Source organism: Gordonia sp. YY1 (genome assembly GCF_009872315.1).
Lineage (GTDB): Bacteria > Actinomycetota > Actinomycetes > Mycobacteriales > Mycobacteriaceae > Gordonia > Gordonia amicalis.
This window is the reverse complement of the sequence record NZ_WXYI01000007.1, coordinates 1-111,602: the sequence shown is the minus strand read 5'-3', so window position 1 is coordinate 111,602 and position 111,602 is coordinate 1. Positions and strand designations below refer to the sequence as shown.

The following is a 111,602-nucleotide window of genomic DNA, read 5'->3' as shown; positions in this document are numbered from 1 at the left end:
AGCCGAATCCGCGGTGACGATCGCACGGATCACCGCGGGCAGTGTTCAGCACGAGATCAGCCTGGCGATCGGCGCCGAGGACGAACTCAACGCGGCGCGTACCCCCCTCGCGCTCCTCAACCAGCTGTCCGAACTGCTGGGTCCGGAGCGGCCCTTCGGACGCATCCTGGCCTCGGGCGGCCCCCTGGAACGTCTGCTCAACCCCGGCGGGGTCATCGACCGGCTGACCGCACCCGACGGTCTGCTGGAGAGACTCACCGCCAAGGGCGGGCTCCTCGACCAGATGGCCGACGACCGCGGCATCCTGATGCGCCTGACCGCCAAGGACGGGCCACTCGATCGCCTCACCCGCCCCGGCGGCGTGGTCGACCAGTTCACCGAGAACGAGGGCATCCTCGAACGTCTCACCTCCGAGGGCGGCGTCGTCGACAAACTCACCGCACCCGACGGCATGCTGGAGAAGGTCACCGCTCCGGGCGGCATCCTCGACCGCTTCGCCGCAGAGGCGGGCCTCCTCGACCAGCTCGTCGGCGAGGGCGGCGCGGTCGAGCGCGCCATTGCGCCGGGCGGTCCGCTGGATCGGTTCACCGAGCTGACCGAGGTGATGGGTCAGCTGGCACCCAACCTGATCGCCATGCAGGACACCGTGCACGAACTCGCCGAGACCGTCGACCTGCTGAATCAGACGGTGGCACCCCTCGGCGGTCTCGCCGAGCGACTGCCCAAGCGACTCACCCGCGGCCCCAAGGGCTCCGGCGGCAACAGCGACGCCTCCCCCGCGGACACCAACGGCCGCCCGAACGCCTGAGAGCCAGTCCCCACTGCTCGTTGAGTAGGCACGAGCCGACGCACGAAACTTCCACACCACGCAACCCAATGCCGGCTGAGCCGACACCGAGCGAAGCGAGGCGTCCCCACCGCTCGTTGAGTAGCCGAGGAGCTTGCGACGAGGCGTCCCCACCGCTCGTTGAGTAGCCGAGGAGCTTGCGACGAGGCGTCCCCACCGCTCGTTGAGTAGCCGAGGAGCTTGCGACGAGGCGTATCGAAACGACCTCCACCCACCCACCGGTTGTGTCAGAACGGTGCACCGCCGCTCGACATAGGAGAGACGGTCGCTCGAGGACCCTAGCGACGAGGCGCGACGAAACCAGCCCGCAGCAAATCCATGTACCGGTCGACATCGGGCATGATCTCCGGGCTGGTGGTCACCGACACCGCGATGCGGTCGCCGATGCCGTGCACTCCGTGTGTGAGTCCCTGCACCGGCGACAGCGCGGGAAAGCCGGTGGTGAACAGGATCTCTCCGCCATCGAGATCGACGTCGGCGGCACCCCGATCAACCGAGGACACCACGGTGACACCGGTGACCGTCTCCGGCCGGGTGTCGAGGTCGACGGCCCGGATGCCCCAGTGTGCGAGGATCGCCGGCGTTGCTTCTGAGACCCGCCGCTGCGCGACTCGTGCCGGATCGGTATCGGCCGCACGGGCGGCGTCGATCTCATCGCGGATGAGTCGCGCACGTTCATTCGGTTCGTCGGCTTCGAGGTGCAGATCGATCCCCACATTGCGAAAATTGTTGCGCGTCTTCGATTTGTCGGATCGTCCGACGGTGAGTTCCACACCGAGACGTTCACAACCGTCGCCGAGATATCTCGGTAGCGCCTGGGAGATCGCGACCAACACCGCCACCGTGACCGGAGACCCGGACGCGGTGAGACGCTCGCGGTCGAGCACGACGACGCGCAGGAGCCGCCGCGACCCGGGATTGCGGTTCAGCGTCGTCAGCGGATACCCCGGCCTCCCCGGATTCGCCTGTCCCCCAACCTGCGCGACCTGTATTCCGCGTCGGATCGTCGAGACGAACTCAGCCGGAAACCGCAACGCGCCCAGCGCGAGCGTTCCGACGTCACGGATGAGCCCGGGGACGCCACCACCGCCGGCGACGCTCTCGAGGTACGGGGCGTCGAAGAGGTCCCGCGCGATCTGCGACGCCCGACGTCCGTCCCCGAGCGCGTGGGAGATCTGGAGTACCACGACGACTCCCGTGACCGGATGTCCATCGCCGGCCGGCAGACCGGCCACCGGACCGAACAGGTGCAGTCGCCAGGCCGCGCGGGACGGCGCCAGCTGGTCGGCAACGAGCGCGCCGACGGTGTCCAGACACGACGACCAGGTCCGCGTCGTGGTGTCGACGCGGACCTGGTCAGGTGTGGGTTCGGCCGAGACCCAGTACGGCCGGTCGGCGGTGGCGGGAACGTCGTGGATCCGTAGGCAGAGATCGTCGACGTGCCGCGCCCGCGCCAGCAGTCGCCGGGCGCACTCGTCAAGCGAAATCGACGGTGTGGCAAAGCCATACAGCAGGAACTGGTCGTTGGCGATGCGCTCGGACATCCAGTACGACGCGGCGTCCGCCGCCGCCATCCGCTGCATGGGGCCAGCGTAGCCGCCTACTTCTGGCCGGCACTCCACGCGTAGGGCAGCTCGGTGCCGTTGAGGACGTGGTCACCGATGGCCTGCAGTTTGAAGATCAGCGGGTTGTGGACCGAGATCACCCGCGCGTTGCGCCAGTGTCGGTCGAGGCGCAGCCGCTCGGAGGTGATCGAGGCGCCGCCGACCTCGAACAGCTGGGTGGTCGCGTCGAGCACCAGCGGGATGACGGTCGCCTGGGCACGGGCAACGTCGAACTCGACCTTGTCGAGCAGCTCCTCGTCCTGCCAGGCGGTCTCGGCGAGACGGTCGAGCTGATCGGCGATGTCCAGGACAATGGTGCGCGCCGAGTAGGCGGCCGCCGTCAGCCGGCCGATGACCTGCTGCACCAGCGGGTCGTGGCGGGGCAGGTCGGCGGTCGAGTGGGTGAAGGTGCGCGTGCGCTCCCGAACCCACTCGCTCACGTCGTCGGTGGCACGCTGCGCGATACCGGCCAGCACCGACAGTTGCACGAGCTGCAGGTAGGAGGTGGCGTAGGTGCGGCCCTCGACGCCGTAGCCCGGGCCGAGGATGCGATCGCCCGACACCTGCACGCCGCTGAACTCGGTGGTGCCGCTGGCGGTCAGCCGCTGGCCGAACCCGTCCCAGTCGTCGTGCTGGGTGACGCCCTCGGCGTCGGCGTCGACGAGCACCGACACGCGCTCGCCGTCCTGGTCCGCAGCGACGAGGATGTGGTCGGAGTACAGGCTGCCGGTGCTGTAGTACTTGGTGCCGTCGAGGCGCCAGGCATTGCCGTCGGAGTTGTCCGGGTCGCGGCTCAGCCGGGTCTGGTAGCGGTCGATGGCTCCGACACCGGGCTCGGTGATGGCGTTGCCGACGAGCGTGCCCTCGGCGACCTTGCGCAGCCAGCGCTCGGCCTCGGGATCGGGCAGCGCGGTGAGCTGATCCTCGACGAACGACCAGTGCACGCGCAACGCCTGCGGGAGATTCGACTCTGCCGTGGCCAGGTCGATGAGCAGCCGGAACAGCTGGCGCACCGAGGCACCGTATCCGCCGAGCTCGACCGGCACGCGCAGCGCGCCGAACTTGGCCTCACGCAGCCACGACACCTCGTCGTGTGCGAGTCGCCGATCGTCTTCACGAGCCACCGCGCCTTCTGCGATACGCGCGAAGATCGGGGCGAACACCTCGTCGAGCCGCTCGTCGGTGGTGCCGGCGGCCGACGTGCTTGCGGGCACGGTTGCGGTCATCAAACGTCCTTTCGATACAGACTTGTCGGCCGATAGTGTCGTCGGCTCCCGCCACCTCCGCCACGATTGAAACCGCGGTGAACGCAACGTTCCCCAGCACTCGATGCCGCGGCAGACTGGGTACCGAACCCGCAGGTATGGCCGATGCCGGACCACGTTGAGACGCCCATCACGCGTTTGTGCCATTGTGTGCGTATGCCAATCTCGATCGCTGATCTCGATCCGAACACCCCCGTCGTCGTCGGTGTCGGCCAGGCTTCCGAGCGTTTGACCGATCCCGGGTACGAGGCGCTGGGTGAAGCGGACCTCGCGGCGCGCGCCGTCGTCGCCGCCTTCGACGACGCCGGCGCGTCCGACCTGGCCTCGTCCATCGACACGATCGCCGCGATCCGCTCGTTCGAGATCTCCAGTCCCCTGTCCTCCTCGCCGCTGGGCCGGCCGGACAACATGCCGCGCGCCGTCGCCAAGCGCGTCGGCGCCGACCCGCGTCGCGCCGTGCAGGCCGTCACCGGCGGGCAGACCCCGCAGACGATGCTCACCGAGCTCGCCGGCGTCATCGCGGCGGGCGACTCCGAGGCCGCCGTCATCTTCGGCGCCGAGGTCATGTCGACCGTGCGGCATCTGCAATCCAAGCCGGACAACGAGCGCCCGAGCTTCGCCGAGGAGGTCGGCGGACAGCTCGAGGACCGCGGCTTCGGCCTCAAGGGCATCATCACCGTCGCCGAGATGCGCCATGGTCTCGCGTCGGTGATCCCGCAGTACGCGCTGCTGGAGAACGCACGCCGCCATAACACCGGCCTGGACCGCGAGGCGTACGCCGCCGCGATGGGCGAACTGTTCGCTCCGTTCACGAAGGTCGCCGCGGCCAACCCGCATTCGGCCGCCCCGACCGAGCGCGACGCCGCCGAACTGGTGACCGCGACCGACGGGAACCGGGTGGTCGCCGATCCGTTCACGCGCTACATCGTCGCCCGCGACCAGGTGAACCAGGCCGCCGCCGTCGTCGTCATGTCGATCCGGGCCGCACAGGCCGCGGGCATCGACCCGTCGAAGTGGGTGTTCCTTCACGGTCACGCCGAGACCGTCGAGCGCACGTCGCTGGACCGCCCCGACCTCGGCGCCGCCCCGGCCGCTCCCGCTGCGGTGAAGCACGCGCTCGAGGTCGCCGAGGTGGGCCTCGACGACATCTCGGTCATCGACATCTACAGCTGCTTCCCTATCGCGGTCTTCAACATCCTCGACGGCCTCGGCCTCTCGCCCGACGACCCGCGCGGTCTCACCGTGACCGGCGGCCTGCCGTTCTTCGGCGGCCCCGGCAACAACTACTCGCTGCACGCGATCGCCGAGATCGTCACGCGGGTACGGCAATCCCCCGGCGACTTCGGACTCGTCATCGCCAACGGCGGTGTACTCAGCAAGCACGCGGCCGGTGTCTACTCGACGTCGCCGGCGCCGTGGCGCGCCGACAACAGCGCACAGGTCCAGGCCCGGCTCGACGCCGTGCCCACGGTGCCCACGGTCGGCGACGCCGACGGACCGGCGATCCTCGAGACCTACACGGTCATCCCGAGCAAGAGCGGCAAGCGGACCGGCGTCGTGATCGGCCGACTCATCGACGACGCCGCACCGGACCGCCTCGGCGCGCGGTTCGTCGCCAATCTCGACTCCGACGACGACGAGTTCTTCGATCACCTGTTGACATCTGACGATCCCGCGGGCACGAAGATCGTGGTGCGCTCCTTCGACAAGGGCAACCGGGTCAAGCTGACCGAGGCCGCGATGAACGCCAAGTACCCCGCGGTCGCGCCGGCCTTCCGGGACAGCTACGAACACATCGAGATCCGTCGTGACGGACACCTGCTCGAGGTGACCATCAACCGGCCCGACGCGCGCAACGCGCTCAACCCGGCCGCGAACGCCGAACTCGACTCCGTCTTCGACGCCTACTTCGCCGACGACGACCTCTGGGTCGCGATCCTGACGGGCAAGGGCGGCAAGGCTTTCTCGGCCGGTAACGACCTCGCCGCGACGGCGAGCCCGGCCGCGCTGTCGGTGCCCAAGAACGGATTCGCCGGTCTCACCGCACGCGCGAACCTGCCCAAGCCGGTGATCGCCGCGGTCAACGGCTTCGCACTCGGCGGCGGTTGTGAGATCGCGATGGCCTGCCACATCATCGTCGCCGACGAGGAGGCCTCGTTCGGGCTGCCCGAGGTGAAGGTCGGGTTGGCAGCTGCCGCAGGCGGTCTGGTCCGTCTGCCGCGGATGATCCCACCCGCGCTCGCCCGCGACATGATCCTGACCGGTCGCCGGATCTCGGCCGCCGAGGCCGCCGCCGCCGGCCTGGTGAGCCGGATCGCCCCCGCCGGAAAGGTTCTCGAGACCGCGCGCGGGGTGGCCGAGGAGATCCTCGCCGCGTCGCCGACGTCGGTGCGGGCGTCGATCGCGACGATGGAGCAGTCGGATGCGATCACCGACACCGTCGAGGCCGTGCGGGCAAGCACCAATGTGCTCGACTCACTGATCGTCAGCGGCGACACCCTCGAGGGCATCATGGCGTTCGTGATGAAGCGGACCCCGGAGTGGAAGGGCCGCTGACACAACGCCATCGCTCCCTGAGGTGCGAGCGCAGCGGACCCCGTCCGCTCCCTGAGGTGCGAGCGCAGCGGACCCCGTCCGCTCCCTGAGCCTGGATCCGTGGAGGGGTTGCTTGGAGTTGTAGTCGGGGGCGGGTGAGTAGTTGATCGTGTTGTGGGCGTGGGGTATTCGCTGATCTTGGGTCAGCTTCTTCACTGGGGTTCCTGGTCGTGGGTGGACGGGTTGGGTGTGCTGGGCTCAGGTGGTGTTCACCGCGGTCCACAGGGTGGTGAATGCGTGTTGTGATGGCCAGTGTCGGGGTAGGTGCAGGATGGGTGTTCGTGCTGGTCGGGCCAGTCGGGCGGGCACGGCGATGAGGGTGCGTCGTAGTGTTGCCCCGCGCGCGGCCCGCAATCGGGGGGCGGCGCTGAGCGCGGCAAGGGTGCGCATGAGGTTGTGGCTGATGGCGGTCAGGGCCAGCCAGGCGGCGTTGGCACCGAACACGCCGGAGGGTAGATGTGCCAGTGGTCCGTCGATGAGGTCGGCGAACACGGTCTCGATGACGGCGTGGGCGCGGTGATTGATGTCGGCGGTGATGGTGTCGTCGGTGGTGTTGGTGAAAAACGAGTGATATCGCCATGCCGGCATCAGGGTGTCGGTGTCGGCGGGGTGGTGTGCTTTGACTCGCCGCACGATGAGTCGGGCGGTGATCGGTTGTGGCGAGAGTGGTTTGACCGTGTAGGTGGTCTCGGCGACTTCGGCATCAGAGATCAACGCGCCGGTGTCGGGGTCGGTGAGAGCCCCGGGATAGTGCACCGGGGCCCAGGCATCGTCGTCGATGGCTGAGATCGCGCGGGTGATCGCGGTGTTGGTCCGCAGGACCAGCGAGAACGTGGCTCCCGCACGTTGGCAGGTAGCCATCACTTCGGCCGATCCGTAGGCCGCATCAGCGCGCACGGTGATCTCACCGGCGGCTCCGCAACGCCGGGCGGTGGCGATGGTTTGCGCGATCATCGTTGCTGCCCCGGCGCCGGAGGCGGCGCGGCCGGCGCGCAGCCAGGCGTTGGCGATCACCGGTGGGTGCTCGGGTGCGCTGAGGGTGGCGATCAGCGGCGACAGACCCCGACGAAGCAGTTCACGTCCGGCGATCTTGGCGTGTCCGTAAGAGGCGCCGGTCTTCTGGTAGCCATAGACCGGACGCAGCAGGGAATCGATATCGACAAACACTCGGGCACCGTTAGTAGGCAACAACCCTGCCCGGGAGCACATCGCCGGCAGTGAGCGGGTCATCACGGCGTTGAGTTGTCGGGCATGTCCGGGGGTGAACTCACGCAGGGTTTGTCCGATCGTGGCCGGGGCGTACACGCGGTCGAACAGGCGGGTGTGCCCACCGGCCCGGACGATGCCGAGGTCATCGATACTGTCTGCGCCGCAACACAACCCGGCGATCACGGTCAGCAGTTTCGCCTCCAGGTTGGCTCCGGCTGAGGCGACCCGGGTGGTGCCCAGATCGACCCGCTCGGCCAGCAGCGCGGCCACCCCGGTCGAGCGCGCCAATTCCATCACCGGCACCAGCCCGGCATGCGACACGAGATTGTCGTCGTCAAAGAGTGCGGACGTGGCCGAGAAGCTGTGTGATACTTTCACTGAAAGTGCCTTCTGAGCTGGGATGTTTTGTGTCTCAACACCACCAATCATCCCAGCTCAGAGGGCATTTTTATGTCACCGACACCCCACGCGCCTCCACGGATCCAGGCTGAGGTGCGAGCGCAGCGAGCCTCGAAGGGCTGGCGAGTCATGTCACCAGCCCTTCGAGGCTCGTCGCTATCGCTCCTCGCACCTCAGGGAGCGAGGGGGCGTGCTCGCTCCAAACCTCAGCTGCGAGAAGGCGAACTCAGCCGGCCTGGGCGGTCTGCGCCGCAGCGAGATCCAGGGCGATGTCGACGATCATGTCCTCCTGACCGCCGACCAGCTTGCGCTCACCCGCCTCGAGCAGGATGGTGCGGACGTCGATGCCGTAGCGGGCACTGGCCGCCTCGGCATGTCGCAGGAAGCTCGAGTACACGCCCGCATAGCCGAGGGTCAGCGTCTCGCGGTCGACGCGCACCGGACGGTCCTGGAGCGGGCGGACGATGTCGTCGGCGGCGTCCTGCAGGGCGAACAGATCGCAGCCGTGCTGCATACCCTTGATGTTCGCGACGGCGATGAATGCCTCGATCGGAGTGTTGCCGGCCCCGGCACCGTGTCCGGCGAGCGATGCGTCGACGCGATAGACCCCGTTCTCCACCGCGACGACCGAGTTGGCCACGGAGAGTGACAGATTCTCGTGCGCGTGGATGCCGATCTCGGTGCCCGGGTCGAGGACGTCCCGGTAGGCGCGGACACGGTCGCGCACGCCGTCCATCGTCAAGCGGCCACCCGAGTCGGTGACGTACACGCAGTGTGCGCCGTAGCTCTCCATGAGCTTGGCCTGCTCGGCCAGCGTCGCGGGCTCGGCCATGTGGCTCATCATCAGGAACCCCGAGACGTCCATGCCGATCTCGCGGGCCTTCGCGATGTGTTGGGCCGAGACGTCGGCCTCGGTGCAGTGGGTCGCCACCCGCACCGACCGCACCCCCAGGTCGTAGGCATGCTGCAGTTCCTCGATGGTGCCCACGCCTGGCAGCAGCAGGGTGGTCAGCCGGGCGTTGGTGATGTTGGCGGCGGCCGCCTCGATCCACTCCCAGTCGGTGTTGCTGCCCGGGCCGTAGTTGACCGAGCCGCCGGCAAGACCGTCACCGTGGGCGACCTCGATGGCGTCGACGCCGGCCGCGTCGAGGGCACGCACGATCCGGCCGACGTTCTCCGGGGTGATGCGATGACGGACGGCGTGCATGCCGTCGCGCAGGGTCACGTCCTGGACGAAGATCTTGGTGTTCTCGGTCATCGTGCGCTGTCCTTCTGCTGTGCGATCCGCTCGGCGACCTGCAGGCCGGCGGAGGTCATGATGTCGAGGTTTCCTGCGTAGGCGGGCAGGTAGTGAGCGGCGCCCTCGACCTCGAGGAACACCGACACCTGGTGGGTCGGGGTGATCTCGGTGCCGTCTGCGAGCAGAGTGTGGACAGGCTGATCGGCCGGGATCGCGGCGATCTGGATCTCCTGCTTGAGGCGGTACCCGGGAACGTAGGCGGCGACGTCGCCGATCATCTTCTCGATCGAGGACCGGATCTCCTCGTGCGTGCCCTCATCGGGCGCGTCGACGAGGCAGAACACGGTGTCGCGCATGATCAGTGGGGGCTCGGCGGGGTTGAGGATGATGACCGCCTTGCCGCGCTGCGCGCCCCCGACCGAGCAGATCGCCTTGGACGTGGTCTCGGTGAACTCGTCGATGTTCGCCCGGGTACCCGGCCCGGCCGAACGCGACGAGATGGAGGCGACGATCTCGGCGTAGGCGACGGGAGCGACCCGCGACACGGCCGCGACGATGGGGATGGTGGCCTGACCACCACAGGTCACCATGTTCACGTTCTCCGCGTCGATGTGCTCGGCGAGGTTGACCGCGGGCACGACGAACGGGCCGATGGCCGCGGGTGTCAGGTCGATCATCCGCTTGCCCAGCGGACGGAGCAGGGCATCGTTGGCGATGTGGGCCTTGGCCGAGGTGGCGTCGAAGACGATCTCGATCTCATCGAAACCGTCCATGCGCGTGAGGCCTTCGACGCCTTCGTGCGTCGTGGGCACGCCTTTCGCGCGCGCCCGGGCGAGGCCGTCGGAGTCGGGGTCGATCCCGACCATCGCCCCCATCTCCAGATACTGCGACTGCTGCAGCACCTTGGTCATCAGGTCGGTGCCGATGTTGCCCGAGCCGATGATCGCCACCTTGGTTCGTGGCGTCTCTGTTGTCATGGTTGTTCTCCTTGGATGTGGAAAGTGTCAGCTGGACGTGAAATGTGCGGTCACCGAGCCGAGTTCGCTGATCTCCGCGGTCACCGTGGAGCCGGCGGCGATCGGCCGCATGGGTCCCAGCGCTCCCGACAGGATCAGCTGACCCGCACGCAGCGGCTCCCCGAACTGACGCGCACGACGCGCGAGCCACGCGACGGCATTGAGCGGATCCCCGAGACACGCGGCCCCGTCGCCTTCCGAGACGACCTCGCCGTCGATCGTCATGTTCATCGTCGAATCGACCGGTGAGTACTCGTCCAGGGTGCGACGCGCGGCACCGACCACGTACACGCCGGCGGATGCGTTGTCGGCGACGGTGTCGGCGAAAGTGATGTCCCAGTTGGTGATCCGGCTGTCGACGATCTCCAGGGCCGGTGCCGCGTACTCGATGGCGGCACGGCACTGCTCGACGTCGAGGTCGCCGTCTGCCAGGTCGCTCTTCAGCATGAACGCGACCTCTGCCTCGGCCTTGGGCTGCAGCAGTGTCCCCATCGGGATCGTCTCGCCGTCACCGAAGGCCATGTCGGCGAACAGCACTCCGAAGTCGGGCTGGTCGACGCCGAGCTGGGTCTGCACGGCCGCCGAGGTGGCCCCGATCTTGCGGCCGACCACCGCGGCGGTCCGGTCGGCGTTGAACAGCATCTGGACTCGGTACGCCGACTCGATGTCGTCGGCCGCGATGAGATCCCGGATCGGAGCACACGGCCGGCGTTGCGCCAGCGCCCGGCTGAGTCGTTGTGCCGCAGCGGGGATCGCGGCGTCGGGATCGGAGGGAGCGGGATCGGCGGGGGCCGGGGAACTCATGTGTTGCCTCTGCTGTCGGTTCGGTCGTCGGCCGCGATCTCCTCGGGCGGCTCCTGACCATCGTGGGGCGCCGCTATACCCTGGGTCGAGCATCGCGTTCCGATGAGCGGAACGCGATGAGGGTCCTATACAAGCCCAGGAGGTCGCAGATGAGCGAGGAACAACTCGATCGTTCGAGCGTGCTGGGAAAGGCGATCACCATGCTCCAGGCCTTCGACTCCAACGACAGACAGGTCACGCTGGCCGAACTCGCGGAACGCACCGCCCTCCCCAAGACGACGGTGCACCGGCTCGCCGGTCAGCTCGTCGCCGCTCGTCTCCTCACCCGCACCGCGGGCGGATACGCGCTCGGCAGCGGACTGTTCGAGCTCGGCATGCGCGCGTCCCCCGAGCGAGGACTGATCGAGGTCGCAACCCCCTTCATGCAGGACCTCTACGTCCGCACCGGCGAAACCGTCCATCTCGGCATCCTCGAGGACCGCGAGGTCGTCTATGTCGCGAAGATCGGCGGGCACCGGCAGGCCGACACACCGTCGCGGCTCGGTGGTCGAATGCCGTTGTACTGCACAGCCATCGGCAAGGCGCTCCTGGCGAGCTCGCCGGATTCCGTCATCGCCGACCAGCTCCTTCGCCCACTGCGCCGGCGCACACCCCACACCATCGTCGCCCCCGGGCTGCTACGTGCACAGCTCTCCCAGATCGCCGAGGACGGGATCTCCTTCGAGTTCGAGGAGTCGACCCTGGGCCTCGTGTGTGTGGCCGCCCCGATCGTCGACGCAGACGATGCCCCGCTCGCCGCGATCAGCGTCACCGGCCCGGTACACCGATTCCAGCCCCGGGCCCACGCGACCGCGGTTCGCGCCGCCGCGGCGGGTGCCAGTTCGACGCTGGCACGACGCGCCCACATCATCGACGGGTGAGACCCCGCCGACGGCCCCGACCGCAGGTCCACCGGGCGCAGAGTCGTCCCCGGAAAGCGCTCCGCCGCAGTTCGTCGTACTGAACACTGGATGACGGTCGTGCACACCGTGCACGATGCCGCGTCGGAGGAGAGAGTGAGGCGACAGTATGGCACGTCGGAGCACGAACCGCTCCAGAGCCACCACGCGCGCGCCCGAGACACCGTCTTACCGCACCGACCCGCCCGCCTGGACCCTCCCCCCGCGGCACCATTGTTCTGATCACGATCGCCGGCCTGGTCGTCGCGGCCGGCGGGATCAAGGCGGTCTCGTCGTTCGCCGCGCCGACGTTCCTGGCGCTGATGCTGACCGTGGCCGTTCAGCCGGTGCCGAGATGGTTGCGCACCAAGGGCTTTCCCGGCTGGGCGGCGTTCCTGACGACGGTCCGGCTCGTCTACGGCATCCTGATCGGACTGTTCGCGACGCTGGTGTTCTCAGTGGCCCGGCTCGCGACGATTCTGCCGGACCACGACGAGGAGTTCGTCGAGATCATCACGAGCTACCAGGACTTCCTGACGAGCCACGGCGTGAGCCAGGACCAGGTCAGGACGACCCCCCGGACGTCACACTGGAAAGCGAATCGTGAGCCGGGCTACGCTCCGGAGCGAACATTCGGTAGATTGCCATTCGACCCCAATCTGACCACAACCGTTTACAGATAGGTTGCGCACCGCTCATGGACATGAACTGGTCTCCGGCCGACGCCGCGTTCCGCGACGAGGTACGGGCGTTCCTCGACGAGAAGCTGACCCCCGACCTGCGGGCGGCGGGCACGCTGCGCACGTCGGTCTACTCCGACCACGAGGCCTCGATGACGTGGCAGGCCATCCTGCACGAGCGCGGTTGGGCCGCGCCGGCGTGGCCGGTGGAGTACGGCGGCTGCGACTGGTCGCAGTCGCAGCACTACATCTTCAGCCGCGAGTCGATCCTGGCCGGCGCACCGTCGCTGTCGCCTATGGGCATCCGCATGGTCTCCCACGCGATCATGGCCTTCGGTACCGAGGAGCAGAAGAACTTCTTCCTGCCCGGCATCCTCGACGGCAGCGTCTTCTTCTGCCAGGGCTACTCCGAGCCCGAGTCCGGCTCCGACCTCGCGTCGCTGTCGATGGCCGCGGTCGACGACGGTGACGACCTCGTCGTCACCGGCTCCAAGATCTGGACCACCCACGCCTCGGAAGCCAACTGGATCTTCTGCCTGGTCCGCACCTCGCGCCAGGAGCGCAAGCAGCAGGGCATCACCTTCCTGCTCATCGACATGAACTCCCCCGGCATCGAGGTCCAGAACCTCGTCTTCGCCTCCGGCGAGCAGGTCCAGGCGCAGGTGTTCTTCGACGGCGTGCGCGTCCCCAAGAAGAACGTGCTCGGCAAGATCGACGACGGCTGGACCGTCGCCAAGTACCTCCTCGTCTTCGAGCGCGGCGGCGGCGCGGCTGCCCCGGCGCTGCAGGTCATGGCCGAGCAGCTCGGTCGTGACGCAGCAACGGTGATCGCACCCGACGGTGGCCCGCTGTCGGAGAATCCGGCGTTCGCGGCCAAGCTCACCGACCTCCAGGTTCGTGCGAAGATCCTCGAGGTCCTCGAGTATCGTGCGCTCGCCGCGATGACGTCGGGCAAGGACCCCGGCTCGATCGCGTCGATGCTGAAGATCCTGGGAACCGAACTGAGCCAGGAGATCACCACCCTGGCGCTCGAGGCCGCGGGTCCGCACGGCCGCGTCTTCCAACCGCATGCGACCCGCCCCGGTGGTCCGATCTTCCAGTACACGCCGCCCACCGACGGCTACGTCAGCGGTGAGCCCTGGCAGGCCGTCGCTCCGCTGCACTACTTCAACGACCGCGCCGGCTCGATCTACGCGGGTAGCAACGAAATTCAACGAAACATCCTCGCCAAAGCGGCTCTGGGTCTCTGACGGGTCACAGGAGAAAACTGATGGACTTCACACTCACCCCCGAACAGCAGCTGCTGTCCGACGGACTCAACAAGTTCCTCGACGCACGCTACGACCTGCAGGTCAGCCGCGACGCCGCGAAGGTCGGCGAGGGCTGGCAGCCCAAGATCTGGAAGGCCTTCGTCGAGGACCTCGGCGTCGTCGGCGCCTGCCTGCCCGAGGAGATCGGCGGATTCGGCGGCGGCGCCGAGGAATTGATGGTCGTCACCGAGGCACTCGGACACGCCCTGGTCGTCGAGCCGTTCGTCGACTCGGTGGTTCTCGGTGCCGGACTGCTGCACTCCACCGGTAACCCGGTCGCGTTCGAAGCCGCCGGTCGTATCGCCGCGGGCGATGCCCTCAGCGCGCTCGCCGCACTGGAGGACGGTTCGGGCGGCGTGCTGTCGCGCATCGAGACGAGCGCCGACCGCGACGGCGAGGGATGGGTGCTCAACGGCAGCAAGGCCGTGGTCACCACCGCGCCCATCGCCGACTACCTCATCGTCAGTGCCCGCACCTCGGGCGAGCCGCACGACCCCGCAGGTGTGTCGCTGTTCCTCATCGACCTCGCCGACGGCGCGCCGCAGGGACTCGAGCTCCAGCGGCTGCGCACCATCGACGACCGGCCGGCCGCCGACATCACGTTCACCGACGTCCGACTCCCCGGCGACGCACTCATCGCCGGCGACGGTGCGATCGACCTGCTCGAGAAGGCCTGGGACACTGCCACCGCAGCCGTGGTCTCCGAGGCCGTCGGGCTGATGCGCAAGGTCTTCACCGACACCGTCGAGTACGCCAAGCAGCGTGAGCAGTTCGGCGTCCCGATCGGCAGCTTCCAGGTGCTGCAGCACCGGATGGTCGACATGCATCTGCAGCTCGAGCAGTCGGTGGCCGCCCAGTACTTCGCGATCCTGTCGCTCGACGCCGAACCCGCCGAGCGGGCCGCAGCGGTGTCGGCGGCCAAGGCGACGATCAGCCGGGCCGCACGCTTCATCGGGCAGAACTCGGTGCAGCTGCACGGCGGCATGGGCATGACCGAGGAGCTGGCCATCGGCCACTACTTCAAGCGCCTCACCGCGATCGAGTACGAGTTCGGCACCGCCGACGCACATCTCGCCCGCTTCGCGGCCGCCACCGCGCAGACCTCGTTGGCCGAGTAGCGACAACCGAGGGCAGTGAGGACGCCGCGTATCGTGGCCTGACCGCACGCATCCGACTCCCCCGCCGCGACCACCACCGTCGCGTCGGGGGAGTTCTGCGTCGGTGGCTCTGGGTCGGGGATGTTCAATGAGCGGGAACCCGCGTGCGCACCGTCACCCTGTGCGATTGCATGACACCTACGAACAACTCGGAGGTAAAAGCATGCAGGACTGGGATATTCGCTGCGACGTCGTGGTGGTCGGATCGGGCGGCGGAGCCCTCACCGGCGCCTACACGGCGGCGGCGAACGGGCTGGACACGGTCGTTCTGGAGAAGACCGCGGTCTTCGGCGGCACATCGTCGTATTCGGGTGCGTCACTGTGGTTGCCCGGCAGCGCCGTACAGGAGCGGGCGGGTCTCGACGACTCCACCGACAAGGCCCGCACCTATCTGCAGACACTGCTCGGTGACGCGGAGGCCGACCGGCAGGAAGCCTATGTGACGACCGCACCGGCGGTGGTCGAGTTCCTCGAGCGCGATCCGCACCTCGAGTTCGAATACCAGCCGTTCCCCGACTACTTCGACGCCCCGGGACGCATGGATGCCGGTCGGTCGATCATCCCGGTCGACCTGCCGAGCGAGGCCGCCGGGGAGGTGCGCGAGCTGGTGCGCCCGGCTCCGATCGTCGACCGCGCCGGACAGTTGCACCCCGACGAGACCCTCATCGCCGGACGGGCGCTGATCGGGCGACTCCTGCTGGCGCTGCGGGGCACCGGTCGTGCGGACCTGCGGACCCGCACCGCGGTCACCCGGCTCCTGACCGAGGACGACCGGGTGGTGGGTGTCGAGGCCACCGACGCCGATGGCCGGACGCTGCGTGTCCGGGCCGAGCGCGGTGTCCTGCTCGCCGCCGGCGGCATCGAGGGCAGTGAGGAGATGCGCGCCGCCCACGGCACCCCCGGCAAGGCGCAGTGGAGCATGGGCCCGTCGGGCGCCAACACCGGTGACATGATCCGTGCGGCCGCCGAGCTCGGCGCCGACACCGCGCTCCTCGACCAGGCATGGTTCTGTCCCGGCGTCGAGTTACCGGACGGCTCGGGCGCTTTCATGGTCTGTGTCCGTGGGGGCATGCTCGTCGACGGCGCCGGTGAGCGCTACCTCAACGAATCGCTCCCCTACGACCGGTTCGGACGCGAGATGATCGCGCGTGGCGAGGCGGCGCTGCCGTCGTTCCTGATCTTCGACTCGTCCGAGGGTGGCCCGGTCCTGCCGGCGATGTCGATTCCGGACGTCTCGGCCGATGACCACTTCGCCGCGGGCACCTGGGTCTCGGCGGAGACGATCGAGGAACTGGCCGGCAAGATCGGCGTCGACTTGGCCACGCTGTGCGCCTCGGTCGAGAGGTTCAACGGCTTCGCCGAACGCGGCCTCGACGAGGACTTCGGCCGCGGTGGCGACCCGTACGACACGTTCTTCTGCCCGCCGCGGGATCTGCCCAACGTCGCGCTGCCGCCGATCGCGACCGGACCGTTCCACGCGGCGCGCATCGTCCTCAGTGACCTCGGCACCAAGGGCGGTGTCCGGACCGACGTCGATGCCCGCGTTCTGACCGCGGACGGCGACCCGATCGAGGGTCTGTATGCGGCAGGCAACACGAGCGCCTCGGTGAGCGGGGCGATCTACCCCGGTCCGGGAGTCCCACTCGGCACCGCGATGACGTTCTCCTACCGCGCGGTCCATCACATGCTCGGTACCGAACCGCTCCGGTGAAACGACAGCGGCGCAGGCGATCTCTCGCCTGCGCCGCTGTGCGTTCTCCGGGGAAGGCGAACGCTAGAACTCCACGCTGAGCTTCTCGCTGCGGGGCCGTGCCTGGCAGGCCAGGATGATCCCGTCGGCGATGTCGTCCTCGTCGAGGACCGCACAATTGTCCATGTCGACCTCACCGGTGGTGAGGGTGGCTGCGCACGAACCGCATTCACCCTCGCGGCACGAGAAGGGGACGTTGATCCCCTTGGACAGCAGGACATCCACCAGTGTCGCCGCGCGGGGCCAGCCGAACTCGTGTTCCTGCCCGTCGAGGTTCACCGTCACCGACGCCGCGTCACCGGTTTCGGCATCGACGTCGGGCAGCTCGACCTCGGCGAACGGGTCACCGGAGAGCGACGTGAAGACCTCGGCGTGGACCCGGTTCCGGACGAATCCGGCAGCCGCCGTCGCGTCGTGCACCGCGTCCATGAACGGGCCCGGGCCACACATGAAGACGCGGTGGCCGGTATAGGCGGAGGCGAGCGCCGCGAGCTGGGGCACGGTCGGCAGACCCTGCACGCTCTCCAGCAGGTGGACCACCGTGAGCCGGTCACCGTGTGCCGCCGCGAGTTCCCGCAGTTCGGCAGCGAAGATCACCGACTTCTCGTCCCGGTTGGCGTAGAGGAGCACCACCTTGCGCGACCCCTGGCTCAGAGCCGATTTCAGGATCGACATCACCGGGGTGATCCCGCTACCGGCGGCGAACAGCAGCAGATCGTCGTCGAAGTCCTTGGCGGTGAAGACGCCCGCGGGCGGCAGCACCTCGAGCGTGTCGCCGACGGAGACGTTGTCGCACAGCCAGTTCGACGCATAGCCGTCGTGGGTCCGCTTGACCGTCACCTTGAGCAGTTCGTCGGTGAACGGCGAGCTGGCCAGCGAGTAGCACCGCGCGACCGATCCGGTCTGCTCGCTGGGAACGCGCAGCGTCAGGAACTGTCCCGGGGTGTAAGTGAAGTCGTCCCGTCGATCGGCCGGGATCGCGAAGACCAGCGAGTGCGCGTCGGCGGTCTCCTCGACCACCTCGACGACGTCGAGCACGACCGAACGCGACGACTGCGGCCGAGCCCGCGATTCGGTCTGCGGTGCAGCCACATCCATGGTTGTCATCTCGTCACTGCCTCTCGCTCGGCGCGAACATCACACGCCCGTTGGCAAGGATCGGGGTGGATTCGTCGACCACCTCGAAGGTGATCTCGCCACTCGCATCCTGACTGTTCGTGCCGTACACCTTCAGGTCACAGGTATCGCCCGGACAGATCGCCGACGCGAACCGGCCGTCGAGGCTCCTCAGATCGGCCGGGTGGGCGCCGATCAGCCGCGCGACGTCGAGTGCTGCGGCGCCGAGGGTGCACAGCCCGTGCAGGATCGGGCGCGGCTGACCGATACGCGACGCCGCCGCCGGGTCGATGTGTATCGGGTGGAGGTCACCCGTGAGGCGGTACAGCGCAGCCTGATTCGGGGTGGTCTCGAATCGTCCGGTCATCGTCGGAGCGCCCTGCAGTGCAGCCGGCTTGCCGGGTCCGCGGTCGCCGCCGAAACCGCCGGCACCGGGCGCGAACAGCGACCAGGTGGCGACGAAGTAGTCACTGCGGACAACCACCTCGAGCACCGCGGCCGAGCCCTTGTCCCAGACCTCCCCCACCGAGGCGGTCATCGTCACCTCACCGCGCGGCGGCAACGGTGCCAGCACGTCCAGCTGCTGCGAGCCGTGCAGGGCGGTGGTCGGATCGAAGGCGCCGCGGGAGCCGAGCTCATCCGGGGCCCACTGTGCGAGGGTCAGCGCGAAGGTCGGCAGCACACGGAGCTGCTTCTCGAAGACCAGATCGAGCTCGGCGGCCGACGCCCCGACGGCGAGCGCGTACAGGATCGCGTCGCGCTCGTCATAGGAGACCGTGCGGCTGCCGAGATCGACGCCGCGCCACTCGCCCGTGTTCGCCGGTGTCCCGGTCGGCTGTGTCCCGGTGACCGGTGACGACGTCATGCCGCACCGCGCTTCAGGAAGGCCAGCACGGCCGACAGCCAGGCCTCGCGGGCTTCGATCATCGCCCAGTGCCCGCAGCGGGGGAAGACGTGCAGCTCGGCGTCGGGGATGTCGCGCATCGGCAAGATCGCCGAGTCGACGGGGCTCACGCGGTCGTCGCGGCCCCAGGTGATCAGCGTCGGCGACGTCACCTTGTGCAGCTGCGCCCAATACGGGACGGTGTCGGCCATCGCGTTGGCGGCCATCGTCGCGGTGAAGGCCTTGGTGCTGTACATGCGTCGCGCGATCTCGAGGGTTTCCGGTTCGGTGGCCAGTTCCCACCGTTCCTCGATGAGCTCCTCGGTCACCAGCGATTGGTCATACACCATCGCCGACAGCCAGCGGATCAGTCGTTCGCGGGTGGGATTGTCGGTGAACTCCATCAGCAGCTTGATGCCCTCGCTGGGCGCCGAGGAGAAGATGTTCTTGCCCATGCCGCCGATGGTGACGAGCTTGCCGACACGTTCCGGTTCGGCGATGGCGACCTTGGTCGCGACGATCCCGCCCATGGAGTTGCCGATCATGTCGGCGGTGCCGATGCCCAGGCCGTCGAGGAACACGCCGATCGCCTTCTCGGCCATCATCATCGGATGCCCGTCGCCCGGATCGCTGACGCCGAAGCCGGGGAATTCGAGGACCAGGCAACGGAAGTGATCGGCGAGCTCGCCGATCACCCCGCGGTAGTTCCGCCATCCCGTCACGCCCGGGCCGGAGCCGTGCAGGAGCAACAAGGGAGGCCCCTCGCCGGCCTCGTGATACTGCAGCACGCCCAGACTCGTCTCGAGCTTGCGGCGGCTGCCCCCATAGGTGACGTCAACGCTCATGAACGGTGAGGCTGCCAGTGCCGAGCCCCGTTGTGCAGCACCGCTCCAGTTGAGCGGAACACCGGCCGCATCGGATTCCCATTGGACGAAAGCGTGCTGGGTGCGAACGCCCGGCGACCCTACGCTTGCCCGGTGGATGGAGCCGCCCCTCTCGGCGACGGCGGACAAACGGAAAGGTGCACGATGTCGATCGAAGCGATGTCCCAGACTGATATGCGTAAGGCGCTTGGCCAGTTCGCGAGCGGGGTGACCGTGGTGACCGGGCTCGACGACTCCGGACCCGCCGGTTTCGTGTGCCAGTCGTTCGCCTCGGTGTCCCTCGAACCGCCGATGGTCCTGTTCTGCGCCGACCACCGCGGCCGGTCGTGGCCGCGCATTCTGCGGGCCGGACGCTTCACGGTGAACGTACTGCACGAGAACCAGGCCGACATCTGTTCGCGGTTCAGCTCCCGCGACGGACGCAAGTTCGACGGCCTGGACTGGGAGCTGTCAAACTGGTCGACGCCGTCGTTGCCCGATGTGCTGATGCGCGTGCACGCCGACATCCACGATGTCCACACCGCAGGCGACCACGACGTAGTGATCGGCCGGGTGCTGGAACTCGAGACGCTCAACGAGCAACGCCCCCTCCTGTTCTTCCGCGGCAAGCTCGGGATCGACGCCCCCGCCGATCGGCTCACCGCATGAGCGAGACCGACGCCGTGTGCGGCTGGATCCCCGACGGCATGTCCGCCGCCGAGACCCTCCTCGCCATCGAGGAGATCAAACGGGTCTTCGCCGTCCGCCTGCGTTGTATGGACACCAAACAGTGGCATCTCTACGCCGGTCTGCACACCGACGACGTCATCAGCGAGACCTGGGGCGGCCTGCCCGATGACAAGCAGCCGCGTACCGACGGCGAGTCCAATCGCGTGATCGGCAGGGAGAAGCTGGCGTCGACCATCCGTGCGATGCTCGACGGTCCGGTCCCGGTGACCACCGCTCACCACGGGCACAGCCCCGAGATCGTGCTCACCTCGCCCACCACCGCTCGCGGCATCTGGGCGATGGAGGACAATCTCTGGTGGTCCGACGACGCCGGCGAGTACCATCTGCGCGGCTTCGGCCACTACCACGAGGAGTATCGAAAGGTGAACGGGCAGTGGTTGATCAGCTATCGCAAGCTCACCCGCCTGCGCGTGGACTCCTCCCCCGAATTCTTCCGTTTCCTGAAAGCCCTGTGATCGCCTGTGTCTGAGAGTCCTTTGGTGTCCGACGCGCACACCGCACCGCCCGAGAACCCCTCCGCCCTCTTCGAACCACTGCGCATCCGCAGACTGGAGCTGCCCAACCGGATCGCGATGTCGGCGATGACCCGGTCCTCGTCCCCCGGCGGTGTCCCCGGCTCCGACGTCGCGCGCTACTACGCACGACGCGCCGCCGGCGGAACCGGCCTGATCATCACCGAAGGTGTGGCGATCGATCATGTTGCTGCGGTTGACAATCCGAATGTCCCACGGATGTACGGCGACAGCGCCCTGACCGGCTGGCGAACCGTGGTCGACGAGGTGCACGCGGCAGGCGGACGCATCATCCCGCAACTCTGGCACGTGGGACCGCTGTGGGGCGCGATGTGCGAGGTCGACCCGGCGATCCGCCCGATGCGGCCATCGGGACTGTGGGGCACACCCGGGGTCACCTCGTACTCCGATGAGTACGTGGCACGTTCGGTGCCGCAGACCGCGCCCATGACCAAGCGCGACATCGACGACATCATCGCCGCTTTCGTGTCAGCGGCCGCGAATGCGGTCGAGGTCGGCTTCGACGGCATCGCGCTGCACGGGGGTCACGGTTATCTGCTCGATGCCTTCCTGTGGTCGGACACCAACCGTCGCGACGACCGCTGGGGACGAGACCTGCAGGCGCGTACCCGCTTCCCTGCCGAAGTGGTCAAGGCGATCCGGGCGGAGATCGGCCCCGACCTACCGATCTTCTTCCGCTTCTCCCAGCACAAACAGCAGGACTACACCGCCCGCATCGCGGAGACACCGGAAGACCTCGGGGCGATCCTCGGGGCGCTCGCCGACGCCGGGGTGGACGTCTTCGACGCCAGCATCCGACGATTCGACCTGCCGGCCTTCGAAGGCAGCGACCTGTCCCTGGCGGGCTGGGCGAAGAAGCTCACCGGCGCCCACGCCATGGCCGTGGGCAGCGTGGGGCTCGGTAAGCCCATGCGCGACAGCCGCATCGAGGGCGCGGCGCCGCTGGTGGACAACATCGGCGAAGTGGACGACCGCATCGGATCCGGCGAGTTCGACATGATCGCGATCGGTCGGCTGCACCTGGCGAACCCGGAGCTGGCCACCGCGCTGCGGACCGGCGCCCCGCTGACCGCGTTCGATCGTGCGGTCCACGAGGGCAGCCTGGTCTGAGACGCCGCCCGCCGGTTCAGTCCGACGCGCGCCCGAGCAGTTCGCGCGCGTCGGCACTGCCGTCGAGCAAGCGGGCGGTGCGACGCGTGATCTTCCACTGCCCGTCCATGCGCGCCAGCTCGAAACGGTTGGCGCTCGCACGCCATACCCGGAACGAGTCCTCGTCGGTGTTGCGGCGCACGAGCAGGGAGTGGCAGGTCGCCACCGCGGTGTCACCGTCGAGGCGGATGTTGATGGGGTCCAACAGATGTCCGCATCCGCCGTCGATGTAGTCCTGGTGGGGCGAGGTCCGCACCATCTCGGTGATCGCCGCCCGCCCGTTCAGAACGCCGATGTCGAGGTCGTACACGGCGTCGGGCGCCCACAGCCTGCCCACCGCCTCGGCATCGCCCGCGTCGACGGCCGGGCCGTAGGCCGTCAGCACGTCACCGATGGCGGCCCTGTCCTCGAGGACCCGAACACGGTCGAGCAGAGCGTCGAGCTGCTCCTGGATGTCTGTCATCTGCAATCCCTTCTCCGAGACGACCTGTTGGTGTCGGAAGCGGCGGCCGTTCAACCACTTTCCTACCGATCCGCCGGCCGAGGCCACCACCGCTGTCCCGCTCAACTGAAACTCCCGTGCGCCGACCGCATGCTCACTGCGAATGTAGGACGCATCACACCTGCACCGACCACGCGGGTGCGTTCGGAAAAACACGGAAGTCTCCGGCCATCTCGAGGCCGTCCCGAAGAAAGAGTCACATCATGGGCCAGGTATTGGACAGAATCATGCAGCACGCGGACGAGATCCGCGCCGATGCCGCTGAGGGTGAGACGCTGATGCATCTGACCGATGCGTCGGCGAAGAGCCTGCGCGACTCGGGGGTCATCCGGATGCTGCAGCCGAAGGAGTACGGCGGCTTCGAATCCCACCCTCGCGAGTTCGCCGAGACCGTCATGGCCACAGCGGCTCTCGACGGCGCGACCGGCTGGGTCGCCGGCATCGTCGGCGTCCACCCGTGGGCACTCGCCGCCTTCGACGACAAGGCGCAGAACGAGATCTGGGGTGCCGACAACGACATGTGGATGGCCTCCCCGTACGCACCGATGGGTGTGGCGATGCCGGTGGACGGGGGCTACGTCCTCAACGGTCGCTGGGCCTTCTCCTCGGGCACCGACCACTGTGGCTGGATCATGATCGGTGCCGCGGTGGGCGACGAGAACGGCAACCGCACCGATCAGGTACTCCACGTCGTGCTGCCGCGTTCGGACTACGAGATCGACGCCGACAGCTGGAATGTCATGGGACTACGGGGTACCGGCTCCAAGGACCTGATCATCAAGGACGCGTTCATCCCGACGTACCGCACCATCGATGCCGCGATCGTCCTCAACGGAGAGGGATGGAAGCACGCCGGGCGGGACGAGACCCTCTACAAGTTCCCGTTCTCCTACATCTTCCCGCTGGGGATCACCTCGGCCCTCATCGGCATGACGGAGGGCGCACTCGCCTGTTACGTCGCCGCACAGAAGGAACGCGTCCAGGTCACCGGGGTCCCGATCAAGGAGGATCCGTACGTCCTGTTCGCGATCAGTGAGGCCGCCGCCGAGATCTCCGCGTCGCGGGTCTCCCTGCTGGAGATGGTCGACCGGTTCTGGGACAAGACCGAGAAGGGCGAGGAGATCACCTTCGCCGAGCGGGCCGAGGGGCGTCGTACACAGGTGTCGGCCGCCTGGCGCGCAGTGCGGGCCATGGACGAGATCTTCGCCCGCGCCGGTGGGGCGGCAGTCCATCTCAACACCCCGATGCAGCGGTTCTGGCGTGACGCGCACGTCGGACTCACCCACGCCATCCATGTGCCCGGCATGATCTACCACTCGGCCGCGCTGACCCAGCTCGGTGGCGACCCGCAGGGCGCCTACCGCGCGATGATTTGATCCGACAACACTTCTCGAGGATGACAACGATGACAGAACTACGCGGACTCGGCTTCCTGCGAGTCCAGAGCACCGATGTCGCGCGCTGGCGCGAGCTGCTGATCGACGGCCTGGGCATGGCCGTGGGCAGCGGTCCCGAACCCGACGCTCTCTACGCTCGGATCGACGAGCGTCGTTCGCGGATCGCCGTGCTGCCCGGTGACTCCGACAAGGCCCTGGCCGTCGGGTGGGAGGTCCGGGACGAGTTCGCGCTCGAACGCGTCAAGAAGGCAGTGGAGGGCGCGGGCGTCGCCGTCACGGTGATGTCCCGCAAGGAGGCCGGCTACATCGACGCCGAGGGCGCCATCACGTTCGACGATCCGGCCGGGACGCGGCTCGAGGTCTTCTACGGTCCGGTGCTCGACCACAGCCCCGTCGTGACGCCCTTCGGCGGACGCTGGGTCACCGGCGGCCTCGGACTGGGTCACGTGGTGCTTCCGAGCGCCCAGTTCGCCGAGTCGTACGACTTCTACACCCAGGTGCTCGGCTTCCTGCCGCGCGGCTCCATCCGGCTCGACGAGGAGGGCCTCGCCCGCGTCCGCTTCCTCGGCATCAACGAGCGGCACCACAGCCTCGCGCTGTGCCCGGCCCCGCCGACCGAGGAGCCCGGCCTGGTGCACCTGATGACCGAGGTGGACACCCTCGACGCGGTGGGTCAAGCACTCGACCGGGTGAACAAGCAGAAGTTCTCGATCTCGTCGACGCTGGGCCGGCACACCAACGACAAGATGATCTCGTTCTACGTCCGGGCACCCGGTGGCTGGGACCTGGAGTTCGGCACGGAGGGAATGCTCGTCGACGAGCGGCACTACACCTCCGAGGAGATCACCGCCGACGCCTACTGGGGTCATGATCAGAGCGGCTCGGAGCCGCTGAAGGCGTTCATCCCGGTCGGCGAGGGCTGAACACCCCGACCACGCACGCAGAGGAGCACCGCGACGACCTCGTCGCGGTGCTCCTCTCGTTTTCGCTTCCGGTCTCTTCCCAGAGCGCGTTGCGCGGGCTAGCATCGGATTGAATGATTGATCAATCAATCAGCGAGGATCCCCCACCTGCGCTGATAGTTGGAGACACCGTGACCACCTCAATCGGCCAGGCCCCCTCCGTCCTCGGACGCGCACTCCTTCTACTCGAGCCGTTCCGTCATCGCGACGGCCTCACGCTGACCGAGCTCGCCGAACGCACCGGCTTCCCGCGCTCGACCACGCATCGGATGCTGACGCAACTGGTCGCCGTGGGCTGGATCCGCCGCGAGGGCACGACGTATCTGCTCGGCCCCAAGATGGCCGAGCTCGGCTCGATCGCCCAGGTACACGACCTTGTCCACCAGGCCGCGCAGCCCGTCGCCTACCAGCTCTACCGCCGGACGCGGGGCGCGGTTCACGTGGCCGTCGCCGCGGGCGAGGACGTCCTGTTCCTGGAGAAGATCGGCGGACGGTGGGCGGCCGCCAACCTCGACACGCGCGTGGGCCAGCGTCGTGGCCGGGATGAGACGGCCGAGGGAGCAGCACTGTCCCGGCACGAGGCCGGCGGTCCGACACAGTTCCACGACAACCAGCGCACTCTCGCAAGCGGCGAACACATCCGCTGCCTCGCAGCGACATTCGACGTACCCGGCCAGGCCGCGACAGGTGGCCCCACCGGCGGCGTCGCGGTGATCTCGCTGACCTTCCCGACCGCCCGCATGCATCCGGGCGCCGACGAGGAGCTCCGCCGCGGCGCGCGCGCCGTGGTGCACTCGCTCTCCTAACGGACGCCCCGCCGAGCCCGACAGTCCATCAGGCCGCCGGGCGGTTCGTGCTGCCCAGTCCACCATCCGGGTCACCACGCACCGCCGTTGTGATTCGACGATCTTGGCCAATCGGCTTTGACACACGTCACACTCCTGCTATCTTTACCGTATTGATTGATCGCTTGCTCAATGAGTCCGATCGGTCATTGACAGTCCCCGGGGCGCCTCACCGAGCGCCCTCAGGCCACAGCCCGGCCTGCCCCGCTGGAGGTTCACATGCGCAACAGTGACGATTTCTCCCCCGCCGTCATCGACCGTGCGGCGGTCCTGCTCGAGGAGTTCCGCGATGGCGGCGAACTGACGCTCTCGCAGCTGTCGAATCGCACGGGCCTTCCACGGTCCTCGACGCATCGACTCCTGTCCCAGCTCGTCGAGCTGGGGTGGGTCGAACGGCACGGACAGACCTACACGCTCGGCCGGTCACTGTTCGAGTGGGGCGCGCTGGCCCGACGGCGTTCAGGACTCCAGGAGATCGCACATCCGTTCCTGCACGAGCTGTACGCGACCACCGGACTCGTCGTCCACCTCGGCGTGCTCGAGGGCAACGACGTCCGAATCCTGGACAAGGTCGGATACGGCCCCATCCCCCTGCCGACGCGCATCGGGGGCCTGCAGCCCGCCGGACGCACGGCACTGGGCAAGGCGCTCCTCGCCTTCTGCGACAACGGTTCCGCGCGTCGGAGGCCGACGGTCGAGGTACTGACCTCGGCGGCCGAAGAGGCGCGTCGGCGAAACGAGATGGCCGTCGTACGTCAACGCCGCACGGCCTACGAGCGCGACGAGGCCGTCCTCGGCGTGGCGTGTGTGGCCGCACCGATCGGCGACCTGCGCAGCTGTGCCGGCGCGATCGCGGTCACCGGCCCGGTCGAGACGGTCGACGGCGCACTGCTGGCAACCCCCGTCCGGGCGACGGCGAACGCGATCTGGCAGGCCCTGGCGGACAACGGTTCCGTCCGGCGCGCAGGCTGACCCGGGTGACCCGGGTCGGCCTCAGCGCACCAGCGCCTGACCGCCGTCGACCGCCAGCGTGTGACCGGTGATGTAGCGGGCGGCCTCCCTGCACAGAAATGTCACCGCGGGTCCGATGTCGGTCTCCGGATCGCTTCCTTCGCAGCCGCATAGGCACCGCTTCGATGGTGGCGGACGTCCGGCCGGAGGGATACCGGCAGTGGATTCGGATGAGATCGGATGGCCGGTCAGGCATACTCCTGACGATGCGAGACGGAAACCATTGATCGTTTGATCAATGGCTGTGGCACAATTGGTGGGCACGGGCACACCGGGTGTCCGGCACCGAGAGAGGGCGAGTGTGGATCCGCAGGAACGCAAGCAGCTGATCCTCGACCGTTCGGCCACGATCTTCGCCCGGAAAGGCGTGAGCGCGACCACGATCCGAGAGATCGCCGATGCGGTGGGTGTGCACTCTGGCGCGCTATACCACTATTTTCCGTCGAAGGAAGCCATCGTCACCGAACTGATCCGCCAGTACATCGTGGATCTGTCGAGGCGCTGCGAGGCGGTGCTGGCGCGCGGACTCGGCCCGGTGGAACGTCTTGTCGCCCTCGCGACCGTCGCATTGGAGACGAGCGCCGAATATCATGGCGCGACGTCGATCTGGCGGCGAGAGGGCGATTACATGCGCGAACGGCTCGTCGAGGCGGATATGGCGGCCACCGCTGACGTGATGGAGGTCGCCTGGCGCGAGGCCATCGCCGAGGGCGTCGACGCCGGAATGCTGCGCGCCGACATCGATCCCAAGGTCTTCCAGGAGATCATCTACGACTCGGTCTGGCACGCTTCGCGCTGGTTCACCCCCACGCCTGAGAACACGCTGGCCGATCTCGCCCGCACCGTCATCACGATTTTGGTAGACGGCATGCGGAATCCGAACGCCTGACCCTGTCGCCTCGCCTGGCCGCCGGTGGTAACCCGTCGGCCCGGCCTTCTGCAGACCGGGCCGACGGGGGATCGTCACTCGCCCGGCGCAGCGAGATTCGCCTCGACCTCCTTGTGCCAGTTCTGAAGTGCCCGGCTGGTGTCGACCTCGAACTCGAACCGCTGGGTCATGTCCGGCGTGACGTCCTCGACGTCGACGTAGAACTGGCTGTACCAGCGGCGCAGCTGGTAGACCGGCCCGTCCTCTTCGGTCAGCAGCGGGTTCTCGATGCGCGACTTGTACTTCCAGATCTCGATGTCCTGCGCGAACTGCTCCTCGAGACCGTCGGTGAACATCGTCGCCATCTCGGTGGCCTGCTCGTCGGACATGCCCTCGATCTTCTTCACGATGGTGCCGAACTGCAGGACAAACGAGTTCGTGGTGACCGGGTAGTGGCAGTTGATCAGCTTGGACTCGACGGTCGTGCCGTCGGCGACGGTGTAGATGGTGTCCAACATGAAAGACGGGCCAAAGTAGAACGCATCCGAGATGGTTTGAGCCTCCGGCAGATCCATCTGCACGCCGGTCTTGATGTCGTCGCGTCCGTACGAGCGCATGTGCTGGCCGGCGATGTGCCCGTCGAACACGTTCTTGAAGAACTCCGGCATCTGGTAGTGCACATAGAAAAAGTGCGCCATGTCGACGACGTTGTCCACGATCTCCCGGCAGTGCGAACCCTCGACGTGGATCGTCGTCCAGGTCCAGTCGCTCCACTCGCCGTCCTCGTAGCCCTCGATCTCCGGGATCGCGAGTTCCGGGGTGGGTTCGGTTCCCTGCGGACAATGCCACACCAGCAGAACGCCGTTGCGCTCCATCGTCGTCCACGCCTTCGTGCGGGCGACCTTGGGCGTCCGGTGCGCGTACGGCACCGATTCGCAGCGGCCCTTGCCGTTCCACCGCCAGTCGTGGAAGGGGCAAGCGATCGTGTCGCCCTTGATCTCACCCCGGGCGAGGTTGCCGCCCATGTGGCGGCAGAACGCGTCGAGCACATGGAGCTCGCCCTTCGAGTCGGCGAAGACAACCAGGTCGGTCCCGAAGACCTGGACCTGGTGCGGCTTTCCGTCCCGGAAATCCTTCGCCAACCCGATGCAGTGCCATCCACGCGCGAAACGCGTTGGGTTGGTTCCGGTGTCGATACTGCGGATCTCGATTCGTTCCTGTTCGACGGTCATGGTCTCTCCAATGGGTGTAGGGGCTGAACTGACAGGCTGAGATGAGAAGGCGTCGCGGCTCGCGGTGACGCCTAGGACGGCACGACCGCAGGGGTCTCGGCGACGGCATCGCCGGCGGACAGCGGACGGACGTGGGGCTCCGACCTGGTCGACATCGGGATGTCCCCGCGACTCACGGCGTCGTCGATGCTGCGATCCAATGCCGCACAACGGAGCACGTAGCCGCAGTTGCCGTTCCCGACAGCGGACGCGGAAGTCATCTCATGACAGAACTGTTTGGCCTCGGCGGTCCACTGGATGCTGGTGTGAGCAGGACTGTATTTCGCGACTGACACGCGGGCGTCGCAGGTCTGACAGACGAGCGGCTGCATTGGTCCATTCCCTTCCTCGGATGAGGAAAGACTAGAAACCGGGGTGTGTCGGGTACCACACGATTTCAGCTCAGCGGAACAGGTGGGAGCGGGACGTCAGCTGTCGGTCCACACCGGATCACGTTTGGCCAGGAACGCCGACATCCCCTCCTGCGCATCGCAGGTCATCGCGTTGGTCGCCATCGTCTCCGACATCTCCACATAGGCCGACGCCTCGTCGAGTTCGATCTGCTTGTAGAAGGCCTGCTTGCCGATCGACACCGTCCGGGCACTCGACCCGGCGATGTTCAGAGCCAGTTCCCTCACCGTCGTGGCGAGTTCGGCATCGTCGACGACGCCGCTGAGCAGACCCCAGTCGGCGGCGGTGTCGGCGTCGATCGCCTCCCCGGTCAGCAGCATGTGCATCGCGCGCTTGCGGCCGACGGCACGCGTCAGCGCGACCATCGGCGTCGAGCAGAACAATCCGATCCGGACGCCCGGCGTGGAGAACTTCGCGCTGCGACCGGCAACGGCGAGGTCACACGTGGCGACGAGCTGACACCCCGCAGCGAACGCCATGCCCGCGACCTCGGCGATGACCGGCTGACGCACGTCGTGCACGGTCTGCATCAACTCGGTGCACGTCGCGAAGATCGCGCGCTCGTCCTCGAGGGTGCGTTCGACGAGCTCCCCGAGGTCGTGACCGGCCGAGAAGGCGGGACCTTCCGACCGGATCACGATGACCCGCACCTCGGCGTCCTCGTCGAGGCGTCGCAGCCCTGCGGTCACGGCCTTCATCGTGCTGCTGGACAACGGGTTCCGACGCCGCGCGTCGCGCAGGGTGATCACACCCAGCGGCCCGTCCACCTCGACCGTCACCCGGTCTGTCGTCTCGCTCATCCGCGGACCCCTCTCCCAGAGAACCTCGATCGGTCGGGACTGCGCACCGGATGCCGCCAGCACTGCGACCTGAGTCACAACCTACCGTCCGGGAATAGCCGGCCGCCGGGACGGTTGACTCCAACTGTGACCAGTACCGCGCTCTTCGAACCGATCACGCTCCGCGACGTGGAGATCCCCAACCGGATCTGGCTCGCGCCGATGTGTCAATACAGCTGTTTCGCCGGCGACGGTGTACCCACCGACTGGCATCTCGCCCACCTCGGCGCCCGTGCCGCCGGCGGTTTCGGTCTGATCCTCACCGAAGCCGTCGCCGTCGTCCCCGAGGGCCGCATCAGCCCCCAGGACGCCGGGTTGTGGAACGACGAGCAGGCGAAGGCCTGGTCCCGGATCGTCGACTTCGTACACGGGCAGGGCTCGGTCATCGGAACCCAGATCGCCCACGCCGGCCGGAAGGCGTCGACCCACTCGCCCTTCGACGAGGATTCGGGCACGATCCCCCTCGACGACGGCGGCTGGACGCCCGTCGGTCCGTCGGACGTGCCCTTCGAGGGACTCGCGGACCCGGTAGCCCTCACGGTCGAGCAGATCGCCGAGGTCGTCGATGCCTTCGCCCGGGCCGCGCGTCGTGCCGACGAGGCCGGATTCGACGTCGTCGAGATCCATGCGGCGCACGGTTATCTGCTGCACGAGTTCCTGTCGCCGTTCTCCAATACCCGCACCGACGCCTACGGCGGCGATTTCACCGGCCGCACGCGGATCGTGCTCGAGGTCGTCGAGGCCGTCCGCGCCGTCTGGCCGCCGTCGAAGCCGCTGTTCATCCGGCTCTCCGGCACCGAGTGGCGCGACGGCGGCTGGGATGTCGCCGAGAGCGCCCGCCTCGCCGAGATCCTCGCCGCCCGCGGCGTCGACCTGATCGACGTCTCCTCCGGCGGCAACGTACTCGCCGACATCCCGGTCGGCCCCGGCTACCAGGTCGACCTCGCCCGCAAGGTACACCGGGACTCCGGCGTCCCGACCGCGGCGGTCGGACTCATCGTCGAGCCGGATCAGGCCGAAAAGATCGCCGGCGACGACGACATCACGGCCGTCTTCTTCGGTCGGGTCGCACTGCGCGAACCGTCGTGGCCGCTGCGAGCCGCGCACGAACTGGGCCTGCACCGCAACGAGGCGCCGTACCCGCCGCAGTACCTGCGGGGTGCCTGGCGCTGATCCGCGCTAGCGCCCGCCAGCACGGATCAGCGCCAGGCACGCCGCTGTCGCGGGTTCGATGATCTCCGACAACGGCGCGCCCGACTCCACGGCGTCGGCGGTCAGTTCGCGCACCCCACCCCACAGGAACACCGCTCGCTCGCGGCTGATCGGCGACACCCCGGCCGCGACCATGACCGAGGTGGAGGTCAGGCGGACGAACAGCCCGATCCAGTCCTCCACCGCCTCGTTCTTCACGAGCTCGGCCGGCCGGCCCAGCGCCGGCAGCTCCCGTATCCAACTCAGCATCAGCCCCGGGTACCGGTCACCGGCGGCGACATAGGACGAGACCGCTTGCCGCACTTGTTCTTCCGGCGTCGCCTCGACGTCCACGTTGCGCGCGATCTCATCGATGGTGAACCGCGTGGTCTGACGCACCAGGGCGAAGAAGCAGTCCTGCTTGTCGTCGAACTCCTGATAGAAGGAGCGCCGCGAGGTCTGCGCCACACGGACGACATCGGCGACGGTGGTCTCGCGGTATCCCGACCCGGCCACACAGTCGAGCATCGCCGCCAGGAGCCGTTCCCGCGTCGACGACGCGCCTTCCGGCCACAGATGCGAGTTCACGCAGCGAGCATAAGCCTCTTGCCCTGCCCGATACCCCCGCGTACCGTCACTGGTACGCCGACGTACCACCCTCTTCCGGAAGGCCTCGACTCCCGATGAGCACACCTGTCATGAGTGGCAACGCGATCCTGCCGCCCGCCACCCACCTACCGACGGCTGTTCAGGGCGTCGCCGCGCTCACCTCCCGGAGACACTTCTTCGGCCACCTCCACCGACGGCACGGTTCGGCCTTCATGGTGAAACTGCCGGTATTCGGCCCGGCGGTCGTCATCTCCGACGCCGCGCTCGCGCGCGAACTGTTCACCGCAGGCGACAAGGTCATCAACGTCCAGCCCAACCTGGGCCGCATCCTGGGCACCGGGTCGATCTTCTCCCTCGAGGGCAGGCAGCATCGCGCCCGCCGCAAACTGCTGACCCCGCCGCTGCACGGCAAGCGGATGAAGACCTACGAGCAGATCGTCGAGGAAGAGGTCCGGACCGAGGCGGCGACCTGGCCGGCCGGGACCGAGTTCGCCTCGATGGAGCCGATGATGCGGATCACGCTGAACGTGATCCTGCGGGCGGTGTTCGGCGCCCAGGGCAAGGACCTCGAGAATCTACGCAGGATGATCCCGCCGATGGTCGTCACCGGTTCGCGCGCGGCCACCTTCCCGAATCTCCCCCACGCCCTGCGGGCACTCGATCCCAACCACCGCTACCGCCGCATGCATGCGGAGTACAAGACCTACATCGGCGACCTGATCACCAAGTCGCGCAACGACTCACGCCTGGAAGAGCGTGACGACATCCTCGCCCTGATGCTGCGCAGCACCTATGAGGACGGCACGGGCATGGACGACGAGGAGATCGGCGACGAGCTGCTCACCATGCTGGCCGCGGGTCACGAGACCACGGGCACGACTCTCGCGTGGGCGTTCGAACGCCTTCGTCGCCACCCCGACGCCCTGGCCGAACTCGTCACCGAGGTCGACGCCGGCGGCACCGAGTACCGGCACGCGACCATTCTCGAGACCCAGCGCAGCCGTCCCGTCATCGACTTCGCCGCCCGGCACGTGGTCGCCGACCACCTCGAACTCGGCCGCTGGCGCATCCCGCGCGGATACAACGTGATGGTCTCCATCGCCCTGCTCCACGACGACAGCCGCGAGTTCGGCAATCCGGAACGGTTCGATCCGACCCGCTTCCTGGGCACCGCACCGCCACCGGCCTGGTTGCCCTTCGGCGGCGGAACCCGGCGCTGCATCGGCGCCGCTTTCGCGACGATGGAGATGGACGTGGTGCTCCGGACCGTGCTGAGCGACTTCGAGCTGCTCCCGACCGACGACCGCGCGGAGCGCTGGTTCTCGCGGGGCGTTGCCTACGCCCCCGCACGCGGTGGACGCATCGCCGTGCGACGGCGTCCTTAGTCGCGCAACACCCCTCGGGCAAGTGGTCCACACCACATTTCGAGTGTGACCTTCGTCATCGAACGCGTCCGAACACCGGGCTCCGCGCCCCTCCGCGGAATGCCGCAGTGCGCTGGGCTTTTACCCCAAAGCTAACAGCGTTATCCGTGCGTTACCAAAATCCCGCAGGTCACGAGGCCGACGTGACCTGACCGTTACCAAGCCGTATGGTCGGCCACGGTCCGAAATCAACCACCTTGCCAACCCCGGGTGGTGATAGGAGGAACGAAGACCATGCGAATGACCAAGACGCATATGACCAAGCTCGTCGCCCGTGCCGCTGTCGTCGGCGCACTCACCGCAGCACCGTTCGGCATGCTGGCGTCCACCGCCTCGGCCGACTCCGGCAACTGGGACGCTGTCGCCCAGTGCGAGAGCGGTGGCGACTGGTCCATCAACACCGGCAACGGCTACTACGGCGGCCTGCAGTTCTCGCAGAGCACCTGGGAGGCCAACGGTGGCTCCGGCAACCCGGCGAACGCCTCGCGCGAGGAGCAGATCCGCGTTGCGGAGAACGTCCTGGCCACCCAGGGCCCCGGTGCGTGGCCGGTCTGCGGCGCGAACCTCTGATAGCAGTACCGGCGCCTGAGGTGCCGTGACTGCATCACGGCAGCACGAACAGTGCTCCGCACGACCATGAGGCCGGTGAGTCCACCTCGGACTCACCGGCCTCATGCGTTTCTCCAGATCGCGCTCAGTCCGACTTCTCGTCGTCACCCGGTTCTGCGTCGAGCGCCTCGTCCAGAGCACTGACCGCGATGCCATACGGCAGGAAGCGCACCTTGCGACGCGGGTCGGTGTTGTTCTTGTTGGCACGTAGCGCATCGAGCTCGGTGGCATAGACCTGCTCGACGCGAGCCCCGCCGTCCTCGTCGACGACGAACACGGCCCACACACCCGATCCGGTCTCACCGGCTGTCTCCGGACGCGGCTGCGTCCGGGTGCGGCCTCGAGCCGCCTCGTCGAAGAACATCGAGAACGCTCCGGGACCGGCCTGACCCTCGAAGAGCTTCCCGAAGACGTCGCGCAGGCCCTCTCCCGCCTCACGCGCGAACCGGTCGAAGTCCTCTGGGCCGAAGTTGAACGGTCCGCCGCCGAATCCGCTGTTGTCGCTCATGGTGTTCCCTATCTGTGGTTCGGCTTTGCCCGGCCGACCGCGGGGCCGACCTCGCCAACCAGTGTCCTCAGGATCGTTCGTCTCCGCCACCTGCGATGTCGGCCTCCGCCAGGCGTCGATGCAGACGTTCGCGGACATCGTCGGCCGAGTAGGCGTTGCGCTGCCGCTGGTCCCGCGCGATCAGCACACCGCCGGTCGTCACGCCGACGGCACCGGCGAGGCCGAGCCACTTCCACAGATTCCTCATGGGGGCAGGATAAGTCGCATCGGAACGATCTCACCGGCACCGATGGCTGCGAGTGCCGACGAAGCTCTACCCTGCTGAGGTGCCCACCAGGAGAAAACCGCGCCGCGCCGACCTCGCCGGCGAGTCCGGCGGCGTCTCGCTGACCACCGCGCTCGAGGCCACCCGCACCGGCGACGTCTGGCTGTTCCGCGGCGATTCGGGCCCCGACCGCGCCATCCGCACCCTCACCAACGCGCCGGTGAACCATGTCGCGATGGCTGTCTGCATCGACGATCTGCCGCCGCTCCTCTGGCACGCCGAACTCGGCGACAAACTCACCGACGTCTGGACCGGGTCGAACCACCGCGGCGTCCAGCTGCACGATGCGCGCGAGGCCGTCGAACAGTGGATGGTGCGGTACGAGCAGGCGTGCTGGATTCGTCAGCTCAGCCCAGAGGTCACCAAGGAGCAGGAAGACCATCTGCTCAAGGTGATCGCGCGACTCGACGGCACCCCGTTCCCGACCACTGCACGTCTCGCCGGACGATGGTTCCGTGGTCGTGTCCCCAACTCCGTCGACCTGGTGCGCGGCATCCCCTACCTCGATCGCAAGGTCCGGGAACATCGTGACCAACGGCAGCACGAGGTCTCGGCGCCGGAGCCGGTGAGCCTCGAAGCCGCGTATTGCGCCGAGGTCGTCGCGATCACCTACCGCGACATGGGCATTCTCGACACCGCCAAGGACTCCAACTGGTTCGACCCCGGCCGGTTCTGGAGCGGCGACCGCCTCCCCCTCCACGCACCGCACACCCTCGGACCGGAGATCGCGGTCCATCTCTCGTAGGGAACACACAATGCCCGAGATGATCGCACCGAAGGTACTCAGCTTCGCCTCGATCCTCGACGACACGACGCGGTCGCAGGCGCACGGGATCTCGACACTGCCGTTCATCCATCCGCACGTCGCGCTCATGCCCGACGCCCACGCGGGCAAGGGATCCGCAGTCGGCACGGTCATCCCGACCGTCGACGCCGTGATCCCGGCCGCGGTCGGCGTCGACATCGGCTGCGGGATGATCGGCGTGCAGACCTCGATCGGCAAGGACGACATCGCCGGCTTCGACCTCGCCGACCTGCGGCGTCGCGTCGAGTCGACGATCCCGCTGTCGCCGGGCAACTACAACAAGGCCGTCCTGTACCCACACACCGAGTCCCGAATCGCCGAGCTGGAGAAGGCCGCAGCGGAGAAGAACGTCGACCTGTCCCACTCCCCGAAGTGGCGCGAACAGCTGGGTTCACTCGGCGGCGGCAACCACTTCATCGAGTTGTGCGAGCAGGTCGAGGGCGACGGCACGGGAAGTATCTGGTTGTTCCTGCACTCGGGCAGCCGTGGCGTCGGCAACAAGATCGCGCAGAAGCACATCAAGATCGCCCAGGAGCAGTGCAGGCGTCGGCACATCCCGCTCGCCCACCCCGACCTTGCTCATCTCGCCGCCGGAACACCGGAGTTCGGAGACTACATCCGGGAGTTGCGGTGGGCACAGCGGTTCGCCTTCGAGAACCGGGCCGAGATGATGGACCGGTTCCTCACGGTGTTCGGCGAATGGTTGGGAGACAACTCGTTTCGTCCCGCCGACGTGATTGAGCTGCGTCGGATCAACTGTCACCACAACTACACCGAGAAAGTGGAGATCGCGGACCGGGCGGTGTGGCTCACCCGTAAGGGGGCCATCGACGCGAGCACCGGGACCCACGGTCTCATCCCGGGATCGATGGGCACCAAGTCGTATGTGGTGCGCGGGCTCGGGAACGAGTCGGGATTGTTCTCCGCACCTCACGGTGCAGGCCGGCGGTTCTCGCGGACCAAGGCCAAGAAGCTGTTCACCCTCGACGATCTCGAAGCGGCGATGACCGGGATCGAGTACCGGCACGGCGCGGAGTGGATCGACGAGATCCCGGACGCCTACAAGCCGATCGACCAGATCATGGACGACGCCCGGGACCTGGTCGAGGTCGAGGCCGTGCTGACCCAGCTGCTCAACGTGAAAGGTGTGTGATCCACTCCTTCGCGTGGGTCGCGGTCAGATCGTCATGGCCTCGCGCACGGTGGCCTCGGCGGCCGTACCGCCGTCGCCCGACGAGGTGACCCGGCCGCTCTCGAGGACGTAATACTGTTGCGCCGCTTCGAGAGCGAATCCGATGTGCTGCTCGACGAGCAGCACGCCGAGCCCGCCTCGCCGGGTGAGGGTGGTGATGGTCTGTTCGATCTCGGCGACCACCGAGGGTTGGATGCCCTCGGTGGGTTCGTCGAGGATGAGCATGCGCGGTTCGGTGATGAGGGCCCGGGCGATGGCGAGTTGCTGACGCTGACCACCCGACAGCAGACCTGCACGTCGACCGAGCAGTTCGTTGAGCGCCGGGAACATGTCGAGCATCTCGGCGATGAGTTCCTTGCCACGTTTGCGGCCGTCGGCCACCACCTGCAGGTTCTCCGCGGTGGTCAGATGGCCGAAGCTCTGCTGTCCCTGTGGGACATAGGCGATGCCGTGCTTCACCCGCGAGCTCGGACGAGCCTTGGTGATGTCGACATCGTCGAAGGTGATGGAGCCCCGGGTGGTCTTGACGAGGCCGACGGCGGCACGCAGCAGCGTGGTCTTGCCGGCGCCGTTGTGGCCCATCACCGCGACGACACCGTCGGTGGGGACCTCGATGTCGACCCCGTGGAGCACCTCGGTCCGGCCGTATCCGGCATGCACTCCGGAGAGTTTCAGCATCTCGCCCCTCAGCCCTTCTTCTCGGTCGACGCGGCGGACACGTCCGCTGATTCGGCGGCGATCTCCTCGAGTTCCTCACCGCCGGCGGCGGTTCCGAGGTAGACCTCCTGAACCTTCGGATTGGCCTGCACCTCGGCGACACTGCCCTCGGCCAGCACCTGGCCACGGGCGAGCACCGTCACCGAGGTCGCGAACGCCCGCATGAAGTCCATGTCGTGTTCGACGACCACGACTGTCCGCTCACCGCCGATGCGGCGCAACAGATTTCCGGTCTCCTCACGCTCCTCGTGGCTCATCCCGGCGACCGGTTCGTCGAGCAGCAGCACCGAGGCGTTCTGCACCAGCAGCATGCCGATCTCCAGCCACTGCTTCTGCCCGTGCGCGAGCACACCGGCGGGGGTGTCGCGCAGGTCCTGCAGGCCGATGGTCTCCAGGGCTTCGGCTATCCCCTCGGGGATCTCCGCAGGCCGGCGGCGCAGCATGGTCCACACCGACCGTCCCGCCCCGGCGGCGATGTCGAGATTCTGCAGCACGCTCAGTTCCTCGAACACGCTGGCGGTCTGGAAGGTCCGGCCGACGCCGAGGCGCGCGATCTGGTGCACCTTCCTGCCGACGAGTTCCACACCCGACTTCTGGATCGAGCCGGTGGGCCTGACGAGGCCGGTGATCGCGTCGATGATGGTCGTCTTGCCCGCGCCGTTGGGACCGATCAGGAAGCGCAGATCTCCTTGCAACAGTGTCAGATCCACATCGGATACGGCCTTGAAACCGTCGAACTCGACGCTGAGGCCACGCACCTGGAGGTAGTCGCTCTCCATTCCGGCGTTGCCGCCGGCGACCGGTTCGATCGTGCTCGTCTCGGTTCCGCTCATGAGGAGGCTCCTACCTTGCTGGTGGTGTGCTCGTCGATGTCACCGGTTGGCGACGGATCGGCCGGTCTCTGACGACGCCACCGGAACACAGCGCCGAGTCCGGCGAGTCCGGCCGGGAAGAAGCCGACGACGACGATGAACAGAACGCCCTGGGCGTAGGTCCATCCGGACGGGAAGTTCTCCGACAGGCTGGTCTGCGCCCAGGCGACCGCGATCGCGCCCAGGACCGGGCCGAGCAGTGTGGTGCGCCCACCGATCGCGACGCCGATGAGGAATGCGATCGACGGGACGATCCCGACGTCGGCGGGCGAGATGATGCCGACGATCGGCACGAACAGGGCGCCGGCGATGCTCGCGAACAGTGCCGCGATCGCGTAGGCGACGACCTTGACGTTCGCCGGGTCGTAGCCCAGGAAGCGAACGCGCTCTTCCTGGTCACGCACCGCGACGAGCAGCTCGCCGTAGCGGCTGTACATCAGCTGCCGGGTGAGTGCGACGACCACGAGCAGGGTGCCCGCGGCGATGAAGAACAACAACTGCCGGTTGACCGGGTCGTTGAGTGCGAGACCGAAGAAGCTGCGGAAACGGTTGAGCCCGTTGCTGCCACCGGTGCTCTGCTGTCCGATGAGCAGGATCGCGAAAGCCGCGGCCAGCGCCTGCGACAGGATCGCGAAGTAGGCGCCCTTCACCTTCCGCTTGAACACACCCAGGCCGAGCAGGACGGCGATCACGGTGGGCACGAACAGGATGCCGAGGATCGTCACCACCGGCGACGCGAACGGCTTCCAGTATCCGGGCAGTTCCCGGATACCGGCGATCTGCATGAAGTCCGGGACGTCGTCGCCGCGGAGTTCCGCGTCGGCGATCTTCAGATGCATCGCCATGATGTAGGCGCCGAGTCCGAAGTACACACCCTGACCGAGGGTCAGCATGCCGCCGCGACCCCAGGCCAGACCGATACCGACGGCCACGATGCCGAAGCACAGGAACTTGCCGAGCAGGTTGAGCCGGAAATCGGAGAGCACCGCGGGCGCGACTCCGAACAGGAGCACCGCCGCGACGGCAAATCCGGCGTAGGTCTTCCAGTGACCGCTGAAATAGTCCTTCACACGAGACTCCTCGACTGGACCGTGAACAGGCCCTGGGGGCGGATCTGCAGGAAGATCACGATGATCACGAACACGGCGACCTTGGCCACCGATGCGGTCGTGTTGTATTCGATGAACGAGTTCAGGATGCCCAGGGCGATGGCCGCGATGACCGCGCCCTTGATCTGGCCCAGGCCGCCGATGACGACCACGAGGAAGGCGTCGATCAGGTACGTCATGCCGGTGTTCGAACTGGTCGAACCGATGAGGGTCAGCGCCACACCGGCGACGCCGGCCAGTCCCGAGCCGATGAAGAAGGTCGTGATGTCCGTGGTGCGGCTGGAGATCCCACTGGTCTCCGCCAGGTCGCGGTGTTGCACGACGGCACGGATGCGACGCCCCATCGGGGTGTACTTCATCGTGACGGCGATCGCGACCACGGCGATGACGGCCAGCAGCATGATGAACAGGCGAGTCTTGGGAACCACCGCACCGAGGATGTCGACACCGCCCGACAGCCACGGCGGCGCGGTCACGTCGACCGCAGGCGCACCGAAGATGTCGCGGGCGAGCTGCTGCAGGATGAGTCCGACGCCGAACGTCACCAGCAGGGTGTCGAGGGGTCGGTCGTACATGCGTTTGATGAGGGTGACCTCGAGCAGCACACCCATGAGACCGCCGACGAGGAAGCCGATGAAGAGTGAGACGATCAGGGACACACCGGCATTCGAGATCAGATACTCCTGGACCGAATACGCGGTGTAGGAGCCGGCCATGATGAACGACCCGTGGGCCATGTTGATCACGCCCATCTGACCGAAGGTCAGGGACAGGCCCAGTGCTGCCAACAGCAGGATCGAGCCGAGACTGAGCCCGGTGAAGAGCTGTCCGATAACGGTTTCCACGTCACCATCCGTTCGTCGTGGGTGTCGGTGAGGGCACAGGCGTGACCCGCCTCGAGTGCGCGGCTCGAGACGGGTCACGTCGTGTCAGCTGCTGAGACCCTCGGCCCACGGGTAGGACTTGAGGTACGGGTCCGGCTCGATCGGCTGGCCCGAATCCCACACCGTGTAGATGAGTCCGTCGCCGCGGATCTCACCGATGCGGGCGGTCTTGGTGATGTGGTTGTTCTCGCCGTCGATGGTCACCAGACCCTCCGGGGCCTCGAAAGTGACTCCACCGGCGGCCTTCTGGACGTCGGCAACCGCGAACGAGTTCGCCTTCTCGACGGTGTTCTTCCACAGGTAGACCGAGACATAGGCGGCCTCCATGGGATCGGAGGTGGGCTTGTTGGCGCCGTAGGCCGCCTTGTAGTCCGTGACGAAGGACTTGTTCGTCGGGTTGTCGATCGTCTGGTAGTAGTCCCACGCGACCAGCTGGCCCTCGATGTTCTCGACACCGATGCCGCCGACCTCTTCCTCGGCGATCGAGACCGACACGACCGGCATCGCCTGCGGGGTCAGACCGACGTTCTTGTACTCACGGAAGAAGGCCACGTTGGAGTCGCCGTTGAGAGTGTTGAACACGGCGTCGGCGTCGGCGGTACGGACCTTGTTGACGATGGTCGAGAAGTCGGTCGAACCGAGCGGGGTGTAGTCCTCACCCTTGATCTCGATGCCGTTGGCCGCGGCGTAGGCCTTGATGATCCGGTTGGCCGTCTGCGGGAACACGTAGTCGCTGCCCACCAGGTAGAGGGACTTGACGCCCTTCTCCTTCAGGTACTCCAGGGCCGGCACGATCTGCTGATTGGTGGTCGCGCCGGTGTAGAAGATGTTCTTCGACGACTCCAGTCCCTCGTACTGCACGGGGTAGTACAGCAGGGAGTTGTTGTCCTCGAAGACCGGGAGCATCGCCTTGCGGCTCGACGACGTCCAGCCGCCGAACACCGCTGCGACACAGTCGCTCGAGATCAGCTTCTCGGCCTTCTCGGCGAAAATGGTGGGCTCGGACGCACCGTCCTCACCGATGAGCTGGATCTGCTTGCCCAGCACGCCACCGTCGTCGTTGATCTGGTCGACGGCCAGCTTGATCGAGTCGCGCACGGTGACCTCGGAGATCGCCATCGTGCCCGACAGCGAGTTCAGCGAGCCGACCTTGATGGTGTCGCCCGAGGTGTCGACGCAGGACTCGGCGCTCGATGCCGAGTCCTCACTGGCCGAACTGCCACAGGCGCTCAGCGCGAGTGCGACGGCGGACAGTGCCGCGGGGATGAGGATGCCGTACCGCCGACGGCGTGTGGGGGTGACGGCGGACGGCAAAGAATCAAACGGCATCCGGAGGCCTTTCTCAATACGTCTCAGGTCGGCTCGGGCGGGGCCGTGACAGATACCCGGCGCACCTGCGCGCCGGGTGACCCCCCGATGACATACGCGCCGCTACTCGGGTAGCGATCTGGCGTATGGGGGGTAAACGTATTTTGACTTTGTTACACCGGCGTGACGTGAGATGAATTCCCTGTTTCCGCTTCAGTGCGGCTCACGCCGGATTCATGAAAGCGAATGTTGTTGTGGGAATGGACTTTTGAAAGCCGAAGGGCGGCACATCGACGAGGATGTGCCGCCCGCGGGCGTGGTGGCCTGGTGAGAAGCCTAGTGGGAGAAGGTAGCCTCGACCTCTGCGCGACTGAGCTCGGGGTCGGAGCCGAGTTCATAGCGCGGAAGGGTGTGCGGCACATCGGTACCGCCGGCGACGCGACGCCGGGCGGCGGCGAACTCCGGAGCCTCCCCCATCGACAGGTGCGCCGAGTTGATGATGGTCCAGACCGCCGAACGCCGGGCGCGACGCTCGAGCGGATTCGGCGGCACATAGGAGATCAACTGTTTCGCCCACCGGGGCATGGTGTCGCGGATCGCCCAGTCCACCGCCGCCTGCGCAGGGTTCTTCACGTTGACGCCCGTTGCCATCGCGTTGCCGTGTGTGAGGGCGAGACGCGGGAGATACGACTCGAGACATTCCAGGGTCTCCGCCTTGGTGGCCGGCAGGTCGGTACCACCGAGCGAATGCCCCACGCGCACGAACTCCCCGTAGTACCGGTCGAGTTCGGCTCCCCGCAAGGGTCGGGGATGGTAGATCTCGTGCGCCGTGGCGATACCCCACACGACCGTCGCGTAGTTCCAACGCAGCCAGTCCGGGTCGTCGGCGTCGTAGGTGGCGCCGTCCGGGCGGACCCCCTTGATCGTGTGGTGCATGGCGCGCACCGTACGTGCCAGTCGCTCAGCGGTTTCCGTCGATCCGTAGGCGGTGCCCATGAAGAAGGCCAGGGAGTGCCCGAGGCGGGCCATGGCGCCGTCGGGGTCGATCGACATGGTCGGGGTGCCGTCCTCACGCCGCCGGACCAGACGGGAGTGGTGCATCCCCATCCAGAAGATGCTGGGGTCGAGACGTTCGAGGTACGACGCGCACTGCAGGCCGAAGATCAGCGCCGGCGTGTGGGAGTGGACGTACCAGGTGGCACTGTCGGGACCGAACCACCCGGGATCACCGGCCGGACTCTCGAACTCCATCCCCCGGAAGAACTTCGCGCGGACGTTCTCGTCGAATTTGCCGTTGAGCCACGATCCGAGCATCTCGTGCGGCAGGTCCAGCGGAACCCATTCGGTCGACGGCAATCGTACGGGCGCCAGAGGCACGTTCATCGGTCGTCCTTTCTCGGTACCGACACACGGGGGGCGGGCTGGTCCCGGCTCCGGCTGCCGATACGGCGACGCCGTGCGGCACGGTCGCCGTGTGGTCACGGTTGTGTCCACTTTAACGCTTTGGTTACACATGTGACCAGACCTGGCTCAGGTCCGGTGCGGTCCGTCTATGGTGAAACGATGTCCAGTCCGACCCGGTGGGCCGGCGTTCCCCTGGAGGACCGCCGCGCAGAGCGACGAGCGATCCTCGTCGCCGCGGCCTTCGACATCTTCGGGGGCGACGGACCCGAGACCGAGCTGTCGGTGCGCGCGGTGTGCCGTCACTGCGGTTTCAACACCAGGTACTTCTACGAGAGCTTCACCGACACCGACGAGCTCCTCGGTGCCGTCTACGACGCCACGGCCGCCGAACTGGGCACGGTGGTCGAGGCCGCGATGACGACTGCCGGCCGTTCCGTCCGTGCCCGGACCCGCGCCGGCATGCTCGCGGTCCTCGGTCACGCCTCCGAGGATCCCCGTCGCGGCCGCATCCTGTTCACCGAGGCACGCACCAATCCCGTACTCGCGCAACGACGCGCCGCGACGCAGGAGATGCTCTTCGAACTCTCCTTCGCCGAGGCCGACGCCCGGGAGGTCGATCCGCTCACCGGGCGGGTGCGGGCGGCCGTCTTCACCGGGGCCATGGCCGAGCTGGCGCAGCAGTTCCTCGCCGGCAGCCTCGGGGACGACCTCGAACGGGTCGTCGACGACGCCCTGGCGACACTCATACCAGGTCGTCGCTGATCCGCGGGCCCGCTCTCCGCAGCGCCTGGATCGACGCGGGCCCCATGCCGCGGTCGAGTGCCCTGATCATCACGACGACGCCGATGCCCGAGAGCACCAGGGCAATCCCGAACAGCGCCGGGAATCCGAACAGATCACCCACGACGCCCGCCACGAACCCGGCCGCACCCTGGACGCCGACGACCGCACAGGCGAACAGCGTGTAATCGCTTCCTTCGTAGCCCTTCTCGCACGCATCCATCATGAGGGTGAAGACCGCGACGGTTGCCGCCCCACCGAGGATGTGTTCGGCCAGACTCGCGGTCACCACGAGCCAGAACCCGCCGGCGCCCGCCGCGGCCGCCAGATAGAGCGCCAGACTGAGGGTTTGGGTGACACCGCCGAACAGCAGTGCCGGCCGCCGGCCGTAGCGGAACGCCAGCCAACCGCCGAGGGCCGCACCGGCGAGCGCACCGGCTGAGGACAACGCGCCTTCCACGAGAGCGATCTGCCCCAGGCTGAGCCCGACGTCGGACATGAACGGCCCGACGAGTGCCGATCCCATCGAGTTGCCGAACTTGAACGCCCCGACGACCAGGATGAACACGAGGACTCCGGGACGTCGAAGCCTGGCGAGCCAGTCCGTCAGCAGCAGTGCCGGCGACGGTCGCGAACGATGCGCCCGGTCCTCCGACGGCGTCGTCGTCGTGTCCGCGGGAGTACGGGCGAGAAACCACACCGGCAGCGTCAGCGCCACGAGCAGCACCGACATCGCGACGAAGAGACTGCGCCAGCCCGCGAGCGAGAAGAGCCACAACAATCCGCCGCCCCCGACGATCATGCCGACCCGGTAGGCGCCCACCTGGATCCCGTTGCCCAGGCCGCGTTGTCGGGGTCCGAGGCTCTGCACCGCCAGTCCGTCGGTCGCGATGTCCTGGGTGGCGGAGACCAGGTTGATGACCGCGATGCCGACGAGCAACCAGACGAGTGTCCCGGACAGGTCGAGACAGGCCAGGACGAGCGCGATCGTCGCGGACGTCAACTGCATCGCCAGGAGCCAGCGGCGTCGTGTCCCGTACCGGTCGACGTACGGCGCCCACAAGAACTTCAGGCCCCACGGCGCGAACAGCAATCCGTACACGCTGATCTGTGTGAGCGAGTACCCCTCCTCCCGCAGGATGACGGGCACCGCCTGACTGAAGAACCCGTACGGCAGGCCCTGCGCGAAATAGAGGGCCGTGAGCAGGACCATGGTGCCGACGGCAAGCGTGCTCGTACGCGACGGGGTCGACATGGCAGACATCATGCCCCAGCCTCGTCGGCCGGCCCTCCCGAGTCACCTCCAGGCGTTCACCTCACCGGCCGGCAATCCATCGGTCGTCACGCGGCCATGGCCGGAAACGACAGCGTCACCAGCATCAACGCGAAGAGGAACCAGGCGGCGCCCTGCCACCTCTTCTCCACATCCTGCCGACCGCGGTCTGTGGGATCGTGCACATCGTTCATGCCGGAGGCATACCCCCGTCTCCCGCCGCACGAAACCCTCAACCTCGCCGAGTAGCACTACTCATGTCCCGTCGAGCGCGAGCGGACAGGGTCGGTGCATGACCACTTCCAGCAGCATGTTCGGACGCGAGCCCGGGGTCGCGACACTCGCGCGAATCTCCACCGAGTTCGAGGCCATCGCCCGCCAGATGTCCACGGTCTCAGCCGAATTCGCCGAGCTGAGGCGGATCGTCGAAAACCCCGCCGCGCAGACCGGTCAGCAGTCCGCGGAACAGGCTCAGGCGAGTCCCCTCATCCCACCGACCGTGGCTTCGGCGCCTACGCCTCCGGCGCCAACTCCACCGATGACCACGCCGCCGATGACCACGCCGATGGCGCAGCAGCCGCCGACTGCCTGGTCGTCACCCGGACGTCCGCCGAACTATGGGAGCTTTTCCTTCGGGCCGCCCGCCCGTCCGGTTCCGCGTCCGGGGCCGCATCCCGCGTACGCCCCGGTGGCGCAACCGCCGAGCGCTCCGCGGCCGCCGCGTCCGCCCGCGCGCCCGCTGTCCGAACGGGTCGCGGCAGCGGCCGAGCGGGGGCTGGTCGGCAAGGTCCTCGCCACCGCCGGGGTGGGCGTCACGCTGATCGGCATCGCCCTCCTGCTCGTGCTGGCCGCCCAGGCCGGCATCCTGCGCCCGGAGTTCCGTGTCGCGGGCGGCGCGATGTTCGCGGTTGCACTCGTCTCCACCGCGATCTGGTTGCGCCGCAAGCCAGGCGGGCGGGCCGGGGCGATCGCCACGGCCGCAACGGGCATCGCGGCCGGGTACCTCGACGTCCTGGCGGCCACCAAGATCTACGAGTGGCTGCCCGTCGTGGCGGGTCTGGCGGTCGCCGGCGCCGTCGCCGCCGGCGGCCTGGTCCTCGCCTACCGCTGGCGCAGTGAGCATCTCGGACTCCTCGTGGTGGTCCCCCTCATCGTCCTCGGCCCGGTGCTGACCGGGGGCCTCGACATGACCCTGATCGCGTTCATGATCGTGCTCGCCGCGGCGTCGGCGTGGGTGCAGTGGCGCCGCGACTGGATCTGGTTGCACACGGTGCGACTGGCGGCCCCGACCATCCCCCTCACCGTCGTCGGCCTGTCCGCACTGGGCGGCACGAACACCGCGCACACCGGATTCCAGTTCGCCGGTGCCACACTCGTCGTGATCGGCCTCGGTTTCGCAGGTGCGCTGGTGGCGATGCCCACCACCCGTTTCCGTGCGGTGCTCGCCGGTCTGGCGTCGGCGACGACGGTTCCGGTGCTGCTCGCCGGCGAGGTGATGGACACCGCGGGTGCGGTCGCACTGGAGGCCGCGGTCGCCGTGCTCGTCATCGGCATCACCGTGATCTGCTCGGTGGTGCGGACCGAACGCCTCGGGCCGCTGCCCGACGTCGTCGCGCAGATCTGGACCGCGACCTCGCTCGTCGTGCTGTTCGTTGCGATCCTCGTGTGCTTCGACGGGCCGGTGGCCGTCTCCGCGATGCTGGGCCTCGCCACGGTGACCGCTCTGGTCGCCCGTTCATGGTCGGCGACGTCGCTGGTCCTGCTGGGCGGGAGCACCGTGATCTGGGGCATCGGATTCGCGGCCCTGCTCGACGACATGCCGCCCTATGTCCTCGCACAGGCCCGTCTCGTCGAGGAGAACGCCTCGCTGTCGATCGTGATCGGAAGCCTGCTCGCCGGTGCGGGGGCCATCGTGATCGCCGTCGGGTGGACCCGACTCACCGCCGGCGACCTCGCCCGCGTGGCCTACAGCGCTGCTGCCGTGGTCGTGGTGTACGCGGTCACCGCCATCAGCGTGGTCTCCGGGGTCCTGATCGCCGGTCCCGACGGGTTCCTCGGCGGCCATGTCGTCGCGACCACCTGCTGGGTCGTCCTCGCCGGCGCGACACTGGCTTTCGCCCGGCGCCGCACCGGCGGCGAACGCACCGCCGCACTCACCGGAGGCCTGGTGCTCGTCGCCGCGGCGATGGCCAAACTGTTCCTCTTCGACCTCGCCGCCCTCGACGGGATCTTCCGGGTCCTCGTCTTCATCGTGACCGGCCTGATCCTGCTGGGGCTCGGGGCCTGGTACGCCCGGGCGCTCCACGGCGAGCGGGTCCCGGGGTCGTCGACCACGCCCCCGGGAACCGGAACTCCCGTCAGACCGTCTTGACGGCCTCGATCTCCGCGGGCGCAGCGACGTCGACCTCGGTCGTCTCATCGTGGGAGACGGGCCGACGGTCGGCGGCGGTGCGCGCATGGGTGATGTAGATCGTCAGCCCGACGAAGGTGAGCCCGCCGACGAGATTGCCGATCACCGTGGGGATCTCGTTCCAGACGAGGTAGTCGCCGATCGAGAAGTCACCACCGAGCATCAAGCCGGACGGGAACAGGAACATGTTGACGATCGAGTGCTCGAATCCCATGTAGAAGAACAGCATGATCGGCATCCACATGGCGAGGACCTTGCCGGGCAACGACGTCGACATCATCGCCCCGACGACGCCGGTGGACACCATCCAGTTGCACAGGACCCCGCGGATGAACAGCGTCAGCATCCCCGCGGCCCCGTGTTCGGCGTAACCGACGGTGCGGCTCTCCCCGATGTGACCGAGCTGCTGCCCTATCTCGTCAGGATCGACGCTGAAGCCGTAGGTGACGATCACCGCCATCATCACCGCGACCGTGAAGGCGCCCAGGAAGTTCCCCAGGAACACCCAACTCCAGTTGCGCAACATCGATCTGACCGTCACACCGCGTCGTTTGTCGATCAGTGCGAGCGGGACGAGCGTGAACACCCCGGTGAGGAGGTCGAAGCCCATCAGGTACAGGAGGCAGAAGCCGACCGGGAACAGCAGCGCCCCGAGCAGCGGTTCTCCGGTGCGGACGGTGACAGTCACGGCGAATGCGGCCGCGAGCGCCAGGATCGCGCCCGCCATGTAGGCGCGGATGATCGTGTCGCGGGTGGACAGGAACACCTTCGCCTCACCGGCGTCGACCATCTTCACCGCGAATTCGGACGGATTCACATAAGACAAGAGATTCTCCCGAGCGTTTCGATTCGTGACTCTTGCCTCCATCGAATCGAGACCACATGTCGACGATGTGTCGTCGGGACGTCCTGGTGTTACATCGACCTCTCCCGGGCGATTCGGTGCGGTGATGTTTCTCGGGGATTACCGCTTCCTCGTGGCGCGGTGTCGCCCGTGTGAAATCTGGCAAGAGTTCCAGCGGCACCTTGGAATTCCGCCGGGAACTGTGCATGGTGGAGGTATCCCTCGACGTGCCAACAGGATTCGGCGACGTCGCCAGTTCCACACGTCGACGGGCCATCATCAGCGCCGACCGAGGAGACACGATGACCACCCCGATCATGCCGAAGTCCGACGCCGCCGACCTCATCGTCGCGGCCCGGATCCGGCAGGGACTCACCTGGGCGACCATCGCCGACAAGATCGATGCGCCGCTGGTGTGGACGGTGGCGGCACTCCTCGGAAAACACCCGGTGCCCGCGGACAAGGCCACGGCGGTCGTCGAGATGCTCGGTCTCGGCGAGGGCGTCGCCGAGAGCCTGCGACAGCAACCGACGCGCACCCCGGACGAGGCCGCGACCAGTGATCCCACCATCTATCGCTTCTACGAGGCCCTCGACGTCTACGGTCCCGCCCTCAAGGAACTCATCCACGAGGAGTTCGGCGACGGGATCATGAGCGCGATCAACTTCAAGGTCGACATCTCGCGTCGCGCCGACCCGGGCGGTGACCGGGTCGTCGTGACCTTCGACGGGAAGTTCCTCGACTACAACTGGTGACCAGTCCCGTTTCATGGCTCCAACCCGCTCAGCGCGGTTCCGAGCTATGAATCGCGCAGGTCACGCCCGCTCGATCGGCATCCAGATTTCCGCGTCGGCGTAGGTTCCGCCCAAGTCGAGGTAGCGCACGAAGGTCGGCCCGGGACGTAACCGCCAGGGGTTCGACGGGAACCACTCGGTTGCCGTTGCCGCCCAGGTTTCCTGGAGGGTCGCCGGGAACGGCCCGGACGAGCGGAAGGTCGCCCACGCACCCGGAGCCACCGCGATGGTCGACAGATCCGGCGGAACCGTCGAATCCTGCTGCACGGCCACACCATGGAGGTACGTGATCGGTGTTCCCTCCGGGGCGTCGGGCCGGCTCTGGTCGGTGACGGCGAGGATGCCGACGGGTTCGGTGTCGTTGAGCGACTTGAGTCGAGCGTGCTCCTCGGGGGCGATCGACGCGAGGTGTTGCTGGATGTGCGGATTGACCCCCTGGTAGATGAGCGGCACCTGTGCGGCGTGCCCGGCGAGTACGAATGCGGGTCGGTCGGTGATCGTGACGTCCATCGGACGGCTCCCTTCGACGGTCAGGCGGAACCTGAGTACGGCTTGTGTTGCGAAAGGACCGCCATGGACCCGCACGTCCGCCGGGGACGCACCGTGGACCGACCGGAATGCCCGGCCGAACGCCTCGACCGAGGAATAGCCGTAGCGCACGGCGATGTCCAACAGGCCGGTGTCACTGCTCACCAGATCGGTTGCCGCGAGCGTCATCCGACGACGACGCACGTACTCCGAGAACGGAATTCCGGCGAGCGCGGCGAACATCCGGCGCAGGTGGTACTCAGTCGTCCCATGGGACCGGGCGAAGCCGGAGACGTCGACGGTCTCGTCGGTGTGCCGGTCGACGAAGTCGACCAGGTCATTCAGCGTGCCGATCATGGCTCTCCTTTCGTCCATGATCATGGTCGCTCCGCGCGATCTTGCACCCGATGATTCCGGGCAGGGACTGTCATCGCCACTCTCGTCCAGTTGTCAGGAAACTCGCAGGAAATCACCGCCTTACTCTCAAGAAGCCCCGGCACTGTGGTGCTGTGAGCGCACCTCAGTCCCCCGACCACACCCCCACTGAACCGCTGGGCGCACCCGGTGGTCCTCCACCGCCGCATGCCCACTGGGACGGCCTGCATTCGGGTTCGCCGCACGCGGCGAGTCCACCTCCGCGTGTCGGCGGCGTGACGAAGCCGATCGTCGTCACCGCCCTGCTGGCGGGCCTGCTCGGCGGCGCGATCGGAGTCGGCGGCAGCGCCCTGCTCGACCAGCACGGCAGTCCCTCGGCGCCGACCCTGAGCTCGCAACCGGCGAACACCGTGAGCGCCGCCGACGTCAAGCCGGGGTCGGTGACCTACGCGGCGCAGGTGGCGTCGAGGTCGGCGGCGGACATCAAGGTCCAGACGGCCCGCGGAACCGCCGTGGGCAGCGGGATCGTGCTCTCGCAGGACGGATACGTCCTGACCAACCACCACGTGGTCGCCGGGGCCGGCTCCGCCAGCAAGATCACGGTCACCACCAGCGACGGCAAGCAGCATCCCGCGACGATCACCGGCAGTTCGCCGTCGTACGACCTCGCCGTGATCAAGCTCGACGGTGCGTCGGGACTGACCCCCGCGGTGCTCGGCGACTCGGACGCGCTGCAGGTCGGCGAGCAGGTGGTGGCCGTCGGCAGCCCGGACGCCCTGACCAACACCGTCACCTCTGGCATCATCAGCGCATTGTCGCGCACGGTGACCGCCGCCGACGAAAGCGGTTCGGCGGTCACGGTGTACAACGGCCTGCAGACCGATACCCCGATCAACCCGGGCAACTCCGGTGGGCCCCTGGTGAATCTGCAGGGTCAGGTGGTCGCCGTGAACTCCGCCGTCGACACCGGGCAGGCAGCCAGCGGCGGACCTCAGTCCTTCGGACTCGGTTTCGCCATCCCGATCAACACTGCCAAGCGCATCGCGAACCAGCTGCTGCAGAACGGTGAGGCGACCAAACCCGTTCTCGGCGTGTCGGGTTCGCTGTCGTCAATCGGCGCCGAGGACGGCGCGACCGTGTCATCGGTGGAGAACGGCGGACCGGCGGCGAAAGCCGGTATCTCTCGCGGAGACGTGATCACGAAGGTCGGCGACACCCCCGTCGCCGACTATGCCGATCTGATGGCGCAGGTGCTCACGCACGCGCCGGGTGAAACCGTGCCGGTCACCGTCGGCTCGGGGTCGGACGCGCGCACCGTGAAGGTGAAGCTCGGCAGCATCGTCGACAAGCAGCAGACCACGGTGCCCGAGTCGGGCGGCGGCTCCGACGGCGGGCCGGACGGATCTCGACTCCCTTTCGGCATCAATCCGTTCGGACAGGTTCCGTGACCGCCTGACGGGTGGTGCGCAGACTTCGTCTGATAACCCTTGTATTGAAAACAAAGCAGGCGCATACTTCGGGTATGGGTTCGTCCGATCAGCCCGCATCCGCAGCGACGGCCACCCGGAGGAGTTACGACTCGACCCTCCGGCGGAGCCAGGCGGAGCAGACCCGCGCGCAGATCCTCGAGGCCGCCACTCGCCTGTTCGCCGAGCGCGGCTGGTCCGTCGGGGTGCGCGAGATCGCTGCTGAGGCAGGCGTGTCCTTCGAGACGGTCTATGCGAAGTTCGGCTCCAAGACACGGCTGTTCCTCACGGCGTTCGACGTGGCGGTCGTCGGCGACGATCGGCCTGTCGCACTCGCCCAGCGGCCGGAGTTCGCCGCGCTGTCCGCGGGCGACCGCCGTGAACGTGCCGCAGCCGGAGCCGCCCTGGCCGCCGACATCTACGCTCGCACCGCTGGTCTGTACCGGGCGCTGCGCGAAGGCGCCTCCTTCGACCCCGAACTCGCATCCAGGCTCGTCGAGGCGTACCGCCGTCAGCGTTCAGATGTGCGGGCAGCGGGTGAGGCTGTCGCCGGACGCACGCTCGCCACCGATGAAGCCGAGGGATTGTGGGCGGTGATCAGCACAGAGGTCTACGACCTGCTCGTCAACAACGCGGGGTGGAGCCACACCCGCTATCGGAACTGGATCGCCGACGCCACCGTGCGACTACTCGGCCCCGATTGACTTCAGCCCTTCGATCGAGAGGACAGGGCCATGTTCATCACCACACGCGAACCCGCCGACACACGAAGCATGGGCATCGTGCACAGCGCACTACGACGGGACCTGCAGCGAGCCCGCCTCGTCATCGGAGCACCGCCTTATCCCGACGACGCCCGCCGACGAGCCATCGCCGACCACATCACCTGGATGATGGGCTTCCTCCACATGCATCACACCGGCGAGGACAAGGGGTTGTGGCCACTCGTCCGGTCGAGAAACCCCGACGCCGCACCCCTTCTCGACGACATGGAAGCCGATCATCTCCGGATCGCTCCGGCCGTCGACGCGTTGATCGAAGCCACCTCCGCCTACCGTCGGGACCCACAGGCACGGGACACCCTGCTCGACGCGCTGGAACGGCTGTCAGAAGTACTGCTCCCCCATCTCGAACGCGAGGAACTCGAGGCGATGCCGGTGGTCGCGGCCGCGATCAGCACCGCGGAGTTCCGGGACGTCGAACACGAATTCTTCGTCAAGCCAAAGGGATTCGCCGAACTCGGCCGCGAGGGTCACTGGGTCGTCGACGGTCTGGGAGATGAAGACCGGGAACGGATCTACGGCGTGGTGCCGGCCGTACCCAGGTTCATCCTCGTCCACGGCTTCGCACGCGCCTACCGGCGTCGGGCCGAGCTCATGTGGGGGCATGGTCCGGCGTCGAGGATCGGCCCGGTGACCGTCGAGGCGAAGAACCCGTCATGACACGCCGTCTCGCCCACCAGGGTCGCACCGAGTCGTATGCCGACGCACCACCCGAGGCCGTCTTCGACATCGTCTCCGACGTGACCCGGGTCGGCGAGTGGAGCCACGAGTGTCGGGGCGCGCACTGGGTCGGCGCCGAGAGGGAGGCAGCTCCCGGCGTACGATTCCGCGGCATCCTTCAGACCTACGACTTGCTCCATGTCGCACCGGGTTTCGACCGCATCTACTGGTTCCTCATCAAAGGCCATCGAGACCGCAGGGGTGCGCTCGCCGCGGATCTCGATCGCCTGGCAGCGCTCGCGGCTGCATTCAGCCGACGGTGAGGATCGCCAATCGCGGTCATGCGCGGTCAGCCTCGTCGTCGACGACGCCGATGTCCTCGTTCCACGGGCCGGGATTGGCCGCGATGAACTCCGACATCATCGCCGTGCAACGTTCGTCGTCGAGGATCGTGACCGACACCCCGAGGTCGGCGAGCCAGTCCTCTCCGCCCTGAAACGAACGGTTCTCGCCGATCACCACCGATCCGATGCCGAACTGCCGGATCAGTCCGCTGCAGTACCAGCAGCGCGCGAGGGTCGTCACCATGATCGTCGACGAGTAGTCCCGTTGCCGACCGGGCCTGCCGATAGGCGGTGTCCATCAGATGCGAGAGATCGAGACCGGAGGGGAGGTCCGACGGGAGAACTCATCTGGCAAGAATTGCCGATCGGGACCTCAGGCGGCAACTGGGGACTGCGCCGTCCTGCACCGCGCCGGGACCTTCACAGCCACGACACACCTACGACGACGATCGACCGACACCAGCGAGATCACCCGCCGATCACCGGGGCAGGCATCTGACTTTCAACGGCAGCACGCCGGGTCGAGCACCTGGCGCAGCGCCTGGAGTGCGTCGACGTGGGCACGGTAATAGACGTTCATGCCGCGACGCTCGGACCGGACCATGCCGGCTTTCTTGAGTTGACCGAGGTGGTGGCTGACCGTGGGTTCGGACAGTCCGACGGCGGTGGCCAGGTCGCAGGTGCAGACCTCGCCGGCCCCGTCGGTGAGCAGGATCGACATCAGCTTGATCCGCACCGGATCGGCGAGCGCTTTGAGTCGCAAGGCGATTTCCAGTGCGGCGTCATCGTCGAGCGGTGCGGCCGACACCGGTTCGCAGCAGATGGGGTCGATCATGTCGATGACCGGGAGCGCCTTGGGCATGACGGCCATCCTACCCACATCATTGACATATGTCGAAGAGGTTGGCACTCTGGACAGCGTCAGTAATTCGATATAAGTCGCACAGGTGGAGGTAGTCATGTCGCGTATGCAGCTCGCACTCAACGTTGATGATCTGAATCAAGCGGTCGAGTTCTACTCGAAGTTGTTCAATGTCGCCCCGGCCAAACGGAAGCCGGGTTACGCGAACTTTGCGGTCGCCGAGCCGCCGCTGAAGCTGGTGCTGTTGGAGAACCCGGGCAAGGGCGGCACGATCAACCACCTCGGTGTGGAAGTCGAGTCCAGCGATCAGGTGCACGCCGAGATCGCCCGACTCCTCGGTGAAGGCCTCTTCACCGAGGAAGAGATCAATACCACGTGTTGTTTCGCCACCCAGGACAAAGTCTGGGTGACGGGTCCGGCAGGTGAGAAGTGGGAGGTCTACACCGTCCTGGCCGACTCCGACACCTTCGGGACCAGCCCAAACCTGCTGGCCGACAGCGCGACCGGCGATTCGACCGACTCGCCGGCATGTTGTGGCACTGCCGGTGCCCCAGAGGCCGGCGAGCCCGCACCGAGTGCGTCCACCGCCTGCTGCTGACATCTCCCGAACCCGTCGGCGAGCAGCAGTGCTGCTGGTGCCCGCCGCCGGCTCAGGCGTGGTCGGCCAGGCGCGCGGTGAGGTCGGTGATGCGAGCGGCGATGTCGTCGCGGATCAGACGCATGCGCTCGATGCCGTCGATCCCGCGTGCGGAGGGTTCATCGGTCTCCCAGACCTCGACGACGGCCCCATCTGGCGGGGTGACTTGCGCGGACGTTCCCAGCACGACCGTGAGGTCGGCGTCGCGCATCAGATCGTCGGTGAGTTGGCGTGGCGTATGGCCGTCGATGTCCACGCCGACTTCGGCGAGCACCTGAGCGGACAGGTCGTTGACATGCTTGCCGATCGCGGCGTCGGTTCCGGCGGAGGAGGCGTTGATCGCGCCGGCGCCCAACGTGCTCGACAGGCCTTGGGCCATGACCGACTTACCTCGATTGCTCACGCACACGAACAGAACCGATCGTGATGTGCTCATCGCACGCTCTGTTCCGTGCCGGCGGGCACGATCTCGGCGAGCAGGTCGACCACCAGCGATCGGATCTGATCGCGGATTGGGCGCACCGCGTCAATACCCTGGCCGGCGGGGTCTGCGAGTGCCCAGTCGCGGTAGTCGACCCCGGGAAACACCGGGCAGGCGTCGCCGCAGCCCATGGTGATGACCACGTCGGAGCGCTCGACGGTGTCGGGGGTGAGGATCTTCGGAGCTTGGTCGGAGATGTCGATTCCGACCTCGGCCATGGCCTCCACGGCCACGGGGTTGATGGCTTCCGCCGGCGCCGAACCCGCAGAGCGAACCTCGACCCGACCGCCACCCAGCGCGGTGAGAAACCCGGCGGCCATCTGAGAACGGCCGGCGTTGTGGACGCAGACGAACAACACACTCGGTCTCGGTGCAGACATGGCGTGGCTTCCTTTTCGGTGTGAGAGGAGGTTATGCGTGTGGTGCGGGACGAGCCCTCGAGCAAGCTCAGGACTTCTGCGGGGCGATGAAGCGCTTGCGCAACGCCAGCGAGACGTACACCAACCCCACGAGGACCGGGACCTCGATCAACGGGCCCACGACACCGGCCAATGCCTGTCCCGAAGTGGCGCCATACGTGGCGATCGCGACCGCGATGGCCAGTTCGAAGTTGTTGCCGGCAGCAGTGAACGCCATCGTCGTGGTGCGTTCGTACCCGAGTTTCATGGCCGCACCGAATGCATAACCGCCGCCCCACATCACCGCGAAGTACACCAGCAGCGGGATCGCGATGCGGACGACATCGAGCGGTTGGGAGGTGATCTGATCACCTTGCAGGGCAAAGAGAATCACGATAGTGAACAGCAACCCGTACAGCGCCCACGGACTGATCCTGGGAATGAACGTCGACTCATACCAGTCGCGACCCCTGTTCCGCTCCCCCAGATATCGGGACAGGAATCCGGCGGCCAGCGGGATGCCCAGGAAGACCAGCACCGATTTGGCGATCTGCCACGGAGACGCATCGATCGTTGTCTGCTCCAGACCCAGCCAACCCGGCAAGACCGAGAGGTAGAACCAGCCCAGGACGGCGAACATCACGACCTGGAACACCGAGTTGATCGCCACCAACACTGCAGCTGCTTCACGGTCACCGCACGCCAGATCATTCCAGATGATCACCATCGCGATGCATCGCGCCAACCCGACGATGATCAGACCGGTGCGGTACTCGGGCAGGTCGGCGAGGAAGATCCAGGCCAGAGCGAACATCAACGCAGGGCCGACGACCCAGTTCAGGACCAGCGATCCGATGAGGAGTCGCTTGTCTCCGGTCACCGTGTCGAGGCGGTCGTAGCGGACCTTCGCCAGAACCGGATACATCATGATCAGCAGGCCGATCGCGATGGGTAACGAGACGCCATCGATCGAGATGGCCGACAGCACATCGTTCAACCCGGGGATCAACCGGCCCAGGAGCAGGCCGGCGACCATCGCCACCCCGATCCACACCGGCAGGAACCGGTCAAGGGTGGAGAGTTTGCCGACGACCGCGGGGTGCTCGGAAGTGTTCGATGCGGTACTCACGCGATCACCAACGTGTCCGCGGTGGGATCCGCCGAGCTCAGAATGGACGAGAGCTGCTGCAACGCAGCAGGAATGACCCAGTAGTACACCCAGGTGCCCCGGCGCTCACAGTCCAGCAGACCCGCCTGCCGCAACACCTTGAGATGGTGCGAGATGGTGGGCTGGGACAAATCGAACGATCCCGAGATGTCGCACACGCAGGCCTCCCCGCCGGCATGGCTGGCCACCAGGCTCAGCAACCGCAATCGCACCGGATCGCCCATCGCCTTGAACATGCGCGCCAACTCCACCGTCGCATCGACGCTGAGAGGCTCCTGCACCAACGGCGTACAACACGCCTCGTCCGCCACGTCGGGCAGCCGGTCCTGATTCGACATGCGTCTATATTGACAGACCTCGAACCGCCGACCAAATGAACATTCGTCGAACGCCGGCCGCGAGACAGATGGCGCCAGGGCGATGTCGAGCCATCGATTCCTGCTACTGCATGACGGTCGCCATAGGTGGTCGTCAGCTCTTCGTCAGATCCTGCGCGAGCATCACGATGATGCCGCTGGGCCCACGCACGTAAGTGAGCTTGTAGATGTTCTCGTAGTTCGCGACCCCGCGAAGCGGACGACATCCGTGCCGCGCGGCGATCTCGAGCGCCGCGTCGAGGTCGTCGACCGAGAACGCGACACGGTGCATGCCGATCTCGTTGGGCAGCGTCGGCGTCGTCTCGATGGCGTCGGGATGGAGGTACTCGAACAGTTCGAGCCGGCCTTGCCCGTCGGGTGTCCGCAGCATCGCGATCTTGGCGTGGTTTCCGTCGAGACCGACTGCGGTGGAGGCCCATTCGCCGCTCACCTCGTCCCGGCCGACGACGCTGAGGCCGAGGTCGGTGAAGAACGCGATCGCCGCCTCGATGTCGCGGACCGCGATCCCGATGTTCTCGAGTTTGATGGCCATGTCGGCCACGGTAACTCCCCGAAGCTGTGGATCGGTATCGGCTCAGAGAACCTTCTTCACCACGCTCGACTTCAGTTGCATCTGACCGAAATCGGGGACCTTCGCGTCGATGTCGTGGTCGCCCACGCCGTCGGAGATCAACCGGATGTTTCGCACCTTCGTGCCGATCTTGATGACACCGCCGCCACCGCCCTTGACCTTGACGGTCTTGACGATGGTCACGGTGTCACCATCGGCAAGGGCGTTGCCGACCGAATCCTTGATCTCGGTCGTGGCCGCGGCGTCGACTTCCGACGATTCATCGGCCGACCACTCGTGCCCGCACATCGGGCACACCAGGAGCGCGCCCTGCGGGTGGGTGAACTCCTGAGCACACTCCGGGCACGGAGGCAGCTGGTCAGACATGGAAGAAGCGGAACGTTTGCATGCCCATGAGCATAGCCTGCCACCTGCGCAAACATGCCAACCAGCTGGGCGTTGGACCCGGAAAGAAGGTTTGTCGGAGCTTCCTCATCTCGGATGGACTCTCGTCGGAAACGCCGGCGCATTCAGCCCAGGACCGCCGGGCACTCGATGACCTCGATCGAGTTGCCACGAAAGAGTGTCAGGTGTGGGTGCTCGCCCAGGATGCGGACCGCGTCGTCATGGGAATCGGCCTCGACAACCGCGTACGCAACCTTGGCGTCCTCGAACTCCTCGACGCCGTCGGCGGTCACTCGACGCTTCCGGAACAGTGGGGCACCGGGATCGATCAGAGCCGTTCGATGGGCTCGTGCCCAGGCCGACCAGGCCGCCATGAAGTCGGCCTGCTGCTGCTCGGTCAGCCCAACCCTGTCGATGTCGCCGGCCGAGCCGTTGAGGATCGCGAGAAATCTGGGCACACCAACACGATAGGCGTCGGGGCGAGCCGGTGCGCCGCTACACGTTGAAGCGGAACTCCACCACGTCGCCGTCCTGCATGATGTAGTCCTTGCCCTCCATGCGGACCTTGCCGGCGGCCTTGGCGGCGGCCATCGATCCGGCCTCGTCGAGGTCGGCGAAGGACACGATCTCGGCCTTGATGAAGCCCTTCTCGAAGTCGGTGTGGATGACGCCGGCCGCCTTGGGTGCGGTGTCGCCCTGGCGGATCGTCCAGGCGCGCGCCTCCTTCGGACCTGCGGTGAGGTAGGTCTGCAGGCCGAGGGTGTGGAAACCGGCGCGCGCGAGCGAAGTCAGGCCGGGCTCGTCCTGGCCGATGGAGTCGAGCAGTTCCAGGGCGTCCTCCTCGTCGAGTTCGAGGAGTTCGCTCTCGACCTTCGCGTCGAGGAACACCGCGTCGGCCGGTGCGATGGCGGCGCGCAGTTCGGCCTTCTTCGCGTCGTCGGTGAGCACGCCCTCGTCGGAGTTGAACACGTAGAGGAACGGCTTCGCCGTCATCAGGTGCAGCTCGCGGACCGAAGACAGGTCGAACGAATCCTTCTGCGAGAACAGCGTTTTTCCGCTGTCGAGGATCTCCTGTGCCTTCTTGGCCGCCTCGAGGGTCTCGACGAGGTCCTTGTTCTTGCGCGAGTCCTTCTCCAGACGCGGGAGCGCCTTCTCCAGCGTCTGCATGTCGGCGAGGATCAGTTCGGTCTCGATGACCTCGATGTCGGCGAACGGATCGACGCGACCGTCGACATGCACGACGTCACCGTCGTCGAAAACACGGACCACCTGGCAGATGGCGTCGGCCTCACGGATGTTGGCGAGGAACTGGTTGCCCATGCCCTCGCCCTCGGACGCACCCTTGACGATGCCGGCGATGTCGACGAACGACACCGTGGCGGGCAGGATGCGCTCGCTGCCGAAGATCTCCGCGAGACGCTTCAGTCGCGCGTCGGGCAGTTCGACCACGCCCACGTTGGGCTCGATGGTGGCGAACGGGTAGTTGGCCGCCAGCACATCGTTACGGGTCAGGGCGTTGAACAGGGTCGACTTACCGACGTTGGGCAGACCGACAATTCCCAGGGTGAGACTCACGGGCGACCAGTCTATCGGCACCGGCCGCGAGGCCCGACGCTGCGTCGGACCTCGTCGTGGACCCGGCGGTCAGTCCCGGTCCAGCAATCCCTTGACCGGGTTCGGCGGCTCCTTCGGCGGGTCCTCGTCGGGGACGCCCACCTGCTTGGTGACGGGCGCACCTTCGGGTGCCAGCGACTCCCCCGCGCGTTCGGCGATCCGCTCGTTCAGGTAGCGCAACACCACCGCCAGCGACGCGACCGCCGGCACCGCGAGGAAGGCACCGGTGATACCGAACAGGGTGCCGCCCAACGTCACCGAGAGCAGCACGATCACGGCGTGCAGATCCATCGACTTCGCCTGCAACCACGGCTGCAGCACATTGCCCTCGAGCTGCTGCACAGCCAGGATGACGCCGAGCAGGATGAGCGCGGTGGTCAGGCCGTTGGACACGAGGGCGATGAGCACGGCGAGCGCTCCGGCGACGAACGCACCGACGATCGGGATGAAGCCGCCGAGGAAGGTGACCACCACCAACACGCCGGCGAGCGGAACCCCGAGGATGAACAAGCCGAGGCCGATGAGCGCGGCGTCGACGAAGCTGACGACCGCCTGCGTCCGGATGAATCCACCGAGGCTGTTCCACATCCGGGTCAGGACCTCACCGACGTGGGTGCCGGAGGGCTTGCCGACCGAGCGGTCGAGCCACGGCACGAACTTCGGCCCGTCCTTGAGGAAGAAGAACACCAGCACGAACGTGGTGAAGACGGTGACGAGCAGCGATGTCGCGGTGCCCACGCCGCTGAACACACCCGAGGCGATGGTCGACGCACTCGACTGCAACTTGCTCGTGATGGCGTTGACGATGTTGTCGAGCTGTTCGTCCTCGATGTTGAGCGGCGGCCCCTGAACCCAGTCCTGGAGATGCTTCACACCGTCGGTGGCCCGGTTGGCGAGTTCGGGAGCCTGGTCGACGATCGACGGCACGATCAGACCGATGACACCTCCGAGCACACCGAGACCGATCAGCATCATCAACAACGACGCCGCCGCGGCCGGGACGCCGTGGTTACGCATCCAGCGCACCGGCGGCCACAGGATGGTGCACACGATGATCGCGAGCAGGACCGGCAGCAGGATCACCCAGAACTTGCCGAGCACCCAGAAGAGCACCCACAGGGCGGCTGCCACCAGCACGATCTGCAGACCCACGGTCGCGCACGATCGCAGGCCGGCCATCATCACCTGGGCGCGCGTCGGGTATGCCTTCTCCTCGACGCCGCCGAGTACGGCATCATCCCCGAGGACGGCGTCGGCACCCACCGAGATGGAATCCGGGCTGCCGGTTCCGGCTTCGTCGTCTGCACGCTGGTCGTCCGAGCTGTCAGTCACTCGTGGATCCTCACACACCACGATGACATCGCGGAGTCGACGCGACGGATGACGGTCGCCGCGGATGCGAACAGCTCAGGGATGCCGCGACCGGTCAGCGTCGGCGCAGTTTGCGTCCGATGAAGCGGATCAGCGAATTGAGCGCCTCGAGTTCGGCGTCAACCTGATTGAAGACCGGCGGGATGTCGTCCCGGCCACACATCTCGACTCCGGCGCGTCGAACGGCCGGATCGGCGACTCGTCGGCCCGCTGACCATCCCACGGCACGGGCGCGATGCCTTGTTCGGCCTCTTCGGTTAGTGCGCGTCTGATGGTCTCGGGGCCGTAGAGACCCATCATCATCTCCAGGCCCCATCCGGGCAGCCCGGCGAGGGGCAGGTCGTCGTGCCGGCTTCGCCGTCGGCCATCGAACCGTGTGGACATGGCGCAATCGTGCCACAGCACTGTTACTCAGATCACAGATTCGGCCGTACATGTCGCGTCCGATTTCCGCCAGAAGTCGATCCCGCCGAATGTCAGAGTGGAGAGGTGACCACAGCTTCCGTCGAACACACCGTCCCGGGCTCGGCTCCGGACTTCGACCGCTGCTATCGCGCCCTCCAGGCACGGGATGCACGTTTCGACGGCCAGTTCTTCGTTACCGTCCGGACCACCGGGATCTACTGCCGTCCGTCGTGCCCCGCGCAGACGCCGCGACCACACAATGTCGCGTTCGTGCTGACCGCGGCCGCGGCCCAGCAACAGGGCTACCGTGCCTGCCGGCGATGTGCTCCCGACGCCGTCCCCGGTTCTCCGCTGTGGAATGTGAACGCCGACATGTCCGCCCGCGCGATGCGGCTGATCGCGGACGGGGTCGTCGAACGTGAGGGTGTCGGCGGTCTCGCGGCACGGCTGAAGTACTCACCCCGCCATCTCAACCGTGTCCTCACCGACCACCTGGGTGCCGGTCCGCTCGCGCTCGCCCGCGCGCACCGGGCCACCAACGCCCGGGTGCTCATCCAGTGCACGACGCTACCGATGTCCGACGTCGCCTTCGCCGCCGGCTTCGCCAGCATCCGGCAGTTCAATGACACGATCCGCGCCGTCTTCGGACTCACCCCGACCGAACTCCGGCGACTCCGCAACGGTCGCGACCGACCACACGCCGAAGCACCGTCGGCTCCGGGCAGTGTCAGCCTGCGCCTGCCGTTTCGCGCGCCCTACCGCTGGACGTGGATGCGCTGGTTTCTGTCCGCACACGCGGCAGCGGGGGTCGAGACCGTCATCGACGACTCCGACGCACCCCTCGGTTGGCGGTTCCGGCGTGTCATCAACCTCCCGCACGGCTCGGCGATCGCCGAGATCGAACCCCATGACGACCACGTCGGTGTCGTTCTCTCCCGACTCGACATGCGCGACCTCGGTGCTGCGGTGAACCGTCTGCGTCGGCTACTCGACCTCGATGCCGACATCACCGCCGCCGCGGAGACCCTCGCCGACGACCCGACTCTCCGCCTTGTCGTCGAGACCGCGCCCGGACTCCGCGTGCCGGGCAGTCTCGACCCCGCGGAGACGATCATCCGCACCATGCTGGGACAGCAGGTCAGTCTCGCGGCCGCACGACATCAGATCGACCGGCTCGTCGACGCGCTCGGCGAAGCGTTGCCCGACGGTGCCACCTCGGGCGCCGATCGGGTACCGAAGGCTTTTCCCACCTCGGCCGCCATCGCGGCCCACGGACGCGAAGTGTTGCGCGGACCGCGCCGCCGGATCGACGCCGTCATCGGGGTCGCCGAGGCGCTCGCCGAAGGTCGGGTGGAACCGCATGCCGGGGTCGATGCGTCTGACCTACGTGCGCAACTGATCGAGCTGCCCGGAATCGGCCCCTGGACCGCCGACATCGTCACCATGCGAGTGACGGGCGATCCCGACGTCCTGCTCGCGAACGACCTGGTCGTCGCCCGGGCCGCGGCCGACCTGGGACTCGATCTGCGCGACACACATCACTGGGCACCGTGGCGGTCGTACGCGACGATGCACCTGTGGCGACACCGCCTCGCCGGCGCCGGCGAGGACGTATGACGAGCGGACCCCAGATGACGCCTGATCCGATGACGCCCCATCCGACACCGATTCGACTCGAACCCCGACCCGACAGGAACGCCATGCCTGCACCGTCCCCCACCGTCACCGACGGACCGACCGCCCACACCACGGCCGCCGACGACCCCGTCACCCCCGGCACTGCCACCGCCGCCGGTTACGCCACCCTCGACACCCCGAACGGTCCGTTCACCGTGATCGCCGACGACTCGGAGCGCGTCCTCGCATCCGGGTGGACCGACGATCCCGCCTATCTCTCCGCACTCATCCACCGATCGTTGCGTCCGGAGTCACTGCAGCGTTCCGTGACGCTCGGGAGACTCACCGACGCGGTGTCGGCGTACTACGCGGGCGAGGTCGATGCGCCGTCCCGGGTCGAGGTGGTCCAGCTCTCCGGCGGCACCTTCCTGAACAAGGCGTGGGACGCGCTGCGTCTCGTCGAACCCGGGCGGCCGGTCACCTACACCGAGTTCGCCGAGCGCGCGGGCGAACCGGCCGCCATCCGCGCCGCGGCGACCGCGTGTGCGCGCAATGCCGCCGCACTCTTCGTGCCGTGCCACCGGGTCAAGCGCAGCGACGGAACGCTCGGTGGCTTCCGCTACGGACTGGACATCAAGAGGTGGCTGCTCGACTTCGAGGCACCAGCGGAGGACTGAGCCGGAGCTGCGGCGACGGCGTTTTGTCGGAGGCATCCGCCACCATCGGGGCATGATCGCTGCAGCCCTGTCACTCGTGTTCGGCGTCCTGCTCGGCATCGCGCTCGGGTGGTGGGCGCACGCCGCGCGCAGCGCCGGGGTGGTGGCGGCCGCCCGCTCCGAGGTGGAGATGCTGCGCGAGGGACGCAGCGAGGTGGCGTCGTCGTTGTCGTGGGCCACCGAGGATGCGGCACGGCGGCAGTCCACGGCGATCGGCAGCCAGGTGCAGCACATCGTGGAACCGCTACGCGCGACCCTCGCCCAGCTCTCCGACGAACTGCGTCGGGTCGAGTCCAATCGGATCGGCGCGTACGCCGGGCTCACCGAGCAGGTTCGCGGCATCCACGCGGCATCCGTCGCGCTCAACGACCAGACCCGGCAGCTCGCCAACGCACTGCACAGCTCCCACTCGCGCGGCCGCTGGGGCGAGGTGCAGCTCGAACGGGTCGTCGAACTCGCCGGGATGACCAAACACTGTGACTTCAGCACCCAGGTGTCGCTGCCGGACAAGACCAAGGCCGGCGCGACGGTCCGGCCCGACCTCGTCGTCCACCTCGCGGGCGGACGCGACATCGTCGTCGACGCCAAGGTGCCCCTCGAGGCGTATCTGCGTGCCGCCGAGTCCACCGAGGCCGCCGCCCGGGATCGTCTGATCGGCGAGCATGCCCGGGCGCTGCGCGCACACATCGCCCGGTTGTCCGCGAAGTCCTACTGGACGGCCTTCGAGAACACGCCGGAGATGGTGGTGCTGTTCCTCCCCGCCGACGCGGTCCTCGAAGCCGCCGTCCGCACCGATTCCGAGGTCCTCGAGTACGGCTTCGCACGCAATGTGGTGATCGCCACTCCGACGACCCTCATCGCGTTGCTCCGGACCGTCGCCCTCGGCTGGCGCCACGACGCGATGGCCCGCGACGCCGCGGTCATCCATGCCCTCGGCATGGAACTCCACCAACGTCTCGCCGGGGTACTAGGTCATCTGGGGTCGCTCGGCACATCGCTGCAGCGCACCGTCGACGCCTACAACTCGACGATCGGGTCGGTCGAGAGCCGACTGGGCGTCACCGCACGACGACTGGCCGAACTCGACGCCCTGGGCGAGGTCGCCGAACCGCCGCGACCCCGCGTGATCCACGACACCTGCAGGTCCGCCGAATCCGTCGCGACACCTGCGTCGACATCGGCGGCCACGTCCACGCCACGGTCCGGGGGTGGAGCGTTTTCCGCCGATGAACCGGTACCGTGACCATGTGCCTTCCCCACAACGCCTACAGACGGCGGTACCCCTGGACCAGCAGTCCGTGCTGCCCACGGTCCGCGGTGTGCCGTGGTGGGGTGCCGTTCTCCTGGCAACCGGGATCACGGCCCTCGGTGCGGCGATCGACGCCGGCAGCAACGATTCGCTCGGCGGGATCTACAAGTTCTGTTATCTCGTCGGCTGTGTCCTCGCTGCTCTGGCCGTGCGTCGACGCGCACTGTTCACCGCTGCCGCCCAGCCGCCGCTGATCGCGTTCTTCGTCAGTATCGTCACGCTGTACGGCCTCAATTCCGAGCAGGCGTCGTCCGGTCTGAAGAGCCTGATCTTCAAGGTGCTGCTGCCGATCGCCGCGGATTTCCCCTGGATGCTGACGGTCTTCCTCGTCACCTTGGCCATGGTGCTCGTCCGCTGGTTCCTGACCCGCGGCGACGACGACAAGAACTCCGGTGGTCGGGAGAAGCCGACCGGGTCCCGCGGTGCGTCGACTCGCGCGAGCCGAGACAAGACCGACCGCGCCAAGACCGGCGAGTCGACCGAGCGCGCGACGACGCATCGTCGGGCCAAGAGCAGCACGGCCCAGCAGGCCGGCGCCGGCCAGACCGCCAAGTCGCCGTCGAACCGGTCGCGCCCCCAGCGGTCCCGTCCCGGCTCCGCCTCCGAACGCCCGGCCCCGTCGGCGCGTACGGCGACCGTCGAACGGACCCAGCGGACCCCGGCAACCGCGCGTCCGACGGTGGCGGATCTCGCCGGACCCGACCTCACCCCGTCGGACGCACCGCTCTCGGGTCAGTCCGACACGCCTCGGACCGACCCCGCCCCGTCCGGGTTCCAGACGTACGAGTCGGCCACCGACGCCGGTCCGGCAGGCGTCGCCGACACCCGCTCCTGACGCGCCCAGAATCGCCACCTCCGGTCGCACGCGCCAGGCGGATTCAACCGGTCGCCGCGACAGCGGGGTCTCCGACGAGCGTCAGCCGCCGGCGTTGAGTTCGATCCAGTGCCCCAGCTTGCGTGCCGCGGCGTCGAGCCGTTCGGGCCACTCCATCGCACCCTCGTCGGCGTTGTCGGTGACCGCCTTGACCAGCCGGCACGGGATCCCGAACTGCGCACTCACATGGGCTACCGCGCATCCCTCCATGTCGACGAGGTCCGCGTGGCGTGCCAGCTGGGCCCGCCGCACCGGGTCGGCGACGAAGGTGTCCCCCGAGGCCAGCACCGTTCCGTCACCGTCCGGGAGTTCCCAGCGATCGGTCATCTCATAGCCCATGGCGCGTAGTTCGGCGCTGCTGATGTCGTGTTCGAGCACCGATGACGGGATGAACAGATCGCGCCCGGGACCGACGACTCCGTCCCGCAGCACCCCCGCGGTGCCGATGTTGATCACCTGCCGGACCGGTGCACCGGCGGCGAGCTCGCGACTCAACGCCATCGTCGCCCGGACCTTGCCGATCCCGGTGATGAGCAGCCGTGAACCCGCCGGCAGATGCCGCGCCTCGGCGCGGGTCGCCGACACGATCAGAACATTTCCGGACACACCACTCCGCACACCGTCATCAGACACCGGGTGATTATCGCGTGCGTCATCCACGCGCGAGCGCCGAGGACGCCCGAGCGGCCCGGCCCAGAGCGGTGCCGTAGCCGGGTCCGTGCCCGGCGGCATGCACCGCGAGCGGGTGCAGTTGGTGGACCTCGACCCTGTCCTGCCAACCGGGTACCAAGGGGTGCGTCTCCTGATAGCCGTCGATGATCTCGTCGAGCAGCGGGCAGCCGAAGAGCGCGAGCATCGCGAGGTCGGTCTCCCGATGACCCCCGTGCGCAGCGGGGTCGATCATGACGACGCCCTGGGAGGTCCAGAGCACGTTGCCGTTCCACAGATCGCCGTGGATACGGGCCGCGGGTTCGTCGTCGTCGAACACTCCGCTCGCCACCAGCTCACAGGCGGCGCGGACCGCATCCTCGTCCTCAGCGGTCAGATTGCCGGCCTCCCGCGCCGGACGCAGATACGGTTCGACGCGTTCGGATGCGTAGAACTCGCCCCACGAGTCGTATTCGACCGAACTGAGCGGGCGCCGGCCGATGAACAGCCGGCCGTCGAAACCCGCGGGCGGCGAACCGAACCGCGGGGCACCGGCGTCGTGCATGCCCGCCAGCGCAGCTCCGAAGGCCCGGGCGGCCTCGCGATCCGGACGCGTCGTGTCGAGGTACTCGAGTTCGATGGCGTCCTCGCTCACCGCGAGCACCTTCGCCACCGGTGCGCCGGAGTCGGCGAGCCAGCGCAACCCGGCGACCTCGGCCGCGAAGAAGTCCCGGTGACCGCCCGGCGGGCCGCTGCTCCGCAGCGTCTTACGGAAGACGCGGCTCACTGCGCCGAATGGTGGTCGCGTGCCCGCGCCTCGAGCGTCGTGCCGCTGACCCGCGCGAGCTTGTCGAAACGATCGTTGGCCACCCGCATGGCGATCTCGTAGGGCAGGGCGAACTTCCGCGCCCACCAGTATCCGAACCGGATGTCGAACGACGTGTAGACCATGAACCGATTCTTGCGGATCCCCTTGAGGATCGCCGCGGCCGCGGTCTCGGGTGACACCGCGACCTTGTGGAAGTTGTTGATGGCGGCCTTGACTCGCGGGTCGTCACGGTCGACGCCGACGATCTCGACGGTGTCGACCAGCGGGGTGTCCACACCGCCCGGACACACCAGCGACACCCCGATACCGTGACGCCGCAGATCGAACCGCAACACCTCGGAGACACCGCGAATCCCGAACTTGCTCGCGCTGTAGGCGGCGTGCCACGGCAGGGCGAGCAGCCCCGCGGCCGACGACACGTTGACGATGTGTCCGCCACTCCCCCGCCGGACCATCTGCGGCACAAAGCATTCGATGATGTGGATCGGGCCCATGAGATTGACGTCGACGAGCGATCGCCAATGGCGGTGCTCGAGATTCTCCACCGTGCCCCATGCCGAGATCCCGGCGATGTTCATCACGACGTCCATCACGCCGACCTCGGCGTCGACCTGCCGCGCGAAGTTGGCCACCCAGTCGTAGTCGGAGACGTCTCCGGCGAGGTGGTAGAGCACGGTGCCGTCGGCGCGGAGGATTCCGGCGACGACCTCGTCGAGCTGATCGGCGTGTAGGTCGGTCAGCACCAGTTCGGCACCTCGTGCGGCGGCCGCCTCGGCGGTCGCGCGTCCGATCCCGCTCGCCGCCCCGGTGATCAGTACCTTGCGTCCGCGCAACGACGGCACCGGAGTGTCCATCACCAGGAGATCTCGAATGCCCATGGGGCCGAGGTTAGCCGCCGGAGGTGGACGGGCTCAGCTGATCGGCAGCTTCCCGTCGAACAGGCCGTACAGAATCGTGAGCATCGCTTTGAGGACCTGCGCCGACACATCCTGTCCCTGGGTGGCCAGCAACTGGACGACGGCCTCGGGCTCCTCGGTGGCGAGCAGCTGCTGCACGAACGGGATCACCGCGGACAGCCCGCTGGCGTCGTCGGCCGGCGGCACCGAAGGTGCGGGTCCGGCGCCGGTGGCCGCATTGCCGTTGACGTATTTCAGGATGCCGTCGGTGATGGCCGTCGCGTACTTCAGCTGGCCATCGCGTCCGGCCAGGGCGGCCGCCTCGGCCGGGTTGGACAGGTTGCCCATCTCGATGAAGACGGCCGGGACCTTGGTCAGGTTGACCGCGGCGATGTCCGGACGCGTCTGGATGCCGTTGTTCACCCCCGCGTAGTTGGCCGACGGGAAGCCGGCAGCGAGGAAGGAATCGCGCATGACGGTCGACGCCTTGCGCCCCTCACCCGACTGCACGCGGTTCACGCTGGCGTCCGGGATCGGCAGCGACGGCACGATCATGTGGAAGCCCTTCTTGGCGCCGTCCGCCCCGCGGCTCGTCGAATCGGCGTGCAGGCTGACCGCGACCGCTGCGCCGGACCGGCTCGCCGCGGCGGCACGCTCGTCGACGCAGCCACCCCACCCGAGGTCGTCGGGCCGGCTGAGCACCACTCGGGCGCCCTGGCTTTCCAGGCCGGCCTTGACCAGCTGGGTGATCTGCCAGTTGACGGTGTGCTCCTTGGCCCCATTCACCCCCGTGGCACCGGTGGTCTGGCAGTCCTTCTTGCCGCCGCGCCCGTCGGACACCTGCGCGCTGAGGCTCCGACCGGCAGCACTCGCCTGGTGGCCCGGGTCCAGGAAGATCGTCTTCCCCGCGAGCGCGGTCCCACGGGCCGGCACGGCCTGCGCAGGCGCCACCACCAGGTTCGACGCCATCACGGTCGACGCCACTGCCGTCACGGCGAAGGCGGTCGTCATCATGCGCTTCTTCATCATCTTCTGGAACATCGGCGTTTCGAGGCGGCGACCGCGCATCTCAGCTCCGGTCATTCGCCTCACTCCTCCCGTTAGGCACCATTGGTCACACTGGTCACAGACTTAACAGTGAAACAGGACGAGCGGAGTTTGCGAAATGCGCGTCCTGGGCGTTCCGGATTTCGTTAGCCGAATGTGACATGTGACCCGGCGTGTCGCGTGATCGGCGCCACACGTGTCGCGGGGTGCCGGCGCTCAGTCGGGCACGTGGCGCAGGACGCCGAGAATGCCGTGCTCGTCCTCCGCATCCTCCGGACGCGCGATCGCGGCCTGCAACTCAGCGTTCACGGCCTCGGCGTCGAGACCGCGACCGATCGCGACGAGTTCGGTCGACGGCGTCCGCGACGCCCACGACTCACGGCTCACCCGGACGAACCCGCCCACAGCGTGTACGACGAACTTCTGCCGATACCGCGGCCGGTCGAAGTGCACGATTCCCTTGATCCGGAAGCATCCGCTCGGCGGTCGCTCCAGGAACCGCGCGAGCCGACGCGGGTCGAGCGGTTCATCACTCCGAAAGGTGATCGCCTCGTACCCGGCGTGCAGGTGGTCGTGACCGGAATGGTCGTGTTCCTCGAGCAACAGCTCGTCGAGGGTGAGCTGTCCGCTTCGCGGTTCGTCGGTCCCGGCCGATTCGTCGATGTCGAACAACAGCGCCGGGTCGATCCGGGCCTCCTGGGTCACCATCGCCGCTGCGGTCGGGTTCAGCTGCGCGACAATCTCTTCGACGGTTCGCAGGTCCGCGCCGGTGATCAGGTCGGACTTGTTGACCAGAATGAGATCGGCTATCGCCATGTGCGCGTCGACCTCTGGGTGGTCCTCGCGCAGCGCGTGGATGTGCGCGGCGTCGACCACGTAGACCAGACCGCCGTAACGAAGCCGCGGATCCGCCACCGCGGTGACCATCCGGATGAGTGACCTCGGTTCGGCTATCCCGCTGGCCTCGATCACGATCGCGTCGATCTTCGCGCTCGGGCGGACCAGGGAGGTCAGCGCGTCGGCGAGACCGTCGGCGTCGACCGTGCAGCACATACATCCGTTGCTCAGGCTCACCGCGCCGTCGGCCTGGGCGGACACCAGCAGGGCGTCGATGTTGACCGATCCGAAGTCGTTGACCAGCACACCCAGCCTCGTACCGGAGGCACCCGCGGTGCGCAGCAGATGGTTGAGAAGCGTGGTCTTGCCCGATCCGAGGAAGCCGGCGACGACGATCACCGGGACCGGCGGCCGGGCCGTCCGCGCGGCGCTCAGCCCAGGCATGCCGGACAGATCACGGCGAGGTCCCGGCCCTCGCGATCGGGATGGTTCGCCACGTTGCTCGTCGCAGAACCGCATTCGACGCACCGGCCGAGCACCTCCGCGCGCTCGGAGAACTCCGTGCTCATCCGGTTGTCGAAGACGTAGAGCGAGCCGCGCCAGAGTCCGTCGTCGCGATACCGCTCTCCGTACCGGACGATGCCGCCGTCGAGTTGGTAGACCTCGCCGAACCCGCGATTGCGCATCACCGTGCTGAGGACCTCGCACCGGACACCGCCGGTGCAGTAGGTGACCACCGGGCGGTCCTTGAGGTGGTCGTAGGCGCCGCTCTCGATCAGCGGGACGAAGTCGCGCGTGGTCTGCGCTTTGGTGACCACCGCCCCGTCGAACCGTCCGACCTGCGCCTCGATCTCGTTGCGACCGTCGAAGAAGACGACCTCGTCGCCGCGTTCGTCGACGAGCCGGTGCACCTCGTCGGGTGTCAGACGGGTGCCGCCGCCCACCACCCCGTTCTCGTCGACGACGATCTCGTCGGGGACACCGAAGGTCACGATCTCCGGGCGCACCTTCACACTCAGTCGCGGGAAATCATCACCCGTGCCGTCGGACCATTTGATGTCGGCCTCGGCGAACCCGGGGTAGGAACGCGTGGTCCTGACGTAGCGTTTGACCGCAGCGATGTCGCCACCGACGGTGCTGTTGATCCCGTGCCGTGAAACGATGATCCTGCCCCGCAGCCCGAGCGACTCGCACACCGACAGCTGCCACAACCGAATGGCTTCCGGATCGGGCAGCGGGACGAAGACGTAGAACAGAACGATCTTGGGGGTCGACACAATGCAAGGGTACGGAAATCGATCGCGGCGGCCCGTACCCGTCCCCAGCCGGCGGCCGACCCATTTCGGCCGCGTGATCTGCGGTTCGATCGCAACACTGGCCGCCGCGGCAATCGTCACGATCGCGGGCTGCTCGTTACCGACCGACAACGCGCCGTCCCGGATCGTCATTCCGCCGACCGACGAACTGTCGACTCTCACCGAGGTCGAGTCGGCGTCGACGACATCCACCACGGTTGAGGACACGGCACAGAATCTCCCGGATTGGACAATCGGCCGCGTGGTCGCATTGGCGCCCCGGGTCGACAATTCGCGTTTTCATCAGGGGTCGGTGACCGCCGATTCACCGCTACAGGACTCGTCCGGCTTCCATTTCTCCACACCGGATCGATCGGTCAATTGCTCGACGGGCACCAACGGCAGCTCGTCGATGGCCTGTCGTATCGACGATGCCGGCGACTCCGGTCCGTCGACGCGGCGCAACACTCCCCCTGCGTCGTCGACCTCATGTGACTGGGCACCCGATTACGCAATCTTGAGTTCCGACGGTCCGCAGCGCGGCGCCTGTGCCAATCGCTATCCGGTTCTCTATCGCTCATCAATAGTCGATTTCGGGCACACGATTTCCATTTCCCGATTCTCGTGTCTCGTCGAGACGGTCGGCATCTTTTGTCTCGAATCCCGTTCGAAATCCGGATTCTCGGTGACCGACAGCGGTTATCGCACCATCTATGCCGCCGATCGCGCACCAGAAGATCTGGTCGCACTCTCGCCCGAAGAATCAGACGAATCGGCCCGACGTGCGACGACGGTCACCCCCACGACTCGGGCATCACGGACCACATCTCGGACCCAGACACCCCGAACGGGTCCCTCGGGCAGCAGTACAGAGCCCACTCGTTGAGAATTATCGTGTCCGACTTCCCTAACGCATTTCAATACTTTATGGTCTAGGCGGGGGTTCTCAGCGGCTACTCATAGTTTGGGTCTAAGCTGTGCACCGAGAAAACAGATCAAAACGGGGTGGATGGGATTTGATTGCACTCCACAACCGTCTTGGTCACATGACACATATCGAGGGGAAAGCGTTTCATGGCGAAGAAGGAAATCGTTCAGGTCATCGACGATCTCGACGGCAAGGTTTTGGACCAGTACGAAACCGTCCGGTGGTCACTCGACGGAAAGAATTACGAGTTCGACACTTCGTCGAAGCACGCTCAGCAATTCCGTGATTCGCTCGCGAAGTACCTCGAGATCTCACGTCAGACCGGCCGCGCCGCCAAGCGCACGGCCACCACCACCGCCGCTGCCGGCGGCGGACGCAACAAGGAAACCACCAAGGCGATCCGCGAGTGGGCCATTCGCGAGGGCTACGAGCTCAGCGACCGGGGCCGCATCCCGCAGAGCATCATCGAGGCCTTCGAGGCCGCACACTGACCGGTCACGCGTGAGGAATTCCTCTGCAGATCGACCCACCGCCCGGCTGCACCTCGTGCACCGGGCGGTCGGTGTCTCCGACGGTGTGCGGGCGTGAAACCGCTCGCACCGCTCACCGCACCGATCGACCCGGTGGACGCGCGGACCCGGATCTCCTGGCTCCTCGAGCAGCGACGGGAGAGCACCTATCGGGTGGAGGCCTTCCGGCGAGCCGCCCAGGCCGCCGCGCGGCTCGCGCCCGACGATCTGCGCGCCCGGGCGTCGAGCCGATCCCTCACGACGGTGAAGGGAATCGGGAAGACCACGGCATCGGTCCTCGAAGAGGCGGCCGCCGGCCGGGTGCCGGATTACCTCGCCCGACTCCAGGACGAGGACCCGTCCATCCCGCCCGAAGGTGCCGACGACCTCGTCGCCGCCGTTGTCGGGGATCTCCATGCCCACACCGAGTGGAGCGACGGCGGCGCGCCCATCGACGAGATGGCCTCTGCCGCAAGGGCAATGGGCCACGAGTGGCTGGCGATCACCGACCACTCGCCGCGCCTGACGGTCGCCAACGGGCTGAGTGCCGAACGCCTGGCTGCGCAGATCGACGCCATCGACGAATGGAACAGCGTACAGGGCAACGACTTTCGCCTCCTCCGCGGCATCGAGATCGACATCCTCGACGACGGTGCGCTCGACCAGTCGGACGAGATGATCGCACGCCTCGACATCGTCACCGCCTCGGTCCACTCACACCTGCGGATGGACCACGACGCGATGACGACCCGGCTCGTCAACGCGGCGTCCGACCCTCGCGTTCATGTTCTCGGCCACTGCACCGGTCGTCGGGTGGTCAGCGGACGCGGCCACCGACCCCCGTCCACCTTCGATGCCCGTGCCGTCTTCGAGGCGTGCGCCGCCAACGACACGGCCGTCGAGATCAATTCACGACCCGAACGCGTGGACCCACCCGATGATCTGATCGAGATCGCCCTCGCCGCCGGTTGTCTGTTCGCGATCGATTCCGACGCGCATGCGCCCGGCCAACTCGAATTCAAGGTCCTCGGGGCGCGTCGCGCGGTGGAGCACGACATCGATCCCGGCCGGATAATCACGACGTGGCCGTCGGATCGGTTGCTGGCGTGGACCTCCCGATGAGCCGGGCGACCAGCGGGAACAGCAGGACCGTCGTCGCACCGGAGGCGACCAGCGTGGACGCGAGCTCGGCCGAGATCAGCTCGGAGGACACCGCCACCTCGGTGACCGCCACGATGATCGGCAGCCCGGTCGCGGCGAACAACGCCAACTGAGCCCGCTCCCGCGGGTGATGCATGAAGTGGCCGTCGTCGAGGCGGCCGGCGCTGAACCAGACGGGGACGCCGCGGGCGATCGCGATGGCCAGCACCAGGATCACCCACGTCCCGGGCCTGGACGCGACCGCGGACACGTCGATGTTCATCCCCGAGGTGACGAAGAAGATCGGGATCAGGACGCCGAATCCGATCACCTCCAGCGACCTGCCGACGCGGGGATGTTCGGGTCCGATGAGGCGGCGCAGGATCAGACCGGCCGCGAAGGCGCCCAGGACGACGTCGAGGTCGAAGACCGCCGCCACCGTCATCAGCGACACGAGCAGCAGCACCACGACACGCACCGGCAGCTGGACGGTTCCGCCGGCCAACTCGCCGAGGGCCGTCCCGACGCCGGGGACGCGCGCGAGAATGCGTTGCGGGGCAGCGGCGATCAGCAGCGCGGCCAGTACGAAGAGCACCAGGACGATCACCGCACCGCCGAAGCTCCGACTGGTCAGCAGCAGCGACATCGCCAGCACCGGCCCCAGTTCGCCGACCGCGCCGTGCGCCATCACCGCACGACCCAGACGCGTGTCGTCGAGGCCCGCCTGTTTGAGGATGGGCAGCAGGGTGCCGAGCGCCGTCGAGGTGAGGGTGATCGCGATCGCGATGTGGGCGGTGAAACCGGCCTGACTCAGACCGGTTGCGAGGGTCGCTGCGACCAGGGCCACCGCACCCCACGCGAAGAGCAGGCTCACCAGCCACGACAGCTGGGCGACCCGACCGATCCTGCCGCGCAACAGCTTCGGGTCGAGTTCGTATCCGGCCAGGAGGAACAGCATGCCCAGGCCCAATTGGCTGAGCACGTCGATACCGGTGCGGTCGGCCCAGTCGAGTGCGTGCGGTCCGATGACGATGCCGAACACCAGCAGCAGCACAGCGTCGGGAACGTAGCCTCGTGACAGCCGAGACAGCAACGGCGACAACGCCGCGACGAGGACTATCCAGAACAGCGACACGATCACCGAGGTGTCGGTCGACGCGGACTCGGCGAGGATCATGCTCATCATGGTGGCACGCCACCGGCGTCGTCACCGGGAACGTCACCTGCCGATCGACCCCGAACTGCATTGTCGGCGTCGGCAGCTCGGTCATCACTCCCGTGGTATCGGTGGCGCGTGCTCGGGCGACATCAGTGCGGCGATCCGCGAGAAGATCGGGTTGCCCGCGTTCGTGTAGGAACCGTCCGGACCGAACGCCTCCGGCAGGTAGGTCACCGCCACCGCGATGGACACCTTCTCCTGCGGAAGATAGCCGACCACGGCGGCGTAACCGTTGAACAACGGGTTCTGGACGATCCAGTCCCCGGTCAGGACCACCCCCATCCCGTAGGTGTAGCGCTCGTTCATCTCTCGGCACGTCGCGCACCCCGGCTGCGGACGGGCGATTCCACGCAGTCGCGTCGAGGTCATCGTCCTGTAGGACTCCTCGGACAACGTCTCCCCGGCGAAGAGTGTGCGGCCGGTGGCCTCGACGTCGTAGATGTTCGAGGTCTGGATGGCGCCGTGGGTGATGCTCCACGACGGGTTCCAGCCGGTCGTCTCCTCGTAGAACGGCGCTGCCGGGGGCAGCTTCAGGATTCCGCGGCGCTCGGAGGAGAAGGCGTGCAGGGCCGGCTGCGGAATGGTCGCGGTCAGGTCCGAGACGGTGTTCTTCAGACCCAGAGGTTCCGAGATCCGTTCGCGGAGCATGGCCTCGACGGACTCGCCGGTGATCTTCTCCAGCGCCAGACCGAGGATGACGTAATTGGTGTGGGCGTAGTTCCAGTTCGTGCCGGGCCGGTACAGCAGCGGTTTGTCCAGCGCGTAGGACAGCATCTCGTCGGTGGTCCACGCCTTGAACGGATTGTTGAGTTCCGTCGTCTCGAAGGCCTCGTTGCCGAGGACGTAGTCCTGGTATCCGGACGTCATGGTCGCCAGCTGGCCGAGGGTCACCTCGTCGGCGTGCGGGATGTCCGGGACCCACCTGCCGATGGTGTCGTCGAGGGACACGGTGCCCTCGTCGACGAGTTGCAGGAGAACGGCGGCGACGTAGGAGATGGCGACGGCGCCGTTGCGGAAGTGCATGTCCGGCGTCGCCGGGATCCCGGTCTGGGATTCGCCGAACGCCTTGGTGATCACCTCGTCGCCGTCGGCGGTCACCCGGACGATCACCGCCTTCAGGTGCTGTGACGCCTTCAAATCCCCGATGATCCGCTCGATCGCCGCGGCTCTGGCGGGGTCCGACGACGTCGCCGACGATCCGGACGGACCCGACCCCCCGTCGGAGCCGCAAGCTGCAAGCACGACGACCATCAGTACTGCCACGACCACCGACCAGCGCGTTGCCATGCGGTCAGCTTCTGGCACCGGCGTCCGGGGCAGGTCCCGATCCGACGTATACGGCACGTAAATGCTGTCCGCTTCCGGAGGCGCTCATCGCCGACTCCCCGACACCGAAGCCGGTCGGCACGTTCGCGGCGTAGCCTCTCCGATGACCCGACCGCGCGATCCGAGGTGGCCATCATGACCATTTCCCAGCCGACCATGCCGACCGCGTTCATCGGACACGGCAATCCGATGAACGCCCTCGAGCGGAACCGGTACACCGAGGCGTGGCGTGCGCTCGGGCAGGCGGTGCCGAAGCCGCGGGCGATACTGGTGATCTCGGCGCATTGGTACACCAACGCGACCGCGGTCACCGCGATGCCGCGCCCGCGCACCATCCATGACTTCTACGGGTTCCCGCAGGACCTCTTCGACATCGAATACCCCGCGCCCGGCGACCCGGAGGTCGCCGAGATGGTCTCCGACGTCGTCAAACCCACCTGGTGCGGGCACGACCTGGACAGCTGGGGCATCGACCACGGCACGTGGTCGGTTCTGGTGCACACGTTCCCGGACGCATCCGTCCCGGTGCTGCAGTTGTCGCTCAACGCCTTCAAGGACTTCGAGCACCATTACGAACTCGGCCGCAAGCTCGCGCCGCTACGTGAGCAGGGCGTGCTCATCATCGGCAGCGGCAACATCGTCCACAACCTGCGGGCGGTGGACTTCAGCAAAGCCGACAGCGGCTACGACTGGGCCCACCGGTTCGACAATTCCGCGCGGGAAGTTCTGCAGGACAACCCCTCCGGTGTCCTGAGCCTCGACGGGCATCCCGACTTCGCCAACTCGGTGCCGACACCGGATCATTACCTGCCGCTGCTCTACATCGCCGGTCTCGCGCAGGAGTCACCACTCGACCTGCTGGTCGACGGACATGCGGCCGGCTCGATCTCGATGGCCGCCTACACCCACGGGCTGGACGTGAACACGAGCCGGTTCGGCGACGCACCGGCCGCCGAACTCCCCGAGGGGTTCCCGTCCCTGGACTCCAACATCTGACGCTCGGCGCCCCGCGACCCCAGTAGACCCGAGGCGCCGGCCGAGGGTCGTATCGAGGTCAGCCCTTCAGGAACCCGTCGATCTGGTTGATCGCCTCGGTCGAGCCCTCGACCACGCCCATGTCGAGGACCTTCTGCAGCGCTTCGGCCGTCGCATAGGTGCTGATGTAGGTGGCGACGGTCTTGCCGTCCTTCTCGGTGAACGAGTAGGAATTGCGCGACTCGGGCATGTCCGTGATCGGGTTGAGGTCCGCGTCGGCGAACCCGTCGAGGAAGGTGAAAGATCGCGGCTCGTCGACGGTCTCGACCTTCCAGTACCCGCCGAACTTCTCACCTTCGGGGCTGGTCATGTAGTACGTGACCTTCCCACCGGGGGTGAACTCGTGATCGACGACGGTCGCGGGATAGGTCGGCGGGCCCCAGATCTTCTCGAGCTGACGCGGGTCGGCGTAGATCTGCCAGACCCGTTCGACCGAGGCCGCGAATTCGGCGTTGATGGTGATGGTCCGGGCGTCGAGGTCCGGCGTGATGTCGATGACAGGCATTGTTCATTCCTCCGATGGTGTTGCAGCTGATGGTGTTTCGAGCGTGAGCAGGTCGTCGATGCGCGCGATACGGCCACGCCACACCTGTTCGAGTTCGGTGAGCATCGACGCCACCGAACGCACGGCGGCGACGTCGCCACTGGCCAGTTGCTCGCGCCCCTGACGCCGTTTGGTCAGCAGCCCGGATTTCTCCAGCACGGCGACGTGCTTCTGTACTGCCGCGAAGCTCATGTCGTATTTCGCGGCGAGTACCGAGACCGAGTGTTCGCCGGCGAGTACTCGTCGCAGGATGTCGCGACGCGTGCGATCGGACAGCGCGTGGAACAGGGCGTCGGCCCTGTCCTCGTCGTCTGGCGATGTTCCGGTGGTGTCGGCCACATCACCAACATACAACCAAACGGTTGTATGTCAACCCCCCTCAGACCCAGGCGCCGCCGCCTCAGAGTCCGGCAGGACCCGATTCGACCGCCAGACTTCGCTTCGACAGGCAGACTTCGGCCGAGGTCCGGCTGTCGGATCGACGTCGACCGGTCACAACCGCACTCGGTGCGAGCCCGGTCGGCTCCGGTCACCGCTCGATGACGTGACCGTTCTCGACGTGCCACTGCCGGTCGACGTTCACGTTCGCCAACATCCGACGGTCGTGGGTCACCAGAAGCAGCGCCCCGTCGTAGGACTCCAGCGCCGACTCCAGCTGTTCGATCGCCGGGAGGTCCAGATGGTTGGTCGGCTCGTCGAGTACCAGGACGTTGACACCGCGGGCCTGCAACAGCGCCAGCCCGGCGCGCGTGCGCTCCCCCGGCGAGAGGTCACCGACCGGTCGGTCCACGTGGTCGGCGCGCAGGCCGAACTTCGCGAGCAGCGTCCGGACATCCGCCGTCGTCAGGTCGGGTACGAGCTCGGCGAACCGGTCGGCGAGCGGGGTCGTTCCGGTGAATTGCCCACGCGCCTGGTCGATCTCACCGATCGCGACATTGGCGCCGAGTTGCGCGGAACCCGAATCGGGTTCGAGGTGACCGAGGAGCAGTCGCAGCAACGTCGACTTCCCGGCACCGTTGGGTCCGGTGATGCCGATCCGCTCCCCCGCGTTCACCTGGATCGACACCGGCCCCAAGACGAATTCGCCCTGCCGCACCACGGCATTGTTGAGCGTCGAGACGACGGAACTGGATCTGGGTGCCGCGCCGATCGTGAACTCCAGCACCCACTCCTTGCGCGGTTCGGCGACCTCCTCGAGACGCGCAATCCGGCTCTCCATCTGACGAACCTTCTGCGCCTGCTTCTCGCTGGACTCGGTGGCGGCACGGCGTCGGATCTTGTCGTTGTCGGGGGCCTTGCGCATCGCGTTGCGCACCCCTTGGCTCGACCATTCTCGTTGAGTGCGCGCCCGCGCCACCAGGTCGGCCTTTTTGGCGGCGAACTCCTCGTACTCCTCGCGCTTGTGCCGGCGCGCCACCTCGCGCTCCTCGAGATAGCTCTCGTATCCGCCGCCGTACACCGTGTTGGTGTGCTGGGCCAGGTCGAGCTCGAGAACCCGGGTCACGCTGCGGGCGAGGAACTCTCGATCGTGGCTGACGAGCACGACACCACCGCGGAGGCCGGCCACGACCTCCTCGAGACGGGCGATGCCGTCGAGGTCGAGGTCGTTTGTCGGCTCGTCGAGCAGCACGATGTCGAACCGGGAGCACAGCAGTGCCGCGAGACCGACGCGCGCCGCCTGGCCGCCGGACAGCGCGGTCATCGGGGTGAGCTCGGGGTCGACGAGGTCGGTGGCGAGTCCGAGGTCGGCGAGGACCGCCGGAAGGCGTTCGTCGAGGTCGGCGGCACCGGTGGTCAGCCAGTGGTCGAGGGCCGCCGCGTAGACGTCGGCGGGATCGTCGGTACCGGTCGCCGAGGACTCGTCGGCGAGCGCCGCGGCGGCCGCATCCATCGCCTCGGTGGCAGCCGTGCAGCCGGTACGACGCCCTACGTACTCGCGGACCGTCTCACCGGGTATCCGCTCGTGCTCCTGCGGCAACCATCCCACGAAGGCATCTGCCGGTGCCCGCGCGACCGTGCCCGCGAGTGGTGCCAGATCGCCGGCGAGGACGCGCAACAGTGTGGTCTTGCCCGCCCCGTTCGCACCGACCACCCCGACCACATCGCCGGGGGCGACGGTGAGGTCGAGGTGGTCGAAGAGGACCCGATGGGCGTAACCGCCCGCGACGTCTTTGGCGACGAGAGTTGCGGTCATCGGTCAATGGTCGCACCACCGACGACGCCCCTCGTGCGCGGTCAGCTCCGGGTCTGCTCGACCGCCGGTTCGTCGACCGGCGCCCTTCCCGGAACGAACTTTCCGTTGCCGAACATCAGCGGATACAAGATGCCCCCGATGAGCCCGCCCAGCAGCGGAGCGAGCCAGAACAGCCACAGCTGGCCGGGGGCCCCGTTGCCGTTGAAGAAGGCGACGGCTGTCGATCGCGCCGGGTTGACGGAGGTGTTGCTGATGGGAATCGAGATCAGGTGGATCAAGGTCAGCGTCAGACCGATCGCCAGCGGTCCGAAGCCGGCGGGCGCCCGGCCATCGGTGGCGCCGAGCACGACGATCAGGAAGAACGCGGTGAGGACCGTTTCGGCGATCAGCACCGCGAGGAGTGTGTAGTTGTTCGGCGAGTGTTCGCCGTAACCGTTGGCCGCCATGTTGCCGGTCGCCTCGAATTCCGCTCGGCCGCTGGCGATGACGTACAGGAGGGTACCGGCGAGCAGGCCGCCGACGACCTGGGCGATCCAGTAACCGGGCAGGTCCTTGACCGGTAGGCGACCACTCGCCACCGCGCCTACGGTGATCGCCGGGTTGAAGTGCGCGCCCGAGATGTGGCCGACCGCGTAGGCCATCGTCACGACCGTCAGACCGAACGCCAGTGAGACGCCGAGCAACCCGATACCCAGCTGGATGAGGGTGTCGTTGTCCTCGCTGGCGTTCGCCACATACTTCGCCGCGAAGATGGCGCTGCCGCAACCACCGAAGACCAACCAGAACGTGCCGAACAGCTCCGCGAGCAACCGGCGTGGAGTACTTGCTGTCATGAGACCGTGTCTCCTTCGCCGGCTCGTCGGGTACGGGCACGGCGGCGCCGAGCCGGCGTGTCCTCGCCACCGTGCCCCGAGTGCAACCCGGGCACCGCCGCGGTGTCCGCCGGTTTACCCATCCCATGCCCAGAATTGACGTGCGCGTGTCCTTCGATACGGCGCTGAGGAGAAAACGGGTCCGGAATCCTCATTCGACCGCATGAAAGACGACATTCGGAACATTCGCGAAAGTGTCGTCGTGGACGCCTTTTCCGTCGTGAGACATCGCGGCTGACCAGCCCGAACATTCAGATGAATGGCACCGAATGGCCTTTCTCGATCCTCCCGCCCACGGAATTCCTGCGCGGTACTCTCCCGTAGTCGACGACCGCCACCGGTCCGATCTCGCTCGATCACCTCAGAGAAGGAGCCCATCGTGGGTAGTCCCTACGACCCCAATCAACCCACCCGGCTCGGCCCGCAGGATGGGCAGCAACCCTCTGGTCAGCAACCCTACGGCCAGCAGTACCCGCCGCAGCCCCACGGACAGCCGCAACAACCCTACGGGCAGCCCTACGGACAGCAGCCGTATCCGCAGCAGCAACCGTATGGCCAACAGCCCCAAGCACAACAGCCGTACGGTCAGCAATCGTATGGGCAGCAACCATATGGACAGCAGCCGCCGCCTCCCCCGTCGTCGTCCGGTGGGGGTAAGAAGTGGTGGTTCATCGGGGGCGGTGGACTCCTGCTCGTCCTCATCGTGGTGGTGGCGGTCGTCCTGGCCTTCACCCTCGGCGGCGGCGAAGACTCCAGCGAGCCGGACGTGCCGACCGCAACGGCCGTCGACATGCTCCTGCCGGAGTCCGGCTTCCCCGATGTCACAGGCGAATTCACGCTGGAGACCGAGCAGTCCGACGACGACGGCACCAGCGTCGACAACGAGAGATGCGCACGGCTCGTCGAGTCCCCCGACACCAGCGCGGACTACGCGCAGCGCGAGCTCGCCGAGACCGCCGACTCGGCCGAGGTCTTCTTCGGTCTCGACCAGTACAGCGCCGACGTGACCAAGCCCGCCGACGGGAGCTACCAGGACTTCGACGAGATCCTCGCGGCCTGCGAATCCTTCACGCTGAACCTCGAGGAGGACGGCGAGACCGTCCCGGTCGCGATCACGCTCGAGGAGCAGACGCTCCCGATCAGCGGCGACTACAAGGCATTCCGGATGACCGGCAACTTCACGATCTCCGACATCGACGTCCACATGGTGGGCACCCTGGTCGTCGGCGAGGAGCGCGGGGTGTCGTTCTCGGTGGCTCACAACACCTTCAGCGACAGTGCGCCGTCGGTCAGTTCCGAGGTCACCGGCAACCTCGCCGAGATGTTCGCCGAGCAGCGCCGGCTGATCGAGGACGCCGCTTAGCCCGACGCCCGGCGGAGGCGGGGTGGCGCCCGACGCCGATCGGGTGACGGACGGGCCTCCCGTCGCCGGGCGCGAGGGCGTGCGTACCCGCCGGTTTCCCGGCGAGCACACCGGGTACCCACGGCCATGACCACATCGAGGGAGACCCGCCGTTTCGACGTCATCGTCGTCGGCGGCGGCAATGCCGGTATCAGTGCTGCGGCACGTCTGATCCGACGCGGTGTGTCCGACGTCGCGATCATCGAACCGCAAGCCGTCCACACGTACCGCCCGCTGCTGTCCTACGTCGGCGGCGGGCAGGCGGCACTCCGCGACGCGGAGCGCACCCAACGGTCGGTGACCCCGGAATCGGCCACCTGGCTGCAGGACTCGGTGACGTCGGTCGATGCCGACGACCGGACGGTCCGGTGTGCATCGGGAACCGTCGTGGGGTACCGGGATCTGGTCCTGGCGGTCGGACTGGTGCCCGACGAGGAGGCGATGCCCGGTGTCGGACAGACGATCCTCGACCCGACGGTCACCAGCAACTACCTGGACCGGGCCGAGAAGACCTGGGAACTCGTGGCGTCGATGCCGCGGGGCGGTCGAGCGGTGTTCACGGTTCCGCCGCCCCCGGTGAGCTGCACGGGCACGACCCTGAAGCCCCTGTTCCTGGCCGCCGCCCACTGGGCACGCACCGGGATACTGCCGACGCTCGACATCAGGCTGGTGGTGGACCGTCCCCACCTGCTCGGCATCGACGACCTCGACGCGCGGCTCTTCGACCGACTCGAGGAACTCGGCGTCACGGTCCTCCTCGACACCCGCGTGGACCTGCACCCCGGCGAGGACCGGGTCACCGCCACCTCGGCCGGCCACACCGAGGACCTGCACTTCGACATGCTGCACGTGGTTCCCCCGTTCCGCGCCCCCTCGATGATCGAGACCTCGGGGCTCTCCGGCACGCAGGAGCGCCGCCTCGTCGACATCGATCCGCGGACGCTGCGGCATCGAACCCATCCGGACGTGTGGGCGATCGGGGACGGTGCCGCCATCTCCACCGATCCGTCCGGAGGTGGTCTCCGTCGCCAGGTGGAGGTCCTGATCGACAACGTCCTCGCCGCGCGCAACGGCGGAGACATACGCGAGTACGACGGCTACACCGTCGCACCGATCGCGACCGATTCGCACCGTCTGATCGCAGCCGAATTCGACCGGGACGGAACGCTGATGTCATCGCTGCCGTCTTTCGTGGACACACTGAAGCCGCGTCGCAGCGCGTGGGCGTTCGACCGCTACGTACTGCCCCGTCTGTACTGGAATCTGATCCTGCGCGGACGTGTCTGACGCGAGGCTCGCCCTGCGACCACGGGTCCGGCGCTAGGCTCGTGACCGTGAGCAGGTCGAAGCGCTGGAAAGAACTGTCCCCCACGGCAAGAGCCACGGTCGTGGCGGTCGCGGCAGTCGACGCGGGCACGCGGGTGTGGGCTCTGCGGGACCTCGCCGGACGACGTCCCGAGGAGATCCACGGGCCCAAACGCGCCTGGGTGATCGGCCTGTCGGTCGGTTCGACCGCCGGCATCGGACCGGCCGTCTACCTGCTGTGGGGTCGCAAGCGCCGGGGATGACGCCCCACCAGAAGGCCGATCGCAGGGCAGTGCGGGACGTACCCTGGTCGTCATGATCACCGGCCTGCACACCCTGATCTACTGCGACGACCCCGATGCCGCTCGAGCATTCTTCCGCGATGTCCTGGGACTACCGGCGGTCGACACCGGTGGCGGCTGGTTGATCTTCACGACCGGCCCGAGCGAACTCGGCGCGCACCCCAGCGCGTGGGAGTACCAGGGATCGAGCGGAGGAACGGACCAGCGCTTCGACGTGTCGTTCATGTGCGACGACCTCGACGCGACCATGAGCGAGCTGTCGGCGAAAGGTGCCGAGTTCTCCGGTCCGCCGCAGGAGGAACCCTGGGGGACCACCGTCGGCGTCAAGGTTCCTGGGGCCGGCGAGATCACCATCTATGAACCGAAGTACGACCCACCCGCGTTCGGCTGAGCACCTCGGTCACGAGCGCCGAGGCGGACGCAGCAAGCAGTAAGCCGAAAAATCCCGTGCCGACGTGTCGGCACGGGATTCGTCTGTGGAGCTAAGGGGACTCGAACCCCTGACCCCCACACTGCCAGTGTGGTGCGCTACCAGCTGCGCCATAGCCCCGTATTTTGTTGTTCCGCCCTGTTCAAGGGCACTAGGAAAGTTACACCACCGGCTCTACGCCGACCAAATCCGCAGGAACCGGGCCCTTCGGGTGGCCCGGTCCCGCAGATCACGACTTGTCGTCGTTCAGGATGCCGTCGAGCCAGCCGGTGCCGTCGAGCAGTCCTTCGACCGGTTTGCCGTCGTGCAGGACGCTCGGGGTTCCCACCTGACCGGCCGCCTTCTCGAGTTCGTCAGACGAGGTGCGGGCGTTCTCCTCCGCCTGCGCCACCTTGTCGTTGTTGGTGATGCATTGCGCGGTCGCGGGCGTTGCACCCTGCTCGGTCGCGAGGCGGGCGAGTTCCGGACTGGTGATGTTGCCGGTGCCGTCCTCGGCCGGCTGCGCGGCGAACAGTGCGCTGTGGAACCGGAGGAACAGTTCGGTGTTCTGCTCCTGCGCCACGCAGGTGAGCGCACCCGCGGCGCGTGAACTGTAGTCCCCGGTTGCCGATTTCGGGTTGAGGAAGTTGAGCGTGTGGTAGCGAACGCGCAGTTTGCCCTCGGTCACCGCCGCGGTGATCGCCGATCCCGACTGCTGCTCGAAGAGTTTGCACACCGGGCACAGCGGATCCTCGAAGAGATCGATCAACGGTGCGGTCTCCGGTCCGACGATCATCGTCGAACTCGCCGCCAGTGCGGATTGGTCCGCGGTTCCCTTGTCGCGACCGCTCCACCAGATGCCGCCGATGACCAGACCCGCGATCACCAGGACCGCGATACCTCCGAGGACATAGGTCATGGTGCTCGACGGCGCGCTCGGCTGATATTTCGACGTGGTGGCACGGGGCACCGAGGCTCCCGACTTACGCTTTTCGCTCACGTGTCGACAATATCCGCGCAGTACTGATAAACGGCTGAGTAGGTGCGCCGAATGAGCGTATGAACGGCCGACGTGGTCGACGGCAACGCCCAGCGGGTCGCGAGCCGACGCGACCCGGTCGAACTCGCTCGGCGAGCGGGCTCCCACCTGCGTCGTTAGGCTCTGCGAGTGACCAACAGCGAGGTCGACGCGGAGCCGACGCCCATCAGCCATGAGCACCCGGACGTGTCGGGCGGTCGGGTGCGGGCCGCGACCTTCGGCGCGATGGACGGACTCGTCACCAACATCAGCCTCGTCGCCGGCGTCGGGGGCGCGGGTGCCAGTGCGCACACCATCATTCTGTCGGGTGTCGCCGGTCTGATCGCGGGCGCGTTCTCGATGGCGCTCGGCGAGTTCACTTCGGTGTCGACGCAGAACGAGCAGCTCGACGCCGAAGTCGAGGTCGAGCGCACCGAGATCGAGGAGAACCCGTGCGCCGAGCTTCGCGAGCTGATCGACATGCTCACCGAGATGGGTATGAGCGAGGAGACCGCGACCACCGCGGCACACGAGATCCATCGCGACCCCGAGAGCGCCGTCGACGTCCACATCACCCAGGAGCTCGGTGTCGACCCGTCGGACAAGCCCTCTCCGTGGGTGGCGGCGATCTCGTCGTTCGTGATGTTCGGCATCGGCGGCGTCGTACCGCTGGTCCCCTACCTTCTCGGGTTCTCCTCGCTGATCCTCGGACTGTCGGCCGGCGCCGTCGGCCTGCTCATCGCCGGTGGCGTCGCCGCCTACGTCACCCGACACCCGATCGCCCGCGGTGCGCTGCGCCAGCTGTGCTTCGGCGTCATCGCCGCCGGCGCAACCTATCTGGTCGGCCTGGCCATCGGAGTGCCCGCGGGCGGCTGATCAGCTTCCCAGCGCGGTGTCGACGACCTGCTGGGCCTCCTTCTGCACCTGCGCGAGGTGCTCGGCGCCCTTGAAGGATTCGGCGTAGATCTTGTAGACGTCCTCGGTACCCGACGGCCGTGCGGCGAACCACGCGTTCTCGGTGGTGACCTTCAGACCGCCGATGGCCGCTCCGTTCCCGGGCGCGGTCGTCATGATGGCCGAGATGGGTTCACCGGCGAGTTCGGTGGCCTTCACCTGCTCCGGCGACAGCTTCGACAGCACCGCCTTCTGCTCACGTGAGGCGGGCGCGTCGATCCGGGCGTAGGCGGTCTCCCCGAATTCCTCGGCGAGTTCGGCGTACCGCTGCGACGGCGTCTTGCCGGTGACCGCCAGGATCTCCGAGGCGAGCAGGGCCATGATGATGCCGTCCTTGTCGGTCGACCACGGACTGCCGTCGAACGTCAGGAACGACGCCCCGGCGCTCTCCTCGCCGCCGAAGGCGACGCGTCCGGAGAGCAGTCCGTCGACGAACCACTTGAAACCGACCGGCACCTCGAGCAGCGGACGCCCCATCCCGGCGACCACCCGGTCGATCAACGACGAGGACACCAGCGTCTTGCCCACCGCGGCCTGTGCCGACCACTGCGGGCGGTGGGTGAACAGGTAGTCGATGGCGACCGCGAGGTAGTGGTTCGGATTCATCAGACCGGCGTCGGGGGTGACGATCCCGTGACGGTCGGAGTCGGCGTCGTTGCCGGTGGCGATGTCGAAGGAGTCGCGTGCGGAGATGAGCGAGGCCATCGCATTCGACGACGAGCAGTCCATCCGGATCTTGCCGTCGGTGTCGAGCGTCATGAACGAGAACGTCGGATCGACGGTCGGGTTCACGACGGTGAGGTGCTCGAGGTTGTAGCGCAGGCCGAGCGCGGCCCAATACCCCACCGACGCCCCGCCGAGCGGATCGGCACCGATCTTGATTCCGGCATCCCGGATCGCCCGCATGTCGACGACCTCGCCGATGCCGTTGATGTAGTCGAGCAGAAACGAGTGATCCTGCACGTGTTTGCTCGCCCGCGCGCGCTCGAACGGGATCCGCTTGACGCCGTCGAGCCCCGAGGCGAGCAGTGCGTTTGCCCGCGCCGCGATCGCCGAGGTGACCGTGGTGTCCGCCGGACCACCGGTCGGCGGGTTGTACTTGAACCCCCCGTCGCGGGGCGGATTGTGCGAGGGCGTCACCACGATGCCGTCGGAGAGCACACCGGGGTTCTCCTTGTTGAACGTCAGGATGGCGCGGCTGATCGCGGGGGTCGGGGTGAACGAGTCGTCCTCGGCGGTGAGGACCGTCACCTCGTTGGCGGCGAGAACCTCCAGCGCGGTCCGCCATGCCGGAACCGACAAAGCGTGGGTGTCGAATCCGATGAACAGCGGACCCGTGATTCCCGCATTTCGCCGATATTCGACAATCGCCTGGGTCGTCGCGAGGATATGCGCTTCGTTGAATGCGGTGTCGAAACTCGAACCTCGATGACCGGAGGTTCCGAACACGACCTGCTGCAACGGGTCCGACGCATCGGGGACATTCTCGTAATAGGCACGTTCGAGTGCCTCCACATCTACGAGGTCTTCGGGCAGGGCCAATGTTCCAGCGCGGGAATGTGCCATATCGCGATTCTGCCACCAACGGCGCAATTCGCCCGTCGGACGGCACCGATCAGCGCTTCTCGAGAGACACGTCCGCCGTCTTCGTCCAAGCGGATCGCTAGGCTGGACCGATCGTCGACGAGCCGGTTGGAGGGCTGCCAGATCATGTTCGACCCCGGCTCGCCCAGACTGTTCTCGCCCAGACTGTTCTCGCCCAGACTGTTCTCCCCCAGACTGTTCTCCCCCGGACGCGACCCGGTCGGACTTCTCGTACTCGTACTGCCGGGCGGCACCGACGACAGTCTCAAGCCGTTCTCCCCTTGGCAGGGATCTGCCCTGCGGATGTATCCGTTCACCTGGTCACTCCGGCTCCGCTACGGACGGGCTGTCCACGTGCACCAGGTGCGGTATCGCGTCTACGGCTGGAACGGCGAGGAGAGCAGCCCGATGTCGCCGTCGCGCGCCGCGCTCGCCGAGTTGTGCCGACGGCACCCGGGAGTTCCGGTCGTGGCGATCGGTCACTCGATGGGCGGTCGGGTCGCCGCACACCTGGCCGCCGACCGCCGGGTTATCGGCGTCCTGGCGCTCGCCCCGTGGTGGCAGTTCGCCGACTGGCGACACATCCAGCCCGGGGCCCGCGTGGTGGCGGTCCACGGCGACGCCGATGAACGCACCTTTGCCAAGCGCACCCGGAAAGGCGTCGACGAGTTGTCGGCGCAGGGGATCGACGCCGAGTTCGTCAACGTGCCCGACGGCGGTCACGCGATGCTCGACCACATCGGTCTGTGGCAGCGAGCCGCCCTCGATTTCGTCGGTGAACGGCTCACGGCCTTGCGGCGAGCCTGACCCTCCCTGAAACCCACCACTGTTGGGGATTTCCGGCACCCCCCGGGGTGGTGGGAATCCCCAACAGTGGAGGGTCTCGGCCGCGATCGAGCGGTCAGAGGGTCAGACGCGCCGCTTCCCGGACAGCTCCTCGACGTATTCCGGATAGAACTCGACGTAGGTGTCGCCGGCGAGCACGTACAGCGGGTCGTCGGCGGTCTCGGTGTAGGCCTGTTTGCGCAGTTCGGTCCGCATGTTCTTGAACGTCGACGTGTGCTCGAGCTGGTCGACGATCCGTACGAACAGCGGCACCGCATAGCTCGGCAGTCCGGTTTTGATGTGCGCCGCGAACCCCGCGGCGTCGAAGTCGTGGCCGTCGTGGAGGCTCACGGCGGCCATCCCGGCCTTGCCGTCGACCCCGGGCACCGGGACGCCGAAGACGACGGCCTCCTCGACCGAGTCGTGCGCGTCGATGACCGCCTCGACCTCGGTGGTGGCGACGTTCTCACCTTTCCACCGGAAGGTGTCGCCGATGCGATCGACGAAACCGATGTGCGAGAAGCCCTGATCCCGGACCACGTCGCCGCTGTTGAACCAGGCGTCGCCCTTCTTCCGGACGTCGCGCACGATCTTCTTCTCGGTGGCCTTCGGGTCGGTGTAACCGTCGAACGGCACCCGCGAGTTGATCTGCGCGAGAAGCAGTCCCGTACCGCCCTTGCCAACCTTGCGCACCCGGCCGTCGGGGCCGCGCAGCGGTTCGCCGGTCTCCTCGTCGTACTCGGCGACGAGGTAGGGCAGCGGCGAGAAGCCCGCGGTCTTCGAGAGCCCGAAGACGTTGACGAAACCGATGTTCGCCTCACTGGCCGCATACAGTTCGACGATGCGGTCGATGCCGAATCGCTCGGTGAAGTCGTCCCAGATGTCGGGTCGCAGACCGTTGCCGACGGCGAGTCGCACACGGTGGGCGCGATCGGTCGACTTCGGCGGCTGCGCAAGGAGATACCGGCACAGTTCGCCGATGTAGCTGAAGGCGGTGGCGTCGTTCTCGATGAGTTCGTCGACGAAGCGCGACGCCGAGAACTGCTTGCCGATCGCGAGGCAGGCGCCGGAGGCGAGCACCGACGACAGCGAGATCGTGAGCGCGTTGTTGTGGTAGAAGGGCAGCGCGGTGTACATCACGTCGTCGCCGCGCAACCGGATGCCGAGGCCGCCGATCCCGTTCATGGCCACCAGCCAGCGGTAGTGGGTCATCTTGCTGGCCTTGGGGTATCCGGTGGTGCCCGAGGTGAAGATGTAGATCGCGGTGGACCCGAGTTCGACCGACTCCGTCGCGGCCGGGTTCGCCGGCGAGCACGCCGAGGCCAGCGAAGGGAGCTTCTCGAAGGTGAATTCCTTTCCCGGGCGGGCGCTCTGCGGTACCGAGTCGAGCGCCTCGGCCAGGTCTTCCTGGTAGAGAACGGCCTTCGCGTCGATCAGACCGAGGCTGTGTTCGAGTACCGCGCCGCGCTGGTGGAAGTTGATCATGCCGCAGATCGCGCCGATCTTGACGATCGCGAGCATGGCGATCACCACGTCGGGATGGTTCTTCGACAGCACCGCCACCACGTCGCCCTTGCCCACCCCCTCGCGGGTCAGGAAGTCGGCGAGACGATTGGCCCGCGCATTGGCCTCGCGGTAGGTGATCGAGGCGCCTTCGAAGCGCAGGAAGTCGCGATCGGGGTACTTGGCCACGGACTGCTGGAAGCGCTTGCCGATCGACATCTTTGTCGTCGGCGGTTTGGGCAGCATCTCCGGCAGCACACGCAGCACGGTCCCGATGTCCTTGCGCAGTGATGCGACCCCGGCTGCCATGTCGGCCAGCCGGATGTCGGGCAGGAGCCCGGTCCCCGACGCATGATCCACCATTCGTAACCCTCCCCCGATGTGTGTTCGACGACACACACCATAGCGGGAGTTCGACGACAATGAAACGTCGGAGGCGATTCGTTTCAAGTCGGGTGTCCCCTGCGTCTTGGTCCGGCGGACGTGACCGGCCACACTGTTGTCCATGACCGACACCACAGTTGCTGCGGCAGTCCCGGCCGGCCCGCTCGACGGCGTCACCGTACTCGAACTGGGCACCCTGATCGCGGGTCCGCACGCGGCTCGACTCCTGGGCGACATGGGCGCCGACGTCATCAAGATCGAACCACCGGGCAAGCCCGACCCGATCCGCACCTGGGGCCAGGCCGAGGTCGACGGCCACCGCTTCTACTGGACGGTCCACGGGCGTAACAAGAAGGCGATCACCCTCGACCTGCGCGCCGACCGCGGCCGCGAGATCTTCCTGCGTCTGGCCGACCACGCCGACGTGATCGTCGAGAACTTCCGACCGGGGACGCTCGAACGGCTCGGGATCGGTCCCGACGTCTTGTCCGAACGCAACCCCGGCCTCATCGTCGTGCGGGTGTCGGGTTACGGCCAGACCGGGCCGGATGCGACGCGCGCGGGTTACGCCTCGGTCGCCGAGGCCGCGAGCGGCCTGCGACATCTGAACGGCTACCCCGGGCAATTGCCCCCGCGGCTGGCGCTCTCGCTCGGCGACACCCTCGCCGGGATGTTCGCGGCACAGGGCGCACTCGCCGCGCTGTACCGCCGTTCGGTGACCGGCAAGGGTCAGGTCGTCGACACCTCGCTCATCGAATCCTGTGTCGCCGTGCAGGAATCGGCGATCGCCGACTACGACGCCGGCGGAGTGGTGCGCGGGCCGTCGGGTACCCGCCTGGACGGCATCGCGCCGTCGAACCTCTACCCCACCAGCGAGGGCACGCACGTGATCATCGCCGCCAACCAGGATTCGGTGTTCGCTCGCCTCTGCGAGGCGATGGGCCGACCCGAGCTGGCCACCGACGAACGGTTCGCCGATCACGCGGCCCGCGGTCGCAACCAGGACGAACTCGACGAGCTCATCGGCGAGTGGTCGGCGCAGTACTCACCGGACAAACTCACCGAGGTCCTGAGCGCCGCGGGAGTCGTCGTGGGGCCGGTCAACACGGTCGCCGAGGTCGTCGCCGACCCCCACCTGCAGGCGCGCGGGATGATCGCCGAACACTACGACGAACGCGCGCAACGCACCGTCCTCGGACCGGGCGTGGTCCCGCAGTTCAGCGAGACGCCCGGCGGGATCCGCAACGCCGGCCCGCCCGAACCGGGATGCGACAACGAGACCGTCTACGGCGAGGTGCTGGGCATGACGGCCGACGAGGTGGCCGAGCTCCGGGAGTCGGGCGTCATCTGACGGGTCCTGCAGACCGGGCCGACCTGATGTGAGGGTCTCCCGAGTGGAAAGTTCGGGTGGCCGAATCTATAGTGTCGGCATGCCCAAGCCGAATGCTGCCCGCCGACTCCTGTCGGTTGGCGCATTCATCGCCGCGACGAGCGTCCTCATCGCGGGTTGCACCCTGTCGAGCCGCCTACCCGACGAGAAGGTCGTGCTGACGACCTTCACCGTGCTCGCCGACATCGCCTCGAACGTCGCGGGTGACCGGCTGCGCGTCGAGTCGATCACCAAGCCGGGCGCGGAGATCCACGGCTACGAACCGACTCCCGGGGACGTCCGGCGCACCGCGACGGCTTCGCTCGTCGTCGACAACGGACTGAACCTCGAGGCCTGGTTCGGGCAGTTCGTCGAGGGGCTCGACGTCGAACACGTCGTGGCCAGCGACGGCGTCGAACCGATCGACATCGCCTCGGATGCCTATGCGGGCAAACCGAATCCGCATGCCTGGATGAGTCCGGTGAACGTGGGCATCTACGTCGACAATCTCGTCGACGCGTTCTCCGACCTCGACCCCGACGGCGCAGAGATCTTCGCCGCCAACGGCGCGTCGTACAAGGAGCAGTTGCGGCAGGTGCAGACCGAACTGGTCGACGCCCTGGACCACCTGCCGCCCAACGAACGGGCACTGGTCACCTGCGAGGGCGCCTTCTCTTATCTGGCTCGGGACGCCGGACTCACCGAGCGCTACATCTGGCCGGTCAACGCCGAACAGCAGGCCACCCCGCAGCAGGTCGCCTCGGTCATCGACTTCGTCCGCAAGAGCCGGGTGCCGGCGGTCTTCTGCGAGTCGACGGTCTCCGACGCGGCGATGCAGCAGGTCGTCGGCGCCACCGGCACCCGCTTCGGCGGCACCCTGTACGTCGACTCCCTCTCCGAGCCCGACGGCCCGGTGCCCACTTACCTCGACCTGATCCGCCACGACGCCCGGACCATCGTGTCGGGGCTGACGGGAGACAACCGATGATCACCTCGCACGCCATCGAGGTCGACGACGTCACGGTGCGATACGGCCGAATCCTCGCGCTCGAACACGCATCGGTACGCGTGCCGACCGGGCGCGTCTGCGCACTCGTCGGCATGAACGGGTCCGGCAAGTCGACGCTGTTCAAGACGATCGTCGGAGCGGTCACCCCGAGCACCGGCTCGGTCACCCTCGCCGGCCGGACCCCGGTTGCCGCCCGCAAGGCCGGGATCGTCGGATACGTCCCGCAGTCCGAGGACATCGACTGGTCCTTCCCGTTGTCTGTCCGCGATGTCGTGATGACCGGCCGCTATGGGCATCTCGGCTTCACCCGACGGCCGCGGCGTACCGACCACGACGCCGTCGACGACGCACTGGCGCGCGTCGAGCTGACCGACTACGCCGACCGTCAGATCGGTCAGCTCTCCGGCGGACAGCGCAAACGCGCCTTCGTGGCCCGCGGCATCGCGCAGGAGGCCTCGATCCTGCTGCTCGACGAGCCGTTCGCCGGTGTCGACAAGCGCACCGAGGCCACCATCACCGCGTTGCTGCGCGAACTCGCCGACTCCGGCGCGACGATCCTCGTCTCCACGCACGATCTCCAAGTCCTGCCGACCCTCGCCGACGAGGCGATCCTGCTGATGCGCAGGGTGGTTGCCCAGGGTGAGCCGGCCGAGGTCATCACCACGGACAATCTCGTGCGTGCCTTCGGACTCGACCCGCTCGACCGTCCCGGACCGACACCCAGCGACCGCCGGGAAGAGGCGTCATGAGCATCGTCGACCACCTCCTCGACCCGTTCGCCTACGCCTTCATGACACGAGCCCTGTGGGCGACGCTGATCTCGTCGGTGGTGTGTGCCCTGCTGTCCTGCTGGCTGGTGCTCATCGGCTGGTCCCTGATGGGCGACGCCGTTTCCCACGCGGTGCTGCCCGGCGTCGTCCTCGCCTACATCGCCGGAATCCCGTTCGCCGTCGGCGCGGTCGTGTTCGGGTTTCTCGCGGTCGCGATGATCGGCGCGGTCCGCGACGGCGGCCGGGTGAAGGAGGACGCCGCGATCGGCATCGTCTTCACGACTCTGTTCGCGCTCGGGCTCGTCCTCATCTCGGTGACGCCGAGCCAGACCGATCTGAACCACATCATCTTCGGCAACCTGCTCGGCGTCTCGACCTCCGACCTGATCCAGATCGCCGTCCTCGGCGCCATCGTCGCGGTCATCCTGCTGCTCAAGCGACGCGACTTCACCCTGTACGCGTTCGACCCCACACACGCCTTCGCGATCGGCCTCAGCCCGCGACTTCTGGGCGCCGCCCTGCTCGCCCTGCTGGCCCTCACCGCCGTGACCGCCCTGCAGGTCGTCGGCATCGTCCTGGTGGTGGCGATGCTGATCATCCCCGGTGCCACCGCGCAACTGCTCACCGATCGCTTCAACCGGATGCTGATCATCGCACCGGCCACCTCGGCGCTCTGCGGCGTGATCGGCCTGTACGTGTCGTACTACCAGGACACCTCACCCGGCGGCATGGTCGTTCTCGTGCAGGGCATCCTGTTCCTGCTCGTCTTCCTGTTCAGCCCGACCCAGGGCGTGGTCGGCAAACGCCGCCGTCACCGCGAGAACACCGTCGCCGACGCGCCGGTGACCTGACGAGTCGGTGACCTGACGCGACGGTGACCTGACGCGTCACGTTCACAGGCGGCGTACAGGCAGTCGACAGCATCGGACCAGGAAACGACAGCATCATGGCGTTCGCTTTCCGGGGCAACCCGGACCGTCCAGGCAGCGAACGAAAGCAGAACCTCATGAACCCGACTCCGGACAATCCCACGCCCGAGGCGGCCGAACCGCAGCAGACCCCCGACCCGGACACGTCAACCGCGCCGATGGCGCGGACCCCCGACGACCGGACCCCCGACGACCAGCCGACCGAGCGACTGCACGACTCGAACTCCGTGACGGAGGGTTCGCCGACTCCCGCCCCGGCGTCGACGACCTCCGCCGCGTCCAGGTTCAAGACACCGATCCTGGCCGCCGCCGGCGTGGGAGTGGTGCTGATCGCAGTGGCGCTCGGCTTCGGCGCCGGATACATCACCGGCGACACGACATCCGACCGGCCGGACCGGGTGATGTCCTCGCGGTTCGACAGCGACCCGAACCGAGCGGACGGACGTGACGGTCCGCACGGCCACTTCCGCGGACCGGGCGGTCCGCAACGATGGGGCTCGACCGACGACGCGCCGGACACACCGACGCCGAGCCGGCAGCCCACCGGCGAGCAGCCTCAGCCCAGCTGACCGGAAACGACGAGCGCCCCACCTGCGAACAGGTGGGGCGCTTCTCGTGGAGCTGCCGGGAATTGAACCCGGGTCCTCCGTCGTGTTGGTAGGGCTTCTCCGTGTGCAGTCCGCTATGTCTCTACTCGGATCTCCCGGTCACGCGAACAAGCCGAGATGACGATCCCAGTCGCTGTGTGATGTTCCGCCCCCACCCGCGACCGGCGAGGACGGTGAGCTCCCTGAGATGATGCCGGCATCCGGATTCGGGAGCACAATCCGGGCCGACAGACTAGCCGTCGCTGATCAGGCAGCGAGGGCGTAGTCGCGCTGATTGGAATCGGCGCTTAATTGGTTGCTGCGACGCTTATACGGTGGTCTCCAGCCTGCACCGACACGCTTCCCCTACCTCGACGCACGTAGTCGAAACCGATCAGCCCCGAGACAGGAACCCGCCGACGTGAGTCAGCGAGCACTTCAGTGTAACAACCCGCGACGCCGAGTTCATTCCGGATTTCCGACGCGGACATCGGCGGGCAGCGCCACCGGTGCGAACATCGCGACCACGCGCCCTTCCCAGTCCGGCCCGATCGCTCCGGTGCGGGCCCGCTCGGCGACCAGCACCCCGACGATCCCGTCGATCACCGTGTCGGGGTCGACCCCGTCGGCGAGCGTCCCCTGTGCCGTTCCCGTCGCCAGGACCTCGGCGAGCCGTGTCCGATGCTCGCCCAGGACCCGTCGGAACAGTTCGGCGAAGGCCGGATCGGTGTCGGTGATCAGCGCCGCCATACCGCCGAAGCCGATGCCGTCGACGACCATGGATGCGGCCTGGCGCACCACCCAGCGGAGTCGGTCCTCCCCGGACAGCTCACCGTCGGGCGCCGACGGGGTCCCGACGTCGAGCAGTGCGGCCGTGAGCATCTCGTCCCGGTTCCGATACCGCCGGTAGATCGTGGTGCGGGCCACGCCGGAATGCGCCGCCACCGCCTCGATCGTAACCGCCGCAGGACCTCGTGTGCGCAGCAACTCGAGGGCGGCCGTGATGATCTTCGCGCCGCTGTCGGATGCCACTCGGAAACCCCTTCGCCCGTCGTGCCGATCGGTACCGGTCGATATCGATCACTCAGGAATATCACGGCGCCCACAAACGCTACATAGAGCGTTGCGATACAGTCAGTGTATCGATACATCGCCTGTAGCGGTGCGGGTCGCCGCATCGCCCGATCCAAGGAGGTTCGTCGTGCGCAATGCACTCCGCTCGATCTCGTTCTCGTTCCTCGGCTATCTCGGCCTGCTGCTGGCATTCGCGCTCATGGGACTGTTCGTCGTCACCCTCGCCGGCGGCGTGGCCGGTCCGGCCTGGCCGTTCGGCACGGCGATGGCGGTGCTGTTCGCGCTGTCGTTCACGTCGTTCCGCTTCCAGATCCTGCTCAGCGACCAGAGCCGGGACGACGACGACCTGATCGTCTCCTCGGACCCGATGACACCCCCGCTGCGTCGCGCCGACGTCGAGCGGTACGAGCGCACCTACCGGACACCGACCGAGGCCACGGAGATCGTGCCCTCGCCGAAGCCCACCCGGCTCGTCGACGCCGCCTGAGTCAGCTACATCCCCTTCACGCGGCGGCCGACCTCGCGCTCGACCTCGCGCTGCGCGGTTCTCCTGGCGATGTCGTGGCGCTTGTCGTGGGCCTGCTTACCGCGGGCCAGCGCCAGCTCGACCTTCACGCGACCATCGCTGAAGTACATCGAGAGCGGCACGAGGGTGAGGTTGCCGTCTCGGATCTTGCCGATGAGGTTGTCGATCTCGCGACGATGCAGAAGAAGCTTGCGCTTGCGTCGGACCGCGTGGTTCGTCCACGAGCCCTGGCCGTATTCGGCGATGTGCAGGGCGTGCAACCACACCTCACCGTCGTCGATCGTGGCGAAGGCGTCCACCAGCGAGGCCTTGCCGGCACGCAGGCTCTTCACCTCGGTCCCGACGAGGGCGATGCCGGCCTCGTAGACGTCGAGGATGGTGTAGTTGTGCCGGGCCTTGCGGTTCGACGCAATCACGTTGCGTCCCTTCTCCCTGGGCATCGCGGACTCACCTCCTCGTCGAACCGGTAGTCGTACTGCCTGCGCCACACCGGCAGCAGTGGGTCCGCTCACTCACGGACGTACACACGAAGAGTGACATATGCCGTCGCGCCCGCCAACACGATTCCGCCGAGGATCAACCAGGGCGCCACGAACAACACGTCCGTCAGCTCGATACGCGCGAAGAAACTGACGCCGTAGAGCTCCTTGAGCGCGGTGTCGAAGAAGAACTTCTTCGCGAGCAGGAGACCGCCGATCGCCAGCAACGCACCGGCAAGGGCGGACACCACCGCCTCCAGCAGGAAGGGCAGCTGGGTGTACCAGCGGGTCGCACCCACGAGCCGCATGATCGAGACCTCGGTGCGGCGGGTGAACGCCGCGATCTGAACGGTGTTGATGATCAACAGGATCGCCGCGACCGCGAGCACCGAGGCGATCGCGAACGTCGCGTTCCGAACTCCGTCGAGCACGCTGAAGATACGTTGCACCAGCTTGCGGTCGTCCTTGAAAGCATCCACGCCCAAGTCTTTTCGGCCGGCGTACTCGGTGAGCACGGCGTCGAACTGAGCAGGATCGGACACCCGCACCCGCAACGATGCCGGCAGGGTGCCCTCGACGATGTTCTCGGCGAGGTCGGGGTTGTTCGCGAAGATCTCCTTCGCCCGCTCGTAGGCCTCGTCCTTGTCGAGGTAGGTCACCGAGGTGACACCGGGCTCGTTCTCCAGCCCCCGGCGCAGCTGCGCACAGGGGTCGGCATCGCACTGCGGATCCCGCTCGGTGACTTCGGGATTGAGGTAGAACTCCATCTCCACCCGGTCGAGGAAGATCTGCTGGCTCTTGTCGGCCATCTGGATCACCAGCAGACCGCCGCCGAACATTCCCAGGGTGATGGCCGTGGTGATGATCATCGCGATGGTCATGGTCGCGTTGCGGCGGAGCCCGTGGAGAACCTCGCTGATGATGAAATTCGCTCGCATGCTTGCTCAGACGTCCTTGGGGTCGTGGTGGTGTGTCGGGGTGCGGGCCCAGCCGTCAGCCGATTCCGTACACACCCTGCGGGTCGTTGCGCACCAGCTGCCCGTTGTCGAATTCGAGGACCCGGCGTCGCATCGCGTCGACGATGTGCCGGTCGTGGGTGGCCATGACCACCGTGGTCCCCCGGCGGTTGACCCGGTCGAGGACGTCGACGATCTCCTCGCTGGTCTCGGGATCGAGGTTTCCGGTCGGTTCGTCGGCCAGCAGCACGAGCGGCCGGTTGACGATCGCGCGTGCGATGGCCACGCGCTGCATCTCGCCGCCGGACAGTTCGTTGGGCATGCGATCGTGCTTGCCCTCGAGCCCGACGTATTCGAGCACCTCGGGAACCACCCGCTGGACCGTCGACCGTGGTCGGCCGATCACCTCGAGCGCGAAGGCGACGTTCTCGGCGACGGTCTTCTTCTGCAGCAGGCGGAAGTCCTGGAAGACGCAGCCGATGGACTGTCGCAGCTTGGGCACGTCCCGCGCCCGGAGCCTGTTCACGTGGAACTCTCCGAGGTACACGTCGCCGCTCGTGGGCCGGTCCTCCTTGAGCAGCAACCGGAAGAACGTCGATTTCCCCGATCCCGACGGTCCGATGAGGAACGCGAACTCCCCTTTGTCGACCTCGAAGCTCAATTCCTTGAGAGCCGGTCGAGAGGATGCCTTGTACTGCATCGTGACGTTCTCCAGCTTGATCACGATGAGCCAGTGTAACGACGGCGCCTGAGAGTCCGTTCAGGCATGACGCACCGAGCCGGTCAACGCCTTGACCAGCGGTTACGCCAGGGTCAGCGTGTCGGAACCGGGGTGGTCGGCGCGGGCGCGCCGAGATTCGGTATCTCGACGCCGGGCAGTCCGGGGACCGTCTGGCGCGTCGTGGACGGCGTCGACGGGGAGCGGGTCCCACCGGACGGCGCCGACGTGTCGGTCCCGCCGAACCCGGGCTCGTCGGTCGTCGACACGTCGGAGGGGGTCTCCGACGTCGTCTCGGAGAACGTCGACGGCGGCGTCTCCCGGTACGTGGGTTCGACGACCTGCGAGGTCCTCGGTGCGGGCCGCGGCGGTTCCGGGGCGACGACGCCGTAGCGCTGCGAGGTGTAGCCGTAGAGGACACCGCACAGGACGAACGCGACCAGCAGGAGCGCGGTGCTGATCCGGATCGACGTCCCGCCGATGTGCTGCCTCCACCGGAAGGTGCGACGACGGCGGGTGTCGTCCGGGGTCGGGCCACCCGACCCCGACGGCTGGGAACCCTGCGGCCGGGACTCACTGCGCCGGGTCTCGATCTGTTGGGACTCGGTCATCTACTCGCCCCCGTCCCGGTCGCGTCCGGTCTGATCGGCCAGGGTCGCCGGCGGTCCGCCGGCGGCGCGGACCTCGCGACCGGCGGGCACCGTGATCCCCTCGCGGGCGAGCGCGCGGACGATGTGGACGCGCAGCGCCCGCCCGACCTCGAACTGCTTGCCCGGTAGGGTCCGCGTCACCATGCGCACCGTGATCGAGTCGAGCTCGAGGTTGATCACGCCCAGCGACGACGGCGCATCGAGCAGAAGGTCGTGCCAGCGCGGCAGTTCGTAGAACTCGTGGCCGACCCGGTCGAGGGTGTCGTTGACGAGACCGATGTCGGCCTCGGAGGGCACCGGGACGTCGACGACGGCACGAGCCCAGTCCTTCGACAGGTTGGTGGCCTTGACGATCTGCCCGTTGGGGACGGTGATGACCTCCCCCTCGGTGGTGCGCAACTTGGTCACCCGCAGTGTCACGTCCTCGACGGTCCCCTCGGCCGGGGCGTTGCCGGTCACCGTCAGGTTCACCACGTCGCCGTAGCCGTACTGCTTCTCGGCGACGACGAAGAACCCGGCCAGGATGTCCTGCACGATGCGCTGGGCGCCGAAGCCGAGCGCCGCACCGATCACCGCGGTGGGTCCGGTGAGTCCGCTCAGCGGTATCCCGAACACACCGAGGACGTGAATCGTCACGATGATCGCGATGATCACGATCAACGTCCAGGCCACCACGTCGACCAGCGCCCGACGGTGCTTGGCGTCCTCGGTCTGCACGATCAGATCGCTGGTGGAGAAGCGCGACTCGACTCTCGACGCGTATCTGCCGGCGGACCAGCGGATGACCCGGGCCAGCAACACCGCACCCAGAATCCAGATGAGGATCTCGAGGCCGTTGGTGGCCAGCCAGACATAGACCCGGCCGACGAGGAGTTCGGTCGGGGACGGTCCGGCGGCCAGCAAGGCGGTTCCGGGCTGCACGATCACGCTTCGGCGGCCGCCATCCGCCAGCGGATTCCGGCCTCGATGAATTTGTCGAGCTCGCCGTCGAGCACGGTGGTCGGGTTGTTGTCCTCCACACCGGTCCGCAGGTCCTTGACCATCTGATACGGGTGCAGGACGTAGGAACGCATCTGGTTGCCCCAGCTCGAACCGCCGTCACCCTTGAGGGCATCGAGCTCGGCGCGCTCCTCCTGGCGTTTGCGCTCGAGGAGCTTGGCCTGCAGCACCCGCATGGCCGACGCCTTGTTCTGCAGCTGGCTCTTCTCGTTCTGGCAGGTCACGACGATCCCGGTCGGAATGTGCGTGAGGCGCACCGCGGAGTCGGTTGTGTTGACCGACTGACCGCCCGGACCCGACGAGCGGTAGACGTCGACCTTGACGTCGTTCTCGTCGACGTCGATGTGGTCGGTGGTCTCGACCACGGGCAGCACCTCGACCTCGGCGAACGAGGTCTGGCGGCGGCTCTGGTTGTCGAACGGGCTGATCCGCACGAGGCGGTGGGTGCCCTGCTCCACCGACAGGGTGCCGTACATATAGGGGGCCTTGACCGCGAAGGTCGCGGATTTGAGCCCGGCCTCCTCGGCGTAGGAGGTGTCGTAGACCTCGACGCCGTAGCCCTTCTGCTCGGCCCACCGGATGTACATGCGCATCAGCATCTGCGCCCAGTCGGCGGCGTCCACGCCGCCCGCTCCGGAGCGGATGTTGACCAGCGCCTCGCGGGAGTCGTACTCGCCCGCGAGCATCGTCTTGACCTCCATCGCCTCGATGTCGGCGCGCAGGCTCGCCCGCTCGGCGTCGGCGTCGGCCAGCGCGGCGGTCTTGTCGTCGCCCTCTTCGGCGTCCGCGAGCTCGTAGTGCACCGGCAGATCGTCCAGACGCTGACGCAGCTCGGAGACCTTGCGCAGCTCGGACTGGGCGTGCGAGAGCTCACTGGTGACCTTCTGCGCGTGGTCCTGGTCGTTCCACAGGTCGGGGTCCGAGGCCTGCATCTCCAACTCGTCGATGCGACGACGCAGCTCCTCGAGGTCGAGCACCTTTTCCACGGTGGTCAAGGTGGCGTCGAGGGATTCGAGGTCTGCGGTCACGTCGGGATGCACAGTCATCCAGAGTACCGACCGGCGGGCGGGCCAGGCAGCGTCAGGCCCCGAGGGGCGGCTGCGGATCGGGCAGGACGCCGAACTGCCAGGACGTCACGGCCTTGTGCGGCTTGTAGATCACCGGGAGGTCGTCGCCCACCTGCGGCCACGGATCGTCCGGACCGAGCACGAGCGTGCCGTACACCTCGGTCGGGGTGGTCTCGGGTCCGACGATGGTCCCGGTGATGGTGTAGAACCGCTGACCGTCCCGGTCGGTGGCGCTCCGGGGGTCGCTCTGGTTGTCGGAGACGCCGACGACCGTGAGTGTGCCCTGCACGTACTGCGACGCCCTGGCCGCGGACATGGTCTGCGGGTTCCGGCCCCGCTGCCACTGGATCGCCAGCACCACCACCAACGCGGCCAGCAACAGGGTGAACATCACGGTGAGCACCATGCGGGCTACCCTACCGGGCATGTCCGCCGACTCCGGTCCGAAGAAACCCGGCACCTCACAGAGCTACGACGACGACCTCGAACTCGCGCTGTCCCTCGCCGATTCCGCCGACGCGCTCACCACGGACCGGTTCGGGGCCGTCGACCTCCGCGTCGACGACAAGCCGGATCTGACACCCGTCTCCGACGCCGACCTCGCCTGCGAGACGCTGCTCCGGGAACGGCTGACCGCTCGACGGCCCGCCGACATGGTCCTCGGTGAGGAGTTCGGCGGTGAGGCGGCCCTCACCGGCCGCCAGTGGGTCATCGACCCCATCGACGGCACCAAGAACTTCGTCCGCGGCGTCCCGGTCTGGGCCACCCTGATCGCCCTGCTCGTCGACGGCGTGCCGACCGTCGGTGTGGTGTCGGCACCCGCCCTGCGTCGACGGTGGTGGGCGGCAGGCGGACTCGGCGCCCACACCTGCTTCGACGGCGAGGACGCCCGGCAGCTCTCGGTCTCGGGGGTGAGCGACCTCTCCTCGTCGAGTTTGGCGTTCTCGAGCCTCTCGGGCTGGGCCGAGCGCGGTATCCGGGAGCGCTTCGTCGACCTCACCGACCGGGTCTGGCGGGTGCGCGGCTACGGCGACTTCTTCAACTACTGCCTGGTGGCCGAGGGTGCAGTCGACGTCGCCGCCGAACCGGAGGTCTCCCTGTGGGACCTCGCTCCGCTCGACATCCTCGTCCGGGAGGCCGGCGGCCGGTTCACCGCTCTCGACGGGACACCCGGTCCGGCCGGCGGGAGCGCCGTCGCCAGCAACGGCCTGCTGCACGACGAGGTGCTCACGGCGCTCGCCCCACCCGCTCCCTAGGGCCCCTCGCCCCCTGAGGCGCGAGGAGCGATAGCGACGAGCCACGAAGGGCCTGGTGAGACGACCTACACCTCGGTACCGGTCTCCTCGTCGAGCACCACGAACTCGGTCGCGTCGTCCTTCATCTCCGACAACCGCCCGTAGTGGATGCCGGTTCCGGCGTCGGACAGGATCGCCTGGTGGATCGGCACGGCGACCCGCGGTGCCATCGCGCGGAGGTAGTCGACGGATTCGCTGAGCTTCATCCACGGTGCGGCCGACGGCAGCGCGAGGACGTCGACGTGCTCGAAGGGGATGTAGAACGAGTCGCCCGGGTGCATGAACTGCCCCGGCTTGTCGGCGGTGCCCAGGAGGTAGGCGACGTTGTCGATGACCGGGATCTCGGGATGGATGACCGCGTGCCGGCCGCCGGTGAAACGTGCGGTGAGCGAACCGATCTCGATCTGCGCACCACCGCGCGCGGCGGTCCAGGTGCCGGCGACGTCGTCACCGTTGAGCTGGGCGGTGGTCTGCGGGTCGGCGTAGAGGACGGCGTCCGGGTTGGCGGCGACGAGGTCGGGCAGTTTCGCGACATCGCAGTGGTCGGGGTGCTGATGGGTGATGAGGATCGCGTCGAGACCGCTGATGCCCTCGAAACCGTGCGAGAAGTTGCCCGGGTCGAAGAGCACCTTGGTCCCGTCGATCTCGACGAGCAGACAGGAGTGACCGAAGTGGGTGATCTGCATGCATCCACTCTGCCTTCTTCAAACCACGATCGGGAAGATCCCCCACCCCGCCGCGGTGTCGACGATGCGCACCAGCCCGTAGCTCAACCACGCCCCGAGGAGAACGGCACCCGCCCGGCCGAGCACGATGTCGCGCCAGCCGTCGAGCGGCATCCTCCGACGACGCACCAGGGTCACGGCCGCGAAGACGACGGTCACGGCGGTGAGGACGAGCAGGATCGGCCCGAAGACGTTGAAGCGGAACGACTCCGCGACATCGCCGTGCATGAGGGCCACCCAGCTACGGGTCAGACCGCACCCTGGGCACGGCAGGCCCGTCGTCATCGCGAACGGACAGATCCCCGGCCCCGCGGCGATCCCGGCGGGGGTCAGCACACAGGCCGCTGCGACCGCGGCGGTACCGGCCAGCCCGACCACCCCCGCCCCGAGGGTGCCCGACGTCGATAAGCGCAGGTCGGAGCGGTCATCCACGGTCACCCGGCCAGCCTAGCGCGCGCGGGGAGCGACGGCGTCCGACGAGTGCGTGACAAACTTCTTACTAACGAGTAAGGTCTGGACTTACTACCGAGTAAGATCGGTCCGCAAACCTGTGCACAGGCCCCGGAAGGGGCGACTGGAAGAAACGGCTGGTGATCATGACAACTCACACCGAACCGCGCGACACCTCCGCAGTCGGCCGCAACCCGCATCCCCGCAACTTCATCGGCACCGCGATGCGTGTGCTCTCGACGGTGACTGGCTCGGAATTCGCCGAGAAGTACAAGATCCGCGAGCCGATCAACCGTGTCGCCTACCAGGCCACCAAGACGGGTTTCCAGACCCTCGGTGCGGCCAACCGCGCCTTCAAGGCCGCTCAGGGCGGATCGGGCGACGCCAAGCGTCTGACCACCGCACCGAAGGACTACTTCAACCTCACCCCCGACGACGAGCAGCAGATGATCGCGGAGACGGTGAAGGAGTTCGCCACCGAGATCCTGCGCCCCGCCGCCTACGAGGCCGACGCCGCGGCCGCCGCGCCCGAGGACATCGTGAAGCGTTCGACCGAGCTCGGCATCACGATGATCAACGTGCCCGAGGACTTCGACGGCGCGGCCACCGAACGCGGCGTCGTCACCAACGCGCTCGTCGCCGAGGCGATGGCCTACGGCGACATGGGCCTGGCGCTCCCGCTGCTCGCCCCCAGCGGTGTGGCCACCACCCTCACCAACTTCGGCACCGACGAACAGCAGCGCACCTACCTCCCCGACTTCGCCGGCGACAACGTTCCGCAATCGGCGGTCGTCATCGCCGAGCCCAAGCCGCTCTTCGACGCATTCTCGTTGACCACCAAGGCAACCCGCGTGCCCAGCGGCTACCGCCTCAACGGCGTGAAGTCCTTCGTGCCGGCCGCCGGGTCGTCGGAGCTGTTCCTCGTCGGAGCCCAGCTCGACGGCAAGCCCGCCCTGTTCGTGGTCGAGTCGGATTCCAAGGGACTCATCGTCGAAGCCGACCCCGGTATGGGCGTCCGCGCGGCCGGCATGGGACGGCTGCTCCTGCAGGACGTCGCGGTTCCCGAGACGGCGCTCCTCGCCGGTACGGGTCCCGCCGCAGCGGCCGCATACCGCGACGTCGTGCGCCTGTCGCGCCTGGGCTGGTCGGCCCTGGCCGCCGGTACCGCCCGTGCGGTTCTCGACTACGTCATCCCCTACGTCAACGAGCGTGAGGCCTTCGGCGAGCCGATCTCCAACCGCCAGGCCGTCGCCTTCATGGTGGCCAACATCGCCACCGAGGTCGACTCGATCCGACTGGTCACGCTGCGCGGCGCCGCCCGCGCCGAGCAGGGCCTGAGCTTCGCCCGCGAGGCCGCCCTCGCTCGCAAGCTCACCATCGACAAGGGCCTGCAGATCGGCCTCGACGGCGTCCAACTCCTCGGCGGCCACGGCTTCACCAAGGAGCATCCGGTCGAACGCTGGTACCGCGACCTGCGCGGCGCCGGCATCGGCGAAGGCATCGTCGTCCTCTGAACCGCTTGTGACCCAAGGAACCTGACATGAGCATCAATCTCGAACTCCCGAAGAAGCTGCACGTCACCATCGACCAGGCACACCAGGCGGCGGCGGAGATCTTCCGACCCATCTCGCGCAAATACGACCTGCGCGAACACGACTACCCGGTCGAACTCGACACCCTGGCCAGCCTCTACGACGGTCTCGCCGAGACCGGTCAGGCCGGTGCGGGTGCCGACGGCGGCCGCAGCCAGCAGAAGAAGGCCAAGCCCAAGCCGGAAGGGCAGGTCGTCAACGGCGGCAACATGCAGTCGGCGCTCAACGTGATCGAGACATGCTGGGGCGACCTCGGTCTCATGCTGTCCATCCCCTACCAGGGGCTGGGGAACTCGGCCATCGCCGCGGTGGCCACCGACGAGCAGCTCGAACGATTCGGCAAGGTGTGGGCGGCGATGGCCATCACCGAACCGAGCTTCGGCTCCGACTCGGCGGCCGTGAGCACCACCGCGACCCTCGACGGCGACGAGTACGTCATCAACGGCGAGAAGATCTTCGTGACCGCCGGATCGCGCGCCACCCACATCGTCGTGTGGGCGACCGTCGACAAGAGCCTCGGTCGCGCCGCCATCAAGAGCTTCGTGGTCCCGCGCGAGCATCCCGGGGTAGAAGTCGTTCGGCTGGAACACAAGCTGGGTATCCGTGTCTCCGACACCGCGGTCATCCGGTTCGAGAACTGCCGCATCCCCAAGGACAACCTGCTCGGGTCCCCGGAGGTGGACACCAAGAAGGGGTTCGGCGGGGTCATGCAGACCTTCGACAACACCCGTCCCCTCGTCGCGGGCATGGCCGTGGGTGTCGCGCGTGCCGCACTCGAGGAACTGCGCCGCATCCTCGACGAGGCCGGCATCGAGGTCGATTATGACCGTCCCGCCGCCGACCAGCACGCCGCGGCCGCCGAGTTCCTGCGCATGGAGGCCGATTTCGAGGCGGCCTACCTGCACACGATGCGCGCGACCTGGATGGCCGACAACAAGCAGCCGAACTCGACCGAGGCGTCGATGTCGAAGGCCAAGGCCGGACGCACCGTCACCGACATCACCAACAAGGTGGTGGAGCTGACCGGGACGCTCGGGTATTCCGAACGTCTGCTGGTGGAGAAGTGGGCCCGGGACTCGAAGATCCTCGACATCTTCGAGGGCACCCAGCAGATCCAGAACCTCATCATCGCCCGGCGCGTGCTCAACAAGAGCAGCGCCGAGCTCAAGTGAGGCGCTGAGGCCGGTTCCGGCCCTGCGACCTTGCTCGGGGGGGGTCGCAGGGCCGAACTGCTTCTGCCACCGCTCCGGACTCAGAACAATCCCGCCACGCCCATCCCGGCTGCGCAGGCCGCCACCGATCCCGCCACGGACGCAACCGCGTACACGCCTGCGCCGACCCGATCCGAATTCTGGGCGAGCCGCACGGATTCGAAGACTGCCGTGCTGAAAGTGGTGTAGCCGCCACAGAATCCGGTGCCGAGGATCGTCCTCAGCTCGTGCGGCGCCCCGTGGAACACGACCAGTCCGGCCAGGACGCCCAGGATCGCCGAGCCGGTGACGTTGATGACGAAGGTCCCCCACGGGGTGACGGCGGGCCATCGATGTCTCACCGCACCGTCGACGACGAACCGGGCGACCGCTCCGAACGCACCGGCCACCATCACCGCGAGCGCGATCATCGCCCGTCCCGTCGGGTCGCGATCTTCGACGCCGCCGCGATCCCACCGGCGGCGGCGAACACCCCGAGCACGACGCTGACCACCGCATAGGCAAACGCGGTCACCACCGCCGAAGCCCGTGCGAGATCTGTGATCTCGAGGGCGAATGCGCTGTACGTCGTCAACGCACCGCAGATGCCGGTACCGCCGAACAGTCGCACCCGCTGACGCCACCCGTCGTCGGGGCCCAGTCGCGCAAGGACTTCCAGCAGCGCGCCGAGGATGAACGCGCCCGCGATGTTGACGCCGAAGGTCGCCCACGGCCATTGCCCGTCGACCGCCGGGAAGGTCTGCTCGGCCAAGTACCGCAGGCCGGTGCCGCACAGCCCGCCGGCGAACACCCAGACGAGCGCCCGGGCGCGAAGATGCGGCGGACGCTCATCGGGGTCGACGGGCAGCTCGCCGTGCTGGTCTGCGTGCACCCGCCAAGTCTCCGCTACGTCACGACGGCATACAAGACGAACAGGTACACCGGTACCAGCACGTCGAAGACGAAGATCGGACCGGCGTTGCCCGCCTTGAAGTTCCGTCTGGTCACCATCTCCCGGACGTGCCCGACGGCGGCCCCCAGGTAGAACACCGCGAAGGCGATGATCGTGGCCAGTGTGAAGTCGTCGTCGAACCCCGACGCGATCACACCCAGGACGCCGGTCGCCAGGCTGGCCAGCCCGACCTCCCACTGCCACGGCGTCCTCGGCTGCCACCCGATCGATTCGGCGATCGGCTCGCCGAAGAACATGTGACCGCAACCGGTCATCCAGCCCTGCACGCCGATCATCCACAGCACCGAGTTCTCGAGCAGATCCCGGCCGAGATCGCCGCCTGGGGACAGCGCGTCGATCACCGTCGTGATGATCGTGCCGACCAACCCGACGAAGGGTACGACGGCTATCGCGATGCGGAGGGCGCGGTCGCTCATGTTGTGCGCCCGTCAGCCCTTGAGCTGTTCGGCCAGTGCGGTCAGCACGTCGGGGTCCTCGATGGTCGACGGGACCGTGTACTCCTCGTGGTCGGCGATCTGCCGCATCGTCTTCCGCAGGATCTTGCCCGATCGGGTCTTGGGCAGTGCCGGCACCACGGTCACGTCGCGGAAGGTCGCGACCGCACCGATCTCGTTGCGCACCTTGGCCACGAGCTCGCTGCGCAGGGTGTCGGCCTCGATCTCGACACCGGACTTCAGCACCACATACCCACTCGGTCGCTGCCCCTTGAGATCGTCGTGGATGCCGATGACCGCACATTCGGCGACCGCCGGATGCGACGCCACGACGGCCTCGATACTGCCGGTCGAGAGCCGGTGTCCGGCAACGTTGATCACGTCGTCGGAACGCCCGAGCACGAAGACGTAACCGTCGGCGTCGACGTATCCGGAGTCCCCGGTGAGGTAGTAACCGTCGAACGCTGCGAGGTAGGACTTGCGGTAACGCTCCTCGTCGCGCCACAGTCCGGCCAGGGTGCCCGGTGGCAGTGGCAGTCGGATGACGATGTTGCCCTCCTCGCCGGCGCCCACGATCTTGCCCTCGGCGTCGACGACCCCGACCCGGAAACCCGGGACCGGCACCGTGGGCGATCCGGCCTTGATCGGCATCGGTTCCAGCCCACGCAGATTCGCGGCGATCGCCCATCCGGTCTCGGTCTGCCACCAGTGGTCGACGACCGGCACCCCGAGAATCCTCGATGCCCAGGTGAACGTGTCCGGGTCGAGGCGCTCACCGGCCGCGAACAGGGTCTGCAACGACGACACGTCGTGGGCGGCCAACTCGGCGGCCTCCGGGTCGGCCTTGCGGATCGCGCGGATCGCGGTCGGCGCGGTGAACAGCGCCTTCACCCGATGATCGGCGACGACCCGCCAGAAGGCGCCGGCGTCGGGGGTCCCCACGGGCTTGCCCTCGTACATCACCGTCGTCGCCCCGACGAGCAGCGGGGCGTACACGATGTAGGAGTGCCCGACGACCCAGCCCACGTCGGATGCGGTCCACCAGACGTCACCCGCGGCGATGTCGTAGATGTTCGTCATCGACCACGTCAGGGCCACCGCGTGACCGCCGTTGTCGCGGACCACCCCCTTGGGTTTACCCGTGGTTCCGGAGGTGTAGAGGATGTAGAGCGGATCGGTCGCCGCCACCGGCACCGGCTCCGCGGGCTCGGCAACCTGCGTCACCTCGTCCCAGTCCAGCCAGCCGTCGTGATCGGCGGCGCTGCCCGCGATCTCGGGGCGATCCTTGACGATGATCGTCGCCGGGGAGGCCGACGACAGTTCGACGGCCTTGGCGACCATCGGCAGGTACTCCACGGCACGGCCCGGTTCGAGCCCACCGGAGGCGGTGACGACGGCGACCGGCTCCGCGTCGTCGATGCGGGCGGCCAGTTCCGGTGCGGCGAAGCCGCCGAACACCACCGAGTGCACGGCCCCGATCCGCGCGCAGGCCAGCATCGCGATGGCGGCCTCGGGGATCATCGGCATGTAGATCACGACGCGGTCACCCGCGCCCACGCCGTGGGCGGCGAGTGCCCCGGCGAACCGCGACACCTCGTCCAGGAGCTCGGCATAGGTGTAGCGGCGGACCTCGCCGACCATCGCCGAGTCCCAGATCAGGGCCGTCCGCTCGCCCTGGCCCGCGGCGACATGACGGTCCAGGGCGTTGTGGCAGGTGTTGAGTTCGCCGTCGGGAAACCACCGGTAGAACGGGGCGGCGGAGTCGTCGAGCGCCCGCGTCGGAGTGACCGTCCAGTCGATCGCGGACGCCGCGTCGAGCCAGAAACCCTCACGGTCCTCGGTCGCCCGTGTGAACGCCTCGTCGTATCGTCCCATCGCTGATCCGCCCTTCGCCCTGACGCCGTCGTCCTCGGGCGGCACATCATCGGATGTGCCGTGTCCCGGTTAGAGGTTAGTCATGTGACGATCGACACGACACCTGTTCCGCGGGCCGCGCGCCGACCGGTCACCGTCGTGCGGCGAGCGGGCGCAGACCCCGCTGCGTCGACGCGCGGGCCCGCGGGAAGGTCACCGCTGCACGTAGAAGACGCGCCGGTTGACGAATTCGCCGATGCCGAGCGGTCCGAGTTCCCGCCCGAAGCCGGAACGCTTGGTTCCGCCGAACGGCACGTCGGCGCCTTCGCCGGCCGAGGTGTTCACATTGGCCATACCCACCTCGAGTCGCGACGCGACCGCGATCGCCCGCTGCTCGTCGCTCGAGAAGACAGCACCCCCGAGCCCGAACGGGACGTCGTTCGCGAGAGCGACCGCCTCGTCGTCGTCGGACACCGAATAGACGACGGCGACCGGGCCGAACAGCTCCTCACGGTAAGCGCGCATGTCCGGGGTGACCCCGGTCAGGACTGCCGGGGTGAACCATCCGTGCTCGGCGAGCTCTCCACCGACGTGCAGGGTCGCACCCCTGTCGACCGCGTCGCGCACCTGGGCGAGCAGCCCCTCGGCCGCCTTCCGCGACACCCATCACCTCCCACTCCAGGCCGTCGAAGGTGTCCAGGGAGAACTTCTGAAGGACCGCGGCAGCGGACGCGAGCGTG

At 67.5% G+C, this 111,602-nt stretch carries 114 protein-coding genes, 1 tRNA gene, 1 other RNA gene and 4 pseudogenes (1 of these 120 running past the window's edge); 50 read left to right on the top strand and 70 right to left on the bottom strand.

Annotated elements, in window-relative coordinates:
- Positions 1-808 carry the 3' portion of a hypothetical protein gene (locus BPODLACK_RS11690; protein ID WP_024499030.1) on the top strand. Its footprint begins 110 nt before the window's first position, so only the last 808 of its 918 coding nucleotides appear in the window; its start codon lies beyond the left edge, outside the window; it ends in the stop codon at positions 806-808.
- Positions 809-1,125: 317 nt separating this feature from the next.
- Here BPODLACK_RS11690 and BPODLACK_RS11685 read toward each other — a convergent pair whose 3' ends face one another.
- Both BPODLACK_RS11685 and BPODLACK_RS11680 read right to left on the bottom strand, forming a co-directional pair.
- Complete coding sequence (locus BPODLACK_RS11685; protein ID WP_159405355.1) at positions 1,126-2,430, bottom strand: WS/DGAT domain-containing protein; 1,305 nt, start codon at positions 2,428-2,430, stop codon at positions 1,126-1,128.
- A 17-nt stretch (positions 2,431-2,447) separates the two neighbouring features.
- Complete coding sequence (locus tag BPODLACK_RS11680; protein WP_159405354.1) at positions 2,448-3,677, bottom strand: acyl-CoA dehydrogenase family protein; 1,230 nt, start codon at positions 3,675-3,677, stop codon at positions 2,448-2,450.
- Positions 3,678-3,872: 195 nt separating this feature from the next.
- Between BPODLACK_RS11680 and BPODLACK_RS11675 the strand changes: the two genes are divergently transcribed.
- Positions 3,873-6,272, top strand: coding sequence for an acetyl-CoA acetyltransferase (locus tag BPODLACK_RS11675; protein ID WP_159405353.1), 2,400 nt, complete (start codon positions 3,873-3,875; stop codon positions 6,270-6,272).
- A 237-nt stretch (positions 6,273-6,509) separates the two neighbouring features.
- On the opposite strand, the gene BPODLACK_RS11670 is transcribed toward BPODLACK_RS11675, so the two are convergent.
- The 4 genes from BPODLACK_RS11670 to BPODLACK_RS11655 all read right to left on the bottom strand — a co-directional run bounded on the left by BPODLACK_RS11670 (position 6,510) and on the right by BPODLACK_RS11655 (position 10,979).
- Entirely contained in the window at positions 6,510-7,898 is a 1,389-nt protein-coding gene (locus BPODLACK_RS11670; RefSeq protein WP_159405352.1) for an IS1380 family transposase, read from the bottom strand.
- Positions 7,899-8,145: 247 nt separating this feature from the next.
- Positions 8,146-9,177, bottom strand: a complete 1,032-nt coding sequence (gene dmpG, locus BPODLACK_RS11665; protein WP_159405351.1) for a 4-hydroxy-2-oxovalerate aldolase — start codon at positions 9,175-9,177, stop codon at positions 8,146-8,148.
- A complete protein-coding gene (locus BPODLACK_RS11660; RefSeq protein WP_159405350.1) occupies positions 9,174-10,136 on the bottom strand; it encodes an acetaldehyde dehydrogenase (acetylating) in 963 nt (320 codons plus the stop codon). Before BPODLACK_RS11660 ends, dmpG begins: the two co-directional genes overlap by 4 nt.
- A gap of 27 nt (positions 10,137-10,163) precedes the next feature.
- The gene (locus tag BPODLACK_RS11655; protein WP_159405349.1) at positions 10,164-10,979 is read right to left on the bottom strand and encodes a 2-keto-4-pentenoate hydratase; all 816 of its coding nucleotides are present in this window, start codon (positions 10,977-10,979) and stop codon (positions 10,164-10,166) included.
- Between the two features lie 149 nt (positions 10,980-11,128).
- Here BPODLACK_RS11655 and BPODLACK_RS11650 point away from each other — a divergent pair, with 149 nt between their 5' ends.
- From BPODLACK_RS11650 to BPODLACK_RS11630, 5 genes and pseudogenes are all read left to right on the top strand, one after another.
- Positions 11,129-11,899, top strand: coding sequence for an IclR family transcriptional regulator (locus BPODLACK_RS11650; protein WP_159405348.1), 771 nt, complete (start codon positions 11,129-11,131; stop codon positions 11,897-11,899).
- A gap of 148 nt (positions 11,900-12,047) precedes the next feature.
- Positions 12,048-12,483, top strand: a pseudogene (locus BPODLACK_RS11645) (AI-2E family transporter); the annotation flags it as partial.
- Between the two features lie 131 nt (positions 12,484-12,614).
- Entirely contained in the window at positions 12,615-13,847 is a 1,233-nt protein-coding gene (locus BPODLACK_RS11640; protein WP_024498312.1) for an acyl-CoA dehydrogenase family protein, read from the top strand.
- A gap of 20 nt (positions 13,848-13,867) precedes the next feature.
- The gene (locus tag BPODLACK_RS11635) at positions 13,868-15,025 is read left to right on the top strand and encodes an acyl-CoA dehydrogenase family protein (protein WP_159405347.1); all 1,158 of its coding nucleotides are present in this window, start codon (positions 13,868-13,870) and stop codon (positions 15,023-15,025) included.
- Positions 15,026-15,227: 202 nt separating this feature from the next.
- On the top strand, positions 15,228-16,775 hold the full coding sequence (locus tag BPODLACK_RS11630; RefSeq protein ID WP_159405346.1) for an FAD-dependent oxidoreductase: 1,548 nt from the start codon (positions 15,228-15,230) through the stop codon (positions 16,773-16,775).
- A 63-nt stretch (positions 16,776-16,838) separates the two neighbouring features.
- On the opposite strand, the gene BPODLACK_RS11625 is transcribed toward BPODLACK_RS11630, so the two are convergent.
- Genes BPODLACK_RS11625 through BPODLACK_RS11615 form a run of 3 tightly spaced genes read right to left on the bottom strand, consistent with a single transcriptional unit; the run spans position 16,839 to position 19,658 of the window.
- Entirely contained in the window at positions 16,839-17,921 is a 1,083-nt protein-coding gene (locus BPODLACK_RS11625) for a ferredoxin--NADP reductase (RefSeq protein WP_328721682.1), read from the bottom strand.
- Positions 17,922-17,925: 4 nt separating this feature from the next.
- Positions 17,926-18,795 (bottom strand): MaoC/PaaZ C-terminal domain-containing protein, encoded by an 870-nt coding sequence (locus BPODLACK_RS11620; protein WP_024498308.1) that lies wholly within the window; start codon positions 18,793-18,795, stop codon positions 17,926-17,928.
- Positions 18,792-19,658 (bottom strand): alpha/beta fold hydrolase, encoded by an 867-nt coding sequence (locus BPODLACK_RS11615; RefSeq protein WP_024498307.1) that lies wholly within the window; start codon positions 19,656-19,658, stop codon positions 18,792-18,794. Before BPODLACK_RS11615 ends, BPODLACK_RS11620 begins: the two co-directional genes overlap by 4 nt.
- A 183-nt stretch (positions 19,659-19,841) precedes the next feature.
- Here BPODLACK_RS11615 and BPODLACK_RS11610 point away from each other — a divergent pair, with 183 nt between their 5' ends.
- The 3 genes from BPODLACK_RS11610 to BPODLACK_RS11600 are packed head-to-tail and all read left to right on the top strand — an operon-like array spanning position 19,842 to position 22,069.
- Entirely contained in the window at positions 19,842-20,345 is a 504-nt protein-coding gene (locus tag BPODLACK_RS11610) for a flavin reductase family protein (RefSeq protein WP_024498306.1), read from the top strand.
- A complete protein-coding gene (locus BPODLACK_RS11605; RefSeq protein WP_024498305.1) occupies positions 20,342-20,881 on the top strand; it encodes a nuclear transport factor 2 family protein in 540 nt (179 codons plus the stop codon). Before BPODLACK_RS11610 ends, BPODLACK_RS11605 begins: the two co-directional genes overlap by 4 nt.
- Before the next feature lie 6 nt (positions 20,882-20,887).
- Positions 20,888-22,069, top strand: coding sequence for an oxidoreductase (locus BPODLACK_RS11600; RefSeq protein WP_024498304.1), 1,182 nt, complete (start codon positions 20,888-20,890; stop codon positions 22,067-22,069).
- 16 nt (positions 22,070-22,085) lie between these two features.
- On the opposite strand, the gene BPODLACK_RS11595 is transcribed toward BPODLACK_RS11600, so the two are convergent.
- Positions 22,086-22,571, bottom strand: coding sequence for a nuclear transport factor 2 family protein (locus tag BPODLACK_RS11595; RefSeq protein ID WP_024498303.1), 486 nt, complete (start codon positions 22,569-22,571; stop codon positions 22,086-22,088).
- A gap of 242 nt (positions 22,572-22,813) precedes the next feature.
- On the opposite strand from BPODLACK_RS11595, the gene BPODLACK_RS11590 reads away from it, so the two are divergent.
- The 4 genes from BPODLACK_RS11590 to BPODLACK_RS11575 all read left to right on the top strand — a co-directional run bounded on the left by BPODLACK_RS11590 (position 22,814) and on the right by BPODLACK_RS11575 (position 26,786).
- The gene (locus BPODLACK_RS11590; protein WP_024498302.1) at positions 22,814-23,986 is read left to right on the top strand and encodes an acyl-CoA dehydrogenase family protein; all 1,173 of its coding nucleotides are present in this window, start codon (positions 22,814-22,816) and stop codon (positions 23,984-23,986) included.
- Between the two features lie 29 nt (positions 23,987-24,015).
- Positions 24,016-24,930 (top strand): biphenyl-2,3-diol 1,2-dioxygenase, encoded by a 915-nt coding sequence (gene bphC / locus BPODLACK_RS11585; RefSeq protein WP_024498301.1) that lies wholly within the window; start codon positions 24,016-24,018, stop codon positions 24,928-24,930.
- Between the two features lie 170 nt (positions 24,931-25,100).
- The gene (locus tag BPODLACK_RS11580) at positions 25,101-25,775 is read left to right on the top strand and encodes an IclR family transcriptional regulator (RefSeq protein ID WP_024498300.1); all 675 of its coding nucleotides are present in this window, start codon (positions 25,101-25,103) and stop codon (positions 25,773-25,775) included.
- A 258-nt stretch (positions 25,776-26,033) separates the two neighbouring features.
- Positions 26,034-26,786 (top strand): IclR family transcriptional regulator, encoded by a 753-nt coding sequence (locus BPODLACK_RS11575; protein WP_024498299.1) that lies wholly within the window; start codon positions 26,034-26,036, stop codon positions 26,784-26,786.
- Positions 26,787-26,807: 21 nt separating this feature from the next.
- On the opposite strand, the pseudogene BPODLACK_RS23555 reads toward BPODLACK_RS11575, so the two are convergent.
- Positions 26,808-26,918: pseudogene (locus tag BPODLACK_RS23555) on the bottom strand (SDR family oxidoreductase); the annotation flags it as partial.
- 208 nt (positions 26,919-27,126) lie between these two features.
- On the opposite strand from BPODLACK_RS23555, the gene BPODLACK_RS11565 reads away from it, so the two are divergent.
- Positions 27,127-27,714 (top strand): TetR/AcrR family transcriptional regulator, encoded by a 588-nt coding sequence (locus BPODLACK_RS11565; protein ID WP_024498297.1) that lies wholly within the window; start codon positions 27,127-27,129, stop codon positions 27,712-27,714.
- 74 nt (positions 27,715-27,788) lie between these two features.
- On the opposite strand, the gene BPODLACK_RS11560 is transcribed toward BPODLACK_RS11565, so the two are convergent.
- From BPODLACK_RS11560 to BPODLACK_RS11550, 3 genes are all read right to left on the bottom strand, one after another.
- Positions 27,789-28,925 carry a Rieske 2Fe-2S domain-containing protein gene (locus BPODLACK_RS11560; RefSeq protein WP_159405345.1) on the bottom strand — a complete coding sequence of 379 codons (1,137 nt, stop codon included), beginning with the start codon at positions 28,923-28,925 and terminating at the stop codon, positions 27,789-27,791.
- A gap of 71 nt (positions 28,926-28,996) precedes the next feature.
- Positions 28,997-29,185 (bottom strand): hypothetical protein, encoded by a 189-nt coding sequence (locus BPODLACK_RS23550; RefSeq protein ID WP_236577660.1) that lies wholly within the window; start codon positions 29,183-29,185, stop codon positions 28,997-28,999.
- Between the two features lie 207 nt (positions 29,186-29,392).
- Positions 29,393-30,175, bottom strand: a complete 783-nt coding sequence (locus tag BPODLACK_RS11550) for an enoyl-CoA hydratase (protein ID WP_159405343.1) — start codon at positions 30,173-30,175, stop codon at positions 29,393-29,395.
- Positions 30,176-30,301: 126 nt separating this feature from the next.
- Between BPODLACK_RS11550 and BPODLACK_RS11545 the strand changes: the two genes are divergently transcribed.
- Complete coding sequence (locus BPODLACK_RS11545; RefSeq protein ID WP_159405342.1) at positions 30,302-31,387, top strand: NADH:flavin oxidoreductase/NADH oxidase; 1,086 nt, start codon at positions 30,302-30,304, stop codon at positions 31,385-31,387.
- A 6-nt stretch (positions 31,388-31,393) separates the two neighbouring features.
- Here BPODLACK_RS11545 and BPODLACK_RS11540 read toward each other — a convergent pair whose 3' ends face one another.
- Positions 31,394-31,993 carry a TetR/AcrR family transcriptional regulator gene (locus BPODLACK_RS11540; protein WP_236577659.1) on the bottom strand — a complete coding sequence of 200 codons (600 nt, stop codon included), beginning with the start codon at positions 31,991-31,993 and terminating at the stop codon, positions 31,394-31,396.
- Positions 31,994-32,088: 95 nt separating this feature from the next.
- Between BPODLACK_RS11540 and BPODLACK_RS11535 the strand changes: the two genes are divergently transcribed.
- The gene (locus tag BPODLACK_RS11535; RefSeq protein WP_159405341.1) at positions 32,089-33,399 is read left to right on the top strand and encodes a cytochrome P450; all 1,311 of its coding nucleotides are present in this window, start codon (positions 32,089-32,091) and stop codon (positions 33,397-33,399) included.
- 273 nt (positions 33,400-33,672) lie between these two features.
- Positions 33,673-34,008: a transglycosylase family protein gene (locus BPODLACK_RS11530; protein ID WP_024498290.1), complete on the top strand. Its 336-nt coding sequence runs from the start codon at positions 33,673-33,675 to the stop codon at positions 34,006-34,008.
- Between the two features lie 124 nt (positions 34,009-34,132).
- On the opposite strand, the gene BPODLACK_RS11525 is transcribed toward BPODLACK_RS11530, so the two are convergent.
- Complete coding sequence (locus tag BPODLACK_RS11525) at positions 34,133-34,555, bottom strand: hypothetical protein (RefSeq protein ID WP_006435951.1); 423 nt, start codon at positions 34,553-34,555, stop codon at positions 34,133-34,135.
- A gap of 67 nt (positions 34,556-34,622) precedes the next feature.
- Positions 34,623-34,802: a hypothetical protein gene (locus tag BPODLACK_RS11520; protein ID WP_159405340.1), complete on the bottom strand. Its 180-nt coding sequence runs from the start codon at positions 34,800-34,802 to the stop codon at positions 34,623-34,625.
- Positions 34,803-34,881: 79 nt separating this feature from the next.
- Between BPODLACK_RS11520 and BPODLACK_RS11515 the strand changes: the two genes are divergently transcribed.
- On the top strand, positions 34,882-35,625 hold the full coding sequence (locus BPODLACK_RS11515) for a guanylate cyclase (RefSeq protein WP_159405339.1): 744 nt from the start codon (positions 34,882-34,884) through the stop codon (positions 35,623-35,625).
- 10 nt (positions 35,626-35,635) lie between these two features.
- Positions 35,636-36,838 carry an RtcB family protein gene (locus BPODLACK_RS11510; protein ID WP_159405338.1) on the top strand — a complete coding sequence of 401 codons (1,203 nt, stop codon included), beginning with the start codon at positions 35,636-35,638 and terminating at the stop codon, positions 36,836-36,838.
- A 24-nt stretch (positions 36,839-36,862) separates the two neighbouring features.
- Here the strand turns inward: BPODLACK_RS11510 and urtE are convergent, their stop codons facing one another.
- From urtE to BPODLACK_RS11480, 6 genes are all read right to left on the bottom strand, one after another.
- Positions 36,863-37,555, bottom strand: a complete 693-nt coding sequence (gene urtE, locus BPODLACK_RS11505; RefSeq protein ID WP_159405337.1) for an urea ABC transporter ATP-binding subunit UrtE — start codon at positions 37,553-37,555, stop codon at positions 36,863-36,865.
- An 8-nt stretch (positions 37,556-37,563) separates the two neighbouring features.
- Positions 37,564-38,427 carry an urea ABC transporter ATP-binding protein UrtD gene (gene urtD / locus BPODLACK_RS11500; RefSeq protein ID WP_024498286.1) on the bottom strand — a complete coding sequence of 288 codons (864 nt, stop codon included), beginning with the start codon at positions 38,425-38,427 and terminating at the stop codon, positions 37,564-37,566.
- Positions 38,424-39,536 carry an urea ABC transporter permease subunit UrtC gene (gene urtC, locus BPODLACK_RS11495; protein WP_006435944.1) on the bottom strand — a complete coding sequence of 371 codons (1,113 nt, stop codon included), beginning with the start codon at positions 39,534-39,536 and terminating at the stop codon, positions 38,424-38,426. The genes urtD and urtC overlap by 4 nt, the downstream gene beginning before the upstream one ends.
- Entirely contained in the window at positions 39,533-40,420 is an 888-nt protein-coding gene (gene urtB, locus BPODLACK_RS11490; RefSeq protein ID WP_006435943.1) for an urea ABC transporter permease subunit UrtB, read from the bottom strand. The genes urtC and urtB overlap by 4 nt, the downstream gene beginning before the upstream one ends.
- An 84-nt stretch (positions 40,421-40,504) precedes the next feature.
- Positions 40,505-41,788 (bottom strand): urea ABC transporter substrate-binding protein, encoded by a 1,284-nt coding sequence (gene urtA, locus BPODLACK_RS11485; protein WP_006435942.1) that lies wholly within the window; start codon positions 41,786-41,788, stop codon positions 40,505-40,507.
- 315 nt (positions 41,789-42,103) lie between these two features.
- Positions 42,104-43,150, bottom strand: coding sequence for an oxygenase MpaB family protein (locus BPODLACK_RS11480; RefSeq protein WP_159405336.1), 1,047 nt, complete (start codon positions 43,148-43,150; stop codon positions 42,104-42,106).
- A gap of 180 nt (positions 43,151-43,330) precedes the next feature.
- Here BPODLACK_RS11480 and BPODLACK_RS11475 point away from each other — a divergent pair, with 180 nt between their 5' ends.
- Positions 43,331-43,933: a TetR/AcrR family transcriptional regulator gene (locus tag BPODLACK_RS11475; protein WP_006435939.1), complete on the top strand. Its 603-nt coding sequence runs from the start codon at positions 43,331-43,333 to the stop codon at positions 43,931-43,933.
- Here the strand turns inward: BPODLACK_RS11475 and BPODLACK_RS11470 are convergent.
- Together BPODLACK_RS11470 and BPODLACK_RS23775 are read right to left on the bottom strand one after the other, a co-directional pair.
- Entirely contained in the window at positions 43,914-45,206 is a 1,293-nt protein-coding gene (locus BPODLACK_RS11470; protein ID WP_159405335.1) for an MFS transporter, read from the bottom strand. The genes BPODLACK_RS11475 and BPODLACK_RS11470 overlap by 20 nt on opposite strands.
- A gap of 86 nt (positions 45,207-45,292) precedes the next feature.
- Positions 45,293-45,418, bottom strand: coding sequence for a hypothetical protein (locus BPODLACK_RS23775; protein WP_255219186.1), 126 nt, complete (start codon positions 45,416-45,418; stop codon positions 45,293-45,295).
- Positions 45,419-45,516: 98 nt separating this feature from the next.
- Between BPODLACK_RS23775 and BPODLACK_RS11465 the strand changes: the two genes are divergently transcribed.
- The gene (locus tag BPODLACK_RS11465) at positions 45,517-47,595 is read left to right on the top strand and encodes a DUF2339 domain-containing protein (RefSeq protein WP_159405334.1); all 2,079 of its coding nucleotides are present in this window, start codon (positions 45,517-45,519) and stop codon (positions 47,593-47,595) included.
- Here the strand turns inward: BPODLACK_RS11465 and BPODLACK_RS11460 are convergent.
- A complete protein-coding gene (locus tag BPODLACK_RS11460; RefSeq protein WP_006435936.1) occupies positions 47,582-48,460 on the bottom strand; it encodes a formate/nitrite transporter family protein in 879 nt (292 codons plus the stop codon). The two genes, BPODLACK_RS11465 and BPODLACK_RS11460, sit on opposite strands and share 14 nt — an antisense overlap.
- Positions 48,461-48,780: 320 nt before the next feature.
- On the opposite strand from BPODLACK_RS11460, the gene cynS reads away from it, so the two are divergent.
- On the top strand, positions 48,781-49,233 hold the full coding sequence (gene cynS / locus BPODLACK_RS11455; protein WP_006435935.1) for a cyanase: 453 nt from the start codon (positions 48,781-48,783) through the stop codon (positions 49,231-49,233).
- 60 nt (positions 49,234-49,293) lie between these two features.
- Here cynS and BPODLACK_RS11450 read toward each other — a convergent pair whose 3' ends face one another.
- The gene (locus BPODLACK_RS11450; protein WP_006435934.1) at positions 49,294-50,157 is read right to left on the bottom strand and encodes an AraC family transcriptional regulator; all 864 of its coding nucleotides are present in this window, start codon (positions 50,155-50,157) and stop codon (positions 49,294-49,296) included.
- Positions 50,158-50,309: 152 nt separating this feature from the next.
- Here BPODLACK_RS11450 and BPODLACK_RS11445 point away from each other — a divergent pair, with 152 nt between their 5' ends.
- The 4 genes from BPODLACK_RS11445 (at position 50,310) to BPODLACK_RS11430 (ending at position 53,406) form a co-directional block, all read left to right on the top strand.
- The gene (locus BPODLACK_RS11445) at positions 50,310-51,623 is read left to right on the top strand and encodes a S1C family serine protease (protein ID WP_159405333.1); all 1,314 of its coding nucleotides are present in this window, start codon (positions 50,310-50,312) and stop codon (positions 51,621-51,623) included.
- Between the two features lie 74 nt (positions 51,624-51,697).
- A complete protein-coding gene (locus tag BPODLACK_RS11440; protein WP_040004665.1) occupies positions 51,698-52,345 on the top strand; it encodes a TetR/AcrR family transcriptional regulator in 648 nt (215 codons plus the stop codon).
- 30 nt (positions 52,346-52,375) lie between these two features.
- Positions 52,376-53,083: a hemerythrin domain-containing protein gene (locus BPODLACK_RS11435; RefSeq protein WP_159405332.1), complete on the top strand. Its 708-nt coding sequence runs from the start codon at positions 52,376-52,378 to the stop codon at positions 53,081-53,083.
- Complete coding sequence (locus tag BPODLACK_RS11430) at positions 53,080-53,406, top strand: SRPBCC family protein (RefSeq protein WP_006435930.1); 327 nt, start codon at positions 53,080-53,082, stop codon at positions 53,404-53,406. The genes BPODLACK_RS11435 and BPODLACK_RS11430 overlap by 4 nt, the downstream gene beginning before the upstream one ends.
- A gap of 16 nt (positions 53,407-53,422) precedes the next feature.
- Here BPODLACK_RS11430 and BPODLACK_RS11425 read toward each other — a convergent pair.
- Both BPODLACK_RS11425 and BPODLACK_RS11420 read right to left on the bottom strand, forming a co-directional pair.
- Positions 53,423-53,701 (bottom strand): annotated as a pseudogene (locus BPODLACK_RS11425) (nucleoside deaminase); the annotation flags it as partial.
- Positions 53,702-53,929: 228 nt separating this feature from the next.
- A complete protein-coding gene (locus BPODLACK_RS11420; protein ID WP_006435928.1) occupies positions 53,930-54,289 on the bottom strand; it encodes an Rv2640c family ArsR-like transcriptional regulator in 360 nt (119 codons plus the stop codon).
- Between the two features lie 97 nt (positions 54,290-54,386).
- Here BPODLACK_RS11420 and BPODLACK_RS11415 point away from each other — a divergent pair, with 97 nt between their 5' ends.
- Positions 54,387-54,887 carry an ArsI/CadI family heavy metal resistance metalloenzyme gene (locus tag BPODLACK_RS11415; RefSeq protein ID WP_159405331.1) on the top strand — a complete coding sequence of 167 codons (501 nt, stop codon included), beginning with the start codon at positions 54,387-54,389 and terminating at the stop codon, positions 54,885-54,887.
- A 52-nt stretch (positions 54,888-54,939) separates the two neighbouring features.
- On the opposite strand, the gene BPODLACK_RS11410 is transcribed toward BPODLACK_RS11415, so the two are convergent.
- The 9 genes from BPODLACK_RS11410 to BPODLACK_RS11370 form a co-directional block, all read right to left on the bottom strand.
- Positions 54,940-55,362 (bottom strand): arsenate-mycothiol transferase ArsC, encoded by a 423-nt coding sequence (locus BPODLACK_RS11410; RefSeq protein ID WP_159405330.1) that lies wholly within the window; start codon positions 55,360-55,362, stop codon positions 54,940-54,942.
- On the bottom strand, positions 55,359-55,787 hold the full coding sequence (locus BPODLACK_RS11405) for an arsenate reductase ArsC (RefSeq protein ID WP_006435925.1): 429 nt from the start codon (positions 55,785-55,787) through the stop codon (positions 55,359-55,361). The genes BPODLACK_RS11410 and BPODLACK_RS11405 overlap by 4 nt, the downstream gene beginning before the upstream one ends.
- A 67-nt stretch (positions 55,788-55,854) precedes the next feature.
- Positions 55,855-56,934: an ACR3 family arsenite efflux transporter gene (arsB, locus tag BPODLACK_RS11400; protein ID WP_006435924.1), complete on the bottom strand. Its 1,080-nt coding sequence runs from the start codon at positions 56,932-56,934 to the stop codon at positions 55,855-55,857.
- The gene (locus BPODLACK_RS11395; protein WP_006435923.1) at positions 56,931-57,311 is read right to left on the bottom strand and encodes an ArsR/SmtB family transcription factor; all 381 of its coding nucleotides are present in this window, start codon (positions 57,309-57,311) and stop codon (positions 56,931-56,933) included. The genes arsB and BPODLACK_RS11395 overlap by 4 nt, the downstream gene beginning before the upstream one ends.
- A 133-nt stretch (positions 57,312-57,444) precedes the next feature.
- Entirely contained in the window at positions 57,445-57,882 is a 438-nt protein-coding gene (locus tag BPODLACK_RS11390; RefSeq protein WP_040004680.1) for a VOC family protein, read from the bottom strand.
- Between the two features lie 42 nt (positions 57,883-57,924).
- A complete protein-coding gene (locus tag BPODLACK_RS11385) occupies positions 57,925-58,287 on the bottom strand; it encodes a zinc ribbon domain-containing protein YjdM (protein WP_006435921.1) in 363 nt (120 codons plus the stop codon).
- Positions 58,288-58,430: 143 nt separating this feature from the next.
- The gene (locus BPODLACK_RS11380) at positions 58,431-58,763 is read right to left on the bottom strand and encodes a hypothetical protein (RefSeq protein ID WP_006435920.1); all 333 of its coding nucleotides are present in this window, start codon (positions 58,761-58,763) and stop codon (positions 58,431-58,433) included.
- A gap of 37 nt (positions 58,764-58,800) precedes the next feature.
- Positions 58,801-59,880 (bottom strand): redox-regulated ATPase YchF, encoded by a 1,080-nt coding sequence (gene ychF / locus BPODLACK_RS11375; protein WP_006435919.1) that lies wholly within the window; start codon positions 59,878-59,880, stop codon positions 58,801-58,803.
- Positions 59,881-59,949: 69 nt separating this feature from the next.
- Positions 59,950-61,251, bottom strand: a complete 1,302-nt coding sequence (locus BPODLACK_RS11370) for an AI-2E family transporter (RefSeq protein ID WP_096274326.1) — start codon at positions 61,249-61,251, stop codon at positions 59,950-59,952.
- Positions 61,252-61,779: 528 nt separating this feature from the next.
- Here BPODLACK_RS11370 and BPODLACK_RS11360 point away from each other — a divergent pair.
- The 4 genes from BPODLACK_RS11360 (at position 61,780) to BPODLACK_RS11345 (ending at position 66,172) form a co-directional block, all read left to right on the top strand.
- Positions 61,780-63,312: a DNA-3-methyladenine glycosylase 2 family protein gene (locus BPODLACK_RS11360; RefSeq protein WP_159405329.1), complete on the top strand. Its 1,533-nt coding sequence runs from the start codon at positions 61,780-61,782 to the stop codon at positions 63,310-63,312.
- Positions 63,313-63,395: 83 nt separating this feature from the next.
- Entirely contained in the window at positions 63,396-63,989 is a 594-nt protein-coding gene (locus BPODLACK_RS11355) for a methylated-DNA--[protein]-cysteine S-methyltransferase (protein WP_006435916.1), read from the top strand.
- 52 nt (positions 63,990-64,041) lie between these two features.
- Entirely contained in the window at positions 64,042-65,271 is a 1,230-nt protein-coding gene (locus tag BPODLACK_RS11350) for a DNA recombination protein RmuC (protein ID WP_024498253.1), read from the top strand.
- Between the two features lie 4 nt (positions 65,272-65,275).
- Positions 65,276-66,172 carry a DUF6542 domain-containing protein gene (locus BPODLACK_RS11345; RefSeq protein ID WP_035760340.1) on the top strand — a complete coding sequence of 299 codons (897 nt, stop codon included), beginning with the start codon at positions 65,276-65,278 and terminating at the stop codon, positions 66,170-66,172.
- Between the two features lie 81 nt (positions 66,173-66,253).
- Here BPODLACK_RS11345 and BPODLACK_RS11340 read toward each other — a convergent pair whose 3' ends face one another.
- The 6 genes from BPODLACK_RS11340 to trhO all read right to left on the bottom strand — a co-directional run bounded on the left by BPODLACK_RS11340 (position 66,254) and on the right by trhO (position 71,745).
- Positions 66,254-66,817 carry a nucleosidase gene (locus BPODLACK_RS11340; protein WP_024498251.1) on the bottom strand — a complete coding sequence of 188 codons (564 nt, stop codon included), beginning with the start codon at positions 66,815-66,817 and terminating at the stop codon, positions 66,254-66,256.
- A gap of 46 nt (positions 66,818-66,863) precedes the next feature.
- Positions 66,864-67,646 (bottom strand): fructosamine kinase family protein, encoded by a 783-nt coding sequence (locus tag BPODLACK_RS11335; protein WP_024498250.1) that lies wholly within the window; start codon positions 67,644-67,646, stop codon positions 66,864-66,866.
- A complete protein-coding gene (locus tag BPODLACK_RS11330; RefSeq protein ID WP_006435911.1) occupies positions 67,643-68,566 on the bottom strand; it encodes an SDR family oxidoreductase in 924 nt (307 codons plus the stop codon). The genes BPODLACK_RS11335 and BPODLACK_RS11330 overlap by 4 nt, the downstream gene beginning before the upstream one ends.
- Before the next feature lie 33 nt (positions 68,567-68,599).
- Positions 68,600-69,625: an N-acetylmuramoyl-L-alanine amidase gene (locus tag BPODLACK_RS11325; protein ID WP_024498249.1), complete on the bottom strand. Its 1,026-nt coding sequence runs from the start codon at positions 69,623-69,625 to the stop codon at positions 68,600-68,602.
- Positions 69,626-69,847: 222 nt separating this feature from the next.
- Positions 69,848-70,912, bottom strand: a complete 1,065-nt coding sequence (locus BPODLACK_RS11320; RefSeq protein ID WP_201450611.1) for a CobW family GTP-binding protein — start codon at positions 70,910-70,912, stop codon at positions 69,848-69,850.
- A complete protein-coding gene (gene trhO / locus BPODLACK_RS11315; RefSeq protein ID WP_159405397.1) occupies positions 70,900-71,745 on the bottom strand; it encodes an oxygen-dependent tRNA uridine(34) hydroxylase TrhO in 846 nt (281 codons plus the stop codon). The genes BPODLACK_RS11320 and trhO overlap by 13 nt, the downstream gene beginning before the upstream one ends.
- A gap of 1,092 nt (positions 71,746-72,837) precedes the next feature.
- Here trhO and BPODLACK_RS11310 point away from each other — a divergent pair.
- Positions 72,838-73,182 carry a histone-like nucleoid-structuring protein Lsr2 gene (locus BPODLACK_RS11310; protein WP_159405328.1) on the top strand — a complete coding sequence of 115 codons (345 nt, stop codon included), beginning with the start codon at positions 72,838-72,840 and terminating at the stop codon, positions 73,180-73,182.
- A gap of 93 nt (positions 73,183-73,275) precedes the next feature.
- Positions 73,276-74,322, top strand: coding sequence for a PHP domain-containing protein (locus BPODLACK_RS11305; RefSeq protein WP_159405327.1), 1,047 nt, complete (start codon positions 73,276-73,278; stop codon positions 74,320-74,322).
- On the opposite strand, the gene BPODLACK_RS11300 is transcribed toward BPODLACK_RS11305, so the two are convergent.
- Both BPODLACK_RS11300 and BPODLACK_RS11295 read right to left on the bottom strand, forming a co-directional pair.
- The gene (locus BPODLACK_RS11300; protein ID WP_159405396.1) at positions 74,276-75,517 is read right to left on the bottom strand and encodes a cation:proton antiporter; all 1,242 of its coding nucleotides are present in this window, start codon (positions 75,515-75,517) and stop codon (positions 74,276-74,278) included. The two genes, BPODLACK_RS11305 and BPODLACK_RS11300, sit on opposite strands and share 47 nt — an antisense overlap.
- 93 nt (positions 75,518-75,610) lie before the next feature.
- The gene (locus BPODLACK_RS11295) at positions 75,611-76,846 is read right to left on the bottom strand and encodes a serine hydrolase domain-containing protein (RefSeq protein ID WP_159405326.1); all 1,236 of its coding nucleotides are present in this window, start codon (positions 76,844-76,846) and stop codon (positions 75,611-75,613) included.
- 174 nt (positions 76,847-77,020) lie between these two features.
- On the opposite strand from BPODLACK_RS11295, the gene ygiD reads away from it, so the two are divergent.
- The gene (gene ygiD / locus BPODLACK_RS11290; RefSeq protein WP_159405325.1) at positions 77,021-77,881 is read left to right on the top strand and encodes a 4,5-DOPA dioxygenase extradiol; all 861 of its coding nucleotides are present in this window, start codon (positions 77,021-77,023) and stop codon (positions 77,879-77,881) included.
- Positions 77,882-77,939: 58 nt separating this feature from the next.
- On the opposite strand, the gene BPODLACK_RS11285 is transcribed toward ygiD, so the two are convergent.
- The 4 genes from BPODLACK_RS11285 to aqpZ all read right to left on the bottom strand — a co-directional run bounded on the left by BPODLACK_RS11285 (position 77,940) and on the right by aqpZ (position 81,491).
- Positions 77,940-78,425 (bottom strand): SRPBCC family protein, encoded by a 486-nt coding sequence (locus BPODLACK_RS11285; protein WP_159405324.1) that lies wholly within the window; start codon positions 78,423-78,425, stop codon positions 77,940-77,942.
- Between the two features lie 3 nt (positions 78,426-78,428).
- On the bottom strand, positions 78,429-78,803 hold the full coding sequence (locus BPODLACK_RS11280; RefSeq protein WP_159405323.1) for an ArsR/SmtB family transcription factor: 375 nt from the start codon (positions 78,801-78,803) through the stop codon (positions 78,429-78,431).
- A 190-nt stretch (positions 78,804-78,993) separates the two neighbouring features.
- On the bottom strand, positions 78,994-80,658 hold the full coding sequence (gene abc-f / locus BPODLACK_RS11275) for a ribosomal protection-like ABC-F family protein (protein WP_159405322.1): 1,665 nt from the start codon (positions 80,656-80,658) through the stop codon (positions 78,994-78,996).
- 41 nt (positions 80,659-80,699) lie between these two features.
- Positions 80,700-81,491, bottom strand: coding sequence for an aquaporin Z (gene aqpZ, locus BPODLACK_RS11270; protein ID WP_159405321.1), 792 nt, complete (start codon positions 81,489-81,491; stop codon positions 80,700-80,702).
- Positions 81,492-81,909: 418 nt separating this feature from the next.
- On the opposite strand from aqpZ, the gene BPODLACK_RS11265 reads away from it, so the two are divergent.
- The 4 genes from BPODLACK_RS11265 to BPODLACK_RS11250 all read left to right on the top strand — a co-directional run bounded on the left by BPODLACK_RS11265 (position 81,910) and on the right by BPODLACK_RS11250 (position 84,930).
- Entirely contained in the window at positions 81,910-82,893 is a 984-nt protein-coding gene (locus BPODLACK_RS11265) for a hypothetical protein (RefSeq protein ID WP_159405320.1), read from the top strand.
- Between the two features lie 126 nt (positions 82,894-83,019).
- On the top strand, positions 83,020-84,219 hold the full coding sequence (locus BPODLACK_RS11260; protein ID WP_159405319.1) for an NAD(P)/FAD-dependent oxidoreductase: 1,200 nt from the start codon (positions 83,020-83,022) through the stop codon (positions 84,217-84,219).
- Between the two features lie 47 nt (positions 84,220-84,266).
- On the top strand, positions 84,267-84,500 hold the full coding sequence (locus BPODLACK_RS11255; protein WP_159405318.1) for a hypothetical protein: 234 nt from the start codon (positions 84,267-84,269) through the stop codon (positions 84,498-84,500).
- A gap of 52 nt (positions 84,501-84,552) precedes the next feature.
- Positions 84,553-84,930 carry a VOC family protein gene (locus BPODLACK_RS11250; protein ID WP_159405317.1) on the top strand — a complete coding sequence of 126 codons (378 nt, stop codon included), beginning with the start codon at positions 84,553-84,555 and terminating at the stop codon, positions 84,928-84,930.
- 86 nt (positions 84,931-85,016) lie between these two features.
- On the opposite strand, the gene BPODLACK_RS11245 is transcribed toward BPODLACK_RS11250, so the two are convergent.
- Together BPODLACK_RS11245 and BPODLACK_RS11240 are read right to left on the bottom strand one after the other, a co-directional pair.
- Positions 85,017-85,089: transfer RNA gene (locus tag BPODLACK_RS11245), tRNA-Ala, on the bottom strand.
- A gap of 109 nt (positions 85,090-85,198) precedes the next feature.
- Positions 85,199-85,948 carry a DsbA family protein gene (locus BPODLACK_RS11240; protein ID WP_159405316.1) on the bottom strand — a complete coding sequence of 250 codons (750 nt, stop codon included), beginning with the start codon at positions 85,946-85,948 and terminating at the stop codon, positions 85,199-85,201.
- A 162-nt stretch (positions 85,949-86,110) separates the two neighbouring features.
- Here BPODLACK_RS11240 and BPODLACK_RS11235 point away from each other — a divergent pair, with 162 nt between their 5' ends.
- On the top strand, positions 86,111-86,842 hold the full coding sequence (locus BPODLACK_RS11235) for a VIT1/CCC1 transporter family protein (RefSeq protein WP_442903272.1): 732 nt from the start codon (positions 86,111-86,113) through the stop codon (positions 86,840-86,842).
- On the opposite strand, the gene pgm is transcribed toward BPODLACK_RS11235, so the two are convergent.
- Entirely contained in the window at positions 86,843-88,486 is a 1,644-nt protein-coding gene (gene pgm / locus BPODLACK_RS11230) for a phosphoglucomutase (alpha-D-glucose-1,6-bisphosphate-dependent) (protein WP_159405314.1), read from the bottom strand.
- A gap of 144 nt (positions 88,487-88,630) precedes the next feature.
- Between pgm and BPODLACK_RS11225 the strand changes: the two genes are divergently transcribed.
- A complete protein-coding gene (locus BPODLACK_RS11225) occupies positions 88,631-89,311 on the top strand; it encodes an alpha/beta fold hydrolase (protein WP_159405313.1) in 681 nt (226 codons plus the stop codon).
- A 102-nt stretch (positions 89,312-89,413) separates the two neighbouring features.
- On the opposite strand, the gene BPODLACK_RS11220 is transcribed toward BPODLACK_RS11225, so the two are convergent.
- Positions 89,414-91,195 (bottom strand): long-chain-acyl-CoA synthetase, encoded by a 1,782-nt coding sequence (locus BPODLACK_RS11220; RefSeq protein WP_159405312.1) that lies wholly within the window; start codon positions 91,193-91,195, stop codon positions 89,414-89,416.
- Between the two features lie 142 nt (positions 91,196-91,337).
- Between BPODLACK_RS11220 and BPODLACK_RS11215 the strand changes: the two genes are divergently transcribed.
- The 5 genes from BPODLACK_RS11215 (at position 91,338) to BPODLACK_RS11195 (ending at position 95,862) form a co-directional block, all read left to right on the top strand.
- Entirely contained in the window at positions 91,338-92,567 is a 1,230-nt protein-coding gene (locus BPODLACK_RS11215) for a CaiB/BaiF CoA transferase family protein (protein WP_159405311.1), read from the top strand.
- Between the two features lie 79 nt (positions 92,568-92,646).
- Entirely contained in the window at positions 92,647-93,573 is a 927-nt protein-coding gene (locus BPODLACK_RS11210) for a metal ABC transporter substrate-binding protein (protein WP_159405310.1), read from the top strand.
- The gene (locus tag BPODLACK_RS11205) at positions 93,570-94,343 is read left to right on the top strand and encodes a metal ABC transporter ATP-binding protein (protein ID WP_159405309.1); all 774 of its coding nucleotides are present in this window, start codon (positions 93,570-93,572) and stop codon (positions 94,341-94,343) included. Before BPODLACK_RS11210 ends, BPODLACK_RS11205 begins: the two co-directional genes overlap by 4 nt.
- The gene (locus BPODLACK_RS11200) at positions 94,340-95,215 is read left to right on the top strand and encodes a metal ABC transporter permease (RefSeq protein ID WP_159405308.1); all 876 of its coding nucleotides are present in this window, start codon (positions 94,340-94,342) and stop codon (positions 95,213-95,215) included. Before BPODLACK_RS11205 ends, BPODLACK_RS11200 begins: the two co-directional genes overlap by 4 nt.
- A 95-nt stretch (positions 95,216-95,310) precedes the next feature.
- Positions 95,311-95,862, top strand: coding sequence for a hypothetical protein (locus BPODLACK_RS11195; protein ID WP_159405307.1), 552 nt, complete (start codon positions 95,311-95,313; stop codon positions 95,860-95,862).
- 44 nt (positions 95,863-95,906) lie between these two features.
- Here the strand turns inward: BPODLACK_RS11195 and ssrA are convergent.
- Positions 95,907-96,282, bottom strand: a transfer-messenger RNA (tmRNA) gene (gene ssrA, locus BPODLACK_RS11190).
- 63 nt (positions 96,283-96,345) lie between these two features.
- Entirely contained in the window at positions 96,346-96,912 is a 567-nt protein-coding gene (locus tag BPODLACK_RS11185; RefSeq protein WP_159405306.1) for a TetR/AcrR family transcriptional regulator, read from the bottom strand.
- A 169-nt stretch (positions 96,913-97,081) separates the two neighbouring features.
- On the opposite strand from BPODLACK_RS11185, the gene BPODLACK_RS11180 reads away from it, so the two are divergent.
- A complete protein-coding gene (locus BPODLACK_RS11180) occupies positions 97,082-97,441 on the top strand; it encodes a hypothetical protein (RefSeq protein WP_159405305.1) in 360 nt (119 codons plus the stop codon).
- A gap of 5 nt (positions 97,442-97,446) precedes the next feature.
- Here the strand turns inward: BPODLACK_RS11180 and smpB are convergent, their stop codons facing one another.
- The 7 genes from smpB to BPODLACK_RS11145 all read right to left on the bottom strand — a co-directional run bounded on the left by smpB (position 97,447) and on the right by BPODLACK_RS11145 (position 102,755).
- Entirely contained in the window at positions 97,447-97,920 is a 474-nt protein-coding gene (gene smpB, locus BPODLACK_RS11175) for an SsrA-binding protein SmpB (protein WP_159405304.1), read from the bottom strand.
- Between the two features lie 68 nt (positions 97,921-97,988).
- Positions 97,989-98,897: a permease-like cell division protein FtsX gene (gene ftsX / locus BPODLACK_RS11170; RefSeq protein ID WP_159405303.1), complete on the bottom strand. Its 909-nt coding sequence runs from the start codon at positions 98,895-98,897 to the stop codon at positions 97,989-97,991.
- A 55-nt stretch (positions 98,898-98,952) separates the two neighbouring features.
- Positions 98,953-99,639, bottom strand: a complete 687-nt coding sequence (ftsE, locus tag BPODLACK_RS11165; RefSeq protein WP_159405302.1) for a cell division ATP-binding protein FtsE — start codon at positions 99,637-99,639, stop codon at positions 98,953-98,955.
- 89 nt (positions 99,640-99,728) lie between these two features.
- Positions 99,729-100,244, bottom strand: coding sequence for a hypothetical protein (locus tag BPODLACK_RS11160; RefSeq protein ID WP_159405301.1), 516 nt, complete (start codon positions 100,242-100,244; stop codon positions 99,729-99,731).
- Positions 100,245-101,210, bottom strand: coding sequence for a mechanosensitive ion channel family protein (locus BPODLACK_RS11155; RefSeq protein ID WP_159405300.1), 966 nt, complete (start codon positions 101,208-101,210; stop codon positions 100,245-100,247). It lies immediately after the preceding gene.
- Complete coding sequence (prfB, locus tag BPODLACK_RS11150) at positions 101,207-102,322, bottom strand: peptide chain release factor 2 (protein WP_159405395.1); 1,116 nt, start codon at positions 102,320-102,322, stop codon at positions 101,207-101,209. Before prfB ends, BPODLACK_RS11155 begins: the two co-directional genes overlap by 4 nt.
- A gap of 40 nt (positions 102,323-102,362) precedes the next feature.
- Positions 102,363-102,755, bottom strand: a complete 393-nt coding sequence (locus BPODLACK_RS11145) for a hypothetical protein (RefSeq protein WP_100055171.1) — start codon at positions 102,753-102,755, stop codon at positions 102,363-102,365.
- 19 nt (positions 102,756-102,774) lie between these two features.
- Here BPODLACK_RS11145 and hisN point away from each other — a divergent pair, with 19 nt between their 5' ends.
- Positions 102,775-103,605, top strand: coding sequence for a histidinol-phosphatase (hisN, locus tag BPODLACK_RS11140; RefSeq protein ID WP_100055170.1), 831 nt, complete (start codon positions 102,775-102,777; stop codon positions 103,603-103,605).
- Between the two features lie 65 nt (positions 103,606-103,670).
- On the opposite strand, the gene BPODLACK_RS11135 is transcribed toward hisN, so the two are convergent.
- Positions 103,671-104,330, bottom strand: a complete 660-nt coding sequence (locus tag BPODLACK_RS11135) for an MBL fold metallo-hydrolase (RefSeq protein ID WP_100055169.1) — start codon at positions 104,328-104,330, stop codon at positions 103,671-103,673.
- A gap of 18 nt (positions 104,331-104,348) precedes the next feature.
- Entirely contained in the window at positions 104,349-104,807 is a 459-nt protein-coding gene (locus BPODLACK_RS11130; RefSeq protein ID WP_100055168.1) for a DUF2752 domain-containing protein, read from the bottom strand.
- 158 nt (positions 104,808-104,965) lie between these two features.
- Here BPODLACK_RS11130 and BPODLACK_RS11125 point away from each other — a divergent pair, with 158 nt between their 5' ends.
- Positions 104,966-106,333: an acyl-CoA dehydrogenase family protein gene (locus BPODLACK_RS11125; RefSeq protein WP_100055175.1), complete on the top strand. Its 1,368-nt coding sequence runs from the start codon at positions 104,966-104,968 to the stop codon at positions 106,331-106,333.
- Between the two features lie 26 nt (positions 106,334-106,359).
- Positions 106,360-107,583 carry an acyl-CoA dehydrogenase family protein gene (locus BPODLACK_RS11120; protein WP_100055167.1) on the top strand — a complete coding sequence of 408 codons (1,224 nt, stop codon included), beginning with the start codon at positions 106,360-106,362 and terminating at the stop codon, positions 107,581-107,583.
- 80 nt (positions 107,584-107,663) lie between these two features.
- Here the strand turns inward: BPODLACK_RS11120 and BPODLACK_RS11115 are convergent, their stop codons facing one another.
- From BPODLACK_RS11115 to BPODLACK_RS11095, 5 genes and pseudogenes are all read right to left on the bottom strand, one after another.
- A complete protein-coding gene (locus BPODLACK_RS11115; protein ID WP_100055166.1) occupies positions 107,664-108,032 on the bottom strand; it encodes a fluoride efflux transporter FluC in 369 nt (122 codons plus the stop codon).
- Entirely contained in the window at positions 108,029-108,493 is a 465-nt protein-coding gene (locus tag BPODLACK_RS11110; protein ID WP_100055165.1) for a fluoride efflux transporter FluC, read from the bottom strand. The genes BPODLACK_RS11115 and BPODLACK_RS11110 overlap by 4 nt, the downstream gene beginning before the upstream one ends.
- Positions 108,494-108,507: 14 nt before the next feature.
- Positions 108,508-108,990, bottom strand: a complete 483-nt coding sequence (locus tag BPODLACK_RS11105) for a DUF6790 family protein (protein ID WP_100055164.1) — start codon at positions 108,988-108,990, stop codon at positions 108,508-108,510.
- 12 nt (positions 108,991-109,002) lie between these two features.
- A complete protein-coding gene (locus BPODLACK_RS11100) occupies positions 109,003-110,883 on the bottom strand; it encodes a propionyl-CoA synthetase (protein WP_100055163.1) in 1,881 nt (626 codons plus the stop codon).
- Positions 110,884-111,075: 192 nt separating this feature from the next.
- A pseudogene (locus BPODLACK_RS11095) lies at positions 111,076-111,522 on the bottom strand (aldehyde dehydrogenase family protein); the annotation flags it as partial.
- Positions 111,523-111,602 lie beyond the last annotated feature (80 nt).

Excerpts from the sequence above, each read along its gene's own strand:
- BPODLACK_RS11685 (WP_159405355.1), bottom strand. The coding sequence starts at position 2,430 with ATGCAGCGGATGGCGGCGGCGGACGCCGCGTCGTACTGGATGTCCGAG.
- BPODLACK_RS11680 (WP_159405354.1), bottom strand. The coding sequence starts at position 3,677 with ATGACCGCAACCGTGCCCGCAAGCACGTCGGCCGCCGGCACCACCGAC.
- BPODLACK_RS11675 (WP_159405353.1), top strand. The coding sequence starts at position 3,873 with ATGCCAATCTCGATCGCTGATCTCGATCCGAACACCCCCGTCGTCGTC.
- dmpG (WP_159405351.1), bottom strand. The coding sequence starts at position 9,177 with ATGACCGAGAACACCAAGATCTTCGTCCAGGACGTGACCCTGCGCGAC.
- BPODLACK_RS11660 (WP_159405350.1), bottom strand. The coding sequence starts at position 10,136 with ATGACAACAGAGACGCCACGAACCAAGGTGGCGATCATCGGCTCGGGC.
- BPODLACK_RS11655 (WP_159405349.1), bottom strand. The coding sequence starts at position 10,979 with ATGAGTTCCCCGGCCCCCGCCGATCCCGCTCCCTCCGATCCCGACGCC.
- BPODLACK_RS11650 (WP_159405348.1), top strand. The coding sequence starts at position 11,129 with ATGAGCGAGGAACAACTCGATCGTTCGAGCGTGCTGGGAAAGGCGATC.
- BPODLACK_RS11640 (WP_024498312.1), top strand. The coding sequence starts at position 12,615 with ATGGACATGAACTGGTCTCCGGCCGACGCCGCGTTCCGCGACGAGGTA.
- BPODLACK_RS11635 (WP_159405347.1), top strand. The coding sequence starts at position 13,868 with ATGGACTTCACACTCACCCCCGAACAGCAGCTGCTGTCCGACGGACTC.
- BPODLACK_RS11630 (WP_159405346.1), top strand. The coding sequence starts at position 15,228 with ATGCAGGACTGGGATATTCGCTGCGACGTCGTGGTGGTCGGATCGGGC.
- BPODLACK_RS11625 (WP_328721682.1), bottom strand. The coding sequence starts at position 17,921 with ATGACAACCATGGATGTGGCTGCACCGCAGACCGAATCGCGGGCTCGG.
- BPODLACK_RS11620 (WP_024498308.1), bottom strand. The coding sequence starts at position 18,795 with ATGACGTCGTCACCGGTCACCGGGACACAGCCGACCGGGACACCGGCG.
- BPODLACK_RS11615 (WP_024498307.1), bottom strand. The coding sequence starts at position 19,658 with ATGAGCGTTGACGTCACCTATGGGGGCAGCCGCCGCAAGCTCGAGACG.
- BPODLACK_RS11610 (WP_024498306.1), top strand. The coding sequence starts at position 19,842 with ATGTCGATCGAAGCGATGTCCCAGACTGATATGCGTAAGGCGCTTGGC.
- BPODLACK_RS11605 (WP_024498305.1), top strand. The coding sequence starts at position 20,342 with ATGAGCGAGACCGACGCCGTGTGCGGCTGGATCCCCGACGGCATGTCC.
- BPODLACK_RS11595 (WP_024498303.1), bottom strand. The coding sequence starts at position 22,571 with ATGACAGACATCCAGGAGCAGCTCGACGCTCTGCTCGACCGTGTTCGG.
- BPODLACK_RS11590 (WP_024498302.1), top strand. The coding sequence starts at position 22,814 with ATGGGCCAGGTATTGGACAGAATCATGCAGCACGCGGACGAGATCCGC.
- bphC (WP_024498301.1), top strand. The coding sequence starts at position 24,016 with ATGACAGAACTACGCGGACTCGGCTTCCTGCGAGTCCAGAGCACCGAT.
- BPODLACK_RS11575 (WP_024498299.1), top strand. The coding sequence starts at position 26,034 with ATGCGCAACAGTGACGATTTCTCCCCCGCCGTCATCGACCGTGCGGCG.
- BPODLACK_RS11560 (WP_159405345.1), bottom strand. The coding sequence starts at position 28,925 with ATGACCGTCGAACAGGAACGAATCGAGATCCGCAGTATCGACACCGGA.
- BPODLACK_RS23550 (WP_236577660.1), bottom strand. The coding sequence starts at position 29,185 with ATGACTTCCGCGTCCGCTGTCGGGAACGGCAACTGCGGCTACGTGCTC.
- BPODLACK_RS11550 (WP_159405343.1), bottom strand. The coding sequence starts at position 30,175 with ATGAGCGAGACGACAGACCGGGTGACGGTCGAGGTGGACGGGCCGCTG.
- BPODLACK_RS11535 (WP_159405341.1), top strand. The coding sequence starts at position 32,089 with ATGAGCACACCTGTCATGAGTGGCAACGCGATCCTGCCGCCCGCCACC.
- BPODLACK_RS11530 (WP_024498290.1), top strand. The coding sequence starts at position 33,673 with ATGCGAATGACCAAGACGCATATGACCAAGCTCGTCGCCCGTGCCGCT.
- BPODLACK_RS11525 (WP_006435951.1), bottom strand. The coding sequence starts at position 34,555 with ATGAGCGACAACAGCGGATTCGGCGGCGGACCGTTCAACTTCGGCCCA.
- BPODLACK_RS11520 (WP_159405340.1), bottom strand. The coding sequence starts at position 34,802 with ATGAGGAATCTGTGGAAGTGGCTCGGCCTCGCCGGTGCCGTCGGCGTG.
- BPODLACK_RS11510 (WP_159405338.1), top strand. The coding sequence starts at position 35,636 with ATGCCCGAGATGATCGCACCGAAGGTACTCAGCTTCGCCTCGATCCTC.
- urtE (WP_159405337.1), bottom strand. The coding sequence starts at position 37,555 with ATGCTGAAACTCTCCGGAGTGCATGCCGGATACGGCCGGACCGAGGTG.
- urtD (WP_024498286.1), bottom strand. The coding sequence starts at position 38,427 with ATGAGCGGAACCGAGACGAGCACGATCGAACCGGTCGCCGGCGGCAAC.
- urtA (WP_006435942.1), bottom strand. The coding sequence starts at position 41,788 with ATGCCGTTTGATTCTTTGCCGTCCGCCGTCACCCCCACACGCCGTCGG.
- BPODLACK_RS11480 (WP_159405336.1), bottom strand. The coding sequence starts at position 43,150 with ATGAACGTGCCTCTGGCGCCCGTACGATTGCCGTCGACCGAATGGGTT.
- BPODLACK_RS11475 (WP_006435939.1), top strand. The coding sequence starts at position 43,331 with ATGTCCAGTCCGACCCGGTGGGCCGGCGTTCCCCTGGAGGACCGCCGC.
- BPODLACK_RS11470 (WP_159405335.1), bottom strand. The coding sequence starts at position 45,206 with ATGTCGACCCCGTCGCGTACGAGCACGCTTGCCGTCGGCACCATGGTC.
- BPODLACK_RS23775 (WP_255219186.1), bottom strand. The coding sequence starts at position 45,418 with ATGAACGATGTGCACGATCCCACAGACCGCGGTCGGCAGGATGTGGAG.
- BPODLACK_RS11465 (WP_159405334.1), top strand. The coding sequence starts at position 45,517 with ATGACCACTTCCAGCAGCATGTTCGGACGCGAGCCCGGGGTCGCGACA.
- cynS (WP_006435935.1), top strand. The coding sequence starts at position 48,781 with ATGACCACCCCGATCATGCCGAAGTCCGACGCCGCCGACCTCATCGTC.
- BPODLACK_RS11450 (WP_006435934.1), bottom strand. The coding sequence starts at position 50,157 with ATGATCGGCACGCTGAATGACCTGGTCGACTTCGTCGACCGGCACACC.
- BPODLACK_RS11440 (WP_040004665.1), top strand. The coding sequence starts at position 51,698 with ATGGGTTCGTCCGATCAGCCCGCATCCGCAGCGACGGCCACCCGGAGG.
- BPODLACK_RS11435 (WP_159405332.1), top strand. The coding sequence starts at position 52,376 with ATGTTCATCACCACACGCGAACCCGCCGACACACGAAGCATGGGCATC.
- BPODLACK_RS11430 (WP_006435930.1), top strand. The coding sequence starts at position 53,080 with ATGACACGCCGTCTCGCCCACCAGGGTCGCACCGAGTCGTATGCCGAC.
- BPODLACK_RS11420 (WP_006435928.1), bottom strand. The coding sequence starts at position 54,289 with ATGCCCAAGGCGCTCCCGGTCATCGACATGATCGACCCCATCTGCTGC.
- BPODLACK_RS11415 (WP_159405331.1), top strand. The coding sequence starts at position 54,387 with ATGTCGCGTATGCAGCTCGCACTCAACGTTGATGATCTGAATCAAGCG.
- BPODLACK_RS11410 (WP_159405330.1), bottom strand. The coding sequence starts at position 55,362 with ATGAGCACATCACGATCGGTTCTGTTCGTGTGCGTGAGCAATCGAGGT.
- BPODLACK_RS11405 (WP_006435925.1), bottom strand. The coding sequence starts at position 55,787 with ATGTCTGCACCGAGACCGAGTGTGTTGTTCGTCTGCGTCCACAACGCC.
- BPODLACK_RS11395 (WP_006435923.1), bottom strand. The coding sequence starts at position 57,311 with ATGTCGAATCAGGACCGGCTGCCCGACGTGGCGGACGAGGCGTGTTGT.
- BPODLACK_RS11390 (WP_040004680.1), bottom strand. The coding sequence starts at position 57,882 with ATGGCCATCAAACTCGAGAACATCGGGATCGCGGTCCGCGACATCGAG.
- BPODLACK_RS11385 (WP_006435921.1), bottom strand. The coding sequence starts at position 58,287 with ATGTCTGACCAGCTGCCTCCGTGCCCGGAGTGTGCTCAGGAGTTCACC.
- BPODLACK_RS11355 (WP_006435916.1), top strand. The coding sequence starts at position 63,396 with ATGCCTGCACCGTCCCCCACCGTCACCGACGGACCGACCGCCCACACC.
- BPODLACK_RS11350 (WP_024498253.1), top strand. The coding sequence starts at position 64,042 with ATGATCGCTGCAGCCCTGTCACTCGTGTTCGGCGTCCTGCTCGGCATC.
- BPODLACK_RS11330 (WP_006435911.1), bottom strand. The coding sequence starts at position 68,566 with ATGGGCATTCGAGATCTCCTGGTGATGGACACTCCGGTGCCGTCGTTG.
- BPODLACK_RS11325 (WP_024498249.1), bottom strand. The coding sequence starts at position 69,625 with ATGTTCCAGAAGATGATGAAGAAGCGCATGATGACGACCGCCTTCGCC.
- BPODLACK_RS11320 (WP_201450611.1), bottom strand. The coding sequence starts at position 70,912 with ATGCCTGGGCTGAGCGCCGCGCGGACGGCCCGGCCGCCGGTCCCGGTG.
- BPODLACK_RS11310 (WP_159405328.1), top strand. The coding sequence starts at position 72,838 with ATGGCGAAGAAGGAAATCGTTCAGGTCATCGACGATCTCGACGGCAAG.
- BPODLACK_RS11300 (WP_159405396.1), bottom strand. The coding sequence starts at position 75,517 with ATGATCCTCGCCGAGTCCGCGTCGACCGACACCTCGGTGATCGTGTCG.
- BPODLACK_RS11295 (WP_159405326.1), bottom strand. The coding sequence starts at position 76,846 with ATGGCAACGCGCTGGTCGGTGGTCGTGGCAGTACTGATGGTCGTCGTG.
- ygiD (WP_159405325.1), top strand. The coding sequence starts at position 77,021 with ATGACCATTTCCCAGCCGACCATGCCGACCGCGTTCATCGGACACGGC.
- BPODLACK_RS11285 (WP_159405324.1), bottom strand. The coding sequence starts at position 78,425 with ATGCCTGTCATCGACATCACGCCGGACCTCGACGCCCGGACCATCACC.
- abc-f (WP_159405322.1), bottom strand. The coding sequence starts at position 80,658 with ATGACCGCAACTCTCGTCGCCAAAGACGTCGCGGGCGGTTACGCCCAT.
- aqpZ (WP_159405321.1), bottom strand. The coding sequence starts at position 81,491 with ATGACAGCAAGTACTCCACGCCGGTTGCTCGCGGAGCTGTTCGGCACG.
- BPODLACK_RS11260 (WP_159405319.1), top strand. The coding sequence starts at position 83,020 with ATGACCACATCGAGGGAGACCCGCCGTTTCGACGTCATCGTCGTCGGC.
- BPODLACK_RS11250 (WP_159405317.1), top strand. The coding sequence starts at position 84,553 with ATGATCACCGGCCTGCACACCCTGATCTACTGCGACGACCCCGATGCC.
- pgm (WP_159405314.1), bottom strand. The coding sequence starts at position 88,486 with ATGGCACATTCCCGCGCTGGAACATTGGCCCTGCCCGAAGACCTCGTA.
- BPODLACK_RS11225 (WP_159405313.1), top strand. The coding sequence starts at position 88,631 with ATGTTCGACCCCGGCTCGCCCAGACTGTTCTCGCCCAGACTGTTCTCG.
- BPODLACK_RS11220 (WP_159405312.1), bottom strand. The coding sequence starts at position 91,195 with ATGGTGGATCATGCGTCGGGGACCGGGCTCCTGCCCGACATCCGGCTG.
- BPODLACK_RS11215 (WP_159405311.1), top strand. The coding sequence starts at position 91,338 with ATGACCGACACCACAGTTGCTGCGGCAGTCCCGGCCGGCCCGCTCGAC.
- BPODLACK_RS11210 (WP_159405310.1), top strand. The coding sequence starts at position 92,647 with ATGCCCAAGCCGAATGCTGCCCGCCGACTCCTGTCGGTTGGCGCATTC.
- BPODLACK_RS11205 (WP_159405309.1), top strand. The coding sequence starts at position 93,570 with ATGATCACCTCGCACGCCATCGAGGTCGACGACGTCACGGTGCGATAC.
- BPODLACK_RS11200 (WP_159405308.1), top strand. The coding sequence starts at position 94,340 with ATGAGCATCGTCGACCACCTCCTCGACCCGTTCGCCTACGCCTTCATG.
- BPODLACK_RS11195 (WP_159405307.1), top strand. The coding sequence starts at position 95,311 with ATGGCGTTCGCTTTCCGGGGCAACCCGGACCGTCCAGGCAGCGAACGA.
- smpB (WP_159405304.1), bottom strand. The coding sequence starts at position 97,920 with ATGCCCAGGGAGAAGGGACGCAACGTGATTGCGTCGAACCGCAAGGCC.
- ftsX (WP_159405303.1), bottom strand. The coding sequence starts at position 98,897 with ATGCGAGCGAATTTCATCATCAGCGAGGTTCTCCACGGGCTCCGCCGC.
- BPODLACK_RS11160 (WP_159405301.1), bottom strand. The coding sequence starts at position 100,244 with ATGACCGAGTCCCAACAGATCGAGACCCGGCGCAGTGAGTCCCGGCCG.
- BPODLACK_RS11145 (WP_100055171.1), bottom strand. The coding sequence starts at position 102,755 with ATGGTGCTCACCGTGATGTTCACCCTGTTGCTGGCCGCGTTGGTGGTG.
- hisN (WP_100055170.1), top strand. The coding sequence starts at position 102,775 with ATGTCCGCCGACTCCGGTCCGAAGAAACCCGGCACCTCACAGAGCTAC.
- BPODLACK_RS11135 (WP_100055169.1), bottom strand. The coding sequence starts at position 104,330 with ATGCAGATCACCCACTTCGGTCACTCCTGTCTGCTCGTCGAGATCGAC.
- BPODLACK_RS11125 (WP_100055175.1), top strand. The coding sequence starts at position 104,966 with ATGACAACTCACACCGAACCGCGCGACACCTCCGCAGTCGGCCGCAAC.
- BPODLACK_RS11120 (WP_100055167.1), top strand. The coding sequence starts at position 106,360 with ATGAGCATCAATCTCGAACTCCCGAAGAAGCTGCACGTCACCATCGAC.
- BPODLACK_RS11115 (WP_100055166.1), bottom strand. The coding sequence starts at position 108,032 with ATGATCGCGCTCGCGGTGATGGTGGCCGGTGCGTTCGGAGCGGTCGCC.
- BPODLACK_RS11105 (WP_100055164.1), bottom strand. The coding sequence starts at position 108,990 with ATGAGCGACCGCGCCCTCCGCATCGCGATAGCCGTCGTACCCTTCGTC.
- BPODLACK_RS11100 (WP_100055163.1), bottom strand. The coding sequence starts at position 110,883 with ATGGGACGATACGACGAGGCGTTCACACGGGCGACCGAGGACCGTGAG.